Origin of the sequence: Flavobacterium sp. Root420 (assembly GCF_001427905.1) — a bacterium.
Lineage (GTDB): Bacteria > Bacteroidota > Bacteroidia > Flavobacteriales > Flavobacteriaceae > Flavobacterium.
Window position 1 is genome coordinate 1 of sequence record NZ_LMEF01000003.1, and the last position, 115,343, is coordinate 115,343.

The 115,343-nt window shown below is 36.4% G+C and carries 62 protein-coding genes (1 of these 62 running past the window's edge); 54 read left to right on the forward strand and 8 right to left on the reverse strand.

The genetic code is table 11. The features are described 5' to 3' along the window. Window positions 1-238: hypothetical protein (locus tag ASC72_RS24345; protein WP_206743203.1), on the forward strand; the 238-nt coding region annotated here is incomplete at its 5' end. A gap of 283 nt (window positions 239-521) precedes the next feature. Here ASC72_RS24345 and ASC72_RS04525 read toward each other — a convergent pair. From ASC72_RS04525 to ASC72_RS04540, 5 genes are all read right to left on the reverse strand, one after another. Next, on the reverse strand, window positions 522-1,544 hold the full coding sequence (locus ASC72_RS04525; RefSeq protein ID WP_371258430.1) for a proline-specific peptidase family protein: 1,023 nt from the start codon (window positions 1,542-1,544) through the stop codon (window positions 522-524). Window positions 1,545-1,757: 213 nt separating this feature from the next. Beyond that, a complete protein-coding gene (locus ASC72_RS24025; protein WP_157849259.1) occupies window positions 1,758-1,928 on the reverse strand; it encodes a hypothetical protein in 171 nt (56 codons plus the stop codon). 138 nt (window positions 1,929-2,066) lie between these two features. Then, complete coding sequence (locus ASC72_RS04530) at window positions 2,067-2,609, reverse strand: GNAT family N-acetyltransferase (protein WP_082564231.1); 543 nt, start codon at window positions 2,607-2,609, stop codon at window positions 2,067-2,069. Window positions 2,610-3,068: 459 nt separating this feature from the next. After that, window positions 3,069-4,079, reverse strand: coding sequence for an NAD-dependent epimerase/dehydratase family protein (locus ASC72_RS04535; RefSeq protein WP_056187476.1), 1,011 nt, complete (start codon window positions 4,077-4,079; stop codon window positions 3,069-3,071). 62 nt (window positions 4,080-4,141) lie between these two features. After that, window positions 4,142-4,717 (reverse strand): Crp/Fnr family transcriptional regulator, encoded by a 576-nt coding sequence (locus ASC72_RS04540; RefSeq protein WP_056187477.1) that lies wholly within the window; start codon window positions 4,715-4,717, stop codon window positions 4,142-4,144. Window positions 4,718-5,303: 586 nt separating this feature from the next. Here ASC72_RS04540 and ASC72_RS04545 point away from each other — a divergent pair. Continuing rightward, a complete protein-coding gene (locus tag ASC72_RS04545; protein ID WP_056187480.1) occupies window positions 5,304-8,297 on the forward strand; it encodes a SusC/RagA family TonB-linked outer membrane protein in 2,994 nt (997 codons plus the stop codon). A gap of 11 nt (window positions 8,298-8,308) precedes the next feature. Further along, the gene (locus ASC72_RS04550; RefSeq protein ID WP_056187483.1) at window positions 8,309-9,913 is read left to right on the forward strand and encodes a RagB/SusD family nutrient uptake outer membrane protein; all 1,605 of its coding nucleotides are present in this window, start codon (window positions 8,309-8,311) and stop codon (window positions 9,911-9,913) included. A gap of 175 nt (window positions 9,914-10,088) precedes the next feature. Here ASC72_RS04550 and ASC72_RS04555 read toward each other — a convergent pair whose 3' ends face one another. Then, window positions 10,089-10,931, reverse strand: coding sequence for an AraC family transcriptional regulator (locus ASC72_RS04555; protein ID WP_056187486.1), 843 nt, complete (start codon window positions 10,929-10,931; stop codon window positions 10,089-10,091). Between the two features lie 137 nt (window positions 10,932-11,068). Between ASC72_RS04555 and ASC72_RS04560 the strand changes: the two genes are divergently transcribed. The 19 genes from ASC72_RS04560 to ASC72_RS04650 all read left to right on the forward strand — a co-directional run bounded on the left by ASC72_RS04560 (window position 11,069) and on the right by ASC72_RS04650 (window position 47,532). Continuing rightward, entirely contained in the window at window positions 11,069-11,983 is a 915-nt protein-coding gene (locus ASC72_RS04560; protein WP_056187488.1) for a dihydrodipicolinate synthase family protein, read from the forward strand. Between the two features lie 20 nt (window positions 11,984-12,003). Beyond that, window positions 12,004-13,572, forward strand: coding sequence for an aldehyde dehydrogenase (NADP(+)) (locus tag ASC72_RS04565; RefSeq protein ID WP_056187491.1), 1,569 nt, complete (start codon window positions 12,004-12,006; stop codon window positions 13,570-13,572). A gap of 3 nt (window positions 13,573-13,575) precedes the next feature. Then, entirely contained in the window at window positions 13,576-14,586 is a 1,011-nt protein-coding gene (locus ASC72_RS04570) for a 4-hydroxyproline epimerase (RefSeq protein ID WP_056187496.1), read from the forward strand. A 73-nt stretch (window positions 14,587-14,659) separates the two neighbouring features. Beyond that, entirely contained in the window at window positions 14,660-15,895 is a 1,236-nt protein-coding gene (locus tag ASC72_RS04575; RefSeq protein WP_056187502.1) for an FAD-binding oxidoreductase, read from the forward strand. A 378-nt stretch (window positions 15,896-16,273) separates the two neighbouring features. Then, entirely contained in the window at window positions 16,274-17,689 is a 1,416-nt protein-coding gene (locus ASC72_RS04580) for an APC family permease (RefSeq protein WP_056187505.1), read from the forward strand. A gap of 247 nt (window positions 17,690-17,936) precedes the next feature. Continuing rightward, complete coding sequence (locus ASC72_RS04585) at window positions 17,937-20,186, forward strand: S9 family peptidase (protein ID WP_056187508.1); 2,250 nt, start codon at window positions 17,937-17,939, stop codon at window positions 20,184-20,186. Between the two features lie 60 nt (window positions 20,187-20,246). After that, entirely contained in the window at window positions 20,247-23,300 is a 3,054-nt protein-coding gene (locus ASC72_RS04590) for a beta-L-arabinofuranosidase domain-containing protein (RefSeq protein ID WP_056187511.1), read from the forward strand. A 117-nt stretch (window positions 23,301-23,417) separates the two neighbouring features. Next, entirely contained in the window at window positions 23,418-25,109 is a 1,692-nt protein-coding gene (locus ASC72_RS04595; protein ID WP_056187513.1) for a DUF885 family protein, read from the forward strand. Between the two features lie 85 nt (window positions 25,110-25,194). Next, on the forward strand, window positions 25,195-27,885 hold the full coding sequence (locus tag ASC72_RS04600; protein WP_056187515.1) for a DUF5695 domain-containing protein: 2,691 nt from the start codon (window positions 25,195-25,197) through the stop codon (window positions 27,883-27,885). 7 nt (window positions 27,886-27,892) lie between these two features. Then, window positions 27,893-29,995, forward strand: a complete 2,103-nt coding sequence (locus tag ASC72_RS04605; protein WP_056187518.1) for a beta-galactosidase — start codon at window positions 27,893-27,895, stop codon at window positions 29,993-29,995. 34 nt (window positions 29,996-30,029) lie between these two features. Then, complete coding sequence (locus ASC72_RS04610; protein WP_056187520.1) at window positions 30,030-32,174, forward strand: family 43 glycosylhydrolase; 2,145 nt, start codon at window positions 30,030-30,032, stop codon at window positions 32,172-32,174. Between the two features lie 45 nt (window positions 32,175-32,219). Next, window positions 32,220-33,431, forward strand: coding sequence for a Xaa-Pro peptidase family protein (locus tag ASC72_RS04615; RefSeq protein ID WP_056187523.1), 1,212 nt, complete (start codon window positions 32,220-32,222; stop codon window positions 33,429-33,431). Window positions 33,432-33,441: 10 nt separating this feature from the next. Further along, the gene (locus tag ASC72_RS04620; protein WP_056187526.1) at window positions 33,442-35,652 is read left to right on the forward strand and encodes an alpha-galactosidase; all 2,211 of its coding nucleotides are present in this window, start codon (window positions 33,442-33,444) and stop codon (window positions 35,650-35,652) included. Window positions 35,653-35,838: 186 nt separating this feature from the next. Continuing rightward, on the forward strand, window positions 35,839-38,070 hold the full coding sequence (locus tag ASC72_RS04625; protein WP_056187529.1) for a DUF6055 domain-containing protein: 2,232 nt from the start codon (window positions 35,839-35,841) through the stop codon (window positions 38,068-38,070). 470 nt (window positions 38,071-38,540) lie between these two features. Further along, a complete protein-coding gene (locus tag ASC72_RS04630; RefSeq protein ID WP_056187533.1) occupies window positions 38,541-39,098 on the forward strand; it encodes an RNA polymerase sigma-70 factor in 558 nt (185 codons plus the stop codon). Window positions 39,099-39,212: 114 nt separating this feature from the next. After that, complete coding sequence (locus tag ASC72_RS04635) at window positions 39,213-40,133, forward strand: FecR family protein (RefSeq protein ID WP_056187535.1); 921 nt, start codon at window positions 39,213-39,215, stop codon at window positions 40,131-40,133. Window positions 40,134-40,203: 70 nt separating this feature from the next. Next, window positions 40,204-43,593 carry a SusC/RagA family TonB-linked outer membrane protein gene (locus ASC72_RS04640; protein WP_056187537.1) on the forward strand — a complete coding sequence of 1,130 codons (3,390 nt, stop codon included), beginning with the start codon at window positions 40,204-40,206 and terminating at the stop codon, window positions 43,591-43,593. Window positions 43,594-43,613: 20 nt separating this feature from the next. Next, window positions 43,614-45,149, forward strand: coding sequence for a RagB/SusD family nutrient uptake outer membrane protein (locus tag ASC72_RS04645; protein ID WP_056187540.1), 1,536 nt, complete (start codon window positions 43,614-43,616; stop codon window positions 45,147-45,149). Window positions 45,150-45,708: 559 nt separating this feature from the next. Then, complete coding sequence (locus ASC72_RS04650; protein ID WP_056187543.1) at window positions 45,709-47,532, forward strand: alkaline phosphatase; 1,824 nt, start codon at window positions 45,709-45,711, stop codon at window positions 47,530-47,532. A 180-nt stretch (window positions 47,533-47,712) separates the two neighbouring features. Here ASC72_RS04650 and ASC72_RS04655 read toward each other — a convergent pair whose 3' ends face one another. Both ASC72_RS04655 and ASC72_RS04660 read right to left on the reverse strand, forming a co-directional pair. Continuing rightward, complete coding sequence (locus ASC72_RS04655; RefSeq protein WP_082564232.1) at window positions 47,713-49,023, reverse strand: erythromycin esterase family protein; 1,311 nt, start codon at window positions 49,021-49,023, stop codon at window positions 47,713-47,715. A gap of 5 nt (window positions 49,024-49,028) precedes the next feature. Beyond that, window positions 49,029-49,706, reverse strand: a complete 678-nt coding sequence (locus ASC72_RS04660) for a phosphoribosyltransferase (protein WP_198528479.1) — start codon at window positions 49,704-49,706, stop codon at window positions 49,029-49,031. Between the two features lie 827 nt (window positions 49,707-50,533). Between ASC72_RS04660 and ASC72_RS04665 the strand changes: the two genes are divergently transcribed. The 32 genes from ASC72_RS04665 to ASC72_RS04820 all read left to right on the forward strand — a co-directional run. Next, complete coding sequence (locus ASC72_RS04665; RefSeq protein ID WP_056187549.1) at window positions 50,534-52,534, forward strand: glycoside hydrolase family 97 protein; 2,001 nt, start codon at window positions 50,534-50,536, stop codon at window positions 52,532-52,534. 96 nt (window positions 52,535-52,630) lie between these two features. Continuing rightward, window positions 52,631-54,169 carry an alpha-N-arabinofuranosidase gene (locus ASC72_RS04670; protein WP_056187552.1) on the forward strand — a complete coding sequence of 513 codons (1,539 nt, stop codon included), beginning with the start codon at window positions 52,631-52,633 and terminating at the stop codon, window positions 54,167-54,169. Window positions 54,170-54,587: 418 nt separating this feature from the next. Next, on the forward strand, window positions 54,588-58,613 hold the full coding sequence (locus ASC72_RS04675; protein WP_056187555.1) for a two-component regulator propeller domain-containing protein: 4,026 nt from the start codon (window positions 54,588-54,590) through the stop codon (window positions 58,611-58,613). A gap of 379 nt (window positions 58,614-58,992) precedes the next feature. After that, window positions 58,993-60,579: a glycoside hydrolase 43 family protein gene (locus ASC72_RS04680; RefSeq protein ID WP_056187557.1), complete on the forward strand. Its 1,587-nt coding sequence runs from the start codon at window positions 58,993-58,995 to the stop codon at window positions 60,577-60,579. A 179-nt stretch (window positions 60,580-60,758) separates the two neighbouring features. Continuing rightward, a complete protein-coding gene (locus ASC72_RS04685; RefSeq protein ID WP_056187560.1) occupies window positions 60,759-62,132 on the forward strand; it encodes a glycoside hydrolase family 43 protein in 1,374 nt (457 codons plus the stop codon). Window positions 62,133-62,826: 694 nt separating this feature from the next. Then, window positions 62,827-66,015, forward strand: coding sequence for a TonB-dependent receptor (locus ASC72_RS04690; protein WP_056187562.1), 3,189 nt, complete (start codon window positions 62,827-62,829; stop codon window positions 66,013-66,015). A gap of 26 nt (window positions 66,016-66,041) precedes the next feature. Continuing rightward, the gene (locus ASC72_RS04695; RefSeq protein ID WP_056187565.1) at window positions 66,042-67,622 is read left to right on the forward strand and encodes a RagB/SusD family nutrient uptake outer membrane protein; all 1,581 of its coding nucleotides are present in this window, start codon (window positions 66,042-66,044) and stop codon (window positions 67,620-67,622) included. A 19-nt stretch (window positions 67,623-67,641) separates the two neighbouring features. Next, complete coding sequence (locus tag ASC72_RS04700) at window positions 67,642-69,144, forward strand: glycan-binding surface protein (protein ID WP_131725777.1); 1,503 nt, start codon at window positions 67,642-67,644, stop codon at window positions 69,142-69,144. A gap of 117 nt (window positions 69,145-69,261) precedes the next feature. Continuing rightward, a complete protein-coding gene (locus ASC72_RS04705; RefSeq protein WP_056187571.1) occupies window positions 69,262-70,728 on the forward strand; it encodes a cellulase family glycosylhydrolase in 1,467 nt (488 codons plus the stop codon). 173 nt (window positions 70,729-70,901) lie between these two features. Further along, window positions 70,902-72,374: a cellulase family glycosylhydrolase gene (locus ASC72_RS04710; protein WP_056187575.1), complete on the forward strand. Its 1,473-nt coding sequence runs from the start codon at window positions 70,902-70,904 to the stop codon at window positions 72,372-72,374. Window positions 72,375-72,525: 151 nt separating this feature from the next. Continuing rightward, window positions 72,526-74,565 carry an NPCBM/NEW2 domain-containing protein gene (locus ASC72_RS04715; RefSeq protein WP_241775624.1) on the forward strand — a complete coding sequence of 680 codons (2,040 nt, stop codon included), beginning with the start codon at window positions 72,526-72,528 and terminating at the stop codon, window positions 74,563-74,565. Between the two features lie 73 nt (window positions 74,566-74,638). Continuing rightward, a complete protein-coding gene (locus tag ASC72_RS04720; RefSeq protein WP_056187579.1) occupies window positions 74,639-76,594 on the forward strand; it encodes a glycoside hydrolase family 127 protein in 1,956 nt (651 codons plus the stop codon). A 190-nt stretch (window positions 76,595-76,784) separates the two neighbouring features. Then, a complete protein-coding gene (locus tag ASC72_RS04725) occupies window positions 76,785-78,317 on the forward strand; it encodes a glycoside hydrolase family 43 protein (RefSeq protein ID WP_056187582.1) in 1,533 nt (510 codons plus the stop codon). A 178-nt stretch (window positions 78,318-78,495) separates the two neighbouring features. Next, window positions 78,496-80,400 (forward strand): cellulase family glycosylhydrolase, encoded by a 1,905-nt coding sequence (locus ASC72_RS24465; RefSeq protein WP_241775625.1) that lies wholly within the window; start codon window positions 78,496-78,498, stop codon window positions 80,398-80,400. Between the two features lie 56 nt (window positions 80,401-80,456). Then, window positions 80,457-82,085, forward strand: coding sequence for an alpha-L-fucosidase (locus ASC72_RS04735; protein WP_117595769.1), 1,629 nt, complete (start codon window positions 80,457-80,459; stop codon window positions 82,083-82,085). 125 nt (window positions 82,086-82,210) lie between these two features. Next, on the forward strand, window positions 82,211-84,112 hold the full coding sequence (locus ASC72_RS04740; RefSeq protein WP_056187591.1) for a glycoside hydrolase family 44 protein: 1,902 nt from the start codon (window positions 82,211-82,213) through the stop codon (window positions 84,110-84,112). A 75-nt stretch (window positions 84,113-84,187) separates the two neighbouring features. After that, the gene (locus ASC72_RS04745) at window positions 84,188-85,045 is read left to right on the forward strand and encodes a sialate O-acetylesterase (RefSeq protein WP_056187594.1); all 858 of its coding nucleotides are present in this window, start codon (window positions 84,188-84,190) and stop codon (window positions 85,043-85,045) included. 127 nt (window positions 85,046-85,172) lie between these two features. Next, window positions 85,173-86,954 (forward strand): NPCBM/NEW2 domain-containing protein, encoded by a 1,782-nt coding sequence (locus ASC72_RS04750; RefSeq protein WP_056187598.1) that lies wholly within the window; start codon window positions 85,173-85,175, stop codon window positions 86,952-86,954. 46 nt (window positions 86,955-87,000) lie between these two features. Beyond that, window positions 87,001-89,442 (forward strand): glycoside hydrolase family 2 TIM barrel-domain containing protein, encoded by a 2,442-nt coding sequence (locus ASC72_RS04755; protein WP_056187600.1) that lies wholly within the window; start codon window positions 87,001-87,003, stop codon window positions 89,440-89,442. 14 nt (window positions 89,443-89,456) lie between these two features. Then, window positions 89,457-91,364 carry a glycoside hydrolase family 97 protein gene (locus tag ASC72_RS04760; protein WP_056187602.1) on the forward strand — a complete coding sequence of 636 codons (1,908 nt, stop codon included), beginning with the start codon at window positions 89,457-89,459 and terminating at the stop codon, window positions 91,362-91,364. A gap of 132 nt (window positions 91,365-91,496) precedes the next feature. Further along, complete coding sequence (locus tag ASC72_RS04765; protein ID WP_056187605.1) at window positions 91,497-93,299, forward strand: glycoside hydrolase family 2 protein; 1,803 nt, start codon at window positions 91,497-91,499, stop codon at window positions 93,297-93,299. Then, window positions 93,296-95,086 carry an alpha/beta hydrolase-fold protein gene (locus tag ASC72_RS24205; protein ID WP_198528480.1) on the forward strand — a complete coding sequence of 597 codons (1,791 nt, stop codon included), beginning with the start codon at window positions 93,296-93,298 and terminating at the stop codon, window positions 95,084-95,086. Before ASC72_RS04765 ends, ASC72_RS24205 begins: the two co-directional genes overlap by 4 nt. A gap of 98 nt (window positions 95,087-95,184) precedes the next feature. Beyond that, window positions 95,185-97,266, forward strand: a complete 2,082-nt coding sequence (locus ASC72_RS04775) for a beta-galactosidase (protein ID WP_056187608.1) — start codon at window positions 95,185-95,187, stop codon at window positions 97,264-97,266. 36 nt (window positions 97,267-97,302) lie between these two features. Beyond that, complete coding sequence (locus ASC72_RS04780) at window positions 97,303-97,965, forward strand: hypothetical protein (RefSeq protein WP_056187611.1); 663 nt, start codon at window positions 97,303-97,305, stop codon at window positions 97,963-97,965. Between the two features lie 373 nt (window positions 97,966-98,338). Then, window positions 98,339-100,639, forward strand: a complete 2,301-nt coding sequence (bglX, locus tag ASC72_RS04785; RefSeq protein WP_056187614.1) for a beta-glucosidase BglX — start codon at window positions 98,339-98,341, stop codon at window positions 100,637-100,639. 248 nt (window positions 100,640-100,887) lie between these two features. Next, entirely contained in the window at window positions 100,888-105,045 is a 4,158-nt protein-coding gene (locus tag ASC72_RS04790; RefSeq protein WP_056187617.1) for a two-component regulator propeller domain-containing protein, read from the forward strand. Window positions 105,046-105,588: 543 nt separating this feature from the next. Continuing rightward, the gene (locus tag ASC72_RS04795; RefSeq protein ID WP_056187620.1) at window positions 105,589-108,693 is read left to right on the forward strand and encodes a TonB-dependent receptor; all 3,105 of its coding nucleotides are present in this window, start codon (window positions 105,589-105,591) and stop codon (window positions 108,691-108,693) included. A 60-nt stretch (window positions 108,694-108,753) separates the two neighbouring features. Then, the gene (locus ASC72_RS04800; RefSeq protein WP_056187623.1) at window positions 108,754-110,277 is read left to right on the forward strand and encodes a RagB/SusD family nutrient uptake outer membrane protein; all 1,524 of its coding nucleotides are present in this window, start codon (window positions 108,754-108,756) and stop codon (window positions 110,275-110,277) included. 10 nt (window positions 110,278-110,287) lie between these two features. Then, the gene (locus ASC72_RS04805; protein WP_056187625.1) at window positions 110,288-111,394 is read left to right on the forward strand and encodes a hypothetical protein; all 1,107 of its coding nucleotides are present in this window, start codon (window positions 110,288-110,290) and stop codon (window positions 111,392-111,394) included. 146 nt (window positions 111,395-111,540) lie between these two features. Then, window positions 111,541-112,932, forward strand: coding sequence for an endo-1,4-beta-xylanase (locus tag ASC72_RS04810; protein WP_056187628.1), 1,392 nt, complete (start codon window positions 111,541-111,543; stop codon window positions 112,930-112,932). Window positions 112,933-112,981: 49 nt separating this feature from the next. After that, on the forward strand, window positions 112,982-113,905 hold the full coding sequence (locus tag ASC72_RS04815; protein WP_056187631.1) for a glycoside hydrolase: 924 nt from the start codon (window positions 112,982-112,984) through the stop codon (window positions 113,903-113,905). Window positions 113,906-114,430: 525 nt separating this feature from the next. Next, a protein-coding gene (locus ASC72_RS04820; protein ID WP_082564233.1) for a helix-turn-helix domain-containing protein crosses the window boundary here: on the forward strand, window positions 114,431-115,343 show its 5' end (the start). Its footprint extends 1,673 nt past the window's final position; only the first 913 of its 2,586 coding nucleotides appear in the window; it begins with the start codon at window positions 114,431-114,433; its stop codon lies beyond the right edge, outside the window.

Below are 115,343 nucleotides of genomic sequence, written 5' to 3' on the forward strand. Positions count from 1 at the left end.
CCTGCGCAGATGGTACTGCAGTTATGTGGGAGAGTATGTCGTCGCCTTTCTTTTGAAAACCCTGTTTCTATCGAAACGGGGTTTTTTGTTTTATAGCATTTTGTGTTTTTTTACGGCAAGTTGCGTGAAGATTTTTACTGTGTCTTTTGCTGTTGTCTTTATTAAGGTCGCAAAGGCTTATTGTGGTGAACTTTGCGTATCAAGAGGCTTCGGGATTGCCAACTTTGCGGTTAAATAGCAGTTACTGTAACTGATTTGTTCTGAAAACTGCACTTCTAGTTTACCGTAGACTGCGTTAGGGATGGGAGTGACATCCTTTTGCGATGCCTTGGACTTCTTCCCAAACCAAAACCCCTATCGCAAAAGATACAGCGGACAGCCCGACCCGGAGGGAAACGACCAGATTATGATTAAGGAATGATGTTTTCTGTTTTTTGATTGTTGTTGAAGGTTAGCTGCTTATATAGGATGAATTATTATAATTGATACATTGATGTTAAATTTTGATATGGTTTTAAGTACTAAATTTTTCCATTATCAACATCATTTATAAACTTAATAACACCATTCATAAAGACTTTTTGATCATCCCACATTGCTAAATGACTTCCGTTTGGACAATATAAAAAGCGTCCATTTTGAACTAATTTGCTTTGTTCTTCCATGGCTTTTGGATCCATTGTGTCATATTTTGCACCTATCATTAAGGTTGGAATTGTGATTTCTTTTAGACGATTTTTTACATCCCATTTGGCTAAACGGCCGTTAATTCCGAATTCGCTTGGTCCTTGCATCATAGTGTATACTTCTCCATTCATGTGCTTACTGGCTCTATTTAAACCGTCTGGCCATTCTTTTAATCGGCATAAATGCTCTTTGTAAAAATTAGGAATTAGTAATTCCATATAACGTGGATTAGCAAAATCTTTTTTAGCTTCTAATGCCCTAATTTCTGTAAGAATTTCGGGTTTCATTTGTTTTGCCAAAACTTCATCAGCATATTTTCCATATTCAGGTGCACTCGCGACCATGTTTGAAACTAATAGGCCTTTAAGGTTTTTTTGATATTTTAATGCATATTCCATTGCAAGAATTCCTCCCCATGAATTTCCTAAGACGTAAAAATTATTTTGGTCCGCTCCAATAGCTTTACGAACTTGCTCTACTTCTTCAACAAATCGTTCTGTTGTCCATAGACTACTATCTTTTGGTTGATCACTGTAATAAGAACCTAATTGATCATATTCGTAAAATTCAAAGCCTTCACGCTGAAAAAAAGTCTCAAAACATTCCATATACTCATGTGTCATAGCCGGACCGCCGTGTAGTAGCAATACTTTTATTTTAGGATTGTTTCCAAATCTTTTTGTCCAGACCTTGAATTCTCCAACAGGTGTTTTGATTGGAATCATTTGTACACCAGCTGATTCAACTGCGTTTTTTTGATTGTACGTAAAATAATCCGAAAGTGTTTCTGATTTATTTTCTTTTTTGCATGAAATAGTTAGAAGAATAGTTACTAAGAGAAGTATTGGTCGCAGCATATTTTCACAAATTAAAAAATTTATACTTTTGAATTTCATTGCGAACTAAAATACAAATTTAAATTAGATTATAGTTTTTATTTTTAAAAGTGCTGTCTGGAATGGGTTAAAATATTTCTTAAAAACAAAAGCCCGATATATATCGGGCTTTTGTTAACTTAAACTATGATTAGTTCGTTGTCTTAATATTCTTTTAGTTTGTTTAAAAGTGATTTAATTTTGTTCTGTAATCGTGGGTTGGTTAAGTTTTATAACCTGATTTTTTATTTGTATTATCCGATAAGAAATACGATCATTAAATAGTACTGTGCTCACAATAATTCCAAAAGGGTTTGTTCCCATAATGTCATTGGTATTTATTCCTGGAGTATATTTTTTATTCATAAACTCTTCTTTAGGATAAAGGTGTAAATATTTATAAAAACAACAAAACCCATAACTTAGTTAGGGTTTTGAGGAGAAAGAGGCTATATACCTTTTATGATTATCCTGGTAAATACGGGATTTTTTTATGATTTTGATCTAATTTTCAACATTCAAGGTCATAGAAGTATAATCATAAGAAATATTGTCAATTCTAAACATGTCTTTTGTTATACTCAATTGCTCAAAATTCATTTTTTTGTAAAGCCTGATTGCCGGAATATTATCGGTCAAAACCTGCAAATCAATCCAACTAATTTTGCTATTATTTGTACAATAATCAATAATAAATTCTAATAAAGTTTGACCAATTTTCAAATTTCTAAAACTACTGTCAACACCCATTCCAAGTAAAACTCTATGTTCTGCATTTAATTGATTTTGAGGACGAATGTCAATGTGTCCAACAATTTTGTTTTCTTCGTTTATTGCAACCCAAATTTTTCTCCATCCAATTTCCTCATTTTTTTTATTCATTCCGTCTTCAAACTTTGCCTTCCATTCGTCCGAAAGTGCAGATTGATGTTTAGAAAGTGGTTGAAAAAGTGTTATTCCCTTCTGTCCATTTTCAGAAAGATGAATTTTCAGGTATTGAAAAAAATCGTCAAGTTTCTCTTTATTTAACTCTTTAATTGAAATCATTTACAAAATTATTTTATTAAGTCGATATTGATTTGTGTCGTTATGGTCTAATCATTAACTTATATATACTATAAAATAGCATTTCTGTTTCGGAAAGATCTAAGCCGTTAGTTCTAATACAATTGCTAATTTAGAGTTTTTTATAAAGAAGAATTGTTTTTAGTTTAATTTATAGTTATAGATAATTGTGTAAATAGATTTGAATAATATTGCCAATACCATTACAAAATTAAAAATATTTAAACTTCATTTAGATACATAAATCCTTCAATAAAAGAGTCGAATTTTGTACCCAGTGGTCACCATAAATTACTTCCAAAGTCATTTGATTTTGGAAGTTCTTATATCAATATTTTGATAGATAATTAAAATTCTATTATTTCAAATTTAGTACAAAAGTTTAATTTGCTTCATAAATCCACTTGTACAAACCGATTTTAGCTAACATTATTCTCTTATCTACTTAAATGTTTTGCTTTCTTTCAAATATACCATTGCCTCTTTGACCGCTTGTATCGAATTTTTTGGATTAAAACCCAATTCTGTCCTCGCTTTTGTAATGTCAAAATCTTGTTGAAGCCCTGAAAACATAGCAATGTCTTTAATACTCAATAAAGGAGCTTTACCATTTAGCCAACTACCAATTTCCATAAACCAGGCGATCGTGAATAATATAGGTTTTGGAACTGCTAAAGGAAGTTTTATTTTCAAGTCTGGAAATAACTCTTGTGCAATTTGTGTTGTTGCTTTTATGGAAGTACACTTTTCATTTGCTAAAATATAGCGTTCTCCATTTTTTCCTTTTGTCGCTGCTAAATAACAGCCTTCAGCAACGTCTTTTACATCAATCCAATTTAAAGTGATGTTTGTTTCAACGGGTATTTGCTTTTCAAGAATTAAAGAGATAATATTATAAGAAACACTTAAAGGTTTAAAAGCACTGCTCCCAATCATTGCAGATGGCAAAACAGCAACTATTTCTATCTTGTATTTTTGGGCCAATTCAAAAGCTAACTTTTCGCCGTCATTTTTTGAATTGTAGTACATATCCCGGCGGTCTGGATTTTGTCCATAACTTTCTTTAGTAGGTAGTATGGAATAATTTAGGGCAGCAATAGAGCTTACATACACAATTCGTTTTACGCCTGCTTCTGCTGCGGCTTCAACAATATTTTTTGTACCTTCAAGATTAACATCATAAATTTCTTTTTTAGGATCTTTTGCCCAAAGTTTAAAGACTGCTCCAACTGCATAAAATGTTTCCACACCTTGCAAAGCGTCTACTAAGGATTGTTTATCCGAAATATCAGATCGAACTACTTCACAATTTAAACCAATAAAAGGTTCTTTGTTTTTGATGTTGCGAACCGAAGCTCTTACGGGAATACCCTTGCTGATAAGTAATCGTACTAAGTTGTTGCCAAGATGCCCATTTGCACCCGTAACCAAGGCTAAATTTTTCTGTGCCATTTTGTTTAATTTTATTACGGCACAAAATTGGGAGATGATTCTTCAAATATGCTTCACAAATGTTACTTAATCATTTGTTTTCTAATTCTACTCAAACTTTTTGGGTTCATTCCTAAAAAAGAAGCAATGTATTGAAGAGGCACATTGTATAGAATTTGAGGATAATTATCAATTAACTTTTTGTAACGCTGTTCTGCCGTTAAGGTTGCCAAATCTTTTGAGCGGTTTTCGTTGTATGTAATTGATTGCTGAAATACCCAAGTACTAAAATCCCTAAAGGAGGAACTATTTTGAACAAGAAAATCCAGGTCAACTTTAGCAATTCTCAAAAGCACACATTCAGTAATACATTCTACATTTTCATTAGATTTTGTAAGGTTGATAAAATGACTATAAGAGGTGATAAATCCTGGGGGACAGTTGATATGCGTTGTAATTTCGTCGCCTAAATTATTGTAGTGAAACAATCGCATAAAACCCGATACAACAAAATAAAGATATTTTGGAACTATGCCTTCTTGTTCAATAATTTTATTTTTTGAAAATGATACAGGTTCAAAATATTTTTTGCATAATTCTTTGTCATAGTTAGAAAGTACAACTTTTGTAGTTATCAGGTTCAATAATTGGTCATGCATTTCTTAAAAATTAGAATGGCGGTATGATGTTTAGGCTATTATTTTAGGATTGTCACTAAAATTGTTTATTGGAGTTATAAAATGGCACCAACATACTTTTTTTTCGATTAATGTTTGCGTTATAAGCTGCCTTTTTTCTTCAAGCGAATATAATAAATATTTTTACTACAGTTAATTGCTTTTTTCTAATTGAAAAAGAAATATGTTAATGGGAGCATAACACCGCGATTGGTGTTAGCGTACTTCAGTTAATAGCGGTGTGTCTTGACTGGTGATCCCTCAGCCTGTCAAGACACGTTTTTTTATTGAGGTTTTGCCTGAAATTTTACTACAACTTTCTGTATTTAGCCTTTTCAACGCTAGTTTATAGTTGCTAAAATAGTCCTCTATTGGGTTGAAAATTATAAATGTGTAAGTTTTAATTGTAATTTATTAGCAAATTGTATGTAAATTCATCATTAAGTAATATATAGTGTAAAAAACGGATAATATAGTATTAGCATGTGGTAATATAAACATTTTCGTTAACTCTAATTTAACATAATTTTACAAGTGTCAATAATACACTAACCAATATTGTTAAATTATGAAACCAACCACACAAGCTTTTAAAAGTACAGCAACATCCTGTTACAGAGATAAGATGTTCTATACAATTTTATTTCTGTTTGTTGTTTTTAGCGCTTTTTCTCAGCAGAAAATCAGCGGTAAAATTACAGATTCTAATAATATTCCAATTCCCGGAGTATCAGTTTTAGAGAAAAGCACAACTAATGCAGTTGCAAGTGATTTCGATGGAAACTTTGAAATAACGATTAAGGGAAATGATCCAATATTAGTTTTTTCCTATTTAGGTTTTAAAACTAAAGAAATTAAATCAGGAGGTAAAAAGGTACTGAATATAGTTTTGGAACCTGAGGTAAATGAGTTGACTGAAGTTGTTTTAATTGGATATGGTTCGCAAAAAAAAGGAGATGTTACAAGTGCGATCGCTTCTGTAAAATCCACTGATTTTGTACAGGGAAATGTACGGGATGCCGCACAGTTAATTCAGGGGAAAGTGGCTGGACTTACAGTATCAGCACCTTCCGGAGATCCAACGGAAGGTTCACAAATTCAATTAAGAGGATTCTCGTCTCTTTCAGGCACTAGTCAGCCTTTAATTTTGGTAGATGGAGTTCCGGGCAGCTTAACAACAGTTGCTCCCGAAGATATTGCTTCTATTGATGTTCTTAAAGACGGATCTGCAACTGCAATTTATGGAACACGAGGAACGAATGGCGTTGTCATAATTACGACAAAGAGTGGAAGTTTCAATGCTAAGCCAACAATTGAATACAATGGTTATACTACAGTGTCCACAATAAGTAATAAGATGAACTTCCTGGATGCGGGTCAATTAAGAGAAAAAATGGCCGAGGGATATAAATTTATTGGAGCAAATAGTCAGGATTTCGGGTCTAATACAGATTGGCTTGATGAAATTACCCGTACAGCACTAAGTCAAACGCATAATGTATTATTTAGAGGAGGAAGTGATGTGACAAATATTAGTGCTTCGATTAATTATAAAGGCGGTGACGGGATATTTTTAAAATCTGACAATAAAAAAATGACTGGAAGAGTTGATGTAAACCATTCCATGTTTGACAAAAAACTAAAAACTAATATTGGTTATATAGCAAGTGAGCAGGTTTATAATGCTTTAGGAGACGGAACTAGTTTTGATCCCTATATATACAGGCAGGCACTTATCCGAAATCCAACGGAACCCATTAGAGATGATGAAGGAAAATGGAATGAAAGAGATGTTTATTTTTATGATAATCCAGTAGGTTATATTGAAGAAACTATTGGAGAAAACAGGTTTAGAAATACACGTTTTGATTTTAGTATGAGCTATGATTTTAATGAGTTTTTTAAATTAAAGGGTGTTTATACCAGAAAAGGTAATTCAATTATGAAAGGGTTTTATCAGACAAAAAACCACGTTTCAACTGTAAAATATGCACAGGATGGTTTTGCTTCCAGAAGTGCAGAAGATTACCGAGGCAATTATGGTGAATTTACATTGGATTACAAGCAGTCTTTCGGAAAACATAACCTGACAGCACTTGCAGGGTATAACTATGAGGATAATATAACCGAAAGATTCTGGGCAACAAACAGACGTTTTCCTACAGATGCCTTTTTATACAATAATATTGGTTCCGGTCAGGGACTTCAGCTTGGTGAAGCAGGAATGGGTAGTGATAAATTTTCTAATACGCTGATTGCATTTTTTGCCAGGATGACTTACAACTTTGACAATAAGTATTTGTTTATGGCAAGTATTAGACACGAGGGATCTTCCCGATTTGGAGAAGATAACAAATGGGGTAATTTTCCCGGAGTTTCTGCAGGATGGCGTATAAATAATGAAGATTTCCTAAAGAATACCAAATGGATTAACAATCTAAAATTAAGAGCTGGTTTTGGTATTACGGGAATTAATGCAGGTGAAAATTATCAGTCATTAAGCGGATTGACTTACGGGAACTATTTCCTGAATGATGGAAAATGGATAAGAGAATTAGTACCGACAAGAAATGCAAACCCGGATTTAAAATGGGAGAAGAAAGAGGAAATTAATCTTGGTTTAGATTTTGGCTTTTTTGACGATCGTATTAGCGGAGCAATTGATTATTATAGCAGAACAACCAAAGACGCGCTTATGGATTACAGTGTTCCAACGCCTCCCTATTTTTATGGTACTATAGCCGCCAATGCAGCTGAAATTAAAAATTCAGGTTTAGAACTCCTGTTAAATGTTACTCCAATAAAAACCGATAATCTTATATGGACTGTAAACCTTACCTATTCTACTAATACCAACAAAATGGTATCATTATCCAATGATAAATTTCAGCTTACCAATAACTTTTTTGATACAGGATATACAGGAGAACCCATCCAAATATCAACACATCGTATTCAGGAAGGACAGCCAATTGGAAATTTTTTCGGTCTAAAAAGTGTGGATATTACTGATGATGGTATTTGGATTATTGAAACACCGGACGGAAGAAGAATCCCGGCAACCGAAGCAACAACCGAAGATCGACAAATATTAGGAAACGGTCTGCCAAGATCCTATTACAGTATAAACAATGCAGTTCGTTATAAAAACTGGGATATGAATGTCAATTTAAGAGGTGCAATGGATTATCAGATTTTGAATTTTTCCAGAATGTTTTATGAAAACCCAACAATTGCATACAACACTTTAGATTCGGCATACGACAAAGTATATGACAAGGCGGTATTAAATGATGTACAGCGTTATGTTAGTTATTACGTAGAAGATGGAGACTTCTTAAAAATCGATAATATTACCATCGGTTTTACACTTCCTAAATCGACTTTCAAATTTATTGATACTTTAAGAATTTATGCTTCCGGAAGTAACCTGGCCACTTTCACGAGTTATAAAGGAATTGATCCTGAGGTAAACAGAGATGGGTTATTTCCTGGTAATGATGACAGGGATAAATACCCGTCAACAAGATCATTTTCAATTGGACTTAACATCACACTTTAAAAATAAGAGATATGAAAAATTTAATAAATCAATTATCTTTCCTTAAAAAGAAGATTTTATATTTCGGCTTAATTATTACGGCAGGCTTATCATTGTCTGGCTGTACTGACTTAGATGAAAAAGTATTTTCAGAAGTAACAGAATCAAATTTTGTCCCTTCAGAATCAGATATTGTGGCTATTATGGCCTCTGCATACACGCCTATGAGATATGTTATGGATTGGCAGGGTTTGTTTGATTTGCAGGAAGAACCAGGAGATGCATTTGTTACGCCGACAAGACCAAATGGATGGGACGATGGAGGAACTTACAAAAGAATGCACTTTCATGAATGGACTAAAACAGATTGGCAGCCACGAAACACCTGGATAACTTGTTTTAACGGAATTAATGCAGCCAATAGGGTTATGCTTCAAATGGAATCTGGAAAATTTCCTATTAGTGCAGAACAAAAAACAGCTATTCTGGCAGAAATGAGAGCAGTAAGAGCGCTGTATTATTCTATCTTGGTAGATACACATGGCAATGTTCCTATTATTCCTAATTATAGTGATAAACTGCCGGAGCAAAATACCAGACTTGAAGTTTATAATTTTATTGTGAGTGAGTTAAATGAAGTAATTCCGCAATTACCAGCAAAAGTAGATAAGACTACTTATGGACGTATGACGCAATGGTCAGCATATCATGTTTTAGCCAAAGTATACTTAAATGCTGAGGTATATACAGGAACTCCACAATGGCAAAAATGTATCGAGGCATGCGATAAAATCATACAAAGTGGTTTATTCAAAAAATCAGATTCTTATAAGGCAATTTTTAGTGCAACAAACGAAACCAATCCGGAAATGGTTTTTGCAATACCTTATGATCAAATTTATGCCGGCGGTTTTGGTGCTCACATGAAAATGCTATTGCCAAGCCACAGAAAAGTATTCGGAATGGAAGCACAGCCATGGGGTGGTTCAAGCTGTAATCCACAATTTATAGACACTTATAACCCAAAAGATAATCGTTTGAAAGATACCTGGCTTATGGGAAATCAATATAACATAGATGATGGAAGTATAGTCTTTACATTGACTAAGGAAATGCCAAGTATTTATTTCTGCGAGGAAACTGAAGGTTTTAGATGTGGGAAATTCCAAATTCAGCGCGGTGCGAGATCAAGTCTTAATAATGATTTTCCTTTTTTAAGATATACTGACGTTTTAATGATGAAAGCGGAATGTTTACTAAGAACAAATCAAAGCGATGCAGCTGCTCAGTTAGTAACTGAAGTCAGAATCAGATCTTTTGATAATCCTGCTGATGCCGTTGTTACAGGAGCACAACTTCAACAAAACTCAGTATTTAAATATGGTACACTGGCAGAAAATGGAACTATCGATAAGCCTGGCGATCAAACGACAGTTCTTTATGGTAGATTCCTGGACGAGCTGGGATGGGAATTTGCAGCGGAGGCCAGAAGAAGAACAGACATGATCCGTTTTGGGGTTTATCAGAAAAAGAATTGGTATAATCATGTTCCAAAAGGAGATTATACAACTCTATTCCCAATAGGATTAGAAGAGTTAAATACGAATAAAAATTTAAAGCAAAATCCAGGATACTAAAAGAAGTTACTGTGATAAAAGGAATTGCAAGTTGGTTGCTTGTAATTATAAAGTGTTTGAAAAGCTATTCCCTAATTTAGGGAATAGCTTTTTATTTTAAAGTTATTCTGTTATGGACTATAAATTAAAAATGAAGAAATTTGTTTTGTCCGAGATGTTCTTAAATTATAATAAATTAAAGTTGGGAACGATAATGAGAAGGAGAAACTCCTTTTAATTCCTTAAACTTTCTGTTGAAATTGGCAATGTCCTGAAATCCGCAAAGCTCAGATATTGAGGCTATAGAAAGATCTTTTTTATGGTGTAGTAATTTGCAGGCATTTTCAATTCTGATTTCAATCAAAAACTGAAAAAAAGTCTTATTGGTGCGTTTTTTAAAATAACGACAAAATGCATTTTTACTCATATTGGCCTTCTCGGCCACCTCGTCCAAAGTAATATTCTGATGATAGTATTCGATTGCATATTCAAAAACGGCGCTCATTCTGCGGCCTTCATCATCCGTATATTTCTTTTTGTAAACAAAGGACGAAAGAGGTGTTTTCTCTGAAGTAATAATAATGTTTATGATCTTTAAAAATGAAGCAATGCGCTGTATTTTATTCTGTTTTTTTAGTTTGGTAAAATGATGAATTATTTTCTTTTGATTTGATAAAATCTTCATACCATATTCAGATTCCTTAAAAAAATCTTCGAGACTACTCATATCATTAAGGCTGAAAAAATCTTTTCCAAAAGAGGTTTTGGTAAAAAACAAAGTCAGCATCACAGATTCGGGACTGGCCTCAGTATTACTTCTAAAAACATGGGGAACATTCTCACCAATTACCAAAATATCTTCTTCCTTATAATCGTTTATCGAATCTCCGACAATTAAAGTTCCTGAACCTTTTGCAATATAGCTAATCTGAATTTCTTCATGCTGATGCAGTTGGTCGTAGAAAACGCGCTCAATATCTTCCTGATAAATAAGGGCTTCTCTCTCAGTTTTTGGTATTTTAAATGGCAGGATTTTCAACGGAATGTTTTTAGTTATGTAAATATTATCAAAAAAATCAGATTATACAATAGATGGGGTAATATAGTCCTGATATAGGCTAATAATGACAAAGGAGCTCTTTTGTATAAGCTTTATTTTTGATAAAAATTGAGAATATGAAAATAAATTGGGAAGGCGTAATGCCGGCTGTAACGACAAAGTTTACAGCAGAAGGTCAATTGGACCTGGTAATGTTCGAAAAAAATATTAAAGCACAAATTGATGCTGGAGTTAATGGAATCATACTTGGGGGAACCCTTGGTGAAGCCAGTACATTAACCAAAGAAGAAAAAGAGGTTTTAATAAATAACACTTTACGAATAGTGGAAGGGAAGATTCCGGTTATCGTAAATATTGCAGAACAGACCACAAGCGAAGCAATAACTCTGGCAAAACGCGCTGAAGAGTTAGGCGTAAATGGTCTTATGCTCTTGCCACCAATGCGATACAAGGCAACAGATCATGAAACAGTGGTCTATTTCAAAGAAATTGCAAAAAGCACTTCATTGCCTATTATGATTTACAACAATCCTGTAGATTATAAAATTGAGGTAACTCTTGACATGTTCGAAGAACTTTTAAAACTGGAAAATATTCAGGCAGTCAAAGAATCAACAAGGGACATCAGCAATGTAACGAGAATCAGAAACCGTTTTGGAGACCGATTAAAAGTACTGTGCGGAGTGGATACCCTGGCTCTTGAAAGTTTGGTGGCCGGAGCCGATGGATGGGTTGCCGGTTTGGTTGTGGCCTATCCTGCTGAAACTGTTGCTATTTATAAATTGGTAAAAGCCGGAAAGATTGACCAGGCTTTAGCTATTTACAGATGGTTTATGCCATTACTTGAACTGGATATTTCACCTCAGTTGGTACAGAACATCAAATTGGCAGAAGTAGCAACAGGACTTGGAACAGAAAATGTGAGAGCACCAAGATTACCGTTACAAGGAGCTGAGAGAGAACGTGTATTGGCGATCATTGATTTTGCAATGAAAAACAGACCCGTTTTGCCAGCTTACAAAAACATTTAATTAAACTTTAATAGAAAGCGATGACTACAGGAAAAAATTATATTGGAGATGTGCTTTCCGCAAAAGGTAAAACGACATTCAAAACCATCAATCCGGAAGAAAATTCGGAGAATGAAACTCTTTTTTTTGAGGCCAGTGAAGATGAAATTTCTCAGGCTGTAGCATTAGCCGAAGAAGCTTTTAAAATTTATGGAACCATTGAAGACGTAAAAAAAGCAGATTTCCTGGACGCTATCGCCGAGGAAATTGAAGCATTGGGTGAGGAGTTATTAGCAACTTATATTCAGGAGTCAGGTCTTCCGGCTGGAAGAGCCAACGGTGAGCGAAGCAGAACTACCGGACAACTCAGGGCATTTGCAACAATGCTACGCGAAGGTTCCTGGGTAGAAGCCATTATCAATAAAACAGAAGGCAAACCCGATATCCGCAGGCTGCAGATTCCAATTGGACCCGTAGTTATTTTTGGAGCGAGTAATTTTCCGCTTGCTTTTTCTACTGCAGGAGGAGATACAGCGAGTGCATTGGCGGCTGGTTGTCCTGTAGTGGTGAAATCGCATCCGCTCCATGCCGGAACAGGTGAAATGGTAGCTTCGGCAGTTATTAAGGCAGCCAAAAGAACAGGAATGCCAAATGGTGTATTTTCTAATTTGAACAGCAGCGGTATAGAAGTTGGAGTAGCTTTAGTAGAACATCCTTCTATAAAAGCAGTTGGTTTTACAGGAAGTATAAAAGGCGGAACCGCACTTTGTAAAATTGCCGCCAACAGAGCTATTCCAATTCCTGTTTATGCAGAAATGGGTTCTATTAACCCGGTGTTGGTTTTACCCTCAGTTTTAAAAACCGAGAGCGAAAAATGGGCTAAAAATTATGCCGCATCAATTGTGGCCGGAACGGGTCAGTTTTGCACAAATCCCGGTCTTATTTTAGGAATAAAAAGCAACGAACTGGATTATTTTATTACTATTTTAGCTTTGGAGATTGATAAATTAGAGCCAGCTTGCATGCTACATCCCAATATCAAAAAGCAATATGAAACCCTGAAATCAGAAGTGCTGGGGCAGTCGGGATATACGCAACAAACGACTTTAAACAGAGAAATAAAACCAAACTATGCATTGCAAAACGTAATTACGGTCGATGGCGATATTTTCTTAAAAAACAAAACATTTCATAAGGAAGTTTTTGGGCCTTTTTCTGTTGTTGTTAAATGCGATGATATAGAGCAGCTCAATGAAATTATTTTGGATTTAGAAGGACAATTAACCGGAACCATTTTAAATGCTGATTTAAAAGAATATGGAGATTTTAAAGAAGTAATTCAAAATCTTAAAAATAAAGTGGGGCGTTTAATATTTAACAATGTTCCGACAGGAGTTGAAGTTTGTTCCGGAATGACACACGGCGGGCCTTTTCCGGCAAGTTCAGACAGCAAATTTACCTCCGTAGGATTAACGGCAGTCAAAAGATGGGTTCGTCCGGTAACTTTTCAGGACTGGCCCGATGAATTGCTTCCACAAGCACTGCAGGATAAAAATCCGTTAGGAATTAACAGAGTAGTAAATGACATAGTAACCCAGAACACCATTTAATATATGCCTAGAAAAACCTTTTTTTGCGTAGATGCCCATACCTGCGGAAATCCCGTAAGAGTTGTGGCTGGCGGTGGTCCCAATTTGATTGGAAACAACATGAGCGAAAAACGTCAGCATTTCCTAAAAGAATTTGACTGGATTCGTAAAGGACTTATGTTTGAACCTCGGGGGCATGACATGATGAGCGGGAGCATATTATATCCGCCAAGTAATCCTGAAAATGATTTTGGAATCTTATTTATCGAGACTTCCGGTTGTCTGCCTATGTGCGGGCACGGAACCATTGGAACGATCACTATTGCAATTGAAGAAGGTTTGGTTATCCCTAAAATTCCCGGGAAGATAAAAATGGAAGCTCCAGCAGGTTTGGTTCAAATAGAATACCAACAAACCGGAAAAAAAGTGGATTGGGTACGTTTGACCAATGTAAAATCATATTTAGCTGCCGAAGGCTTGACTATTGATTGCCCGGAGTTAGGCGAAATTGTTTTTGATGTCGCTTATGGTGGGAATTATTACGCTATTGTAGATCCGCAGCAAAATTTTTCAGGTGTTCAGGATTTTACAGCAGGAAAAATTGTGCAGTACAGTCAGGAAGTTCGCAAACGTATTAATGAAAAATACCCAAATCTCTTCATTCATCCGGAAAATGATACCATCCGCGATGTGAGCCATATGCTCTGGACAGGCGATCCTATAGATCCCACTTCATCAGGCAGAAATGCAGTTTTTTATGGAGACAAAGCAATCGATCGTTCTCCGTGCGGAACCGGAACCTCAGCCAGAATCGCACAACTTCATGCCAAAGGGAAACTCAAAAAAGGGGAAGACTATATTCATGAGAGTTTTATTGGAAGCAAATTTATTGGCAGGGTAGAAGAAGAAACTTCAATAGGAGATATCAAAGCCATAGTACCAAGTATTCAGGGCTGGGCCAAAGTTTACGGTTATAACAATATCATTATTGATGAAGATGATGATCCGTATGCGTTTGGTTTTCAGGTGATCTAAAAAAAGTGATAATGTAAAAAAACATTGGTTTACAGAATACTTTCCTGCCAATGATTTGAAATTTATAATACTAATGAAAAAAGTCAGTATAATTGGCGGAGGGATAATAGGTCTGTGTTCAGCCTATTATCTGGCCAAAGAAGGGTATGAAGTAGTTGTTTTTGATAAATCAGATATGAATGACGGCTGTTCTTATGGAAACGCGGGAATGATTGTTCCCTCGCATATAATTCCGCTGGCACAGCCCGGCATGATTGCACAGGGAATAAAATGGATGTTTGACAGCCAAAGTCCGTTTTATGTTAAACCTCGTTTGAGTATGGATTTAATGAAATGGGGACTGCAGTTCTATAAACATGCCAATTTAAAACATGTTGAAAAAGCAATGCCGGCTCTCTGTGATTTATCGCTTTTGAGTAAGGAGCTCTATCAGGATTTTGCAAGGCAGAACAACTCTTTTTTTTATGAAGAAAAAGGACTTTTAATGCTTTACAAAACTGATAAAACCGCCGAAGAAATTCATCACGAAGGAAAATTGGCAGAAGAATTAGGTTTAGAAGTTGATTTTTTGTCAAAAGAGGATGTTTCAAAATTAGAAACAGGAACGGCTACAAACGTCATCGGCGGTGTACATTATAAAAGTGATGCGCATGTTTATCCGCAGAAATTCATGCAGTTTTTAAAAGAACAATTAAGTCAGTTGAAGGTAGAAATTCATGCTTTGACAACGGTAAATGATTTTGTTTTAAAAAATAATACGGTCACTGAAATCATAACAGATAAAGGCAGTTTTACAACAGATGAAGTCGTTCTGGCAACAGGATCATGGAGTCCACACATTGCTAAAAAATTAAATGTCAACATTTCAATATTACCTGGAAAAGGCTACAGTTTTACGCTAAAAAATCAAAACCACAAACCTTCAATTCCAAGTATTTTGTGTGAAGGAAAAGTAGCGGTTACGCCTATGAATAATGATATTCGTTTTGGAGGAACAATGGAAATAACACACACCAATGACACCAAAATCAATCAGAACAGACTTCAGGGAATCGTGAATTCGATCAATGATTTTTATCCGGACTTAAAAATCAATATGCCCAAAGAAGAAGAAACCTGGTTCGGATTCAGACCTTGCACACCATCTGGAATGCCGATAATTGCTCGAGATAAAAAACTTAAAAATTTAACTTTGGTTACCGGACACGCCATGATGGGCTTAAGCCTGGCACCTGCAACAGGAAAAATAGTAGAGGAAATCATTTCCGAGAAAACTACTTCTGTAGATACCCAAATGTTTCAACTCTAAAAAAATCAGCTTCATTTTCTAACCAAAATTGAAGCTGATTTTTTATTTAGAATAAAACATATAGGTTCCTAGCCCTGAAAGGGCGTAATATTTATAGAAAAAGAATACGTCGTTTTATTGAACCCCATCGGGGTGAAATATTTCTCCATAAAATGCATACACTGCTCCGTTTGCTATAAATATTTCGCTCCGCTGGAGCTCTTATAAAATAATCTAAAATTCAACTATTAATATCATGCTCCGCTGGAGCTTTAAAATTGAAATATTATATCATAAAATATTTAGACTGATGATCTGAAAATCTAAATCTTAACTCAATTTAGATTCAATACAACCTTTTCGCATACCTAACAAAAACAACCAAAAAACAACCAAATAATGACAGATAATAATCAGGAAGAATTTAAAAAAGAACTCGGGCTTCTCGACGGAACCATGCTTGTGGTAGGTTCCATGATTGGATCCGGAATATTTATTGTAAGTGCCGATATTGCCAGACAGGTAGGATCGACCGGATGGCTTATTTTGATATGGCTCATTTCAGGAATCATTACGATGATTGCCGCAGTAAGTTACGGAGAATTAAGTGCCATGTTTCCCAATGCCGGCGGGCAATATGTTTATCTTAAAGAGGCCTATAACAAATTAGTAGCCTTTTTGTATGGCTGGAGCTTTTTCGCTGTTATCCAAACCGGAACCATTGCAGCAGTTGGAGTGGCATTTTCAAAATTTGCCGCCTATTTAATTCCGGCTGTCAGCGATGAAAATGTTTTATATGAAATAGGCAGTTTTAAACTCAATGTAGCACAGATTGTTTCTATCGTAACCATTATTTTTCTGACCTATTTAAACACGCGCGGAGTAAAAAACAGCAAAATTCTGCAAACGATTCTGACTATTATAAAAATAGTATCCATTTCAGGATTAATTATATTCGGATTTACTCTGGCGGCTAAAGCTTCTATCTGGAATGCCAACTGGACAGATGCCTGGACACCACATTCTTTTAATACAGACACAGGTTCGTGGATGCCAATTAATACTACAGCATTAATTTCCGGAATATCGGCTGCTATGGTTGGGACCCTGTTTTCAAGTGATTCCTGGACCGGGGTAACTTTTATTGCAGGGGAAATTAAAAACCCAAAAAGAAATGTGGGTTTAAGCATGTTTTTGGGAACCCTAATTGTAACCATTATTTATGTATTGACCAATTTAATGTATGTAGCTGTTATTCCACTTAGCGAAATTGCAACAGCAAAATCGGATAGGGTAGCAGTGGTCGCTTCAGATTATATTTTTGGAGATATCGGAACGCTTATCATTGCGCTAATGATTATGATCTCTACTTTTGCCTGTAATAACGGATTAATTATGGCCGGAGCCAGAGTTTATTATACGATGGCAAATGATGGTTTGTTTTTTAAAAAAGCAGCAGTATTGAATCAGGCAAGTGTTCCCGCTTGGGCACTTTGGGCACAATGTATTTGGGCTTCAGTATTATGTCTTACAGGTAAATACGGAGATTTATTAGACTTTGTAATTATCATTGTCCTAATTTTCTACATCCTGACCATTTATGGAATTATGCGTCTTCGTAAAAAAATGCCAGATGCAGTTCGCCCATACAAAGCAATCGGATATCCATTTTTACCCTTATTGTATATTGTAATTGCATCGGCTGTTTGTGTTTCTTTATTGTTCACAAAATTTTCAACTTGTGGCTGGGGCGTTTTAATTATGTTGATGGGTATTCCAATTTATTATCTGATCAAAGAAAAAACTTCAAATTAATTTTAACTTTTAGTTTAAACCTGACAGGTTTTTAAAATCTGTCAGGTTTAATCATCGAAAGAATATTTAAAATTTACTTTTTCTTATTTTTATGCTGCTAAGAAAAACTTGATTTCAACCCGTAATTAGTATTTAATAACTGATTTTCCTCAAATTTCATTTTCAATGGATAATATAATATTACTATCTGTTAATATTAACCCATAGCCATCAATCAATATTATATATTTTTATTACTATTTAAATTATGATGACAACTAGCAAAAAAATAAATGTATTTTTAACACTTTCATGGTGTTTGATCAGTCAGGCGCAAGGTACATTGAAGGAATACAAAAGAGCAAACGCAGTAGATTCTTTATTCAAAAATAAGGTGACCAACGCTCCCAAAGAATTTCATTGGATTGGGAATGATTATGTTTGGTATAGCAATAATCTGTTGAAAGGAAAAGAATTTCTTTTGGTTGATACTAAACAGCAAAAACAAACAGTTGCTTTTGATCATGATAGATTAGGGCAGTCACTTTCAAAAAATTTAGGAAAAGATATCAAATCCAAAGATCTTCCAATTGAGAATTTAGAGTTTGATAAAAGCTTGTCAATATTAGTATTTACAACAGACTCACTTAAGTTTTCCTGTAATTTAAATACATACGAATTAACTAAAATAGGGTCCTATAAAATACCATTGAAAAAAGATGATTATTGGGGTGGAAATTTTGATGAATTAGGGAATAAACCTGTTGGTTCTCCGGATTCTCTGCAAGTAGCCTACATTAAAAATTATAATTTATACATAAAAAACAAAAAAACAAAAGTAGAAACCCAGTTAAGTTATGACGGCTCAAAGGGATTTTATTATTCGTCATACCTGCAATGGTCGCCAAATAGTCTTGAAATTATGGCGTATAAAATGAGACCTGGTGAAGAGCATAAAATTTACTTTATAGAATCAAGTCCAAAAGATCAGTTTCAGCCAAAGTTGCAAACCAGGGATTATTTAAAACCCGGAGATCAATTACCTTTTAAAAGTCCGCAATTGTTTGTTGTAGCTTCAAAAAAACAAATTCCTGTTGCTACAGATTTGTTTCAGGAACAATATGAGCTTTCAGAGATAAAATGGAAAGACGACAGCAGTGCTTTTACTTTTGAATACAATCAAAGAGGACATCAGATATATCGCGTTCTGGAAGTTAATTCCGCAACCGGAAAAGTGAAGGCTATTATTGAAGAAACCAGCCCGACCTTTGTTGAATACAGCGGAAAAAGATACCGCTACGACATCAAAAAAAGCAATGAAATTATTTGGGCTTCAGAGCGCGACGGATGGAATCATTTGTATGTATACGATGCCATTACCGGAAAAGTAAAAAATCAGATTACCAAAGGAAACTGGCCAGTAAGGGAAGTAGTAAAAGTTGATGAAGAGAAAAAGCAAATCTATTTTACCGCAAGCGGGTTAGACAAAGATCAGGATCCCTATTTGCTGCAGTTTTGCAGAATCGATTTTAACGGAAAAAATTTCACAAGATTAACCACCGAAAATGGCAATCATAAAGTGACTTTTTCGCCGGATTATAAATATTATGTCGATCAATATTCCAGAGTAGATGCCGCGCCTATTACGGTTTTAAAAAGTATAGACTCTCAAAAAACAATTGTAGAAATGCAAAAGGCCGATATTTCGGCACTACAGAAAACAGGTTGGACAGCACCAGAAGTTTTTACAGCCAAAGCAAGAGATGGTAAAACAGATATTTGGGGAGTTATTGTACGCCCCACTACTTTTGATCCCAATCGTAAATATCCAATTATTGAATATATTTATGCAGGTCCGCAGGATTCATTTGTTCCAAAGAATTTTCAGCCTTATTATTGGGCAATGTCGTCTCTGGCTGAATTAGGATTTATTGTGGTTCAGATTGACGGAATGGGAACTTCAAATCGCTCGAAAGCTTTTCATGATGTATGCTGGAAAAATTTAAAAGATGGAGGTTTCCCCGATAGAAAACTTTGGATAAAAGCAGCCGCTGCCAAATATCCTTACATGAATATTGATAAGGTGGGCATTCATGGAACATCTGCAGGTGGACAAAATGCCGGAGCTGCTTTGGTTTTTAATTCTGATTTTTATGATGTTGCCGTAGCATCTTGCGGTTGTCACGATAACCGAATGGATAAAATGTGGTGGAATGAACAATGGATGGGCTACCCGGTTGGCCCTGAATATGAGGCATGCTCCAATACGGCCAACGCGGCACAATTAAATGGAAATCTGATGTTGATTCTGGGGGAGTTGGATGATAATGTTGATCCGGCTTCAACGATGCAATTTGCAAATGCCCTGGTAAAGGCCAATAAAAATTTCGAATTAGTAATCGTTCCCGGACTGGGACATTCTGCCGGTGGGGATTTTGGAGAACGCAAACGCAGGGATTATTTTGTGCAGCATTTGTTAGGAGTTATCCCGCCAACCTGGGAGGAAATTTATAAGTAGAAAATTCCTGAAAAGGAGAAAAAATAAAGATTTTGTAAATCAGAAGAAAAAGAAATAATGATGAAAAAATATCAGTTATTTATTTGTGTAATACTAACTTTTTGGGCATCGTGTGCAATAAAAGTACAGGCTCAAAATGGTGATCAGATTTTAGACGGAATTGGTGAAACCGGATTGATTGCCCGCTACGTTTTTGATGGCGATGCAAAAGACTGGTCGCGAAATAATTTGCATGGTAAAATTCAGAATTCTCAAGCCCGGTTTGTAAATGATGAACAGTTTGGCAGAGTACTTTCTTTGCCGGCAGATAGCAAAGCGTATGTTTCAATTCCCGGTGACGGATTAATTGGAGAAGAATCACTAAGTATTTCGGGATGGATTTATTTACGTTCTGCACAAAAAGATCAGCGATTTTTTGATTTTGGGAAAAACACGAATTCACATTTATTTTTCGCGCCCACAGGAACAGAAAAAGACGAAATTCAGACCGAAGTTGCTACGGAAATTGGCGTAAAATACAACACAAAAGCACCACCTTTAGAAACCGGCAAATGGAATCATGTGGCGGTGGTAATAAATATTCCTTCAAAATTAATTAGCACTTACGTGAATGGAGTATTGGTGAGCGAAACCAAGAATGCAGCACTGGATCTGGCAAAATTATTCGATTATAATTCGGCAGAAAAAAACAGGCTTTACATAGGGAAATCGTTGGCAGAAGGCAATATTTATCTAAATGCAAAGTTGCATGATTTCAGAATTTACAGAGTTCCATTAACAGACAAACAAATTACCAGAATCTATAACAATGCTTTGAAAGAAGGTCAGGAAGAAGAATCAGGAGAAGAACAAACAGCAGATTTGCCAAAGTTTGCCACAACAACTCCACAGCTTTATAATCAGTTCCTGACGAGCGTTTCAGATGTTAATGTGCAAACCGTTGTAGGATCACTTCCACGATTACCAAGTTATTTAAAAGGGGTTTATAGTAATGGAATTGAAGGTCCTGAGGTTCGCGTAATTTGGCCTTCGCCGAAGGATAACAGCCAAGTACTTAAAAGCGGACAATATACCGTAACCGGAAGTGTTTCAGGTACAGACTTAAAACCAAAAGCGATTGTAACTGTCAAAGAAGCAAAAGAAACTGCAACACCAGAACGTAAATTGGAAGTTTTCAAATTAGATCAGGTGGTATTGAATGCTGATCATGAAGGGCACCAAACCAAATTTATAGAAAATCGCGACAAGTTCCTGAGCACGCTTGCAACGACAGATCCGGATTCTTTTTTGTATATGTTTCGCAATGCTTTTGGGCAAAAACAACCAAAAGAAGCAGAACCGCTTGGCGTTTGGGATACTCAGGAAACCAAGTTGCGCGGTCATGCTACAGGACATTACTTAACTGCAATTGCTCAGGCCTATGCGAGTACGGGTTATGATAAAACGCTTCAGGCTAATTTTGCCAATAAAATGGAGTACATGGTCAACACGCTGTATCAATTAGCACAACTTTCCGGAAATCCAAAAGAAATTGGAGGAAAGTTTGTGTCAGATCCAACTGCTGTGCCACCAGGACCTGGTAAAACGACTTATGATTCAGATTTGAGTCCGGAAGGGATTCGCACCGACTATCAAAATTGGGGAAAAGGATTTATCAGTGCTTATCCTCCGGATCAATTTATAATGTTAGAAAATGGAGCGACTTACGGAGGACAGAAAACTCAAATTTGGGCACCTTATTATACGTTACATAAAATTCTTGCCGGATTGATGGATGTTTACGAAGTCAGTGGTAATGAAAAAGCACTTGAAACGGCCAAAGGAATGGGAGATTGGGTTTATGCCCGTATGAAAAAACTGCCAACGGAAACGCTTATTAGTATGTGGAACCGCTATATCGCCGGAGAATTTGGCGGAATGAACGAGGCTATGGCAAGATTGTACAGAATTACAAAAGATCCTCATTATTTAGAAGTAGCGCAATTATTTGACAATATTAAAGTGTTTTACGGTGATGCTAACCACACACATGGACTGGCTAAAAATGTAGATACTTTTAGAGGATTGCATGCCAACCAGCACATTCCACAAATTATGGGAGCATTAGAAATGTACCGTGATTCTAATACACCGGACTACTACCGTATTGCCGATAATTTTTGGTACAAAACCGTAAATGATTATATGTACAGCATCGGAGGAGTTGCGGGAGCCCGTAATCCGGCAAATGCAGAATGTTTTATCAGTCAGCCCGCGACGATTTATGAAAATGGTTTTTCATCAGGAGGTCAAAATGAAACTTGTGCGACTTACAACATGCTTAAATTAACCGGAGATTTATTTCTTTACGATCAGCGTGCAGAGTTAATGGATTATTACGAGCGCGGTTTATACAATCATATTCTTTCGTCAGTAGCCGAGAATAGTCCGGCCAATACGTATCATGTGCCTTTGAGACCGAGCTCTGTAAAACAATTTGGAAATGCACACATGACAGGCTTTACCTGTTGTAATGGAACTGCTATTGAAAGCAATACAAAATTTCAGAATTCCATTTATTTTAAAAGTGTCGGTAATAATGCACTTTATGTAAATCTGTACGTGCCTTCAATATTAAAATGGACAGAAAAGAACATAATTGTAGAACAAACAACAGATTTTCCTAATGAAGATTTTACCAAATTAACCATCAAAGGAAATGGCAAGTTCGATCTTAAAGTGCGTGTGCCTCATTGGGCAACCAAAGGATTTTTTGTGAAGATAAACGGCAAGTCCGAAAAAGTAAAAACACAGCCCGGAAGTTATCTTACATTGAATAGAAAATGGAAAGACGGCGATGTAATTGAATTGCGTATGCCCTTTGAGTTTCATTTAGAACCTGTTATGGATCAGCAAAATATCGCCAGTTTGTTTTATGGACCAATCTTATTGGCAGCTCAGGAAACCGAACCACTTAAAGATTGGCGAAAAGTAACTTTAGATGTTAAAGATATCAGCAAATCAATTAGTGGAGATCCTAAAAAATTAGAGTTTACGATAGACGGAGTTTCTTATAAACCTTTCTATGAAAGCTACGGACGTCATTCGGTTTATCTGGATGTTACGTTAAGGTAATAGATTAAAAACAGCTAAAAAAGTTCGCCGCTAATTACACTAATTTACACTAATTAATTCGTGAAAATTCGTGCAATTAGTGGCAAAAAAAATATTTAGAACCATCAAACCAAGAGCATGAAAAAAACAATTCTAAGCCTCATTTTATTCTTATTTATGATAACGCCTTCGTTTTCCAGCGAACTTATAGATGTTGTGAATACTTTTCAGGCAGATAAAACGGCACTGCAAAATTTTTATTCCAATAAGGAGTCGGAAGAATATTATGAACGGTTTTCTAAATTTTATGTCGATTGGTCAAAAACAGTAAAAAATATCGACTTTAAAAATTTATCCAAAGAAGGAAAAGTAGATTATCTACTATTGAAAAATCTGATAGACAAAGAAAATTATTTTCTGCAAATAGAATACAAAGGCTATAAAGAGGTGGCATCAGTTTTGGATTTTTCAGCTGATATTACGCTGTTTATACAAGAAAGAAGAAGAGGAAAAAAACCAGTTTCCAATCAATTGGCCAAAGCGTTTGATGTTGCCGGAAATAGTATTGATAAAAAAACAGAGTTATTAAAAACCAAACCTTTTAAAGATTGGTTTGCAGCAGATAAAGCCGCAAGATCGGTAGCTTCTTTTGAGCAATCATTAAAAGAAGCTTATGAGTTTTATTACAGTTATGATCCTGATTTTACCTGGTGGATGGAAAAAGCGTATAAAAAACTATCAGAGAAACTCAAAACGTATGAAGATTTTTTAAAAACAAACTATTCACAAACAAGTATAAAAGATGATGGAAGCGGGATTGTTGGAAAACCAATCGGAAGAGAAGCTATCATCAAAAGTTTAGCATACGAATACATTCCCTATTCTCCCGAAGAATTAATATCAGCAGCACAAAGTCAATTTGAATGGTGCAAAAAAGAAATGATCAAAGCGGCTACAGAATTAGGTTATGGAAACGATTGGAAAAAAGCTCTGGAACACGTTAAAGATACTTATGTTCCGGCAGGCGAACAGCCACAAGCGATTACTTCTTTATACAATCAATCGGTTAAATTTATAGAAGACAGAGATTTAATCACATTGCCGGATTTGACAAAAGAAACCTGGCAGATGATTATGATGATACCGGAACGACAAAAAATAAATCCGTTTTTTACCGGAGGCTGGGAAATCAGCATTTCTTATCCAACAAAAGATATGGATCAGAAAGATAAATTGATGAGTATGCGAGGTAACAACCCCAATTTTTCTTTTGCAACGGTTCAGCACGAATTACTTCCGGGACATAATCTGCAGTTTTTTATGAACAGCCGTTATAAGTCGTATCGTCAGCCTTTTGATACACCGTTTTGGATGGAAGGCTGGGCTTTGTATTGGGAAATCATACTTTGGAACAAAGAATTTCCTCAAACTCCCGAGCAAAAATTAGGAATGTTATTCTGGAGAATTCACCGTTGTGCCCGAATTATATTTTCATTAAAATATCATCTGGGAGAAATGACTCCGCAGCAATGTATTGATTTGTTGGTCAATGAAGTAGGACATGAAAAAGCAAATGCAGAGGCCGAAGTCCGACGCTCGTTTGCCAGCGGGGACGCACCATTATATCAGGTAGCGTATATGACGGGAGGTTTGCAATTTTATGCTTTAAGAAATGAATTGCTGGCCAAAGGATGGACAGAAAAACAGTTTCACGACCGCGTTTTAAAAGAGAATATCATGCCGGTAGAAATGTTAAGGGTTTTACTGGAAGACTTACCTGTTTCAGAAGATTATAAGACGAATTGGAAATTTTCAACCGATTTCAAATAATTAAAACAGTTAAGATTTTATCATTAAAAAATATAACAAAGAAGCTAAATAGACTCTGTTTAGATCTTAAAAAATAATAAGAATTATGAAAAAAATAAAACTTTTGGCTTTGATGATTTGTTGCTTCATTGCTTCAAATAATTTGCAGGCACAAGAATATTGGGATAAAATTAAAGCGAAAAAATCAACGCTTGAGGTAGAAAAAGGATTTATTAGTTTGAATACAAAATCTTTCGAATTAAAATTATTGAAATCTTCTCAGACTGTTGCGGCTTTGTCTCCTCTTACAGATAAAACTTTTGATTTTACACCCGGAGAACGACTCTCTATTCGTGATAAAGACGGGCTATATCAATTGGGAGATATCAATCTTCGAATTAAAGCAGCAGACGGAAGCTGGAAAAGTTATTCTACAGCTGCTAAGCGAGCTTCTATTATTCCTTTGAATGTTTCAGGAAATGTTTTGGCTGCCGCTGATCTTTCGAACACATTACCAGCCGAAATTCCTTTAACCATAAAACGTTTTTACGAAGAAAAAGAGGGGAATTTAATATTGCGTTTCGAAATCACAAACAAATCAAATGGCGCTCAGGAAATAGGAGCCTTAGGAGTTCCGATGGTTTTTAATAATATTCTCGAAGGAAAAACATTAGACGAAACACATCTTCACAATGTGTTCTTTGATCCCTATATTGGTAAAGACGCCGGTTATCTTGAAGTAAAAAGATTAAGCGGTCATGGCCCGGCATTGTTAGTGCTCCCGGAGGCCAATATGCCTTTTGAAGCGTATCGTCCATTGTTGGATGATGAAACACCGAGAAGCATAGTTTTTGAAGGTTTCCATGAATGGATGCCGTTGAGTAAAGCTTATGCTGATCAGGAATGGAAAACGGCTGAACAATGGAATACGCCAACTTCATTGGTACTTCAGCCGGGAGAGGTTAAAAGTTTTTCATTGAAGTTTGTATTGGTTGATCAAATTGAAAATATTCAATCTGGTTTAATTCAAAACGAACGCCCTGTAGCGGTTGGAGTTCCGGGTTACGTTTTACCTCAGGATGTAGACGGTCAACTTTTTCTGAAATATAAAAAAGCGGTTAAATCTTTTAAAATTGAACCGGAAGGAGCTTTAGTTATAGAAGAAAAATCAAAAAACAAGAATGGATATTTTCAGTATGCTGTTCACGGAAAAAAATGGGGAAGAGCAAGATTAACGGTATTTTATGAAGATGGATTAGAGCAAACAATCAATTATAAAGTGATAAAATCAGAAACAAATGTAGTAGCTGATTTTGGACATTTTTTGACAACAGCGCAATGGTTTGATGAAAAAAATGACCCTTTTCATAGAAATCCTTCGGTAATCTCGTATGATTATGAAACTAAAAAACAAGTAAGTCAGGACAGTCGTGTCTGGATTTCGGGTTTAAGTGACGAAGGTGGTGCAGGAGGCTGGCTTGGTGCTATCATGAAACAATTAATAGACCCAAATAAAGAAGAAATAGAAAAATTAGAGCAGTTTGTTGATAAAACGTTGTGGGGCGGAATTCAGTATAACATAGCTGACACGCTTAAATACGGCGTTAAAAAAAGTGTTTTTTATTACGAACCTAAATTAATGCCAGAAGGAACGTACAGTAAGGATGTTAATTATAAAACATGGGCAGCATGGGACAAAAAAGGTGCTGATGATCCGGGAAGATCCTACAATTATCCGCACGTTGCCGCGGCATATTGGACCATGTACCGTTTGGCCAGATATCATGATGGTCTGGTTACCAATCATGCCTGGGACTGGTACTTAAAAAATGCTTATGAAACCAGTATTGCGATGACAAGATTAGCGCCGTATTATGCGCAGTTTGGACAAATGGAAGGGACGGTCTTTTTATTGATTTTAAAAGATTTAAAAACAGAAGGATATACCGAAATGGCGAATAATTTAGAAGCAAAAATGAAGGTTAGAGCCGATTATTGGCGAACGCTTAATTATCCTTTTGGAAGCGAAATGCCCTGGGATTCTACCGGTCAGGAAGAAGTATACATGTGGTCTGATTATTTTGGGTATACCGATAAAGCGAAAATAACGCTGGACGCCATTTTAGCCTATATGCCTACAATGCCGCACTGGGCTTATAATGGAAATGCCCGCAGGTATTGGGATTTTTTATACGGAGGAAAATTATCAAGAGTAGAACGCCAGATTCATCATTATGGTTCGGCTTTAAATGCAATTCCGGTTTTGGAACAGTTCAGAAAAACCCCTGATGATTTTCATTTATTAAAAGTAGGTTATGGCGGATTATTAGGCGGAATTTCAAATATTACAGAAGATGGTTTCGGAGCTGCAGCTTTCCATTCTTATCCTGAAACTTTAAGGATTGATTATTTGTCAGGAGATTATGGTTCTGGTTTCTTTGGCTACGCTGTAAACACTGCGACTTTTATTACCAATGAAAAAGAATGCGGCTGGGTAGCGTTTGGAGGTAATTTAAAAGAGAAAGGAGATGAGGTTGAGGTAGCTATTACAACAGCTGCGAAATCCAAAATATTCATCGCTCCAAAGAAAATTTGGCTGACATTAGATGCGGGAACTTTTAAAAAGGTAAGCTACAATACTAAAACTGGTAGTATTATAATTACTTTAGATGCTAAAACACCCTATACTCAAAATGCTTACTTAAGAGTAGACAAAGAGGTAAAATTATCTTATGAAAAAATTAGAGGCGCCTATAAAATCGCTTTGAAAAGTAAGACTGTTCAAATTAAATTATAAGTATGAAATGAAGCAAAAATCAAAAACACACCTTTTCAATAAAATAATATTTATTTTATTTGGAATACTTACCGGTTTAAATTCCAGCGCTCAAAATTTTGAAAAATATTTCCCTAAAAAAGACTTGACAACAGTAGGGGTATATTATTATCCGGAACATTGGGACCAGAGTCAGTGGGATCGTGATTTGAAAAAAATTGCCGAAATGGGTTTTGAATTTACCCATTTTGGAGAATTTGCCTGGGCACAATTAGAACCGCAGGAAGGTGTTTATGATTTTAAATGGCTGGACAAAGCTGTTGGTATTGCTGCAAAATATAATTTAAAAATTATCATGTGTACCTCAACAGCGACACCTCCTGTATGGCTGGTTCGCCAGCATCCGGATATATTGGCTACTTATGAAGACGGCACTAAAACAGATCACGGTTCAAGACAGCATGCATCATTTTCGAGTAATTATTATCGAAGCTATTCGTTAAAAATGATTGAACAATTGGCGAAAAGATATGGCAACAATAAAAATATTATTGGTTGGCAGGTAGATAATGAACCTTCACGTTTTCTGGATTATGGACCAGACGCACTGCAACGCTATCGCAATTGGTTAAAAGAAAAGTATGCAACTATTGACGCTTTAAATGAAGCCTGGGGGAACAATTTCTGGAGCGGGACTTACAGCAATTTTGATCAGATTAATATTCCGTTACACAAGGAATGGGGAATGAACTTACACTCCCAATTAGATCATTATCGATTTGCAGATCAGGAAACGGCAACATTTCTGGATAGTCAGGCGCTTACCATACGCAAATATATAACCAGAGACCAGTGGATTACTTCTAATTACAGATCCAATTATGACGAAAGCTTTGTTGGAATGAGCAAGGAATTGGATTTTGACTGCTACACACGGTATTTAGTTTATGGCGGAAGTCTTGGAATAGGCCCGAAAGGATATCGATTAGGAGATTATACCAGTATCGGAATGTCTAATGATTTTTTTCGACCTTTAAAAGGAATGTATGGTTGTATGGAACTACAACCGGGACAAGTAAACTGGGGAAGTATTAATCCGCAGCCATTGCCTGGAAGTATCCGTATGTGGTTATGGCATGTTTTTGCAGGAGGCAGTAAATTTGCGTGTACGTATCGTTTTCGGGCTCCTTTATACGGTTATGAGCAATTTCATTATGGCATTGTAGGTACAGACGGTGTTACGCCAACCGTTGGAGGTATCGAATTTGCCCAGTTTATAAAAGAAATTGATACGTTACGAAAAAAGTATGATGCTAAAGCCGTTTTACCGGATTACTATTTAAAACGTAAAACCGGAATTCTATTCAATGCAGATAATGTTATGGGCATTGAGTTAAACAAGCAAACAAAAGAGTGGAATACCATTGGACATTTTTTAAAATATTATAGAGCAACAAAATCGATGGGTGCGCCAGTCGATTTTGTTCGGGATACTACTAATTTCTCAAACTATCCTTTTTTAATTGTACCAGCTTATCAGATGATCGATCAAAAAATGATTGATAAACTAACGTTGTATGCCCAAAACGGAGGCAATTTAATCATGAGCTGCCGATCCGGAATTCAAAATCGTAAAGGCCATCTTTGGGAAGCAAAATTTTATGAACCCATGTGGAATTTAATAGGTTCTCAAATAGAATCTTATGATTTGTTAATGCCACAGTCTCCGGGTATAATAAAATTTGATAATCAGGAATTTGCGTGGACTAGTTGGGGAGATTTATTAAAGCCAAATAAAGAAACAGAAATTTGGGGAAAATATGACGGCGATTTCTACGCTGGAACGCCCGCTATTATTTCACGTAATTTAGGTAAAGGAACAGTAACCTACATTGGCGTAGATTCCAAAAATGGCGAACTTGAAAAACAAGTATTAAGAAAATTATACCAAAAACAAAATGTGCCTATAGAAAATTATCCTGAAGGAATTATGGTAGAGTATCGCGATGGTTTTGGTATCGCAGTCAATTATTCAGATAAAATCTATAATGTCAATTTACCTAAAAATGCTAAAATTATTATCGGAACTACAGCAATAAAAACTGCTGACGTATTGGTTTGGAAATATTAATAGAAATAAGCTATTCAAGTTAATTACAATTGCAATGCTGAAAAAGAAACTATTATACAGTCTTATCATACTTGTTTTTACAGGAACTATTTTTGCTCAAAAAAAGGTTGATGTAAATTCTCCCGGAGCAGGAAATCCTATTTTACCAGGCTGGTTTGCTGACCCTACTATTAAAAAGTTTGGAGATATTTATTATATCTACGCCACCACAGATAACGAAATGCTGGCATCTGGCGCACCGACAGTCTGGTATAGCAAGGACTTTAAAAATTGGTACAATTATATAATGGAAATCCCTTCTTTTTCAGCAAAATCCATAACTAATTTTTGGGCCCCTGATATTGTTCAGGGAGATGATGGTAAATATTATTTGTATTTTGGAAACTGTGAAATAGGCTGTAATATTTATGGTTATGTTTCCGATTCTCCTGTCGGACCGTGGAAAAAATTAAACGATCAGGATGTTCCGGTAATTTCAAACGGCTATCCCAGAGAAGGTTTTCCATCTCTGGATGCACAGTTTTTTAAAGATACTGATGGCAAAATATATGGCTATTGGGGAACCTGGGTGCATTACAATGGCGGATACGCGGTTGGAGAATTGAATAAAAAAACAATGAGTGATATGATTCATTCCACCAATATACCATTAGCCCAAACTCCGGCTCCTTTTGAAGCGGCTTATATGATGAAAAAAGGATCCAAGTACATTTTGATGTACTCCGGAGCATCTTGTCATGATGAAACCTACAATGTTCGTTACTCTTATTCTGATTCGCCTTACGGACCTTTTACGCCCGGAAAAAACAATCCGATTTTGAGTACCAATGAAGATCAGACGGTGCATGGTCCCGGACATCATTCTGTTTTACAGGAAAATGATGATTACTACATTGTATATCATAAACATGATTATCCTATGACCAGAGGCGGGCTCGCCAGACAGGTTTGTATTGATAAAATGATTTTTGAAAACGATTCGACAATTAAAACGATTGTGCCTTCAAATAAAGGAATAAATGATTTGTTAAAGTCTGAAGTTCCTCAGGATATTGCTTTTGGAACAAAAACTACTGCTTCTTCTTTTTATCATTTAAAGTCTACTCAGTACGATTACGAATATAAATCTTCTTATGCAACAGATAGTAATAATGCCACAATGTGGAAAGCAGCCGATAATACAACTCCTCAATATTTAATTGTTGATTTGGGTTCAGAAAAAAAGATAAAAAGGGTTATGACCCAATTTGAATTTGCCAGTTATTATTACCAATATAAATTGGAGTATTCTTTAAACGGGACCAAATGGCAGCAGTATGCTGATAAATCTAAAAATCATACAGCGGGAAGTCCAATGATTGATGACAACGATGTGACGGCACGATATATAAAACTAACCGTTTTAGCGACCGAAAAAACTGGACTTTATGCCGCAGTTTGGAACATCAAAGTTTACAGTTCACTATTTGATCTTCCTTTAAAATTAAAAAATGCAGCATCTAATACTGTTCCCGCAGTAAAAAGTACGAAGAAACTTTTAGTTGATTTAGACGCTGGCAAAATGACTAATAATTCAGATCTAAATACCATTTCTAATAAAGGTTCTATTGGCGGAATTTTTACAAAAAGCGGCGAAATATCTTTAGAAAAATCAGAAGGAGTTAAGGCTTTTAATTTTAAAAATGGAGCTTTTACTTTAGACAAATCAGTACCAAAAACCCTGGCATGGAACGGTTCTTACACAGCTGCAACCTGGGTTAAAAATCCTGAAATAGCAAATGAAGGAGAAATTATAGCGTCATGGTGTGACAGAACCGAATTTGGCTTGGCAAATTCATACAATGCGCTGGCTTACAATAGCGGCAATTATGGAGCAGGAGTACATTTAGACGGTCATTTTGATATGAAGTTTAATAAAATCCCCGAAGCGAATAAATGGCATTATATCGTTTTAACTTTTGATGGTGTTGTTGAGAAGGTGTATGTAGATGGTGTTTTGGATAATTCGCAAAACATGCTATTATCTTCGGCAATTGACAATGCTAAAATTATAATTGGCGGATCAGATATTGGTGAAAATTTCTCTGGTTTTATGGCCTCATTGCGACTTTATGATTATGCCCTGAATCAGGAAGATTTACTTCAAATGATGAAACAGACAAAACCTAAAATAGAATAAATTAAGATTAATTAATTTAGCCGTTTAACGAAAATTATATATAAAATGACAATAGGTATTGGCGGTTCTACTGCGACAATTGAATTAGAAAAAATAGAAGACAGGACTCAGGATGTGCAACCAATTCTTTTAGAAGAATACTTGGAACGTATTAAAAAAGCGACACAATTAATGAAAGAGCGTTCGGTTAAGGCATTATATCTTAACGCAGGAACAAACCTGTATTATTTTACCGGAACGCTTTGGAATGCTTCTGAAAGAATGGTAGGTGCACTACTTTTTGAAGATGGCTCTTTAGAATATATAGTGCCAAAATTTGAAGAAGGAACTTTTAAAAAATACATGCAGGTTGAATCTCAGATTAATTGTTGGGAAGAACATGAATCTCCCTATGTTTTATTTGGAAAGTTACTGAAGGATAAAAATTTTAACAGCGGATCAATTGCTATTGATGAGTCTTCTCCTTATTTTTTAGTTGATGGAATTGCAAAGGCAAATAATAGCTATGATTTTATAACGGCGCAAAATATTACTTCAGCCTGCCGAATGCAAAAATCAAAAAATGAAATTGCCATTATTCAAAAAGCAAAGGATATTACAATGGAAGTTCAACGAGCTGCTGCCAGGATACTAAGACCCGGGATCACAGTTAGCGAAGTGAGAGATTTTATAAATAAAGCGCATATAAAAGCAGGAATACCTTCTGGCTCTTATTTCTGTACTGTTCTGTTTGCTGATGACACGCAATATCCTCATGGAGTTTCAGTACCTCAGCCTTTAAAAGAAAATGAAGCCGTTCTTGTTGATACAGGCTGTAGGCTGCAAGGATACCTTTCGGATATTACAAGATCGTATGTTTTTGGAACTGCTTCGGAGGAATATAAAACAATTTGGAATTTAGAAAAAGAGGTACAACGTGTTGCTTTTGAAGCTGCAAAAATTGGTTCTTCATGCGGATCAGTAGATGATGCAGCCCGAAAAAAACTGAAGGAAGCCGGATTAGGCCCGGATTATGATTTACCCGGATTACCGCACAGAGTAGGGCACGGAACCGGACTTGATATTCATGAATATCCGTATTTAGTCCGCGGAAGCGAAATAAAACTGTCCGAAGGCATGGTAGTGAGTAACGAACCTATGATTTGTATTCCCGGAAAATTTGGAATCAGACACGAAGATCATTTTTATATGACTAAAGAAGGAGCAAAATGGTTCACTACGCCTATGCAAAGTGTTGACAATCCATTTGGATATTAAAAAATAAAAGATGAAGCGATTCTTACTGTTATTCCTCACGATTGTTTATTGCGCTGTTCAGGCACAGGAAAGTGTTATAATTACTGTTGAAACTGAAACTTCGGCTTTGGTTTTAAAAGTAGGTAAAAACAAAAAACTCTACCAAACCTATTTTGGAACAAGGTTGAATAACAGTTTAGAATATGAATTTATTTCGAAAGAAAACACAAAGAAGTTTGTTGTAAATGATGGTAATCCTTTAATTGATTTGCGTCATGCAGCTTATCCCACTTTTGGAACAGATAATTTATTTGAACCCGCTATCAGGCTAACACATAACGATGGAAATCCTTCATTAGAATTAGAGTATCAAAGTCATACTTCTCAAAAAATAGATGCTAATGCTACAGAAACCATTATTAAATTAAAAGATCCTCAATATCCCGTTTTTGTCAATCTTCATTACAAAATATTTTATAATGAAGATGTAATTGAGTGCTGGACAGAAATAGAACATCAGGAAAAAAAAGCAGTGATGCTTTATAATTATGCTTCATCGGCTTTACATCTGGATGCTGATCAATATTGGCTTACACAATTTTACAGTGATGTTGTCGAAGAAATGAGAATGGAAGAAAGCCAGCTCACAAGAGGAAGTAAAGTCATTGACTCAAAATTAGGAGTTCGAACCAACATGTTTGCATCGCCGAGTTTTTTTCTCTCTTTAAATTCAAAATCAACAGAAAATACAGGCGAAGTCATAGCAGGTTCAATAGCATGGTCAGGAAATTTTAAATACACATTTGAAATAGACAATAATAACGAACTAAGAATTATTTCAGGAATCAATGAATTTGCATCAGAATATAATTTAGAACCCGGAAAAGTTTTTAAAACACCTGCTTTTATTTATACATTTTCGAATCACGGAAAAGGGCAGGCAAGTAGAAATTTACATGCCTGGGCAAGAAAATATGGGCTTAAAGATGGTGAAAAGCCTCGACTGACTTTATTGAATAACTGGGAAACAACTTTTTTTGATTTTGATCAGGTTAAATTGGCCAAGATGTTTGACGATGCCAAAACACTGGGAGTCGATATGTTTTTGCTTGATGATGGCTGGTTTGGAAATAAATATCCAAGAAGCGGTTCTGTATCAGGACTGGGAGACTGGCAGGCGACAAAAACAAAATTGCCTGACGGAATTGGTTATTTGATGGGAAAAGCCAAAGAAACCAATGTGAAATTTGGTATTTGGATTGAACCGGAAATGGTCAATGAAAAAAGCGAGCTATATGAAAAACATCCGGATTGGGTTCTAAGTTTGCCTAATCGTCAAAAGAGCATTTATCGCACCCAATTGGTTCTGGATTTATGCAATCCAAAAGTCCAGGATTTTGTATTTGAGGTGGTAGATGATATTATGCAGACCCAGTCTGGTGTGGCCTTTTTTAAATGGGACTGCAACAGAATGATGACAAATGCGTACTCAGCGTATTTAAAAAAACAGCAATCCCATTTGTTTATCGAATATACCAAAGGTTTGTACAAAGTTTTAGACAAAATAAAATCCAAATATCCCAATCTTCCAATGATGCTTTGTGCCGGAGGCGGCGGCAGGGTAGATTATGGGTTGCTGAATTATTTTACAGAGTTTTGGGCAAGTGACAATACAGACCCTTTTGATCGGGTTTTTATACAATGGGGATATTCTAATTTTTATCCTGCATTGGCGACCTGCAATCACGTGACTTCGATGGGAAATCAATCCATTAAATTTAAGACCGATGTGGCTATGATGGGAAAACTGGGTTTTGATATTAACGTTGGAGGATTAAAGCCAAACGAATTAAAATTTTGCCAGGAAGCTGTTGCTAATTACAAACGATTAAGTCCGGTACTTTGGCAAGGAGAGTTGTACCGATTAATTTCGCCTTATGAAGATACCAGAGCAGTTTTAATGTATGTAAATAAGGATAAAACACAATCGGTAGTTTTTTCCTATACACTGCATCCGCTAACGGATCCTAATTACAGTTTGGTGCGGCTGGAAGGACTTGACCCTTCAAAAAAGTATAAAGTAAAAGAAATTAATATAATGCCCGAAAGCAAAAACACTTTTGAAGAATCAGGCAATGTATTTTCAGGCGATTTCCTAATGAAAATTGGAATAAAAGTTTCTTCATCCAAACAGGAAAGCAGTGTTGTCTTAGAGATCATAGATGCAGAACTGAAAAATTAACGTAACAAAGTATAGAATTTGCAATTTAACGGATTGCTTTTGTAACTATTTGTGTAACAGATTTATATATTTTAATAAATAGGTAAAATAGTATTAATTGAAGGTAATATTGTCTTATAAAGACTATAAATTTCAGGATTATATTTACAATACAATATATTTCTTAACCTATTAATTAATAATGCTATGAAAAAATTTTTACTACTAGTTGTCGTATTTCTGGCAAGTCATTTTGCAATTGCCCAGAAAACACTTTTTACTCCTACAGAATGGAGTGATCCAAATAATGAGTTTTATAATAAAGTATCGAGCTCCAGAAAGTATGAGTCTACGAACTTTGTACTCTATTGGGGTGATAAAGTGGGTACAAATCCGGCTGCTTATTCTGATCCGGCATTAAGGTTTACGCCAAAATCGGTTGCCGATACCCTTGAAACTAGCTTTAAGCGGTATATAACCGATTTGCATTTTATTAATAATGCTCCAACAACAAATTTCGGCAAGTACAAAATCATTATTATGATGATGAACACCTGGAATTCTACAGACCCACGGTTAGAGGCTTTTGCACAGGCAAGTTCATTTAGTAATACCATTGGTGCTATGTTTGTACATCCTGAAGCCACCAGAGACGGTGGGGCATTATCGCATGAGTTTGCACACACGCTGCAGATGATGATGCATATTCAGGAAAATCCAGGTAACGGAACTGCATTTTCAGGCTATGATTGGGCGGGTGCGTTTTTTGAAGGCCATGCTAATTTTATGCGGGCTCAGGCGTATTCGCAATGGTCAGAGATTGACGGCACTTTAACCCGTTGGATACAGACCAAACATTTTATGTGGTCCTCTAATCGACATCACTACACCAATTTTCATTTGATGTATTATGTTCAGGAAAAAGAGGGATTTGATTTTACAAGACGTATGTGGGCAGAATCTATCAATGAAGAACATCCGCTTCAAACAATTAAGAGGTTAAAAGGCTTTACACAGGATCAACTCGATGATTATCTTTGGGGATATGCCCAACGACAACCGGCATTTGACTATCCTATTCAATGGAATTCCCAAATAAATACGACCAGTAATTTTGGAAAGACAATCAGAAGCGTTTACAATAGCATAAAGACCAATATGCCGCGTTATACCAGCAGGCAATACACGTTGTTAACTAAAGTTACAGGTACCACAGATCAATATTATACCAATAATGACTGGGCTCCGCAGGATTACGGAATGAATGTAATTCCGCTATACCCAACATGTGCGGGAACTCAAAAGAAAGTTACGATAAAGTTTAAAGGTCATACAGAAGTTAATCCAACTCAGGCCGGCTGGAGATATGGTTTTGTTACCACAAAAACAGATGGTACAATATCTCGTTACAGTCCAATGTATAAAACGGATGGCGAGGCTTCCTTTACTCTTAATACAGGTACAGAAGCAAATATTTTTCTGGTAGTTTTCTCAGCACCAAAAGTTCATGTTAATTATAATATGGATGTGGGTTATCCTAAGCAGAGAAGATATCCTTATGAACTAAAAATTGCAAATGCCACTCCGGAAGGATATCAGCCGGCAGCTAGTTTTAGAAGTTTTCTTAAAACAAATGGACATTTACACACTAACGGTGGAGGATGGGTATCTAATAATGCGACTGTTGCATCAACAGTTTATGTTGGACCTTATGCAGTTGTCAGAGCCGGTACTGTTTCAGGAAATGCACGCATAGAGGAGTATGCAATGGTAGATGGAGGAACTATAAATGGTAATGCAATTGTAAGAGGAAATGCATGTGTTTACAATGCAACTTTATCCAATAGTGTCATTGTTGAAGGTAATGCCTGGATGGAAGGAGGTTCAGTTTCCAATACAGCTAATATTAAAGGAAATGCTATGCTGTTTGCCGGCAATTTTGGCAGCTCAGTTATAGTGGGCGGTGATGCAGAAATTGGCAGTTGCTCTACGCCGGGTGTTTATTTGCAATTTCCTTACTGGAGAAATGGCAGAACAGATTGCGATGGTAAAGGCGCTAGTGACACTTCTAATATCGATATAAATCCAACATTTACAAATTTCACACCCGCACAAATGGCTTTTAGTACAACACCAACATGTGCAGTAAGTACGCTTGTCGACAATAAATCAATTCTTGATTCAGAAGAAGATTTGAGTATTTACCCTAATCCAACATCGGCAAACATCAATATAACTTTTCTGCAAACCGAGCAGCAAAAGGTTACCATTTCATTATTTGATATGAGTGGAAGTAAGCTAAATGTTATTACAGATAAGATCTATGAAGTTGGCAGAATTGAAATTCCGTTCAATTGCAGTCACTTGATTAAAGGAGTTTATCTATTACGCATTCAAACCGGAAACACTATTGTAAATAAATCATTTATTAAGCAATAGCTATTTAGTATTTTTAACGTGCCATTTATTTGCCTGCGGGGTTTAGTATAAAAACCAAAGCAGAGAAATGGTAACTATCAGACAAGGAGCCTGCAAAATATTTATTTTGCAGGCTCTTTTTTAATTTCTATAACATCCAATTTATAGTTGTTTTCGGATTTGTATCTACTGTTATTCGAATTATTTTATTTATCAAAGGCCTGTTGTAAACCTGTTTTGATTTCATCAATTAGGTGCAAAAGTAATTTTCAATGTGAAATGTTAATACAATGTTTTATAATGAGACTGTTTTATTAATATAAAGGTAACCTTATCGACCTACCCTGATTTTAATTTTGGAGACATATTATAAAACAACACACTGTAGAATATGTCATTTTTAAAATTAAGAATACATCGAAAAAAAGCAATCAGGATTAGTGATTTAATAATCGTTTTTCATTCACTAAATAATACAAAAGTGACCTATTATGTATAAGGGGTTTACCGATGAAGAACTTGTTGAATTATTAAGACAAGGAAAAGATAAAGCGTTTGATGAATTGTATTTTCGGTATCGGGATGTATTGGTTCGCTTTGTTTATATGCGAATGAAATCTGTTCCTGTTTCTGAAGAAATTGTTCAGGAGGTTTTTACCACAATTTGGGAACGCCGAAAGATTTTGATTATTCAAAAGAAATTTTCGGCCTATATCTATACTTCGGTTCGATATACGACTTTAGATTATATAAAATCACACACTATTACCGACCAATATATCAAGGAGGTTGTCGATAGAAGTCATAATAACTACAGCAGTAGCAGCACTACTGAAGATTCTATCTATTATGAAGAACTACAAGAAGCAGTAGATAAAGCCGCTTTGTTACTTCCAAAAAAATCTAAAGAAGTTTTTATTTTAAGTCGTATCAAACATTACACTAACAAAGAAATAGCCGAAGAACTTAACGTTTCGCATGAAACCGTAAAGTATCATATTGCTTATGCGTTAAAATTTATGCGAAGCTATTTGAGCGAATTCAACTGACAACAGATTTACAAATTTTGATATACGCTTTTTTCTTAACAAAAGCGTAACCTTATCAACCTACCTGAAATTAAGATTTCTAAGACATACTATTAAAGAGATAAATAAATTATAATGCCTGAAAAATTACATCAAGATATAAAACTTTTTTTACAAGGTAAGCCTTCCTTAAAAGGAGAAGAAATATGGAATAAGTGGTACGATCACCAGAAAGATTTTTTTGACCCTGCTCTAATTATTGAATCCGACCGTTCGAAACTAAAAAAAGAAATCAGACAAATAAAGAAATCAGAAAAGGTATTTTTTCTTCAGAACAGAAATTGGGCTATAGCAGCTTCGCTGTTATTATTAATGGGTTTGTCTTTTTTTGTTTATCAATCATCCATAAACACAATAACAAAACAATACACTACGAAGTCAGGAGAACACGCTAAAATAATGTTGAGTGATGGAACTAAAATCTGGTTAAATGCCGGAAGCCGTTTAAAATATCCTGCCAAATTTAAAGGAGATACACGAGAAGTTTATTTAACCGGTGAAGCTTTTTTTGATGTTGCCAAGGACAAAAAACATCCTTTTATTATTCATACTGATAAAATGGATACCAAAGTTTTGGGAACGAGCTTTAATGTTCAGGCTTATCCGGATCATGCTACGCAGGAAGTTTCGGTTTTAACCGGACGAGTAAATGTGAAATCGACGGTTACTGAGGAAAATGTATATGTAACTCCGGGACAAAAAGTAGTTTTTAAATCAAAAAGCAATAAACTACAGGCCTTTACTGATATTCCTCTGAATTCTATCTCGCTATGGCGAAAAAATATCATTGTTTTTGAAGATGCTCCTTTACCCGAAGTCATTGCAACAATTAATCGCAAATATAATGTTACGATCGAAATTGGAAACAAGGATTTAAACAATCTAAAAATAAGCGCCTATTTCAAAGAGCTTCCTGTCGAACAGGTTGTCGCTTTGGTATGCAATATCATAAATGCTGATTATAAACTGGAATCGGGAACTTATATCATACGATAACTTTTAAAATCAAACGAATCAATCTACGTAGAAAACCAATCATAATCAAGAACAATTAAAACTCAAAAACATGACTAAAAAACAAATGCGGTATGTCGTAAACTGTCAGAGCATTAAAAAATCTGTATTAACCAAAGCACTTCTTTTTGTGGCTTTATTTTTTATCGGATTAACTGCAAAAGCGGGCAGCGTAGATATAGGCAAAAGAGTTACCTTAAAAGTAGAAAATGAAAGTATCAGGAATGTTTTTCAGAAGATAGAAAAACAAATTGATGTGCATTTTATGTACGAAACGAATCAGGTTAATACCAATCAAAAAATTAGTTTAAAACTGAATAATGTTACACTAGAGCAGGCACTAGATAAAATATGCAGCAATTTTTTCCTGAAATACGAAATTGTAAGCAATAATATTGTGATCAAAAAAAGTCAAAAAGTTTCGGATGCCGATCAAAATAAGATCAGTATTTCAGGAACGGTTTACGGAGGTAATGACGGAATGCCGTTGCCAGGTGTCGGGATTAAAGATAAAGGTTCTGATGCAGCAACAACAACAGACTTTGACGGAACTTTTAAGATTGAAATAAACGCAGCTGAGGCCATACTGGTTTTTTCGTATGTGGGTTATGTTGATCAGGAGGTTAAAGTAACGCAAGCCGATAAAAACATCACTATCAAATTAGTAGCCGATATGAAACAACTACAGGAAGTTGTAGTTATGGGTTATGGAAGTGTAAAAAAGAATGAAGTTTTAGGATCTGTAGGATCTGTTTCTATGAAGGAAACTTCAAGCAGAACATACAACAGCGCCGCTGAATTACTACAAGGGACTGTTGCCGGTGTTACGGTGCTTAGTAATGGTGGTGACCCAACGGCTGAACCAACAATTAATATTCGTGGTATTGGTTCTTTGAATGCTGAAACACCATTAATTGTTTTGGACGGAATTATTTATAGCGGTTCATTAAATACTTTAAATCCAAATGATATTGCTTCGATAAGTGTTTTGAAAGATGCAGCTTCTGCAGCCATCTACGGTGCAAGAGCTTCTGGTGGTGTAATTTTAATTACGTCTAAAAAAGGAGTTTCGGAGCATATTAATGTAAATGTAAATTATCAGGGAGGTTTTCAGAATGTAGCTAAAAAACTGGATGTTCTTAATGCTGCCGAATATGCAGATGCTATGAACACGGCAAGAGATAATGCAGGTATGCCAAGAATTCCGGCTTTTGATCCGGCATTTGAACCAACGGCGAGAACTACAAAAACAAACTGGATGGATGAAATTTTTCATACAGGAGAAATTCAGGATTTGTCCCTTTCTATAAACGGTAAAACAGAAAAATCTAATTTCTTTGTTTCAGGAAGTTATAGAAAAAATGAAGGAATCTTATTAAATACTTTTGGTGAGCGTTATACAGCAAGAGCAAACTCTTCTTTTAAATTAGCTCCAAATTTTACAATTGGAGAAAATTTATCTTATTCGTTGACTAACGGTCAGAGCGCCAATACATCAAGCGGTTATACAGGAGCGATTTTGGCAGCCATTTTTTATCCGCCAAATGCAACAATATATAGAGAAGATGGTTCTGGACAATTTGGAGGAGTTCCTGAAAAATATATTGGTTCTTATGGAGATGTTATAAATCCTGTTGCTTATTTGAAAAGACTGGATAACAGAAATCCTGTGTCGACGATTTTGATCAATCCTTATGCAGAATGGGAAATAGTCAAAGGTTTGAAAGTAAAAACAAACTGGGGTTACACCAGAATCCAGGATAATGCAAAAGATTTTGCAGTCAAAATTAAAGAGCCGGGAAAAATATTCGACTTTAACAGATTAACGCAAAAGTCAATTACAACTACAGATTTACTAGGTGAACAAACAATTTCTTACGAAAAATCTTTAGGGAAACACAATTTTAAAGCCTTAGCCGGATATACGTATCAGGAAACAAAAAGAGAATTTTATACGATCGAAGGAACAGGTTTTGATAACGAAGATCCATCACAACGTTATTTGCTAAATGCGAAATTAATTCAGCAAACGGCAGCAGGATTATCTGACGAAATTATTTCCTCTTATGTTGGAAGGTTAAATTACGATTTTAATCAAAAATATTTATTCTCTGGAATTGTTCGTCGTGACGGAACTTCAAAACTTTTATCAGCGAATCGCTGGAAAGTTTATCCTTCTGTTTCTGCAGGATGGTTAATTTCTGAAGAAGAATTTATGAAAAACATCAGCCCAATTGTAAGTAATTTAAAACTGCGCGCAAGCTGGGGACAAATAGGAAATTTAGGAAATCTTGGACCATACCAATTTAGTGTTCCATTGAATCAGACTCAGGCTTTGATTGGTTCAACTCCGGTAATTAATTATGGTTATGCCGAAGGTGAATTATCAAATCCTAACTTAAAATGGGAAAGCTCAGAGCAGACTAACATTGGTTTGGATTTTACAATGTTCAACAATACCCTTACAGGATCTGTAGATGCATACGTAAAGAAGAACAAAGACATGTTGGTTCGTGATCAGCTTCCGGGTGTTTCAGGAACTCCGCAAGGTCGAATTGTAAATTCCGGAGATGTAGAAAATAAAGGTATTGAAGCTAGTTTGACGTACCAAAAAACACGTGGGGAATTTAAGTTTGATGTAACAGCAAATGCTGCATTTTTAAGTAACAAAATTGTTTCTATTAAAGATGGTTTAACTTCTCTTGAGCCTTTAAACATTAGCCGCGTTCGTAGTTTGCCTTTAGCCAATATTTATCAGGTTGGAAGCCCGGTTGGTGCCTATTACGGATACACTACAGAGGGATTATTTCAAAGTACTCCCGAAGCAAAAGCATATGTAAACAGTTCTGGTACAGTGTATCAGCCAAATGCAGTGGCCGGAGATATTAAATTTAAAGATGTAAACGGAGATGGCGTAATTAACAACAGCGATAGAGTAGTATTGGGAAATCCGTTTCCAAAAACGACTTACAGCTTAAATGCCAATTTTAGATATAAAGGTTTTGATATGAATATCTTTTTTAACGCAGTAGCAGGAAATAAGGTTTTTAATGCCGTAAAATATACAGGTCTAAACGCTTCCTTCCCAGGATATAATTTATTGGCTGATTCTAAAGATGCCTGGTCGCCAACCAATACAGATACCAATATTCCGGTTCTTTCCTCAACAGATAATAACAATAATTTCGGGAGAATCTCTGATTTTTATATCGAAGATGCTTCATTCATAAGATTAAAAAATGTTTCGATCGGTTATACTGTTAAAGAAAATTGGCTGAACGGAAAAGCAAAACTTAGATTCTTTATTTCAGGACAAAATTTATTTACAATTACAAATTACTCCGGAATGGATCCAGAAGTTGGACTTAATAATTTTGGTCTGGACTTAGGTAAATATCCACTTTCCTGTATTTATATGACGGGTGTAAATGCTACTTTTTAAAAAAATATAAAACAAATAAAATGAAAAATTTAAGTCTTTTATTATTGAGTTTTGTGCTTTTACTAGGCACTTCGGCTTGCGAAAGTGAACTTGATGTGGTTCCGCAGGGAGCGCCGTCAAGCGGAAATTTCTGGAAAACGCCTGCTGATGCAAAAGCGGGAGTAAATGCCATTTATGCCTTATATTCTGATGATAATATGTACGGTCGTGGTTTTTTCTGGCTGAATAATGCAAGCGACGATATAGGAACCAAACCAAGACAAAATGCAGAGCGCATCAAGAATTTTATTGTTGATGGAGCTGAATCTGATACTAAAGATATCTGGAGATTGCACTACGAAGTAATGAAACGTTGTAATGATGTGATTCGCAATATCCCGAAGATTTCGCTTGACGATAAAACAAAAAATATGATGTTGGGCGAAGCGTATTTCAACCATGCTGTAATGCATTTAGAATTAGCTTACCATTATGGAGATGATCGTGCGGGAATTCCAATTCAGGACAGAGAAGATCCAACCAATGTATATGTGCCACGTGCAAAAAATGTGGCTGAAAACTACGCATACATCGCTGCCGATTTAGTTAAAGCAGCTGATTTATTGCCTTATTTTAATGAGCTTACGCCTGACAATTACGGGCGTGCTCATAAAACAGCTGCCTGGGGATATTTAGTTCGTACGTATTTGTATGCAAAAGACTGGGACAATGCTATTAAATATGCCAATATGATTGTTAATAGCGGAAAACATAAATTGCTTGACGATTTTGCTGATGTGTTTAAAATTAAAAACAACTGGTCTTCAGAGTATATCTGGTCTGTAACTTCAAGCTCAGAAAATACAGGTTTAGGTTCTATTTTTCCGGGCGTTTGTCTGGAAGATAAAGGATGGGGAGTTTACAACGGTTGGGGAAATTTTTATCCAACTAAAGAATTGTTCGACACTTATGATCCGGCAGATAAAAGACGCAGCGCTACCATTTTGCAAAAAGGAGATAAGTTTATGTATTTTGGTGAATTAGTAACTTTTAATGAAGGAAAATATGTTGTAAGTTCCAGTAACAGAACAGGATATCAGTTCAATAAATATATGGAGCCATTTGGTTATCCAAAAACAACTTCGGGCGGAATCGATATCCGTTATGTAAATGCAAACGGTGACAAACCTTCAACAGCTTTAAATTTACCTTTATTGCGTTATGCCGATGTGATTTTGATGTTGGCAGAAGCCAAATTAATGAAAGGTTTAAGCGCTGACACCGAAATAAATATGATTCGTAATCGTGCTGGTTTACCGAGTATTTCAGGAGCAACATTAACGGATTTAAAAAGAGAAAGACGCTGCGAATTGGCAGGAGAATGGACAGATCGCCATTTTGATTTAGTACGTTGGGGCGATGCTCAGGCGACTTACGCAAAACCTTTGCACCATTATAACGGAAGTGTGATTTATCCTGCCCGTAATTTTAATCCTGCAATTCACCATGTTTGGCCAATACCACCAGATGAAATTGCAGTGAGCAAAGGCGCCCTTACGCAAAATAAAGGCTGGTAGTTTGTAGTTTCAGTTTGTTTGTTTTGTTTTTTTACGCTGCAAGCTTAGTTGTGGGCTTGCAGTTGTAAAAAAAACGACAAATGATTTTATATAAAATGCACCAGTCTTTTTTACGGAAAAGGCTGGTTTGTGTTTTTTTAGCCACAGATTAGAAGATTAAAATTGATTTTTAATTCTGAGTAATAATACAGCAAGTCCCAGAGGACATTATATTTATAGAAATTTAAATTTTGGTAAAAGAACACGAACCCCATCGGGGTGGCATAGATATCGCTCCTCTGGAGCTTTAATGTGGTAAAATCGATAATTGCTATAAATATTACGCTCCTCTGGAGCTTTAATAATTACATACAAAGTAACCATAATATTGTCCATTTCGACCGAAGGGAGAAATCACACGCGTAACTCGACAAAGATTGGCGATTTTGATTGTGGAATTTCTACTGTGATTTACTTCGTCTATTCGCTATTGCCTGGTTTACTTGCATCGAAATTGACAAAAACGAAAGAATATAAAGTTATAAAGCGACTTACAGTTTTAAACAAACCCCAACTTTCAATGAAAAAATTAATCACCCTTTTTTGTTTCCATTTTTTTCTGTTTGCACAAGCGCAGGAATACAGTTCTACCAATATTCATTCTCATAATGATTATGCGGGTAAACTTCCTTTCTATGAAGCTTATTCTAATGAAACCGGCGTTATCGAAGCCGATGTATTTATCGTAAATAACGATTTGCCCGTTGCTCATACTTCAAAAGAAATTACGACTTACAACACGCTCAGGAGTATGTATTTGGATCCTTTATCCAATAAATTAAAGACTTTAGGAGGAAAAGCATATCAAAGTAGTAAGCCTTTAATTTTAATGATTGACATTAAAACAGAAGCAGAGCCCACCTTGAAATTAATCGTTCAGCAGCTTAAGTTATATCCCGATTTGATTTCGAATAAAAATCTTAAAGTAGTTATTTCAGGAAACAGACCTTCTCCTTCAAATTGGAAAGAGTATCCTGAATTTATCTATTTTGACGGACGACTAAACGAAAATTATTCTCCGGAACAATTGTCACGTGTCGAAATGATTAGTGAGGATTTAAAAGAAATTACGGTTTGGAATGGCAAAGGTGTAATGACACAACCTGATTCCGAAAAAGTGCAGGCCATCATTAAAAAAGTGCACGATCAAAATAAAAAAATCAGATTCTGGGGAACTCAGGATAATGTAAATACCTGGATGACTTTGATGACTTTAAAAGTGGACTATATTGCTACGGATAATGTTCCGGCATTGACACAATTCATCAATAATATAAAAACAACTTTTTATCAAAATACGGAGTTTCATCAGGCATATTTACCTAAAAATGGATCGTCATTTTCTAAAAAGAAACCTAAAAATATAATTCTGTTAATTGGTGACGGAATGGGATTGACTCAAATTTATGCCGGTTATACGGCTAATAAAGGGCAATTAAGTTTATTTAATATTCCGACACAGGGACTTTCTATTACGAAATCTTCAGATAGTTATATCACAGATTCAGCTGCCGGTGCAACGGCAATGGCAACGGGACATAAAACCAACAATAGATTTATTAGTGTGGATGAAAACGGAAAACCATTGGAGTTAATTACACAACAACTGGCGAAGAAAAATTATAAAACGGCCATTATTTCAGCCGGAAATATTACTGATGCTACTCCGGCTGCTTTTTATGCCCATCAACAAGACAGAAGCTATAGCGAACCTATAGCTCAGGATTTCTTGGCTAATCCGTCAGATATTCTGATAGGAGGAGGACCAAAGGAGTTTTATTCAAGAAAAGATGGTAAAGATTTGTCTAAAATTTTAATTGAAAAAGGATATACTTTTTCGGATAAATTCAGCAGTCTTGACACAATCAAAAACGATAAGTTTATTGTTTTAGACGATGCTTCGGTAGTTTCTATGAAAGCAGGAAGAGGTGATTTTTTAGCTAAATCTTTGGCAAAAGCCACCAGTACTTTCTCAAAGTCTAAAAATCCGTTTTTCATAATGGCCGAAGGTGCACAAATAGATTATGGCGGTCATCAGAATAATGTAGAATATGTGGTACGCGAAATGCTGGATTTTGACAAAGTAGTGGGACAGGCAATGGAATTTGTAGACAAAAATCCGGAGACACTTTTAATTGTTACAGCCGATCACGAAACAGGTGGACTCTCCCTAATCGACGGAAGTATAGAAAAAGGCTATGTACACGGAAGTTTTAGTACAAACGATCATACGGCTGTTTCCGTTCCGGTTTTTGCCTATGGGCCTGGAGCCCAAAATTTTATGGGTGTTTATCAAAATATAGCAATTTATACTAAAATGTTAGAAGTTCTTTTTGCAAAATAATTATTGAGTCTGTACTATTTAGATATATATTCAGTCTAAAAGCTATGCCAAAAATCAAAAGCCTTTGAACACTAGTGTTCAAAGGCTTTTTACACTTAGAAAATGTCTTGCAGTTAATAGGCCTTTAATCCTCTTTTAATTTCTAAGTAAATTCTTTTATGTTTTTATTTTTGATAATGATCATACTCCCCACGGATAAGTTTCAGGCATTTGTAAGCCATCGGGTTTAATATGCAAAGGATGAACAGCATTTGTGTGATCCAGATAAATGAAGGCTTCATAACGCATCGGAATATTGCTGGAAACATAATTGCCATATTCATAATCAGGGTCATATACTACACCAATAGCGCGGTGCCCGATTGGCGTCGTTAAATCTTTGATATCCTTAGAGAAAATCAGTTTATCATAAGCACCGGTTTTATGTAGTAAATACTCCCAACTGTCTTTTTTTGCAGCAGGCATCTGCATTTCTTCCATTGCCGCTCCCCAATTATAACCTGCCATTACCGTTCCTTCATTAGAACCAAAACCGACACGGTAAACACCTTGTTCCTCATGTTTTTCCTTGATGAGTTGTCCAATATTGACCAGCCCGGAACGTTTCATATTAGTTGCTCTTGCATCTCCTATATGTGTATTGTGTTCCCAGATGATAATTTTGGCATCAGAGCCATGAAAATGCATCAGTCTTTCTGCTGTTTCTGACATGTGCCTGTCACGAATATTCCATGTGGAATCTCCGCCACCAAGCATGGCGTGATAATACCGTTCAGCATTTACTGCCACCAGTGCATTTTGTTCAGCATTAAAGATGGCTTCATGGTCAGTATCGAACCATGGCATCCGACTCCGGATATTTGACAGAAGTTTTACGACTTCCTCTTTACAATCAACAGAAAGTCCATAACTTCGCTCGGCATAAGAAAAACCTTCCCTGATATTGTATGGTTCAAAACAATTCATTGCTTTTTGTACAGATTGAAAGGCCACCGGATCTTTTTTATGCAGATAAAGAAATATGGATTCCATGGACTCCCATAAGCTGTATACATCAAGACCATAAAAACCAATCTTTTTATTAGAAGGCAGGATATCATTATGCTTGCGCAGCCATTCCGCCAATGCAACCATTTCCCAGTTTGCCCACATCCATGTAGGCCAACGGTTAAATTCTCTCAGTACTTCTTTTGCACTTCCACCCGCATCCTGATAACCTTTAACATAACGGTTGAGGCGATAACAATCGGGCCAGTCGCCTTCTACTGCTATCATTGAAAATCCCTTTTCTTTAATAAGCCTTTTACTAATCCTGGTGCGCCAGGTATAATATTCATGTGTGCCGTGACTAGCCTCACCTAATAAAACAAAACGGGCATTCCCAATTTCATTTAGCAGCACGTCAAGATCCGCATCAGAGGCAAGTTTATGGGATGCTTTTTCTATCTGATCGATGTTTTCGGGTATGTATGTTGATTTAGTAGGACTCATTCTTTTTATTTTTTTTCGGACTCATAAAAATGATTCGCATTTCTCAATAATTCCATTACCTCCTGGTCGTTAACCTGAGTAAAATCTGCATAATGCTGCCCAACCCCAATAAAGGGTTCAGGAGTATAAAGACAAATCAAATCGTCTACCTGTAATCGTATCCTTTCCGCTGTTTCAAGAGGGGCAAGTGGAATAGCCACTACAATTTTCTCTGGATTTTTTTCCCGGAGCATTTTAATTGCAGAAAGAACGGTATTGCCGGTAGCAACACCATCGTCAATAATAATTATAGTTTTATTTTCTATGTCAACAGCTTTACGTCCTTCGGTAAAGTGCATGTATTTTTCTTTTAATGATGTACGGATCTTCTGTACTTCATCATTGATATAGGATTGAGGCACATCAGATCGATCATCGATAATGTAGTCTTCAATATTAACCGCACCGATCGCGAATTCAGAATGGGAGGGATGGCCAATCTTTTTGGTCATTAAGAGGTCAAGAGGCCATCCATAGGCTTTGGCTATAGGGTATGCAACCGGTACTCCGCCACGCGGAACGGCCAGTACAACACTGTTCTTGTTCTTATACCTGTCCAGATATGGAATAATCATTTGGGCAGCATCTTTTCTGTTTTTAAAAAGCATTTGCACTATTTTTAAGGTATCAGCAAATAATATCAAATCGATTTTTAATAGTTGCTTCTTTTTTTAGCGCGCAACACACCGATTTTTCCATATTCAATATTTTATTTCTGCTACTCAGGCGACTACTTCCGCTATCATAAAAGAAATGCTGGCATTAAAAAAATCATCATCAAAATCAAAGATTTGGTGGGTAAAATTATTTTTGGGCGCTTATTTATCCTTCTTTTTTTTATTAAAACGCTAAAATTAAGATGGTTATACTTCTGAGTATTACATGATTTTACGAAATTTTTATAATATTATAAGGGTTTTAAAGACCTGCAACAGATTTAACATTTAAGAAATAGCACATTACAAGTTTGACAGAATTTTTTCACTTATAATATTTTCCTCCGCTTTAAATTATGCAATTGAAATTGAAAACGGATTCCAGGCCAGGTTATGATCTCTTTTTCTGAAAAACAGGAAAAATAAAAAAATATGGTTTTATAAAACTATAACTTCTTCAATTGCAACAAATGAGATAGTTTTTTGATACAAATGAATACCTTGAAGTAATGAAGTTTTTATTGAGGTTTGTACATACAATTTAATTGGAATGATTAAACACAAAAACAAGGTGTTTTTTTTAAATATTTAATACCGCTTATTGGATTAAATAAGTCTACCCTTCTCTGTAAACTATTTTTTGTAAAATACTATTAAGGCTGGTTTCAAAATAAAATAAGTGTTGATTTGAAATTTCCCAATTTTATATTGAAGAAGACAACTTTTAAATTGAATGGTTAAATTTAAGTTTAGTTTGCCTTAAGCCGGGGAGTGTATGGTCTCCCTGGTTTATTTATTTTTTAACAACAAAACCAATGATACAAAAAACAATAATTACAATTTTGGCTTTTTCTGCAATTTCTGCCTTTAGCCAAAACAAAAATGCTTACCAACTGGCTTCACCAAACGGTCAGAATAAAATAAAATTCGAGTTGGTAAAAAACGCTCCAAAATATGCAGTTTCACACGGAAAAACCGAAGTGATCACACCATCAGATATGGGATTTTTATTAAAAGGAAATGAAAATTTAAGTTCCGACTTTGAAATTAAAAACGTAAAAAACACTTCGTTTGATGAGACCTGGGAACAGGTTTGGGGAGAAAAGAAAAATATTAGAAACCATTACAATCAGCTTTCGGTTGAATTACAGCAAAAAACCGGAAACAAACGCAAATTAGAAATCGAGTTCCGTGCTTTTGATGACGGAATCGCCTTTAGATATGTGTATCCAAAACAAAATGTAAAAGACAGTATTTTCATCATGGATGAAAAAACGACTTTTAACCTGAAGGAAGATGGAAAAGCATGGTGGATTCCCGCAAACAGAGAAAACCGTGACGAATATCTTTTTAAAGATGCGCCGGTAAGTACTTTGGATACGGTTTTGACTCCGCTTACCATTGAAAGCAAAAGCGGACTGGCCCTGAGTTTTCATGAAGCAAACTTAACCGATTTTGCCAGTATGACTTTAGTCAATACAACCGGAACCCAATTAAAATCGGATTTGGTACCGTGGGCCGATGGCGTAAAAGTGCGTGTAAAAGATACGTTTACCTCGTCATGGAGAACGCTTCAGATTGGAGAGAATCCGGGAGACTTGATTACTTCGTATTTGATTTTAAACCTGAATGAGCCAAACAAATTAAAAAATACAAGTTATTTTAAACCTTACAAATACTTCGGAATCTGGTGGGGAATGCACATCGGAAAATATACTTTTTGGGAAAGTGACAAACAGGGCGCCACAACAAAACATGCTGAAGAATACATAGATTTTACTGCCAAAGAAGGTTTTCATCATTTATTGATCGAAGGCTGGAACAAGGGCTGGACACCGGCTTGGTACGAAAACCATATGCACATGTTCAGTTTCACCAAAAGTGCCGACAATTTCGACCTGGAAAAAGTAGTGGAATACGGAAAGAAAAAAGATGTAGAACTTATCGGTTACCATGAAACGGGTTCAAACTTAATTAACTACCTAAAACAGGTTGATGAAGGTTTTGCCTTGTACAAAAAACTGGGGATCCATTCGGTTAAAATCGGCCACGTAGGTTCGAAACTGAATATGAAGGAAAATCATTTCGGACAATTTGGAGTGAATTATTTCAGATACATTTTAGAAAAAGCGGCACAATATGACTTGGCTGTTTTGTACCATGAATCGATAAAAGATACAGGAGAGCGCAGGACTTTTCCAAACATGGTTTCAAGAGAAGCGGCAAGAGGGCAGGAATATAATGCATGGAGTGAAGGAAATCCGCCAAACCACTTAACAATTATTCCGTTTACCAGATTGCTTTCAGGGCCAATGGATTTTACACCGGGAATTTTTGATGTTGAGGTAAAACAAGGGTATCCCGGAAAAAGAGTTCATGGAACAGCCGCACAGCAACTGGCTTTGTATGTAACAATTTACGCTCCAATCCAGATGATGGCCGATCTTCCTGAAAATTACGAGGGAAAACCAGCTTTGCAATTCTTAAAAGATGTTCCGACAGACTGGGAAGACACAAAAGTACTGGACGGAAAAATTGGGGAATACATCACCACAGCACGTAAAGACAGAAACAGTGCTGATTGGTATTTGGGAACAATCACAAACGAAAAAGCAAGAGACGTAAACGTTGCCTTGTCATTTTTAGATCCCGCTGCAACCTACGAAGCTCAGATTTATGCTGATGCAGAAGGAACAGATGAAACACATAATCCGGCGGAAATTGCCATTTCAAAGAAAACAGTTAAAGCATCAGATGTAATAAAATTACATTTAGGCGGTGCTGGCGGAACAGCAATTCGCTTCAAAAAAATATAAACTAAGATGAATAATCATCCGGTAGATTAAAAAAAATCTGCATGTTCAGACAAAACTGAAATTATAAATTCTACATACTAACAAACCAACCAAAAAATGAAAAAACTCTTTTTACTAACCTGTATTGTCGTCATTTTTCAAAATGTTAATTCGCAAAATAAGGTTACGGAGATCACAATTGAAAAAACAGAAAATAAAACCATCATTAATAAACATATTTACGGCCATTTTGCAGAACATCTGGGGAGATGTATTTATGGCGGTCTTTATGTTGGGGAAAACAGCAATATTTCAAATACAAAAGGAGTTCGTAATGATATAATTAAGGCATTAAAAGAACTAAAAGTACCCAATCTTCGCTGGCCTGGCGGATGTTTTGCCGATACCTATCACTGGAAAGATGGAATTGGACCTAAAAAAGACCGACCAAGTATTTTAAATCGTTGGTGGGGAGGAACTGCTGAAGACAATAGTTTTGGTACCCATGATTTTTTGGATATGTGTGAAACTTTGGGTGCAGAGCCTTATTTGGCAGGAAACGTGGGGAGCGGTTCTCCTCGTGAGTTAGAAGAATGGATCCAGTATGTAAATTATGAATCAGGTACTCCCATGTCTGATTTAAGAAAGAAAAATAATAGAGAAAAACCCTGGAAAGTTGCTTTATGGGGAGTAGGAAATGAAATGTGGGGATGTGGTGGAAATATGACTGCCGAATATTATTCTAATTTATATCGACAATTTGCCACCTTTATGCCAGATGGTGCTGTTAAACCATTTAGGATAGCTTCAGGGGCTAATGGAGAAGATTATCACTGGACAGAAGTTTTAATGCGAGATATTCCAAAGGGATTAATAGAAGCGGTGGCCCTACACTGGTATTCTGTTATAAATTGGGACAAGAAAGGATCATCGACCAAATTTAATGAAAGTCAGTATTTTGAAACAATGAATTCAGCTCTTAAAATGGAAGAGTTAGTTCAAAAACATTCTGCTGTCATGGACAAATATGATCCGGAAAAGAAAATTGCTTTGATCGTAGACGAGTGGGGAGGATGGTTTGATAGCGATGGAGGAGATGCTGGAGGCGTTTTGTATCAGCAAAATACGATGAGAGATGCTATGATTGCAGGTGTAACATTAAATACATTCAACAATCACGCAGATAGAGTTAGAGGAGCAAATTTAGCTCAGATCGTAAATGTTTTACAGGCAGTAATCCTGACAAATAAAGAAAAAATGATACTTACTCCTACTTATCACGTAATGAAAATGTATAACGTGCATCAGGATGCGCAACTTATTCCTTTAAAAATAGAGTCACCAAAATACATTTTTGATAAAAAAGAATTACCGGCTGTTTCTGTTTCAGCTTCAAAAGATAAAGCCAATTTGACTCACATTTCAATTGTGAATATCGATTTTAAAAATGAAAATAAAATCAAAATAGATTTAAAAGAGCTGGAAATCAAAGATATTAAAGGATATGTATTGTCTTCAGCAAAGGTTCAGGACTACAATACTTTTGAAGATCCAAACAAAATAGTCCCGGTTGTCTTTAATAAATTTTCAATAAAAGCAGGTCAATTAGAAGTAACAATTCCGCCTTTTTCTGTTGTAGTTCTGGAAGGAAAATAAACCTGCCATCAACTAAAAGGGACTAACTGTGCCTCTGGAGGAAAAGTTGCGATAGATTGAATAAAACTATTTACTATATTTGAATGTTAGCGACTAACTAAAAGACATCTAAATCAATTGAAAATCGGAATTGAAATCATAAAAAGTACAATTGCTTCCTATGAATTCTATTAAATAAATCTACTTAAAACACTCCTGATAAGAAAGTAAAAAATTTTATCAGGAGTTTTATTGGTTTAATAAATGCAAACTAATTTTCACTAATTTAATTTGTGTTAATTTGTGAAATTTGTGGCGAAAAAAATTAAGCACAAGCAGAAAAAATCATTTTAATCTGTGAAATCTGTGGCTATATTTTTTTAGCTCAATAATTTTAATTCCTCAATCAAAACTGTATTTTCTCTTTGACTATTTTAATATGAAAAAAAACATAAGACAAATCTGCATACACATACTTATATTATTTTGGATCGTTTCTTTTCAAAATATTATGGGTCAGCAGTCCTATGTTTTTCATCATCTGGAAACAACACAAGGACTTTCCAATAATAATGTAAAAGCATTTCTAAGAGATAGCTACGGATTTCTGTGGATTGGTACGGAGTCTGGATTAAACCGATATGACGGATATGGATTTAAAGTTTATAAAATGCATTCGGGTGTTTCTAATGCATTGTCTTCAAATGATATACTTGAATTACAGGAAGATGGTTCGGGTGATATCTGGATAGACGTAGGATACTCTTATATGGTTTATAAGAGAGACAAAGATTCTTTTTCAAATCCAAAATTGTTGTTGCTTAATCTGGGTATAGAGATGGATTTTAATCCTAAAGTTTTTATCGATAAAAGTCGTAATCTCTGGGTGATCAACAAAAAGAAAATATTTTTTCATGATTTCAGGAAAAAGAAAACCTCAGTATTCCAATTAAAAACTGTTTTACAAGATGAATTTTCCATTACTGATAATGGCGAATTTCTGTATGCAATTCAATTTAATTCAGGGATTTGCTGGAAGCTGAATAAAAAATCGGGAGTTTTGACGTTCGTAGAATTACCAGACTATATTCAACAAAATGCTAATGGTATTAATGCCATTAATATAATTTATACAGATAGTAATAATGGTTTGTGGATTTGTTCGGACAAAAGCGAACAGGTTTTTTACAAAAAGAATGCAACAGAACAGTGGAAAAGATTTGAATTGCCTTCGGGATTACAAACGCAGGCCAATCATATTACCAGTATTATCGAAAATCAACCAGGACAAATCTGGATAGGAACAGACCATAAAGGACTGTTTATCTATGACAAAGGAAAAGATCGGTTTGAAAATCTGGTAGCTGATCCATGGGTCGAGACAGGCCCATCATCAAATAGTGTAAAGCGTCTTTACAAAGACAATAATGAGACTATTTGGGTTGGATATAATAAAAAAGGACTATCCTATTATCATGAAAGTTTTCGAAATTTCATCAATTTCAAACATCCCCAATGTTCTGATGTCATTGCTATAATGGAAGATCATCAGGGAAATATTTGGTTAGGAACAGATGGAAACGGATTATATATAAAAGATAAAAAAACCGAAGCAGTCAGGAAACTTCCGGTTCCGAACATTGCCGTAATATCTGTACTGGAAGACAGGAAGCATCGTGTTTGGATTGGCACCTATCAAAATGGACTTTTTTGTTATGAAAATGGCAAAATGATTCAGTATACCACAAAGAACAGCAAATTAACCAATAATAGTATTTGGAATTTAAAAGAAGACCGCTATGGAAATGTATGGGTCGGACCATTGGGTGGAAAAATTCAGATAATACCAGCAGATTCAGATAATTTTAGTGCTGTACTTACGCCATTTGATGATATTGTTTATGCGCTGGACATCTTTTATGATGGTGGTGACAAAATGTATTTTGGTACTGTAATTGGACTGTTAGTAATTGATATTACCAATTACAAACAGATTTTATATCGTGGCAATAAAAAAGGAAATCAAACTTTTCCCCAGGATCAAATTTCAAATGTCTATAAAGACAAACGCGGCCTGATGTGGTTAGGCAATAATGATGGCCTGATCATCTGGAATCAAAAAAAGGATACGCTTTATTATTTTAACAAAGAGAGCGGCTTATGCGATAACTTAATTAAAGGCATAACAGAAGATAATTTTAATAATATTTGGGTAACAACAAGTAATGGGCTTTCAATACTTACAGTAAGGCCGACATCAAATGGAGAATTTGCTTTTTCAAGTAAAAATTACTCCGTCAAAGATGGTCTTATGAATAATTATTTTAATGATCGTGCTTTTTGCAAATTACAAAATAATGATATTCTCCTTGGTAATGTAGAAGGATATACTGTTTTGAATCCGAATAAAATGTATGAAAAAGACCAATCTACGTCAAAAGTTATATTTACTGAATTGGCAGTAGGTAACAATACAATTCAGGTCGACTCTTATTATGATGGTCGCAAGCTGCTCGACCATTCAATGCAATTAACTTCAGAGTTAAATTTCAGACATGATGATAAACTTATTTCCTTAGAGTTTACAACAGGAAATTTACTGAATGCAGATAAGGTAAAATATCTTTATCAGATAGAAGGCTTTAATACGCAATGGCTACCCACTCAAAAAAATAAAATAGTAATATCGTCACTTCCAACGGGTAATTACAAACTTTTAATAAAAGCACGTAATGGCGATGGTGTTTGGAGCAATATCCCCACAGAATTGTCTATTAATGTAATGCCTCCTTTCTATTTCTCAATTTGGGCGTTTATTATATATGCCATTTTAATTATTGGTGCACTTATATTTTTTGTTCGTAAGACAAAAGAAAAACATCAAATAAAATTGGAACAGCATCGTATACAAATAGATCATGAGAAAGAAATGCATATTAATGAGATCAAGCTACGATTTTTTACCAATATCAGTCATGATTTGCGTACTCCGCTTACCCTCATTATTACTCCTTTGCAGATTTTATTAAATGATGCAACGAGCGAAAGTATGAGAAAAAAATTAAGCGTTATGTACAAAAATGCACAACAGCTTATGACATTAATAAACTCACTACTTGATTTTCATAAACTGGATGTTGGCGTAGAAAGACTGAATTTAAAATCGGGCGATTTTGTTCATTTTATCAATGAAATTTACCTTTTATTTTGTGTTTATGCGGAAGAACGTAATATTAATTTACTGCTAAAGAGTGATATTGAGAGTTTAGAAATGTCCTTTGATCGCGATAAGATTCAGAAAATATTTTCAAATTTACTTTCAAATGCATTCAAATATACTTTAGACGGAGGTACTATAAAGATCCATATAAAGAAAGTTGGAGATAATGTTTCTGTTAGTGTTTCTGACACAGGTCGTGGTATTAGTAACATAGAAAAAGAACATATTTTTGAACGCTTTTATCAGGCTCAGCAAGAACAGGAAAAAACAGGAACAGGTATAGGGTTACATATTGTAGCCGAATATATTAATCTTCATGGAGGAACGGTAACCGTTACAGATAATGTTCCTAAGGGGAGTATTTTTACTTTTCAGATTCCAATCAAAGCGAATGATTTAAATGCGAACGAAGAATATTTACCAGAAAATACCCTGGAAGAATTTCCGGAGCAGGAAGAAGAAATCTATGAAGCCACAAATAAAAAAATACTATTATTTGTAGACGACAATAATGATTTTTGTGAATTTATTAAAGATAATCTCGAGGATACTTATACTGTAATAACGGCCAATAATGGAGAAGAAGCACTGGAATTACTGCAAAAGTTTAATGTGACTATTATCGTGAGCGATGTTATGATGCCTGTTATGAACGGAATAGAACTTTGTAAAAAGATCAAAACAAATATTCATTGGTCTCACATTCCGGTTATTCTGTTGACGGCGCGTACTGCTGAAGAACATGTCGTGGAAGGTCTGGAACTTGGCGCGGATGATTATATAACAAAGCCTTTTAATTTTAATTTACTAAAACTACGTATTCAAAAATTTGTAGAATGGACAGAGAAAAGTCATGCCTCATTTAGTCAAAAGTTAGATGTTTCTCCTTCAGAAATTACGATTACTTCATTGGATGAAGCGCTCATTGCAAAAGCTATTAAGGTTGTCGAAGAACATATAAGTGATATTGAATTTTCTGTTGAAGCCCTTAGTACGGCTTTAGGTCTAAGTCGTGGTCATTTATACAAAAAGTTAGTTGCCATTACCGGTAAAGGCCCAATTGAATTTATTCGAACGATACGATTGAAACGCGGACGCCAGCTTCTGGAAAAAAGCCAAATGCAAATTGCAGAAATAGCATACGAAGTAGGATTTAATTCGCCAAAAAGATTCGCTAAATACTTTAAGGAAGAATTTGGTTTTTTACCGTCAGAATATTTACGTATTTATAAACAACAGCAATAATATAGTTGTTGAGCGAAATTGTAAATGTCTAAAAATTTGAATAGCCTCCTGCTAAAGCTGGAGGCTATTCAAATTACAAATAAAACAAAAGGTGAATGAATTATATTATTTTAAATCTTTAATTCATATAATTTTATAAAGAATTGATTTATAGATGTATTGATAGTATAGGTTTTTTATTTAATACAATTGGCACACTCTTTTGATACAAAATGAAACGTTGTGCAGGATGGTTTTCCTATTACTTTGTTTGATTAAAAAGTCATTTATTAACTATCAACCATTTTAAACCAAGAGAAAAAACTACTCGCTTTCGGCTGTTTCTGTTGAAGTTATCAGTAAAACAGGTAAGTTCGATTCTCCATTATTCTTTTATCCAATGAAAAAACAAATTAAGTTCATTTTATCCTTCCTTGTTTTGCTTGTTCCGGCCATTACTCTGGCACAAGCCCAAAATCCAATAATTTTTGCCGATGTGCCTGATATGTCTATGATCAGAGTTGGTAAAAATTATTATATGAGCAGTACCACGATGCACATGAACCCGGGCGTGCCCATTATGAAATCGACTGATCTTGTCAATTGGAAAATCATCAATTATGCCTATGATACTTTGGCAGATTTGCCCGCACTAAATTTGACAGAAGGAAAAAACATCTACAGCAGAGGTTCATGGGCAAGTAGTTTGCGCTACCACAACGGCATGTATTATGTAACCACTTTTGCACATGACGTACCAGGTGAAACCTATATTTTTAAAACAAAAGACATAGAAAAAGGAAACTGGGAAAGAGTTTCTTTTAAACCATCGCTTCACGACCATTCCTTGTTTTTTGATGATGATGGCAAGGTATATTTAATTTATGATGCAGACAGACTTAAAATTGTGGAATTAAATGATGATCTGACAGGAATTAAACAAGGCGTTCCAGAGAGAGTACTCATCGAAAATGCCAGTGCACCAACAGGAAAGGAAGTAGGTCTTGGAGCTGAAGGATCTCAATTATTCAAAGTAAATGGCAAATATTATTTATTTAATATTTGCGCGCCAAGGGGTGAAATGCGAACTGTAATTATACACAGGGCAGATAATATCAACGGTCCCTGGGAAGGAAAAGTTGGCTTACAGGATAGAGGAATTGCTCAGGGCGGATTGATAGACACTCCCGATGGACGTTGGTTCTCTTATCTTTTTCGTGATTATGGTCCTGTTGGCCGCGCTCCTTATCTCGTTCCTGTTAAGTGGGAAAACGGTTGGCCTGTATTAGGAGAAAACGGAAAAGTGCCGGAGACATTAGACCTGCCAGCCAGTAAAGGTTTGATTCCCAATCTGGTTGCTTCCGATGAATTCAGCAGAAAAAAAGGACAAGCGGCACTGCCTTTAGTATGGCAATGGAATCATAATCCGGATAATGCGCTGTGGTCTGTAACGGAAAGAAAAGGTTTCCTGCGTCTCAAAACAGGAAGAATCGATACTGATTTTCTTCAGGCCAGAAACACACTTACACAACGCACTATTGGCCCAACCTGCTCAGCTTCTGTTGCTGTAGATGTTTCCAAAATGAAAGAGGGCGATTTTGCCGGATTATCAGCTCTCCAAAAAGAGTATGGATCAGTAGGGGTTAAAATTGACGGAGGTCAAAAGTCGATAGTAATGGTCACTACTGAAAATGATAAGCCTGTCGAAGTACAGCGAATTCCGTTGGATCAAAACCAAATTTATTTCAGAATCGATTGCGATTTTACCGGTATGAACGATGCAGCTGTTAGCCTTTATACTCTTAACGGGAAAGATGAAGCTACTTTATTTTACAGTCTTGATGGAAAAGTTTGGAAACCGATAGGCCGACCTTTGAAGATGAAATATACTATTCCGCATTTTATGGGCTATCGTTTTAGCTTGTTTAATTATGCAACAAAAGAAACAGGCGGTTATGCTGATTTTGACTGGTTCAGAATTAAATAGTAATATAACCAATTAGCGGAAACATAGATTTTTGTTAAGTTTTTTTGCCACAGATTTCACAGATTATAATGATTAAATCTTTTAAATCCTTTAATCTGTAGCAAAATAAAAAGACAAGTATAAAAGCATCAATAACGATCCAACCAAATAGAAGATTTTGTATTAATTAAATAACTAAAATGAAACATACCTATAAACTTATAGCGACACTTATAACGATTTTAAATTGTTCGATTGGTTCAGCACAAAATCCTATTGTACAGACCAATTATTCGGCAGATCCGGCACCAATGGTACATAACGGCACAGTATATCTGTATACCAGCCACGATGAAGACGATGCCAATGCCGATGGCAAGGGTTTTAAAATGCTCAACTGGTCACTTTACACCTCAACCGATATGGCCAATTGGACAGGCCATGGAATAGTAGCTTCTTTAAAAGATTTTAGTTGGGCAAAACAGGATAATGGTGCCTGGGCAGTGCAGTGTATTGAACGAAATGGAAAATTTTATTTATACTGTCCCATGCATGGCGGAAATATAGGAGTATTGGTTTCGGATAGTCCTTATGGTCCGTTTAAAGATCCAATAGGCAAGAAACTTATCGATCATCATCCCTGGAATGATATCGATCCAACTCCATTTATTGATAAGGATGGTCAGGCTTATTTGTTTTGGGGAAATCCCGGCTTGTACTATGTAAAATTGAATAAGGACATGATATCCACTTCGGGCGAAGTGAAACAAATGCCCAACACTCTCGAATCTTTTGGTAAACGTGAGGGAGAAAAAAATGATGAAAGACCTACTACTTATGAAGAAGGACCATGGCTGTACAAACGCAATAGTCTGTATTATTTATTTTTTGCCGCAGGACCAATTCCGGAACATATTGGATATTCAACCAGTAAAAGTATCACAGGGCCCTGGAAATATCAGGGTATTGTCATGCCTACACAAGGAGGTTCCTTTACCAACCATCCCGGCATAATTGATTTTAAAGGGAAAAGCTATTTTTTCTATCACAATGCAGCATTGCCAGGTGGTGGAGGTTTTACCCGTTCGGTTTGTGTAGAAGAAGCCAAGTTTAATAAAGATGGGTCGATCGTGCAAATGAATATGACAGCAGGTATTAAAAAAAGTTTAAGTCCATTAAATCCTTATGTTAAAACAGAAGCCGAAACCATTGCCTGGTCTGAAGGAGTGAAATCAATGCATGATAATGAGGTTAGTACCTTTGTAATGGCAAAATATAATAACGCTTTTATCAAAATAAGAGAAGTGAATTTTGGTAAAAAAGGGCCTTCTAAATTCACTACAAGAATTGGTACAGCACAAAACGAAAATGTTTCAATGGAAATACGATTGGATACTAAAGACGGCGAGTTACTCGGAACCGTAAATGTACCAATGACGGGAGTCAATGACAAATGGAGCTTGCAAACAATTGATGTCAAAAAAGTTTCAGGTATTCACGATTTGTATTTTGTTTTTAAAGGAAAATCCAAAACTGACATTCTGTATTTTGATTATTGGAAATTCTTAAAATAATTTTTCATAAAAAAAAAGCAAAGCTGTTGAGGCTTAAAAAATCTAAATCAGGATTTTTTAAGCCTCAACCGTTTTAAAGAGTACTGTATTCTAACCAAAAATGTGGGTTGAAATTGGGCATTGGTTTAGGATCTATCCAACCTCATTAAGTTAAGCTTTTTGAGCAATACTTTTTCTCAAAGAGACGAAGTTTAACTTTGCGATTTTGCGCCTTTGCGAGAGATTTATTCACTTATATATCATATCGCGAAAAATTACCACTACAACTAATCTAATAGCAAATAAGAATATCACTTGTTTGTAATAATCTACAATTCTTTTAATTGTTCTTTCTTCAAAAATCTAATGATGCTGTGTTCACGTCAGAGGAGCATCAATTGTAAACTTAATGTTAAAAACAGATCTGAGTCTGGATTTATATTAGAAATCCCTTCCTTGTAGAAATGATAATTTATTATGATATAAAATATGAAAATACAATTAATAAAGTCATTTTTTTATTACAAATATAATAATTGCAACAATTGATACCGTTTTTTGATACAAAATGAACCGTCGTGTAGGATTGTATTATTGTTAATTTGTTCCCAATAGATCGAAAATGTATCAAATGAAATTGTGATGCCATCATTTCTGTCTAATACATTTTTATTTGAAAAAAACCACTTGACTAACTAACTAAAACCACTTAATTATGAATGAAAAACATGTAATTCAACGCTTTGTAAAAGCAAAGAAACTCTTTAAAAAATATGCAGTACTGGTTCTGCTTTGTTCTTTTGGCATGGCATCAGCTCAAAATTCTAATGTAAAAATTACAGGTACTGTAGTAGATGAGGCAGAGGGCAAACCCATTTATGGTGTCAATGTAAATCTTAAAGGAGTTAAAACCGGCGTATCTACCGATTTGGACGGTTCATTTTCAATTAATACCAGAATCGGAGAAACACTTGTTATAAGTTATCTGGGCTATGTAAGCCGTGAGGTAAAAGTTACAGGCAGCCAATTGAAGATTAGCCTTAAAGAAGACCGAAAAGCTCTTGATGAGGTGGTCGTAATTGGGTATGGAAAGGCAAAAAGGAAAGATCTAACCGGAGCAATATCTTCGATATCAGGAGAAGACCTTATGAAAACACGTCCCACAACAATTGACCAGGCTTTGCAGGGTAAAGTTGCCGGGGTAGTTGTGCAGCAAACTTCCGGTCAACCGGGAGGAGGAGTTAATATACAAATACGAGGTTTGTCTTCTTTTGGTGGCAGCTCTCCCTTATATGTAATTGATGGCGTTATAATTGGTCAAAGTTATGGTGGAGCTAATGGTACAAACCCATTATCTACAATCAACCCTTCGGACATTCAATCTATAGATGTATTAAAAGATGCATCAGCAACAGCAATTTATGGTTCGCAGGCAACTAACGGTGTAATTGTTATTACTACTAAAAGAGGTCGAGAAGGAGCTCCAAAAATCACTTACGAATTTTCAACCGGATATCAGGAGCTGATTAAGCAATATCCCACTATGAATTTAAGAGAATATGCCAAGTTTATTAACGACAGGGCTGCTGTTTGGGGTTTTGATGAAAGAGCGGAATTTGCTAATCCACAGTATTTAGGTGCGGGTACGAACTGGCAGGATGAATTATTCAGAAAAGCTCCCGTAGTAAGCCACAACCTAACTTTAAGCGGTGGTAATGATAAAACGCAGTATTTATTGTCAGGATCTTTATTTAATCAGGAAGGTATAGCACTGGGATCTGAGTTTACAAGGGCTTCGGTACGATTAAATTTAGACAACAAAACTACTGACTGGTTAAAAATAGGAACTAGTATACAGTTAACTCATATTGATGAGAATGTAAATTCGACAGGTTCAAATGTTATTGCAGAAGCATTAAGTCAAACACCAGATATTCCTGTAAGAAATCCTGATGGTAGTTTTGCTGGAGAAGAAAGCAGTGAAGGATGGATTAACAAACGTGTAAATCCGTACGCTCTTGCACTTACGAATGTCAATACTCCCAAAAGAAATCAGATGTTTGGTAATTTTTATGCTGATATAGCATTTACAAAGGATTTATCATTTAGAAATGAAGTTTCAGGGAATTTTTCATTTAGAACAGAAGACAGATTCAACCCGACTTACAAATTTGGGTTAGCAGAGAGATTAGTAAATGATGCCTTTTATTCTTATAGCCAGGATTATTTTACCACTTTTAGAAGTTTCTTGACTTATGCTAAAGTGTTTAAAAGCAAATATAATGTTAACATACTTGGAGGACATGAGGCACAGTTGTTTCAGTTTGAAAATGTTTCTGCAGCAAGAAAAAATTTCATTTCAAATAGTGTTACTAACATAGGCAGCGGAGATCCGGCAACAGCAACCAACGATGGGACTCGCGGAGAGAATGCACAGGAATCTTTTTTCGGACGTGTTAATTTTATTTATGATGACAAATATTTGTTTACTGTAAATGCGCGTGCAGATGGTTCTTCAAAATTTGCACCAGAAAATCGCTGGGTAACCACTTATTCAGGAGCATTTGCCTGGAAGTTAAATAATGAGAAATTTTTAAAAGGCTCAAAAAATATCAATGAATTAAAGCTTAGAGTAGGTTATGGTTCGACTAATAATCAAAATGTTAGGGACAATGCTTATATAACTACATTGAGAACAACTTCAACTGCTTTGGCGGGTAATGCACAAATTATCAATAATTTAGGAAACCGTGAAGTTTCATGGGAAAAAACAGAATATAGTAATGCCGGAATCGATGCATCACTTTTTGGCTGGAGACTTAATCTATCAGTTGATGTTTATAATCGTCTGACAGATGGACTATTGCTACAACTTCCCTTACCATTGTATTCCGGAACAATTGGTGGGTCAGGAATAATTAATCCTCCATATGTAAATGTTGGGGTCGTTAGAAACAGAGGTATAGATCTTCATTTGAGTTCAAGAAATATAATTGGAAACGGAGATGAATTTAACTGGACTACTGATTTCACATTATCACATAATCAAAATAAGGTATTAAAATTAAATACAGACGGAGCTTCACTACTTGGAAAATATGCGGGTAATGAGGTAGTTGCTGAAACCAGAGTTGGTGGATCTATTGGTGACTTTTATGGTTATAAGATAGATGGTGTATTTGCAACTGCAAAGGATTTTGAAACACATGCTTTGCCTACAGATACAAATGGGGCAGTTTTACCAATTACGCCTAACCCGGGAGGGGTATGGTACGGAGACATGAAGTTTAAAGACTTAAATGGTGATGGTGTAATTACAGAAAAGGACAGAACCTATTTAGGCTCTCCTATTCCGGATTATCAATTTGGCCTTGGTAATACCTTTACCTATAAAGGTTTTGATCTGAATATTTTCTTTAGTGCTACTTTGGGTAATGAAGTAATAAATGGATTAAGAATTAACGGAGAAAATCCTTCGACACAATTTGGTTTCCTAAAATCATTAAATGATCACGCAGAGTTGGCTTTAATTGATCCAAATGGTTCGGCCTCAGATGTCAATAACATATATGTTACCAATCCAAACACTACGATTGTAGGGCTTAAAAATAACGATAGTAACAGAAATCATCGTTTCTCTGACAAGTACGTGGAGAACGGATCTTTCCTAAGATGTAAAAACATGACTATGGGTTATACGATGCCAAGTGACTGGATGAAAAAAATACACATTAGTTCTCTACGTGTATATGTTAATGTCAGTAATCCTTTTGTTATTACAAATTATAAAGGAATGGATCCGGAAGTGGGTTCATGGAATCCGTTAGAGGCAGGAATCGATTATGGCTTTTATCCACAAGCAAGAACATTTACTTTGGGAGTTAATATTGGATTAACTAAATAAAAATTAAACTTAATAGACAGATAGATATGAAGTCAATTTATAAAATAACAGTTTCAACCCTTTTGGGATTACTGGTTTTGACTGGTTGCCAGGATGATTTTCTGGATCGCCCTGCTCAGTCGGAGATAAGCACTGAAAATTTTTATCAGACAAAACAAGAAATCAGGTTAGCTACGGCGTCACTTTATAGCAGAGTATGGGCACAATGGAATAATCTTGCATACATTCCACTAGGAGATATATTAAGCGGAAATCTTGTAATACCGTGGCAAGGTGCAGATCTGGTACAGCTTAATACTTTTACGCTTTCAGGATCTAACCAACGTTTAACAGACGGTTGGACAGGACTATATACTATAGTGGCACACTGTAATGGTACAATTAAGGGTATCAGTGAAAATACGCCGGCAACAGTTTCTGCCGCAGATAAAAATGCCGGACTAGCTGAAGCAAGATTTATACGTGCCATGGCATACTATCATCTTGTAATGTTATGGGGAGAAATACCTATAATTGAAGATAATACGAAGTTGATAAAATCACCTTTGATAAATAAAAACAGAACAGCAGATGTATACCGATTTATTACTGAAGATTTAACATTTGCTGTCGAGAATCTTCCTGCAACTGATAGTAAAGGAAGAGTTACCAGCTGGTCAGCAAAAGGAATGTTAAGTAAGGTGTATTTAACAATGTCCGGATTAGGACAGCTGGGAGGTACGCGTAATCAGGACTATTTAAACAAGGCAAAACTATATGCAAAAGATGTAATCGAAAACAGTGGTTTAGATTTACTTCCAAGTTATCCGGATCTTTTTAAAACACAATTCAATGATAATCCGGAATCATTATTTGCACTACAATGGTCTGTTACAAGTGGCTGGATGGAAGGTAATCAATTACTGACATACTCACCGAGTAAAGATATTAATCCTCAAAAAGATGGAGCGTGGGGAGCTCCGTCACCTAGTTATGATCTGTATTTGGCTTATCCAACGCAGGATTCTATAAGACGTAAAGCGACTTTTATGCTAAATGGAGACCATTATCCCGAATTGAACGCTGCTGGTGGTGGTTACACCGCCACGACTCCAGGTATGAAGAAACATATTATTGGAAATGAGGCAGATAACAATTCTCCTGCAATGACATTTTTAGGGTCTATACAGCATAATTCATTATTAAGATTAGCAGATGTTTATTTAGTATATGCTGAGGCTATCCTTGGTAATAATGCAACTACAAGCGATGTTAATGCCTTATTGTATTTTAATAAAGTAAGAACAAGAGCAGGTGTTGAGCCGGTAACAGTGCTTAATACAGATGTTATCATGAATGAGAGAAGGCTTGAATTTGCCTGTGAAGGACAATATTGGTTTGATCTGGTAAGACTTTCTTATTACAATCCTCAAAAAGCAGTTGGTCTTCTTAGTAATCAGCAAAGAGTCCGATTTGAATACGATAGTGCTACTGAAGTAGCTAAGCCTACTGATCCTCTTGGACCTATTTCTCCTGCTAACTTCGCGACTTTTACTTTGCAGTTACCTGCAGTAGAAGTGATTGCTAATCCTAAATTGAACGAACCATCAGTACCTTATTATGAATAGTGATAAAAAAAATATAGATATGAAAAAATTATTAATTAACCGTGCTGCCCATTTATTTTTTTTAAGCATGATTCTGATTGTTACAATTTTAACCTCTTGTAATAATGATGATGATTCAAATGGTGCTCCAGTTATTACAGCAGTAAGGAATTATGCACCTGCTCCTAATGATACATTACTGACAAGTATTGTTCCTGGACAATGGATTGTAATTCATGGAAAAAATCTAAAAGAAGCCACGCAGATAAGTTTTAATGGCAGTCCTGCTGATTTCGATGCTGCATTGTTTTCAGATGAAACAGCTGTTCTGCAGATTCCTTCATCATTGCCTTTTAATAATCTTGATCCTAATGTTGTTAATACTATACAATATGTTACCAATACCGGAACAACTACTTTTAGATTTAATGTAAATGCGCCGCCGGCTACCATCACAGGTAATTCGATGAATGCTGCTACTATGGTAGGTGATTCGGTTTATGTGTATGGTACCAATTTATTTTTGATTGAAAAATTAACTATAGCAGGTAAGGAAATTTCGCCACTTGCAAAAGCAGACGATGGTAGTTCTGTAGGATTTGTGCTTCCAAAAATTGATGCACCAATGCCTTGGGCCGGAGAAATTGTTGCTGCATCTGGTATTTATAAATTTAATGTTTTAATTGTTCCCGAAATTTTTGCTGTTTCGAATGCAAATCCTACACAGGGCGATTCAATCCACATATATGGTAAAAATTTGAATGGTATTTCAAACTTTAAATTTGGTGGTGTTGCTATTACTAATTTTAAAGAAGCTGCTGATGGCACATCGGTTAAGTTTTTGGCTCCCAATATGGACTTTCCTAGTGGACCAGTGACCATTGTTAATTCTTATGGAACGGCTACTACTGCCTATAGTATAAATACTCAAAAAGAACTTTGGTTAGGTCTTTTAGCCAATTTTGAGTGGGGTGATTATTTTGGTTATGATTGGTGGGGAGATATTACATTAGCTAGTAATGTAGGCGATTTTAATGGTTTGATGGGAACAAATAGCAGTCAATATGTGTATTTTGATTCTCCTGCTTTAGATGCCGGTGCCAGTAAGTACGCCCCATTAGGAAATTCTAATACGGGTAATAAATGGATGCCTGTGGCAAATCTTTCAGATCCTGTTGAAAACTGGGCTATTCAGTTTGAAATAAGTGTGGCTCGCCCATGGAATGGTGGTACCCTTTATTTTAAAACAGCATTTGCAGATGAAAGTTATGTAGCACGTTATGAGCCATGGAAAATTCCTGGTTCTAATAAAACTGTCGCCTATAAAACAGCGGGCTGGCAAACCGTAACTATTCCTTTATCTGAATTTAGAACAAAAAACATCAATTTAGGTGATGGTGATCCGGTTCCTAGTTTAGTTAAATTACTTGGGCCAACTGGTGCGGGTAAATATAATATTACCCTTAAAAATTTCACTACTTCAAAAACAGCAACAGGTTTTTATGGTGCTATTGACAATATTAGGGTTGTGAAAATCAAATAATCAAAATCTTTTAATTTAATAATGATTAATGGTATAAAAAAAGACCTGCAGAAAAGTTTAACTTTTCTACAGGTCTTAATAAAAGTTTATTAATTCTAAAAAAATAAAAAATAAAAAATGAAACATAAACATTTTTATAAAATTGTACTGCTGCTGATCATTACCGTATTTTCGGTCTCCTGTTCAAAAAATGATGACGAAGCTCCGCAATTAACGGTTTCAGCAAAAACGGTTTCTTTTGAATCAGCTGGAGGTACATCAGAAGATATAACCATTGAAGCAAACAGTTCATGGAGTGTTAGCAATTCGGCAGCATCCTGGCTGCAATTAACCAACGCTAGTGGTGGTAGTGGAGCTACTGCAACAAAATTTACAGTTTTAAGTAATGAAACCGGATTTGCCCGCTCCGTGGTACTAACTATTGAAGCAGCTAATGGTCAGGCGCGAAGAATTACGATTATGCAAAAAGGCAGTTTATATCCAACCTATAATTTATCGCCAAAAGCTCCTGATGGAACAGGAATGACCAGTACAGCTATGCAATTATCTGCAAAAATGCATCTGGGAATAAATTTTGGTAATACCATGGAAGCACCAACCGAAGCTGAGTGGGTCAATAGTAAAATTACCTTATCGTATGTGAAATTTATAAAAGAATCAGGCTTCAATTCTGTAAGGATTCCATGTGGCTGGGTTTGGACACATTTAAGCGATCCGGCAAAAGCAAAAATTGACCCAGCGTGGCTTAATCGCGTGAAAGAAGTAGTGGGATGGTGTGTGGAAAATGATATGTATGTGGTACTCAATGCTCATGCGGATAATGGCTGGCTTGATAATAACATCACTAAGGCAAAGCAAGAGTCCATTAATGCAATGCAAAAGGCGATTTGGGAACAGATTGCCACAACCATGCGTGATTTTGATGAGCACCTTATTTTTGCCGGTGCAAATGAACCTCCGGCTGAAAATGCCGAACAAATGGCCATACTTAATGGTTACTACGAAACATTCATCAAGGCAGTTCGCGCTACCGGAGGTAAAAACAGTTACAGGGTATTGGTTGTGCAGGGTCCCAGAACTGATGCTGCTCTAACTTTTGATCTGATGAATACGATGCCAACAGACAACATTCCTAACAAATTGATGGTTGAGGTACATAACTACACGCCTTCTTTATTTACGATAGTAACGGATGCAGATGTAAGCTGGGGTAAGATGATTTATTACTGGGGAGCCGGGAATCATTCTACTATTGAGCCGGACCGTAACGCCACCTTTGGAGAAGAGGATGTGATAAATTCTGAATTCCAAAAGATGAAACAAAAGTTTGTTGATAAAGGTATCCCGGTAATACTGGGTGAGTATGCAACCTGGAGAAGAACTCCCGATCTGAACAAGCCTGTTCCTCTGGATATGGAGAAGCACAACAAGTCTGTGGATTATTGGTCCTATTATGTAACGAAACAGGCTAAAGCGAATGGTATTGTGCCATTTTGGTGGGAGATCGGTTTTATGTTAGACAGAGCTAATAATAAGGTAAAAGACCAGGCTATGTTAGATGCCATTATTGCAGGAGGTAAGTAAAAGTAAGATTATAACTAAATAAAAATCAGTTTTGCAGGATATCGTATGGTAGCATTAAACAAGGACTGAATTTAAAAAATCTGTGACTTTTAGGAGTCACAGATTTACTTATAAAGAATTCTTAATGAAACAATTGATTTAAAATTTATTGATTTCTAAAAAAACAACAAAAAATGAAACATAAACATTTTTATAAAATTGTACTGCTACTGATCATTACCGTATTTTCAGCATCTTGTTCAAAAGATGGAGATGAAGCGCCACAATTAACGGTTTCAGCAAAAACAGTTTCTTTTGAATCGGAGGGAGGTACATCAGAAGATATAACCATTGAAGCAAACAGTTCATGGAGTGTTAGCAATTCGGCAGCATCCTGGTTGCAATTAACCAAAACAAGCGGCGGCAGTGGAGCTACTGCAACAAAATTTACAGTTTTAAGTAATGAAACCGGATTTATCCGCTCTGTTGTGTTAACTATAGAAGCGGAAAATGGTCAGGCACGAAGAATTACGATTACACAAAAAGGCAGTTTATATCCAACCTATAATTTAACCCCTAAAGCTCCCGACGAAACAGGAATGAGCAGTACGGCGATGCAATTGTCTGCAAAAATGCATATGGGAATAAATTTTGGCAATACCATGGAATCTCCGGTCGAAGGGGAGTGGAATAGTAAAATTACCCTGGAGTATGTAAAATTTGTAAAAGGATTAGGTTTCAATGCTGTACGACTTCCTACTGGATGGGTCTGGAGCCATTTAAGTGATCCTGCAAAAATGAAAATTGACCCTGTATGGCTTAAACGTGTGCACGAAGTGGTTCAATGGTGTGTGGATAATGATATGTATGTGATGCTGAATGCTCACGGGGATGATGGCTGGCTGGAAAAAAATGTTAATGCGGCAAACCAAGAGGTGATTAATGCCAAGCTAAAGGCGATATGGCAGCAGATTGCGACAGAAATGCGTGATTTTGATGAGCACCTTATTTTTGCCGGCACAAATGAACCTTCGGTTGACAATGCCGGGCAGATGGCTATACTTAATAGTTATCACGAAACTTTCATCAAGACAGTTCGTTCTACGGGTGGAAAAAATAGTTATAGAGTGTTGGTTGTGCAGGGGCCTTCAACGGACATTATTAAAACTTCTCAGCTGATGACTCCAACTACGCTTCCTCATGACCCGGTACCTAATCGTTTGATGCTTGAGGTACATTTTTATGGACCTTGGCATTTTAATTTGCCAAAAGATGGAGTATATAATGCGGATACCAAAGCGAGTTACTACTGGGGAGCCGGGAACCATTCTATTCTTGAGCCATTGCGCAACGCGCCTGATGGAGAAGAGGATGAGCTCCGTGCAGAAATCGGAAAGATTAAAAAGTTTACTGATGCAGGTATCCCTGTGATGCTGGGTGAATATGGAACCTGGAGGCGTTCTGCCGCGCATGGCGACGCACAGATTCCTCTAGATACAGAGATGCACAACAAATCTGTAGATGCCTGGACAACTTTTGTGACCAAAACGGCTAGAGCCAATGGTATGGTGCCATTTTGGTGGGAGATAGGTTTTGCTTTAGACAGAGCTAAGAATGAGGTAAAGGATCAGGCTATGTTAGATGCTGTTAAAGCAGGATATAATTAAAAAGTAAGATACTATAACTAAATAAAAATCAGTCTTGCAGGGTATCTGTATGGTATCATTAAACAAGGAGTGAATTTAAAAAATCTGTGACTTTCAGGAGTCACAGATTTACTTATAAAGAATTCTCAATGAAACACCGGATCTAAAATTTATGGATTCTAAAAAGAAACAAAAAATGAAACTTAAACATTTTTATAAAATTGTTTTACTGCTGATCGTTAGCGGTACTCTTTCCGCACAAACGGTTTGGTTAGATGAACTTGATCTAAGCGTAGCTTCACAAGGCTGGGGCGTACCTAAAAAAAACAGGACGGTTGATGACAACATCATGACCATTGCAGGCAAAACCTTTGAGCGTGGCTTCGGCACACACGCAGAAAGTTCTCTTTTTATCCAACTCGATGGTAAGGCAAATTCGTTTACCGCAGAGGTTGGCATTGATGATGAAGTGAAAGGACGTCAGCCCGCCGTAGAGTTTATAGTATTCGGTGATGGGGAGAAGCTTTGGGCGAGCGGTGTAATGCATGAAGGTGATGCTGCCCGGCTATGTAGTGTTAATCTTTCGGGTGTGAAACAACTTGAGCTGCGGGTAACAGACGCAGGAGACGGTGGCAGCGATCATGCCAACTGGGCTGATGCTAAATTTGAGACGGCAGGCGTATCAACTTTTGCTACTTATTATCCTGTCCCAAGTGAACCCTACATTCTTACCCCTAAGCCATCGGCAAAACCGAAGATTAATAGCGCAAGCGTTTTCGGTGTCCGCCCAGGCTCGCCGTTTCAGTTCAGAATACCGGCCACCGGCGACAGACCGATGACCTTTCAGGTTACCGGATTGCCTCAGGGACTGGAGCTGGATCAAAAAACAGGACTTATTACGGGTAAGCTTTCAAAAGCCGGCACTTACGTTATTCAATTAAAGGCAAAGAATGCAAAAGGTATAGCCGAAAAAAGTTTACGTATTAGCTGTGGTGATAAAATTGCACTTACACCGCAAATGGGATGGAATAGCTGGAATTGTTTTGCCCATGAAGTTTCCGGTGAAAAAATTAAACGCGCTGCGGAAGCAATAGTGAAAACCGGACTTATCAATCACGGATGGAATTATGTAAATATTGACGACTACTGGCAAAATAACCGCGATTCGACAGATCCTTCCCTGCAAGGTAAGCTGCGGGACGAGGCTGGTACTATCGTTCCTAATAAAAAGTTTGGCGATATGAAAGCCCTGACAGATTATGTGCATGGTCTCGGTTTGAAGATCGGCATCTATTCCAGTCCTGGTCCATGGACCTGTGGTGGCTGTGCGGGTAGTTATGGCCATGAAAAGCAAGATGCCGAAACCTATGCCAAATGGGGTTTTGATTATCTGAAATACGATTGGTGTAGCTACGGAGGGGCGCTAAATGGACTACCTGATAACGACCCGAATAAAGTAATCTCCATATCGTACAATGGAGGTTATCAATTGTCTACCGCAGTTAAACCATACAAATTAATGGGAGAGTATATCCGTCAGCAACCGCGCGACATTGTTTTCAGCCTATGTCAATACGGAATGTCTGATGTTTGGAAATGGGGTGATTCAGTAGGAGGAAACAGCTGGCGTACAACAAATGATATCCTGGACACCTGGTCCAATGTTAAAGGTATTGCATTAGCGCAGGATCAGTCTGCAGCCTTCGCTAAACCCGGTAACTGGAACGATGCAGACATGCTGGTTGTAGGAACCGTTGGATGGGGTAACCTTCATCCGACCAGGCTTAGACCAGATGAGCAATATCTTCATGTCAGCCTTTGGAGTCTTTTCTCCACTCCGTTGCTACTGGGTTGCGATCTGGAAAAGCTGGATGAATTTACCCTCAATTTATTGACAAATGACGAAGTGATTGCTGTTAATCAGGATGCTCTTGGTAAACAAGCTACCTGTGTTCAGACTATCGGAGATTTACGTATTTATGTAAAAGAATTAGAAGATGGCAGTCGTGTAGCAGGCTTTTGCAATTTTGGTCTGGAGAAAGTGGATATCTCCTACAAGGAGTTGAAAAAGCTTGGTATTTCAGGCAAACAAAAGGTGCGTGATCTTTGGCGTCAGAAAGATATTATAACAATCCATACAGACAACGAGGCTCTTTCGCTGAAGGTTCCGATGCATGGAGTGGCACTGTACAAATTTATGCCGGTTAAATAGCAGGATAGGATTTCTTAACCGTATAAATGGCAAAAAAAAGTTACTAAATAAATTTTCAACCAAATATAAATCAATGAAAAATTTTATTTTTCTCTTGGTATCACTATTTATTGTTGCTTGTACAAAAGCACAAACAAAGTATAACGATTACCCTGTCAAAGCAGTAAACATTCAAAATGTAGTATTGACCGATAGTTTCTGGCTACCCAAAATTAAGGTCATTCAAAATACTACCATTCCTTATGCTTTTGATAAATGTTCAAAGGAAGGGCGAATGGAAAGTTTTCTTATCGCGGGCGGAATAAAAAAAGGCACGGTTCGCGGAAAAATGCCCTGGGATGATTCGGACTTATATAAGATTATAGAAGGAGCTTCGTATTCGCTTATCAATAATCCTAATCCTGGTCTTCTTGCCTACCTTGATTCCGTTATCGGCATTATTAAAATCGGACAGGAGAAAGATGGATATATTACTACATGGATGACCATAGACCCGACAACTTCTCCCGCAGATTGGTATAAACCGGCTGGGAAACGATGGGCTGGAGAAAGTGCGAGCCATGAGTTATACAATAGCGGACATCTTTTTGAGGCTGCAGCGGCACATTACATCGCCACGGGCAAAAGAAATTTTTTAGATATCGCCATTAAAAATGCTGACTTGCTGGTGGCTACCTTCGGACCTGGTAAGCTTCAAATTCCGCCGGGGCATCAGATTGTTGAAACGGGATTAATCAAACTCTATCTTATTACTAAAAATCAAAAGTATCTTGAACTGGCAAAACTTTATCTGGACTGGAGAGGAGATCCAATGACGCATCAATTGTATGGAAGCTCCAACCAGGATCACTTGCCTGTTGTTAAACAGGAAGAAGTAGTTGGACATGCAGTACGAGCCGTATACCTGTATGCCGGGATGACTGACATTGCTGCCATTTATAAAGATCCGGCTTATCTGAATGCGACAAATAAGCTATGGGAAAATATGGTCAACAAGAAAATGTATATTACAGGAGGCATCGGCTCGAGACATGAAGGAGAAGCTTTCGGAGATAATTATGAACTACCCAATCTCACAGCATATAACGAAACTTGTGCTGCTATTGGTAGTGTATATTGGAACCATAGATTATTTCTTCTGACTGGTGAATCAAAATATTACGACATTATTGAAAGAACATTGTATAACGGATTGCTTGCCGGTATTTCTTTGACTGGGGATAAATTTTTCTATCCAAATCCATTGGAGTCGGATGGCCAATATACTTTTAACCATGGTTCGTGTACACGCCAGTCGTGGTTTGAGTGTTCTTGTTGCCCAACCAATCTAATCCGGTTCTTACCTTCAATACCAGGGCTCGTGTATGCTACTCATGAAAATGATTTATATGTCAATCTTTTTATGTCTAATCAGGCAAAGTTAACGGTAGGGGATAAAAAGGTTGAAGTAAAACAGCAAACAGGATATCCATGGAACGGGCAGGTTACTATTGATGTTAATCCGGAGAAAACCGCAGCTTTTACTTTAAAGGTTCGCATTCCCGGCTGGGCAGTGAATAAACCTGTTCCCGGTACCCTTTATCAATACATAGGAGAAAATACCGGAATCATGAATCTGAAGATTAACGGTAAGAACGAAAATCTGACAATGAATAACGGTTATCTTGAAATAAAAAGACAATGGAGTAAGGGAGATAAAATTGAACTGTCAGTTCCTATGCATGTCAGACGAGTTATTACCAATGAAAAAGTACAATCAGACAAAGACCTCGTCGCTCTTGAATATGGCCCTATTGTTTATTGTACAGAACAGATTGACAATACCGGGCAATTAGCTGAAATGACCATTCATGACAATGATGAATTTTTTGTTGAGAACAAAAATATTTTATCTAACCAGGTTAACATTCTTAAAGGCAATATAGTGGGGTTGAAAGGAACGGACAAGCCGGTTTTTATACCTTACTATACGTGGTCAAACAGAGGGGTGGGGAAGATGAAGGTATGGTTATCCAGAAAAGTGGAGTGAAATCCATGCAGTGATTCTGTACAGATTTACCGGTTTAAATACCACGATAAGATCTCTTAACCGGACCTCGATTTATAAGTAAAGAAGCATACTGGGACTGACAAAGAAACCCCAGTCATACAATAAATTAATTAATTAATTGAAATTAACCCTTAACGGATATCCGTTTTTGGGTACAAATAAAAAAAGCATGTTTAGAAAAAAAGTATTGTTAAGTACAGTCATTGTTATGGCTTTTATGGGAGGCAGAGAATCTGCAGAAGCTCAGACCAGTGCAGGTAAACCGAAAAAGGAAAAAGAAAACCTGGCAGAAAAATTCGCAAATGTTTCGCCGAAACTTACCTCGGATAATGCGAATCCATTATTGGATTTTATGTTTACGGCCGACCCGACAGCGGTAGAATATAATGGAAGAATTTATGTATATGCCACAAATGATCATCAACAGTATGAGCATGTAGGAAAGGATGGGAAAAATTCATACGAGCATATCCATACACTGGTCATGATGTCTACCGATGATATGGTCAACTGGACGTATCATGGTCTCATTGATACTGCAAAGCTGGCACCATGGACTCAGAATTCCTGGGCACCTTCCATTACATCCAGACTGGAAGCAGACGGTAAGACGCACTTCTATTTGTATTACTCCAATAGCGGTGTTGGTTCAGCTGTCCTTACGTCCACCTCTCCAGTTGGCCCATGGAGTGACCCACTAGGAAAGAATATAGTCGACCGCTCTGTCCCGGGAGTAGATTGCGAAGCGCCATTTGATCCGGGAGTTGTGATTGACGACAAGGGTACAGGCTGGCTGACTTTTGGAGGCGGAACGCCCAAAACAAAATATATGCCGGATAATTCCCGAATCGTCAAATTAGGAGCAGATATGATCAGTTTGGCGAGTAATGTTGCCAAGATACCCGCTCCTTATTTTTTTGAGGCCAGCGATCTTAACTTTATCAATGGAACCTGGGCCTATACCTATAATACGAGTTGGGAACAGCGTACTGAATGGCCTTATACGAATAAAGATAAACCAACCCAATGCAGCATGTCTTATATGACGACTAAAACACCATTAGATCCGGATAGTTGGACGTATCGCGATAATTATTTTAAGAATACCGGCGACGTTAATGTGGGGCCTATGACAAACAATCACACGCACCTGTTCAAGTTTAAGGAGAAATATTATCTTGCTTACCATGCCATGTATTTACAGGATTATTTTGGTACCAAAGGCGGTTTTCGTAATGTGGGTATCGAAGAAATGCAGGTTAATGAAGAGAATGTGAATATCCAAATGGGCAAAGCAACTTTTAAAGGTCCGTCACAAATTAATCTGTTAAATCCATTCGTTCTTCAGCAGGCAGAAACTACCGGAGGTACTTCGGGACAGGTTCAGTTCGAAGCTGCTGATAATGCAGGCAATATGGTTGCCAAAGGAAAAGCAGACAAACAATGTATAATGGTTCGTGGAGCCGATTTCAGCAAACAGCTTCCTTCCAAATTCGAAGCAAGGGTGAAAGGAAAAGGCAGAATCGATGTTTATCTAAATAATCTTAAAGGTAAAGCTATTGTTTCTCTTACATCTGATGGAAAAGACTGGACGACGCTTTCAAAGAAAATAGAACAAAAAATAGATAAAGGAACAGCGAACATCTATTTTGTATTTAATGGAGAAGATTTCTTATTTGATGAATGGAAATTCATTAATTAATCCACTGTTGGTCTTGTAACCAACAGCACTATCCGTATACTTTCTTGTGGCTAATCACAATAAGGGCTAAAAGGCAATAAAGGTTTTTTGGCTTCAGATGATTCAGAATTTGAAATAAAAAGTTAAAATAATATTTAAAGTGTTTCTATACTATCTAACCATTTAAACCATTAAAATTATGAATTTCAAACATTTTTACAAAGTATTACTATTACTTATTGTTAATATGATTTTTCTTTCTTCATATTCACAACCCGTGAGCTATCCGTCTTATAATACCAATCCCTTGCCTTCAGATGCTACGGGTGTGTCCAGTAATGCCGTGCAACTGGCGGCAAAAATGCATTTGGGAATAAATTTTGGCAATACAATGGTAACCCCTGAAGAAGGTGTGTGGAATAGCAAAGTTACCGAATCGTATGTGAAATTTGTAAAACAAAAAGGGTTCAATACTGTACGGCTTTCTGTTGGCTGGGTTTGGGGTCATTTAAGCGATCCTGAAAAAATGACAATTGACCCGGTGTGGCTTAACCGGGTGAAAGAAGTAGTTGGATGGTGTGTGGCTAATGATATGTATGTGATAGTGAATGCCCACGCAGATCTTGGCTGGCTGGAAGATAATGTTAATGCGGCTATGAAAGACTCGGTTAACGCTAAACAAAAAGCGCTTTGGGAGCAGATTGCTACAACCATGCGTGAATTTGATGAGCACCTTATTTTTGCAGGTACGAATGAACCTAAGGTTGATACTCCTGAGCAGATGGCAATTCTTAATGGTTATCACGAAACTTTCATCAAGGCAGTTCGTTCTACGGGTGGAAGAAACAGTTATAGAGTGCTGGTTGTGCAGGGACCTTACACTGATCCTAATAAAACTGCTACTTTGATGACTACGCTTCCAGCAGACAACATTCCTAACAAGTTAATACTTGAGGTGCATGACTACACGCCTGCTACATTTACGATATTAACGCAGGGTGATGTAAGTTGGGGCAAGATGGTTTACTATTGGGGAGCCGGGAATCATTCTACTATTGAGCCAGAGCGCAACGCCACAGGTGAAGAAGAGACTTTGATCGATAATGAATTCAAAAAGATAAAAGAGAATTTTGTTGATAAAGGTATCCCTGTGATACTGGGTGAATATGGAGCATGGAAAAGGAATGTCATTGACAACGCGAATTATCTTCCTAAGGATCTGGATAAGCATAACCAGTCTGTGGATTACTGGACAAAATATGTGACTAAACAGGCTAAAGCAAATGGTATTATACCATACTATTTTGAAACAGGTTTTATGTTTGACAGAGCTAATAATGTAGTAAAGGATCAGCCTCTGTTAGATGCCATTATTGCAGGATATAATCAATCTGTTTCCTACGTTACTTTAGCCAATAGAAGTACCAATTTGCTGATGGATGGGATGTACAGGTTCGACAATGGTTCCAATGCAGGACAATATGGGAACAGTGGCGCCACAGCCCAACAATGGTCAATTGAAACGGTTGGAAGCTATGTGATGCTGAAAAATCGTGCTTCAAACTTATACCTTGATGGTATGTATAGAAATTCAAATGGTTCCGTAGTAGGGCAATACAGTTATAGCGGCAGTGATGCACAATATTGGACACGCGAAACCGCAGGAAGTTATGTTAAATTTAAAAATAAAGCCACAGGTCTATATCTCGACGGAATGGGTACTACCACCAATGGTGCTGATTTATTTCAATGGGCTGCAAGCAACCATAATAACCAGCAGTGGGTGATCAATACAGTGGGGAATGGACAAACTGCCAAAATGGGTTCGATGTCTAAAGATGATATTGCAGAGGAGCCAAACTTTTCGATAGATTTTTATCCAAATCCATTTAGTCATGAATTTAAGATTGAAGCTAGAAAATCGAATGAACCAATTCATGTCAGCATTTTTGATATTTCGGGAAAAAAAGTACAGGAAGCAGCATCCTCTTCTGATTCAAAACAATTGTTAATGGGGGCTTCATTGCAACCCGGATTATACATAGTGCAGGTTGAAGGAGTAAACTCAAATTTCTCAAAATCATTTAAGATTATTAAAAAATAAATTGGTTTGTTGAGATTTGAAAAAATTATAAATATAAAGTATAAAAGCATATGAAAATGAACCGGTTTATAATGGTTTGTATGCTGTTTTTGAATTTTTTGGCAGCTCAGGAAAAGTTTGTATCCCCAATTAGGGAGGGTAACGAACCTGTTGCTGCCGGAAAGTTTGCGCCAACCTGGCAATCACTACAGCAATATAAAACGCCTGACTGGTTTCGTAATGCCAAGTTTGGGATATGGGCACATTGGGGGCCACAATGCCAACCGGAGCAAGGAGACTGGTTTGGAAGGTTTATGTATAATGAAGATGGCGACCAATATAAATGGTTTGTAGAACACTACGGACATCCCTCCAAAGTGGGATTCAAGGAAGTTATTAAAGATTGGAAAGCTCAAAATTGGGATCCTGAAAAACTTGTCGCACTATACAAACGCGCAGGAGCCCAGTATTTCTTTGCCATGGCCAATCATCATGACAATTTGGATTTGTGGGACAGTAAATACCAGGAATGGAACTCGGTGCGTGTGGGGCCAAAGAAAGATATTATCACTGGTTGGTCAAAAGCAGCAAAAAAATATAATCTACCATTCGGACTTAGTGTACACGCTTCACACGCCTGGACCTGGTTTGAAACCGCCCAGCGTTCAGATAAGACGGGACCATTAGCCGGAGTTCCATACGATGGAACACTTATTAAAGAAGCTGGTAAAGGAACATGGTGGGAAGGACTTGACCCAGCTGAACTTTATGCCCAAAACCATCCTTTGAGCAAGGGAAGTGAAAAAGACCTGTATGCTTTATGGAATCAGTGGGATTGGAGCAATGGAGCAGCAGTACCTTCACAGGCGTACTGTGAAAAATTCTATAACCGAACCATAGATCTTATCAATAAGTACAATCCGGATTTGCTTTATTTTGATGATACCGCACTGCCTCTTTATCCGGTAAGCGATGCGGGACTCAAAATTGCGGCAGATTTCTATAATCATAATATGGCAACCCATAATGACAAGCTCGAAGCTGTTTTATTTGGAAAAATATTAACCGATGAACAGAAAAAATGCATGGTTTGGGATGTAGAGCGAGGTGCGCCGGATACCGTCCAAAACCTTCCATGGCAAACCTGTACCTGTATTGGTGACTGGCATTACAGTAAGTCCGTTTATGAAAATAACGGATATAAGTCTGCAGAGACAGTAATCCACATGTTGGTTGATATTGTTAGTAAAAACGGAAACCTGCTGCTTAATATTCCTGTTAAGGGAGACGGCACGATCGATGATAAGGAAGTAGCAATTCTTGAAAAAATAGCGGCTTGGATGGATGTGAATAAAGAAAGTATTTTTGATACACGTCCATGGAAATACTTTGGTGAGGGACCGGCTTCTGAATCGGTAAAAACCACTGACAACAAAAGTTTCAGTGAGGGAAAAATAAAGTTGTCAGCGAAAGACATCCGTTATAATCAAAATGGAAAAATTCTTTATGCCACTCTTTTAGGAGTGCCATCCAATAACATTTGCTTAAAATCGCTTGGTAAGAATAAAAATAAAGACAAAATCAAAAGTATTCAGATACTTGGAAGTAAAGAAAAACTTTCGTGGAAACAATATGCAGACTCATTAGTAATTATAAAACCAAAGATTATTCCGAATGATATTGCAGTAGTTCTTAAGATAAAATAAGCAGAGAGGTTGTACAAATTTTCTGGTGGTAAGAAATACTTCAGGAAGATTTTATGATTCAGATGCGCTCAGGAAAGTAATACGATTAAAAATAGTTATAGAAAATAATATTAAACCCCAAATCAATGAATGACCCATTTTTATTTTTGAAAAAACATTTTTTTGTAATAAGCTTTTGTTGTCTTACTACTGTAGCTTTTGCTCAGACGGTTCAGATTACAGTAAATGCTGCTGTAAACAAAAAAAAGATATCGCCAAACATCTATGGAAAAAATGACTTCCTTGATCATCCTGACCAATTTTATAAAGATGTAGGCCTGCGTTTTGCCCGTTTGAATGGAGGTAATAATGCATCGGCCTATAACTGGCAGGAAAAACTGACTGTTCATCCTGACTGGTATAATAATGTTTATGCTGCTGACTGGAGTGTATCGGCACAAAAAATTAATACCAGCTTTCCGGATATGCAGGGTATGTTTGCCTTTCAATTATTGGGCAGAGCTGCATCCAATAGTAATAATAACTTCAATGACTGGGGATACAATCAGGCACAGTATTGGTCTGGTGTTACTCAGAATTTAGCCGGTGGAGGAGTTGTTAATCCAGCTGGTGGTAGTAATGCTCTGGTTGATGGAAACCCTGAGTTATTCAGTAAGCCATGGCCGGCAGACTCTTCTGTGGGAATTCTAAATGATTGGTTTGGAGCCGGTGGTAAAGGGCTTAACAAAGACCAGTTTGTATACTGGAATATGGATAACGAAGTAGATATATGGAATGGCACGCACAATTGGGCTATGCCAACGCAGCTATCAGCCTCTGCTTTTATGGATCGCTACATCGAGTTGGCCAAGAAAGCAAAAGCTTTGTACCCGGGAATCAAGCTGTGCGGACCTGTTGCAACCTCCGAATGGCAATGGTACAAATGGTCAGACGAAAGTATATACGTCAATGGCAGGTATTATTCCTGGATTGAATATTTTATAAAACGACTGGGTGATGAGTATAAGGCAACCGGAGTTAAACTAGTTGATGTATTAGATATTCACAATTACCCTTCGTACAATAATAATGATGCTGCGGCATTGCAGGGACACCGAATTTATTATGATACCACTTATGATTATCCGGGTTCAAATGGTATTAAAACAACTACCGGAGGCTGGGATGCCTCACTTACAAAACAATATATTTTCACACGTATCGATGGTTGGTTAAACGAGCATTTTGGCGCAAACCACGGTATAACTCCAGGTGTAAGCGAATGGGGTACCATGTCGGGAAGCAATCCAAGTCTTGAATCTGTTATTTACGCTTCACATCTCGGTACATTTGCCAACAATGGCGTTGAATTGTTTAGTCCATGGAATTGGTCTATAGGTATGTGGGAAACCTTACATCTTTTCAGTCGTTATGCCAAAGAGTATAGTGTTTCAAGTACTTCGTCGCTAGAAAACACGGTTTCAGCATATACCTCTGTAAACCAATCCGGAGACGGGATGACTGTAATTATTGTGAACAAGGATATGAATGCATCACGTACTGTAACGGTAAATCTTAGCGGATTTGCTGCCGCGAATGGAAATTCAGAAACATTGCAGCTTGCTGCACTGCCAGCAACAGAAACATTTGTATCGCATACTAATAATGCCTTAAAAAAGAGCGATGTAAGCGTTAACTCAAATACATTCACGATTACTGTGCCTGCTTTGTCTACAACTGCGGTTCTGCTTAAGGCAACTACATTGTCAGTTGGAGATAATAACACGCTACCTACCAGCGAAACAGTAATGCTTTATCCTAACCCTGCAAATGATAAACTGCAGATAAAATTCAATTTGGCAATTACAGAACCAACACAATTAGCAGTGTATAATATGGCGGGTCAAAAACTAAAAGTTATGACTGTAAATAGCGACCCCGAAGTAATACAAATTCTTGATGTGAGTCGATTTGCTGTGGGCTCGTACTTTTTATCAGTAAAAAACAGCAGTTATAAAAAAAGTATTCCTTTTATAATTACTCGATAAATAAATTTAGGAACAACTGGAATGCCTTGAGGCAAATTTAATCTCAGTTTGTTGTTTAACAATGAACCTAATAATATGAAAAAGCTAAATGTTTTCATTTTTACGATTATAATCCTATTCTTTTTGAATACAGGAGCTTATGCACAGGACCGTAATTTTTATATTTTCCTCTGTTTTGGGCAGTCAAATATGCAGGGTGCAGCTCCAGTCGAGAGTCAGGATATGACAGTAAATAACCGTTTCAAAGTGTTTCAGGCGCAGGATTGCCCAAACCTGAACAAAAAGAAAGGTAAATGGTATCCTGCCGTTCCACCTTCCTGTCAATGTACTTCAGGATTGTCGCCGACAGATTATTTCGGAAAGACATTGGTTGATAATCTTCCTGATAACATTACTGTTGGAATTATTAATGTTTCTGTTGCCGGCTGTGATATCAGGTTGTTCGACAAAGATATTTATAAGGATTTCGATGCAACTTACAAAGAGCAATGGTTTGCCTCTCTGATAGCGGGTTATGATGGAAATCCGTATCAATATCTTATAAGTTTGGCCAAATTGGCTCAAAAAGACGGTGTTATTAAAGGAATCCTTTTGCATCAGGGCGAAACGAATGCAGGACAAGAACAATGGCCATCGTATGTAAAGAAAATTTACGGCGATATGTTGACCGACCTTGAGTTAAATGCCGACTCGGTTCCTCTTTTGGCCGGTGAGTTATTAGCTGTAGATGGCAATTGCTGTTCCCGCATGAATCCGATAATAAGGACGTTACCTGAAATAGTTCCAACAGCACATATTATTTCTTCGGAAGGCTGTACCGGATTGGACTCTGCCCATTTTGATGCCAAGGGCTGCAGAGAATTAGGCAGACGATATGGTCATGAAATGCTTAGTCTGTTGGGATACGAAGCCAAATACCCAAAGAGTGAATAAGGATATTTGGAGACAAAAGATTATTATGACAGACACTTCGAAGAGTAGGATTCGTTGCGTTCGTAATACCGAATAATTAAAAACTAAAATAGAAAAACTATAATATTTGTTTTTTAACCTAATTAAAATGAAATATAAATTTACCTTGGTTTTGGCACTTGTTTTTAGTGTTATAAATGCACAAACAGCCCCAAAAAAATATCATCAATGGGCGTCCACACCGCCTCTTGGGTGGAACAGTTGGGATTGTTTTGGAACAACGGTTACCGAACAGCAGATAAAAGAACAGGCCGACGCAATGGCAAAATACCTTTTGCCAAGCGGATACAACTATCTTACAGTAGATATTCAATGGTATGAGCCTGAGGCAAAAGGACATGCTTATGATTCTAAAGCGACGCTCACCATGGATGAATATGGCCGCTTAACTCCCGGTCTGAAAAAATTTCCTTCGGCTGCAGATGGGAAAGGTTTCAAGCACCTTGCAGACTATGTGCACTCCAAAGGACTGAAATTCGGTATTCATATTATGCGCGGAATTCCTCGTCAGGCCGTTGAAAAAAATACTCCCGTACTCGGGACAAACGTAAAAGCTCAGGATATTGCCATTAAAAGCTCTACCTGTGGATGGAATCCTGATATGTACGGCGTTAATGCCAATAGCCCTGAAGGTCAGGCTTACTATAATTCCATTGTGCAGCTGTATGCCGACTGGGGAGTGGATTTTATCAAGTGCGACGATATTTCACGTCCTTATGATGATGTGCAAAAAGCAGAAATTGAGGCGCTCCGCAAAGCAATAGATAAAACCGGCCGACACATTCTGCTAAGTTTGTCGCCAGGAGCAACACCGGTTAAAATGGGCGAGCATGTTATGAATCATGCCAATATGTGGCGTATCACCGATGATTTTTGGGATCGCTGGGGATTGTTACAAGGCATGTTTGAGCGAATGGATGTGTGGACACCTTTTCGTGGACCAGGACACTTTCCCGATGCTGATATGCTGCCAATTGGAATTGTTGAATTCAAACGCCCAACCAATTTCACTAAAAACGAACAATATACGCTTATGAGCCTTTGGGCTATTGGTCGTTCACCACTTATTTTTGGAGGAGATATGACCAGGCTTGACGATTTTACCAAGGAAATGCTCACGAATCCCGAAATGCTCAAAGTAAATCAACACAGTTTAAATAACCGTCAGGTGTCTCGCGAAAAGAATCTGATCGTGTGGACAGCCGATGTGCCTAATAGTAAAGACAAGTATGTGGCCCTTTTCAACGCGCAAAGCAAGGGAGAGAATCTTGATTTAAACAATGCCGATTATGTAAGTCCAATAATTGCCGGCAAAGGAAGTTCGCAAAGGGTAGAAGTATCGGTAAAAGAGGGTAAAAAACTTGTTCTCTTTGTGAAAGATGGCGGAAACAGTTCTGATTGGGATCATATCGTTTGGGTCGATCCAGTACTTCACGGCTCCAAAGGCGATTTGAAACTGACTGACCTCAAATGGCTGAGCGCAACCTCGGGCTGGGGAGAGGCGAATGTCAATCGTACCTGCGACAATAACCCAATTATTATAAATAATGAAACACGAGAGGGGATTGGTGCTCATGGGGAATCTGTGATTGTTTATCAATTGCCCGAAGGATATGATTCTTTTACAGCAACCGGCTACGTAACACAGGAAATAGGCTCAGTAAATTTTGGAGTTTTGGTTGATAAAGGAACTTTAGATTTTCCCGACAAGGCCAATGTAAAAGTAAACTTTGAAGCTATTAATATAAAAGGCAAAGCAAAAGTGCGCGATTTGTGGAGTCACAAAGATCTCGGAACTTTTAATGGAAACTTTGAGAGCGAATTGCCACAGCATGGGGCAGGATTATATAGGATAACTCCTTTGCGATAAGATGATCTACATCCAATAATTCAATTATAAATATAAACGCAACAAAATGAATAGCTTAAATTCATATAAAAAACAATATCTCACCAAACAACTGGTATTCCTAATTATACTGTGTATAAGCTTTCTTTCAGGACATGCACAAACTGACATGGAAAGAAAACAGTTATTTGATTACGATTGGAAATTCTTTTTAGGAGACGTTCCTGAAGCCAAAACAAACGATTTCAATGATCAGAGTTGGCGTAAACTTGATCTGCCCCACGATTGGAGTATTGAAGGAAAAATTCATCCTAAAAACACTACTGGTGGAGGTGGCGGATATTTTCCGTCAGGAATTGGCTGGTACCGCAAAACCTTTCAGGTACCAGACAACTGGAAAGCAAAAAAAGCTTCTATTTATTTTGAAGGTGTTTATATGAATTCTGAAGTTTTTATCAACGGAAAATCACTTGGTGTTTATCCTTATGGTTATTCCTCATTTAGTTATGATATTACACCTTATTTAAAAATTGGAAAAGAAAATATTATTGCAGTACGAGTCGACAATTCACAACAGATGAACAGCCGTTGGTACAGTGGATCAGGAATTTATCGTCATGTCTGGATGATGGTCACTGATCCTGTACATGTTGCAAATTGGGGTGTTGCTGTTTCAACTCCCGAAGTATCTTCAAAAAAAGCAACTGTACTGGTAAAAACCAAGATTAAAAATGAAACAGCATCGCCACAGAGAATTGTTGTTAAAACCGATCTTTTCAATAAGAGTTCTAAAAATGTTGGAAATAATCAGACACAGGTTGATGTTCCTGCTAATAGCGAGAAGGAAATAACGCAAAACATACAAGTGTCAAATCCGATGCTTTGGACACCGGAAACACCGTATTTATATCAGGCTCAGGTTCAGGTATTAAAAGATAAAAAAGTGCTGGACGATACAAAAAACAATTTTGGTATCCGTTCCCTAAAATTTACTGCTGAAAATGGGTTTCAGTTGAATGGAAAAACAGTAAAAATAAACGGCGGTTGTGTACACCATGATAATGGATGTTTAGGTGCTGCCGCTTTTGACCGTGCCGAGGAACGTAAAATTGAATTGCTTAAAGCTAGTGGATTCAATGCCGTGAGGACTTCTCACAATCCGCCTTCCGAAGCCTTTCTTGATGCCTGCGACCGATTAGGTTTACTGGTAATGGACGAATCTTTCGATTGTTGGAAAATTGGAAAAACCACCCACGATTATGCCAAATATTTCAATCAGTGGTGGCAGCGCGATTTAGAAGCAATGGCATTGCGTGACCGTAACCATCCTTCGGTTTTCATGTGGAGCATAGGCAATGAAATCCCTGAGAGGGCAGATCCTGAAGCTGTGAAAACAGCCCAAATGCTTTCAGACGCATTAAAGAAAATAGACAATACCCGTCCTGTTACCTCTGCAATTGTAAATAGTGGTAAGAATTGGGAAGTGTTCGATCCGTTGATGGCCGCACACGATGTTGCGGGCTATAATTATAACCTGCATACTGCTTCTGACGATCATAAAAGAGTGCCTTCGCGTATCATCGTTCAAACCGAATCCTATCCTAAAGATGCTTTTAATAATTGGAAATTGGTAGAAGAAAATAAATATGTAATCGGGGATTTTGTTTGGACAGCCATGGATTATTTGGGAGAATCAGGAATTGGCCGTTATTATTATTCGGGAGAAGTTCCTGGTCAGCATTGGGAAAATGATTTCTTCCCTTATCACGGTGCCTATTGCGGAGATATAGATTTGATTGGCTGGCGAAAACCTATTTCGCATTATAGAAGCATGTTGTATAATACTAACGAGAAACTCTATATAGCAGTTCGCGAACCGGCCCCGGAACCGTTAGAAATCAAAGAAACATGGTGGTCGGTATATCCAACATGGGAAAGCTGGACATGGCCGGGTTTTGAAAATAAAACGGTTCAGGTTGAAGTATATTCAAAATATCCAAAAGTAAGGTTATACCTTAATGACAAGCTGGTTGGTGAACAAAAAACGAGTAAAGAGGAGCAATTTAAGGCTACTTTTCCGATTCCATATGCTGCAGGTTTGCTTAAAGCTGTCGGAGTAGAAAATGATAAGGAAATGGAATCAACAATTCTTCAAACTGCCGGCGATGCCTCAAAAATAAAATTGACAGCCGATCGAAAAGAAATACTAGCCAACGGACAGGATTTAGCATTCATAACTATTGAAATAACTGATAAGGATGGGACATTCCAACCTAACGCCACCAACCGTTTGAATTTTAAAATTGATGGACCGGGTGTTATTGCCGGAGTAGATAATGCTGATTTGAAAGATTTCGAACAATATGTAGGCGATACACGTAAAGCATGGAAAGGCAGAGCTTTAATAGTGATAAAAAGCAATCATCAGGCTGGTGAAATTAAATTAACTGTAACATCAAATCAGTTGGAAGGAAATAGCATAATTCTTAAATCAACTCAAAATAAGTAATACATAAAAAAGCAATGAAACGCACCATCCCTTTTCTATTTTTTATTTTAAGTTCATTTATTATAAATGCACAGGAAATAATTTCGCCTAACGGAAAAATAAAAGTTATTTTGAATGTACCCGATAAAAATGCTGTACACCATCTTTCTTTTAATGTATCGTATAAAATTGAAAACAAGTTTGTAGAAGTATTACCCGATTCTAAATTGGGTATTAATCGTACCGATGAGCAGTTTACTGACAATCTTCATTTTGTTGCAGCGTCAAAATCGGTTTCAGTTCATGATACCTACAAAATGGTTTGTGGCAAACGTCAGCTTTGTGAAAATTCAGGTACAGAAAAGACTTTCAGTTTTCAAAATTCCAATCAGCAGCCAATGAATATTGTTTTTCGGGTTTATAATGATGGTGTTGCCTTTCGTTATGTTTTTCCAAATCATTTAGATTCAAAGGTTGCTATTATTAATGAAGCCACAACTTATGTTTTACCGGATAATACATCTTCCTGGATGCAGCCTTATGATATTTCGTATGAAAAATTTTTCCCATTAAACAAAATGGATTCAACTAGTAACAAAGAGCAGGAATGGGGGTTTCCGGCTTTGTACAAAGTGAATGATCAGCCAGTTTGGGCGCTGATCTCTGAAGCGAATATAACAGAGAATAATTGTGCTGCAAAATTATCAAACCTTAAAAAAACGAACCAATATCAGGTTACGTATCCTTCTGCGCGTGATAATTTTCAGCAGACTGGTGTTAAGACCACATTACCATGGAATTCCCATTGGCATACACTTATCATTGGAAAATTGTCTGATATTGTAGAATCCACTTTGATTTCAGATGTAAGTGATCCCAACCAGTTAAAAGACACCGAATGGATTAAACCTGGTGCGGTTTCGTGGATTTACTGGGCAAATAATCATGGTTCAAAAGATTATAAAAAGGTAGTTGAATATGTTGATTTAGGGGTGGAAATGAATTGGCCGTATGTACTGATCGATTGGGAATGGGATGTAATGAATAATGGAGGAAATATAACCGATGCGGTAAACTATGCAAAGAGTAAAGGAATAAAACCATTGATGTGGTATAATTCCGGTACAATATGGCTTGACCCGACACCAAATGATCGTTTACTTACAGCTGAAAAACGTGCCAAAGAATTTTCATGGCTCAATAAAATAGGGGTCTATGGAATCAAGGTTGATTTTTTTGCCGGTGACCAGCAAGATATGATGACTTATTACATTGACATTCTTAAAGATGCAGCCAAATATCATTTATTAGTAAATTTTCATGGAGCAACAGTCCCACGTGGCTGGGCGCGTACTTTTCCCAACCTCATGACAACAGAAGCGGTATATGGTGCCGAATGGTACAACAATAATGAGGTCTTAACTGACAAAGCCGCAGTTCATAATACGACACTTCCGTTTACACGAAATGTAATTGGCTCCATGGATTATACTCCGGTTACCTTTTCAGATTCACAACATCCACATATAACATCTTATGCACATGAGCTGGCTTTGTCGGTTGTATTTGAATCAGGGCTTCAGCACTTTGCCGATAGACCCTCAGCCTATGAATCTTTACCGGCAGAACCAAAAGAATTTTTAAAACAGGTTCCGGTTGCCTGGGACGATACAAAACTAATTGACGGTTATCCTGGGGGAAAAGTTATTATAGCCCGAAAGAAAGGAAATAAGTGGTATATCGCCGGGTTAAACGGAAAAAACGTACCTCAGACTTTATTGGTAAAGTTTGATTTTATTGATAAAGGAGATTATAGTTTTCAGCTTATCAAAGACGGGAAGGATGTTAAATCTTTTTCTTCAGAAATAATAAAGATTAAAAAAGGAAGTATTGTAAAAATTGAATGTCTTCCAAACGGAGGCTTTGCAGGCATGCTAAAATAATGATTTAATGTGTTTATTATTAAATCATTATAAGTGAAAGATTGCAGAAGTTAAAGAATAGTTGTAATTTTTTAATTTCTAAATACCTACATCAGATTTGTCATCAGCTGATGTTGTTAAAGCAACTAAATTATGAGTAAAATAGCGAAGAATACAGCGTTTAAAAAAGCAGGATTATGGGTTCTGTTCCTATTATTGCCGGGCAATTATATACAGGCCCAAACTGCAATGGTCAATGTTGAGTCCCGACACTTATCAAGTTTGAATGGTGAGTGGCAGGTTATTCTCGATCCTACCAGAATAGGAGAATGGAAACAGGTTTGGCTGGAGAAAAAACCGAAAAGTAAGACCGACTTTGTGGAATATTCCTTTGATGGCGGGCCAATGCTAAAAGTACCTGGCGACTTTAATTCGCAATTACCCGAACTGACTTATTTGGAAGGTATCGTTTGGTACAAAAAGGTATTCCATTACAAATCTACTACTGAAAAAAGGCTATTTCTGCATTTTGGATCTGTAAATTATTTGGCGGACATCTATCTTAACGGTGAAAAAATAGGAAGCCACGAAGGCGGGTTTACTCCTTTTCAGTTTGAAATTACCGACAAAGTAAAAGAAGGACAAAATACCCTAATTGTTAAAGCGGATAACCAGCGTTTACAGAATGGTTTGCCCGGTACAGGATACGACTGGTTCAATTTTGGAGGTATTACCCGTGAGGTTAATTTGATTGAAACCGGCAAAATATTTATAGAAGATTATTCTGTACAGTTAAAAAAAGGAAGTCTGAATAAGGTATTGGGATGGGTTCAGCTTAATGGAAGCAATGTAAAACAAAAGATTAAGCTAAAAATTCCTGAACTCAACAAAACGTATAAAACAGAATCAGATAATAAAGGGCATGCCAGTATAGCGTTTGATTCAAATCTAAAGCTTTGGTCCCCTGAAAATCCTAAGCTTTATAAAGTAATAATTGAAAGTGAAACAGATACCATTGTTGATACCATAGGCTTCAGATGCATAGAAGTGCAAGGGAGTAAAGTGCTGCTTAATAAAAAAGAAATCTTTTTTAAAGGCGTAAATATCCATGAGGAAAATCCGAATAAAGGAACAAGGGCCTATTCAAAAGAGGATGCTTTACTATTATTGAATTCCGCCAAAGAATTGGGCTGTAATCTCGTTCGACTGGCGCATTATCCGCACAATGAAAACATGATTAAAGAAGCGGAGAAATTGGGATTAATGGTGTGGAATGAACTTCCCATCTATCAACATATTCAATTTTCGGACAGCCTTGTGCCAAAAAAAATGGAAACAATGTTAAAAGAAATGATTCATCGAGACAGAAATCGCTGTGGGGTTGTCATCTGGAGTCTTTCAAACGAAACTTATCCGGGTACAGCAAATAGAACTAGTGCCCTTATTGAACTAACCAAAAAATGCAGGGTCCTTGATTCAACACGATTAATCAACCATGTTATTAATACACAATCTTATACTAATAATGCATTCAACGTTTCAGATCCCCTCTATGAATATTCTGATCTGATTTGTATTAATGAATACATCGGCTGGTATATTCCGTGGCAGGGTAAACCATCAGATGTAAAATGGAAATTCGCTTATCCGGATAAGCCGGTATTTATTTCAGAGTTTGGAGCGGAAGCCCTTTATGGAAGTAATGAAGGACCAACAGATGAAGCTTCAGGCTGGACAGAAGAATATCAGAAACAGGTTTATATCGATCAGCTGGAAATGTTTAAGACCATTCCAAACTTATGCGGCATCTCTCCCTGGCTGTTATTTGACTACAAATCATTGGGAAGGATGAATCAGGTATATCAAAAAGGATACAATAGAAAAGGATTATTATCTGAAAAAGGAGAAAAGAAAAAGGCGTGGTATATTATGAATGAATATTATAAAAAAAGATGAGGAATTCAGTTTTAAGACAAACAATCGGGCTACTAATTTTCCTGATTACGGCAAACACTGTTCTTTCTGCTCAAAATAAGATTATTCAAGTATGGAATGGGAAAGTGCCGGGTGAAATTAAAGATCCAAATTATAAGCAAATAGTTGATTCTGCATATTACATAAAACTAAGGAATATTTCAAAACCTACTATTGAAGTTTATCCTGCTTCTGCCGATAATAACTCCGGAACCGCTATGGTGGTATGTCCTGGAGGCGGTTATTACGGTGTATCATTTTTAAGTGAAGGAGTTGAAATAGCAAAATGGTTAAATCAGCTCGGGATTACGGCTGTTGTATTACATTATCGTTTGCCTAATGACGCCATTATGGAAAACAAATCTATAGCACCGCTACAGGATGGACAAGAAGCAATTCGTATCGTAAGACGAAACGCAAAAGAATGGGGTATCGATCCACATAAAATAGGGATAATAGGCTTTTCGGCAGGAGGACATCTAGCGTCTGCTGTTTCAACTCATTTTAATGAAAAAGTATACGATCAGATTGATACTACCAGTGCCCGTCCGGACTTTTCGGTATTAATTTATCCTGTAATTTCCATGGATTCCACGATTACACATGCCGGATCTCGTGAGAATTTATTAGGAAAGCATCCATCACCAGAATTGGTGAAACATTTTTCAAATGAGTTACAGGTAAGTAAGGAAACACCACCAGCTTTTTTAATTCATTCAATAGACGATGGAGCCGTTCCGGTACAAAACAGTATTGATTACGCATTGGCTATGAAAAAACATAATGTTCCCTGTGAACTTCATATTTACCAATCAGGAGGACATGGATACGGACTTGGAAAGTCGAAAAATACAGAATCGACATGGCCACAAGCCTGTCGTAAATGGCTTGAAGCAAGAGGCTATATTGGCGAAAAGGAAGTGCCCAAAGTAGGTTTTGGCGAACCGGCTAAACTAGGTCTTGACGACAAACCTGCATTTGATGATCCGCCGGTTGGCTTTAGAGAGAAACGCGACAATAGAGCACATGGTACCATTACAACTGTTCAATATGACTCAAAAACACTTGGGACACGTCGTGAAATGATGGTTTATACTCCTCCAGGCTATTCTCCTGATAAAAAGTATCCAGTGCTGTATTTACTACACGGACTTAATTCCGGTAACGGTCAATGGCCGTATTGGGTCCATGCCGATTACATAATAGATAATTTGTTAGCCGATGGAAAAATCAAGCCAATGATTATGGTTTTTCCTAATTGTAATACAAACGTGACTGTGGAAAATCCTAAAGCTGATGAACTGGAGGAACGAAAAGGAGGATATAAAGGATATGGTAAATCTTTCGAAAACGATTTGCTTCTTGATATTGTTCCATTCATAGAATCTCATTATTCCGTTTATACCGACCCAAAACATCGCGCACTCGCCGGGTTATCGATGGGGGGTGGTCAATCCCTGAATATAGGACTCTCTCATATCAATACCTTTGCCTATGTTGGTGGATTCTCTTCGGCTCCAAATACCAATGAATTCGGAGGGCTTTCTGAAAATAAGCTTGTACCTGATTTAGCAGCAGTTAAAAAGAGGCTTAAAGTATTATGGCTTGCCTGTGGCAGCAAAGATGGCCTGTTTAGTGTCAGCCAGCGCGTGCACCAATACTTCAAAGAACAAGGAGTGCCACATGTATGGAATGTAGATAGCAATGCCCATGATGATACGGAGTGGGCCAATAATCTGTACCTTTTTATTCAGCATATTTTTAAATAGAGGTAACAGAGAATAGAGAAAAAAATAAATAGTAAGGAAGAAAAGAGTTGGTATTCTTGTTTCAGAGCGATTCCATAACAGCAATAAGTAAAAAAATTATGAAAAATTATTTAATAGCATTTCTACTAATGATTTTCGGAATGACCGCGCAGGCACAAAATGCCAGTCTCTATTTTCCGGATAAAGATCTGGTAACAACCGGTATTTATTACTATCCCGAACAGTGGAACGAAAACCAGTGGGAAAGGGATATTAAAAAAATTGCCGATATGGGTTTTGAGTTTGTTCATTTAGCGGAATTTGCCTGGTATAAAATGGAGCCTGAAGAAGGTAAATTTGATTTTGCATGGCTGGATAAAGTGGTAGATCTGTGTGTAAAAAACAACCTGAAAGTACTAATGTGTACGCCTTCGGCAACTACACCTACATGGATGCGTGTGAATTATCCTGAAACTTTTATTATGGAGAACCACTACATCCGTGCTGAGAATGGCACACGAGGATTAGGTTCGATAACCAATGCTAAATACCGCGCATTTGTTGAAAGAATTGTAACCGAAATGGCGAATCGCTACGGGCATAATAAAAATGTAATTGGATGGCAGCTGGATAACGAACCTCCGGCAATTTCAGATTACAGCCCTTCTTCTCAGGAGGCTTTCAGACAATGGTTAAAAAACAAATATAAAACAGTTGATACTTTAAATGCTGTTTGGGGAACTGCATTCTGGAGCCAATGGTTCAACAGTTTTGATCAGGTTATTATTCCCAATCCCAACTTAGTAGGCTGGTGGGGTAACAACCCTCATGCATTGCTCGATTTTAAACGTTATCAGGCCGATACTCAGGCCGAGTTTCTCGATTTACAGGCCACTATTTTACGAAAGTCTATTCTGGAAGGACAATACATTACTACAAATTACACCGCTATTTGTACTGGTGCAGATCCAAGACGAACAACGAAAATGGATTTTGCGACCTACACTGCCTATCCGAATGGTGGCACTGATAATATTGGCGACCTGGGTTTTCGATTGGGCAATAGTAAGGTCGTTCTTTTTGCGGCCGAGTATTATAAATCAGTAGGGGGTGTTTCCGGAGTAATGGAAATGCAGCCCGGACCGGTTAACTGGGGATCTTACAACCCACTTTTGATGCCGGGTACGGTACGCATGTGGCTGTATCACAGTTTTGCCGCCGGTGGTAAACTTGCCTGTTCGTATCGTTTTCGCCAGGTTTTGTACAGCTCTGAGCAGTACCATGCCGGAGTTATTCAGACTGACGGTGTTACTCCATCAGCGGGAGGAGAGGATTATATACAGTTCATAAAAGAAATCAAAGAGCTTAGAAAACAATACAAACCCAATGCAAAGATGCCTGAAAAACTGGCTGAAAGATCAACAGCTATCCTTTGGAATCTTGAAAATTTCTGGTCTGTAGAGCGACAAAAACAAACTTTTCAGTGGGATACATGGAATTATCCGGTCAAATTTCTTGAAATGACAAAATCACTGGGTGCTCCGACAGCTGTGATTCCGGAAACAGCAGATTTTTCTAAATATAAATTTCTTATTGTTCCGGCTTACGAATTGGCCGATTCGGCATTAATAAAGAAATGGAACGATTATGCAGCAAACGGCGGTCATCTGATCATTACGTGTCGTACGGCCACAAAAAATCGCGCCGGGCACTTCTGGGAAGGGGAGTGGGCTGCTCCGATTTCGGATCTTATCGGGGCGCATGTTAAATCTACAGATATGCTCTCAGGGTCTGCCAAAGGAGATATTTTGATGAAATCATCACACTACAATTGGAACAACTGGGCCGATCTTCTCGAAGCAAATAAAGGCACTGAAGTACTTGCCACTTATGATAACCAGTTCTATAAAGGTAAAGCTGCAGTGGTACAACGCAAAATAGGAAAAGGAACAGTTACCTATATAGGTGTAGATACCGATGACTCAAAACTTGAAAAGGATATTTTAAGAGAGATTTACGCCAAAGCCGGAGCTACTACCGAAGATTACCCTGAAGGAATATATGTTTACTGGCGCGATGGATTTTATATGGCGGTAAATTATTCTTCAGACAATTATACAATGAATGTACCTGTAAATGCTAAAGTACTGGTTGGGGAGAAAACGCTGAAACCGGCTGGTGTGTTGGTTTGGAGTGAATGATGGATATTAAAAAATAAAATGAATTAAATATATGTTATGATTAAAATTGCTATAGACTGTGCTATTTTTTGTTATGATCAAGGTACTCTTAAAGTTCTATTATCAAAGAAAAGCAATTACGCAAATGCCAAATGGGGGATTTTAAGTGGCATGCTTGAGGATAATGAAAGTGCCGATGATGCTGCATGTCGTCTTGCGCAGGAGTATGGAGCGGAAAAAAATATAGTACTGAGACAATTAAGAACTTTTACCGATCCAAATCAGCAGGACTCACAACGAAACATAACGATTGGATATTATGGATTGATAAATATTGATAAATATAAAACAATTTTTGGCAGCAGTCCCTCTTATAAAAGATGGTGGAAAGTTACAGACGTACCAGATTTATTATTTAATCATAAGAAAATTATAGATTTAAGTCTGTATCAAATAGGGAATGCCTTACGTGAATCAGCAGTGGGTTTTGAACTTCTGCCTGAGGAATTTACATTATCTGAGCTTACAAATCTTTATAGAGAAATCCTGGGCGTTGAGGCTAATGAATCGAGTTTTTGCAAAAAAGTTGTACAGAAAAAAATCATAGTACCAGTTATTGATGAGCAAATAAATGCTGAAATTGAAACGGAAAGACGATATAAATTTAATGAAAAGGAGTACGAAAAGTTAGCAATGGAAAAAAAATCTGTCATTTTTTAAATTTCAATAATCTCTTCTTAAATACTCTTTTCGGTGGTATACTTTTATAGTAATGTTGTTAATTGATAGTCGTCTTTTCCTAATTTGTTCAAAATTTTAAACTGCTGTTTTTCAGAATTGCAAAAGGACCTTTAAAAAAAACTGATCTGACGCAATCTTCATTTTTTATAGAAGTAATCACTTTTATTTATTGATTGTAGGTTATGTAAATACATCATTTGTCGCACATAATGCTTCAAATGTTCTATCCTGATGGCATCGGGGAAAACTACATTTACAATCTTGAATTTACTGATTTCATGTAAAATGAACTTGTAAAGTTATATTATCAACTACATGATTCAGCAACGCTACAAAAAACTAAAAAACTATGATGAAAAGACAAATTAGAAAATATGCATTTTTACTGCTAATCGTTGTTGGAAATGGATATGCGCAATCAAAAAAACATCTGGACGCCAATAAACCAATTGAAGACCGGATTTCACTTTTGATGAAAGAAATGACATTAGAAGAAAAGGTAGGGCAAATGAATCAATACAATGGTTCATGGGATGTTACAGGCCCAAAACCAGAATCAGGCTCTAATGAAGAAAAATACAATAATATAAAGAAAGGATTGGTAGGTTCTATGCTGAGCGTAAGAGGCGTTAAAGAAGTAAGAGCCGTACAAAAAATGGCTGTTGAAGAGACGCGCCTCGGGATTCCGTTAATTTTTGGTTTTGATGTTATACATGGTTATAAAACTCTCAGTCCTATCCCGCTGGCAGAAGCGGCAAGTTGGGATTTAGAAGCCATTAAAAATTCGGCGCGTATTGCTGCTGTTGAAGCTTCTGCTTCTGGCTTAAACTGGACTTTTGCTCCTAATGTAGACATCTCCAATGATGCAAGATGGGGGCGAGTAATGGAAGGTGCCGGAGAAGATCCTTATCTGGGCAGCAAAATTGCTACCGCTCGTGTTAAAGGTTTTCAAGGCGAGAGTTTAAGTGCCAATACCGCTATTATTGCTTGTGCCAAACATTTTGCAGGTTATGGTTTTGTAGAAGCAGGCAGAGAATATAATAGTGTGGATATGAGTAATTCTAAGCTGTACAATAGTGTATTACCTCCTTTTAAAGCGGCAGTCGATGCCGGAATTCGCACTTTTATGAATTCATTTAATACGTTGAATGGCGTACCCGCAACTGGAAATAGCTTTTTGCAAAGAGACATTTTAAAAGGAGCCTGGAAATTTAATGGTTTTGTGGTTTCTGATTGGGCTTCTATAGCCGAAATGATTACGCACGGTTACGCAGCAGATGGAGCCGATGCAGCTCAAAAAGCCGCTATTGCTGGTTCTGACATGGATATGGAATCAAATGTATATGTTACAGAATTGGCTCAGCTGGTAAAAAAAGGATTGGTAAAAGAAAGTGTGATCGACGATGCTGTTCGCAGAATTCTTAGAGTAAAATTTGAATTAGGTTTGTTTGACAATCCATACAAATATTGTGATGAAGCCCGTGAAAAATCAAGTATCGGAAACAAGGCCAATAATGATGCTGTTCTGGACATGGCCAAAAAATCAATTGTTTTATTGAAGAATGCTAGTCTGCCGGGGAGGAATGAAAAACTGTTGCCATTAAAAAAAGAAGGAATTAAAATCGCCTTAATTGGTGCTTTGGCTAATGATAAAAACAGTCCGCTAGGAAGTTGGAGAATTGCAGCTGATGATAATACTGCTGTATCAGTTCTTGAAGGAATGCAGCACTATAAGAACAATACGCTAGTTTATGAAAAAGGAACTGATGTGGCTTTAAATAAACAGGCATTTGTTGATGAAGTAAAAATTAACACAACTGATTTTTCCGGATTTGAAGCCGCTAAAGAAGCCGCAAAACAAGCAGAGGTTGTGGTAATGGTTTTAGGGGAAATTGGTTTTCAAAGTGGCGAAGGTCGCAGTAGAACGGAATTGGGACTGCCTGGTAATCAGCAGCAATTATTAGAGGAAGTTTACAAAGTAAATCCTAATATTATTTTGGTTTTAAACAATGGGCGTCCGCTGGCCTTACCGTGGGCAGCAGAACATATTCCTGCTATCGTTGAAGCGTGGCAGTTAGGAACCCAATCCGGAAATGCAATTGCACAGGTTTTGTACGGAGATTACAATCCAAGTGGTAAGCTGACAATGTCATTCCCAAGAAACGTAGGGCAGTGTCCAATTTATTACAATTTGTACAATACCGGACGACCAACCAATAAAGATCAAAACGCTTTTTGGTCACATTATATCGATGTCGAAAAAACACCATTATATCCGTTTGGTTATGGATTAAGCTATACTTCTTTTGAGTATAAAAATCTGAAATTAGCAAAAACTTCCTTCCAGAAAGGAGAAAAAATTGAACTAACTGTTGATGTTACCAATACTGGGAATGTTGACGGAAAAGAAGTAGTTCAGTTGTATATAAATGATGTCGCTGCCAGCGTTGTTAGACCTGTTAAAGAATTAAAAGGTTTTGAACTTATTGCATTAAAAAAAGGAGAAACTAAAACCGTTCAATTTACCCTAACGGATGCGGCACTTGGATTTTATGACAACAATGGTAATTTTTTAACAGAATCCGGTTTGTTTAACGTTATGGTCGGCTGGAATTCTAATGAAGGACTTACTGGTAAATTTGAACTAAAATAAATGCTGAAGAACTTAAAAACAAGAAGATAAGCTTCAAAATTTTAGTTTATTTTTAAGCAATTCATAACCTGAGTACGATTAATCCTTATGAGGTCCTTAATCTGCTCAGGTTTTTAGCAATATGGTAAATCTGGATAAAAAAAGTAAGTGTTCTGTTTAGTTTTATTAATATTGTTTTAGATATGACTCAATAAAATCACTTGTAAATTTTATTTCAAATAAAGTTGATAAAAAATATTAAAATGTAAATGAAAAATATCAAATATATTCTTCTATGCTGCTTTGGGCTAATAAATTGTTTGTTTTCTCAGGATAAATTTGAAAACTACCAATTTAGAAGCATACAGGAAACGACTTCAAAAAGGGCTATTTCTTCTATTATTCAGGATAACAATAGTTTTATTTGGATAGGTACAAACGGCGCAGGTCTATATCGATATGACGGGGTAAATTATTTTGGATACAAACATGATAAAAAACCAGGTTCAGTAAACAGTAACTTTATTTATGCAACTTTTATTGATTCTAAAAATAACTTATGGATTGGTACAGATGAAGGTTTGTGTTTATACAATAGAGATCTGGATAATTTTACTAAAATTAATATTCAGGATGCGATTGTAAAAGGTTATGAACAGCCAATTACGGTCAAAACAATCATTGAAGATAATAACGGCGACCTCATCTTAGGGGCTTATGGTTTTGGAATATTTAAACTTAATATAAAAACATTAAAAGCTTCTTTAGTTCACTCCAGGGTCCTGGAAAAACCAAATTTTTTAATAAAATGTTCGGTAAAAAATAAACAGGGAATTATTTATTTAGGAACCAATTATGGCCTTTTGGAAATCGATCTAAACGGAAAAGTGAAGCAGGTTTATAAAGACAAGTTTAAAAGAGAACCTTTATTAGACGATATAGAAAATCTTGTGATAGATAAATTTGGATATTTATGGCTGGGAACGACTGAAAACGGGTTGATAAAAATTAAACCTGAAACAGATAACTATCAATTTGAGAATTTTTTTATCACCAAAAATAAAATCTTATCTATTATAGAAAGCAGTCACGATTATATACTTTGTGGTACAGAAAATGATGGATTATTAGTTGTAAATTATAAAGGAGAAGTACTGCAAAAATATTTGCACAGTAAATACAATAATTTCAGTTTAAAATCGAATTCCGTTTGGTCCTTGTACGAAGACAAGGAAAAAAGACTCTGGTTAGGCTATTTCAATAAAGGACTTGGTGTATTTGATAAGCCTGATAATAAATTTAATTCACTTGAATCACTTGTGAATAATGATAATTCTTTGCAGACCAGTTATGTAACTTCAGTTATAAAAGATAAAAAAGGCAATCTCTTAATAAGTAATGAAGGAGGGGGACTTGATATTTATAATCTTACTGATAAAAGTTATATCCACGTTAACAAAAATAACCAAAATTACTATTCCGGTCTTGATGCTGTTGATATTCAGACTATATTCATAGATAGTAAACAAAATATCTGGGTAGGAAGCTGGGATCGTGGCATATACTTTTTGAAAAATGGAACTACCAGATTCACAAACTACAATACAGCAAATACACCAGGATTAAAATCGAATCGGATTTTTAGTTTTTCTGAAGATTCAGGAGGCCGAATTTGGATTGGAACTTTCATAAAAGGGCTTCATTATTTTGACAATAAGAACAGCACATTTGTGCATTGTAACACTAAACCCTTTGCAGAAAACGCTTTAGATAAAGCTTTTATTCGTAAAGTTTTTGTAGACTCTGATAATATTTTGTGGGTGGGAACAATCCTGGGACTATATCAGGTAAACTTAAATACGGACTCCGGTTTTAGAGTGATAAATATGAGGGATCAAATGTTCAGGGATAAGACGAAGTATAATAGTATTCAGACCATTTTATCAATTTATGAATCTAATGATAAAAAAATATGGATAGGGACAGATGGTGAAGGACTTTTTAGTTACAATAAAAAAAATAAGATATTTTCTAATTATGATGATTTTCCGGGTTTTGAAGAGAAATCAGTACGGGCTATAATTTCTGATAACAATGGATCTTTATGGATAAGTGGTGGATCCGGATTAACAAAACTCGATTTTAAAAACAAACAAAGCACCAATTTTAATAAAGATGATGGACTTATTGACAACGATTTTAATAATAATGCGGTTTTTAAAGATGGAAATGGCGAGCTGTATTTTGGTGGTTACGAGGGAGTAAACTATTTCAATCCGAATGAAATTAAAAAAGCAGAAAAAGCACCGAGCTTATATTTCAGTGATTTCAAATTATTCAACAAATCCGTAAAACCAAATGAAGACGGCTCACCGTTAACCAAGGTAATTTCACAGACAAAAGAAATTACGCTCAATCATGCACAATCCGTTTTTACGATCGAATATGTGGGCATTAACTACAATTATTCTAAAAAAAACAAATATGCCTACTACCTTGAAGGTTTTGAAAAAGACTGGAATTACGTAGGGAATAACAGAACAGCTACCTACACCAATCTGGAGCCCGGTAATTATGTATTTAAAGTAAAATCGGCCAATGCAGATGGTTCCTGGAGCAATGTTCAGTTAGAACTAAAAATAAAAATCCTGCCGCCTTGGTGGAAAACCTTTTGGGCCTATTTAATATACGCCTCTATTTTAGTTTTCCTGATTATATATTTCAACAAGATTTATCAAAATCGTTTTAAAGCCAGACAGTCCATAATTTTAGAAAGAGAAAAAACGATTCAGCTAGAGAAATTAAATAATAAGAAATTACAGTTTTTCACTAATATTTCGCATGAATTCAGAACACCACTAACTCTGATTATTAACCCTCTGGAAGATATTTTAAGAAGTAAGAATGTATCTCGTGAAATACATAATAAATTAAAAATCGTACACAAAAGCTCAGACAGGCTTTCAAGGCTTATCAATGAGCTCATGGATTTTAATAAATTAGAGTTTAACAAAGTTTTCCTTCAGGTTAAAAAAATTGAAGTGATCGCATTTGTAAAAGAAATTATAGGCTATTTTGATGAGGAAGCTGCTGCGAGAAACATAACTATCGATTTTGAATCATCACTTGAGGAGCTTGAAGATTGGTTAGATCCTAAGATGCTGGAAAAAATAATATTTAACATCATTTCAAATGCTTTCAAATTTACCCCCGATGACGGCTTTATTGCTATTGCTGTAGATAAATTAGATCATGATAATGCATTGATAATAAATGGAAATAAAATTCCATCCTTTTCAATAACAATTACAGATACAGGTTCAGGAATCCACAAAGAAGATTTGAAAAGAATTTTTGATCGGTTTTATCAGGTTAATAACCTCAATAAAGATTACTACGGAAGCACAGGAATTGGCTTAGAAGTGGTCAAAGAATTTGTGGAGCTGCATAAAGGAAGGATTGATGTTGAAAGTAAACCGGGAGAAGGAACAAAATTCATGGTAACATTTCCTTTAGGTAAATCTTTTTATAAGGAAAATGAAATAGTAGATGAGATTTTTGAGCTAGAAAAAAACAAAAATAAATTCTTCTTTGAATCGAATAAAAAGCAAACGGATGATGAAGAGATTACTAATGAGCCAGCGATAGAGATTATAGAAGAAGATACTGCAAAAGCATATACTGTTTTGATTGTGGAGGATAATCTTGAATTAAGGAATTATCTAAAACAGGAACTAAGTAAATTATATAAAGTCATTACAGCCGAAAATGGTAAAAAAGGCTACGAACTTGCCGTTCAGAAACTACCGGATATCATAATTACCGATGTTATTATGCCAGTAATGGATGGTTTGCAATTCTGTAAAAATATAAAAGGAGATTTAAAAACAAGTCATATTCCGTTATTAATGCTCTCTGCAAAAGCAATGGTAAATGACAGGCTTGAAGGAATAGATTCTGGTGCTGATATGTATTTGAGCAAACCATTTGAATTGGATATTTTAAAATCCAGTCTCGCGCAGCTTATTACAAGCAGGCAAATCATGTTTAAGAAATTTTACACAGGTATTACAAAAGACGGGAAAGAAAAAACAACCTCTTTAGACAATGATTTCATTCAAAAAATTCTTCATTTTATTAATGAAAACCTGAGTGAATCTGACTTAAGTGTAGAGTTGCTTTCTTCTAAAGTTTTTCTGAGCAGGAGTCAATTGTATCGAAAAATAAAAACACTAACGGGTGTATCGGTAAATGAGTTTATTAGAAATGTACGATTAGAAAAAGCAAAGCAATTGCTTGAACAAGGCAATAAAAATGTTAATATCAATGAGATTAGTTATAAAGTAGGATTTACAACGCCTTCCTATTTCGCCAAATGTTATAAAATTAAATACGGGCACCTTCCTCATCAAAAGAGTAAAGAGTAAAGAGTAAAGAGTAAAGAGTAAAGAGTAAAGAGTAAAGAGTAAAGAGTAAAGAGTAAAGAGTAAAGAGTAAAGAGTAAAGAGAGAGTAAAGAGTAAAGAGTAAAGAGAGTCATTAAGGCTCAATATAATTTACAAAGCCCCGATTTTTTAATCGGGGCTTTTTTTTTGTCAGACTATTACATGAAAATTTTTGTTTTTGAATTTTATTAAAAACTTGCGTTTTTAATAAAATTACTACAATTTATTTTTTTAAAGTATATTTTATTTCCGGTTTTTTTAGCAATGCTTCACTGGTGGTTTTATGGTTTAAGCTGGTTTTTCACTAATACAGGAGGCTGAGATGTTGTTTTTGCATCAAATGGTGCATGATTTGCTTCATCTGTTCTACACTCGCACCCCTCTAGATTTTACTTTCGTTAAGAAATATTTAAGAAATAGTTTAACGTCATAACTCAAAATAATGAGCCTGATAAAAACAACCCCTTAAATGTTTTTACAAACTAAAAACAACTAATTATTTAACTTAAACTAACAACCAAATTTTATGCAGAAAAGAACATTAAAAAAACTATTGTGTTTAATAGTATGTATGTGGGGAAATTTTTTCTTTGCTCAAACTGTTAAAGGTAAAGTAACATCAGGAGGAACCAGCCTGCCAGGTGTTAGTGTAATAGTACAAGGAACAAAAAACGCAACTGTCACTGATTTTGACGGTAGTTTTGTCTTAAACAATGTCGAACCAAAAACGACATTGCTTTTTACTTACGTAGGATATAAAAATTTAATACTGCCGGCAGATACAAAAGCAGTCATGCAGGTGGTAATGGTCAATGACCTTGAAAAATTAAATGAGGTCGTGGTGATAGGATACGGAACTTCAAAAAGAAAAGATATAAATGGTGCCGTTTCCTCTATTAAAGCTTCTGAAATTCAGGACAAACCATTTACTTCTATCGATCAGGCCCTTGTAGGTAAAGCTGCAGGTGTAAACGTTACTCAAAATTCAGGTACTCCCGGAGGTGGAATCTCTGTTCAAATTAGAGGAATTACTTCTATTAACGGTAATGAACCTTTATACGTTATTGACGGAACGCCTGTTTTTGCGGATAAAAACAACGACTCTTTTTCATTCAGCGCATTAGGCGGCGGAAGCGGACAGACTAAAAATTCTGCTTTGTCTGGTTTGAATATTTCGGATATCGAAACTATTGATATTTTAAAAGATGCGTCGGCAACAGCAATATATGGTGCAAATGGAGCCAATGGTGTCGTTTTGATTACAACCAAAAAAGGGAAAAAAGGAAAATCAAAGTTTACCTATGAAACTTATTTGGGTACCCAGGAAGTAACCAATACCGTTGATGTTTTGAACTTACCGCAATATGCTGCGTATCAGGCAAAAATTTTCAAATTAAACGGCGAGCCTGTTCCTTTTCAATATCAAAAACCTGACTTATTAGGAAATGGAACAAACTGGCAGAATGAACTTTTTAGATCAGCTACAATGTATAATCACCAGCTTTCATTCTCTGGTGAAAAAGAAGGAACACGTTACTACACCTCTTTAAATTATTTCGATCAGGAAGGAATTGTTTTAAATTCAGATTTTAACAGATTATCTATGCGATTAAATGTAGATTCTAATGTTAAATCGTGGCTGAAGATTGGTAATAACATATCGGTAAGTAAGTCGTCTCAACAGGTAGTAAGAAACGATGACAGAGGTGGTTTAGTGATGAACACCTTAAGACAATCTCCTGAATTACCGGTTAGATATGCCGATGGTTCTTATGCAGGACCAACAAGTGGTTTAGGGTCTTCGGCAAATGAAGCAACTAACCCAATAGCTTTGTCAGAATACAATAATTCTACTACAGAAAGATTTAAGATTAATGGTAATTTATTTGCTGATTTTACGATTATCAAAGGATTAGTTTTTAGATCTGAATTAGGATATGATCTGAATTTTTCAAAAAGCAGTGCCTTTGCACCTAAATATACCTTAGGAAATGTGTCTGAACTTTTAAACAAATCATTCAAACAACAGGATCAAAGCTATTATTGGAACATTAAAAACTATCTGACGTATAATAAAACGATAAACGATAAACACAATTTTACTTTTTTATTAGGCCAGGAAGCGCAGGAAAGCCGTTATGAATATCTAAGCGGTTACAGAACGGGTGAGTTTTTAAGTAAAGATTTTACAAACTTAAACATTGGTGATATTGATACAGCAGTAAACGGTAATGGTTCTGGCAGATGGTCTATGGCATCTTATATTTCGAGATTAAACTATAGCTTTTCTGACAGATATTCTTTTTCTGCTTCTTTAAGAGCAGATGCTTCATCAAACTTTGGGCCTAATAACAAATGGGGATATTTCCCATCATTTTCTGGAGGATGGACAGTAAGTAACGAGAAGTTCTTTGAGCCTTTGTCAAATACTGTAAACTATTTAAAATTCAGGGCAGGTTACGGTCTGGTGGGAAATCAAAATATTCCGGCAAATAGATATCAAACTATCCTGACGTTACTTTCATCTCCATTTGGAGGTGTATCTCCAACAATCGATAATTTAGGTAATCCGGATATTAAATGGGAATCCCTTAAATCTTTCAATGCTGGTTTTGAACTAGGATTATTTAATAACAGAGTAAAAATAGATTTTGACTATTATATTAAAAATTCTTCAGATTTCCTGACCAAACAAATCAACGATGAATCGAATCAAAGTGCACTTAATTACTACCTGAATACAGGTGAAATTGTAACTAAAGGAGTCGAATTTACATTGAATACAAGAAATATTGCTACCACTAATTTTACATGGGACAGCACCATTATTCTATCTAAATACAACAATGAGCTGACCAGTTTTCAGGGTCAGGGCAAATCACTGTTAGGAAAAGTACAATTCGATTTATATAACGTTACCAGAACAACAGAAGGGCAGCCGGTAGGCCAATTTTATGGTTATGTTACCGATGGGTTATTTAAAAATGCTACCGAATTAGCTGCAGGACCAACTCAGGAAGCAGGAACCGGAATTGGAGATATTCGTTTTAAGGATCTTAACAGTGATGGAAAAATCGATAGTAAAGACCAGGCAGCCATAGGAGATGCAATTCCTGATTTTACATATTCATTTACCAATAATTTTAAATACAAAAATGTTAGTTTATCTGTTGTTTTAACCGGAAGTGAGGGGAACCAGATTTACAACTTTACGCGCCATTATACAGATGGTATTTATCCGGGATTTGGAGATCGCTTTGGAAATGTTAGTACAGAGGCTCTGCGGGCTTTTGAACCTGGAGTAAACGAAAACACGGATGTTCCGAGAATCACACTTAATGATCCAAACGGTAACGGCAGAATCTCGAATCGATTTGTTGAAGATGGTTCTTATTTAAGAATTCAGAATGTTTCATTGAGCTACGATTTACCAGAGAAGATATTCGAAAAATCTATTTTCTCTAAAATTAGATTATACGCAAATGTTCAAAATTTATACACGTTTACTAAATACTCCGGTTTTGATCCTGCTTTAGGAAATTTAGATCAAAATATAACGCTAAGCGGTATTGATTTAGGGAGATATCCTGTACCAAGAACAACTTCTGTAGGAGTGAATTTAGAGTTCTAAGATTTATAAAACACACATTTAACTTAATGATTCATAATCGTTAACATAAAAAAAATAGTTATGAAAAAACTTTTTAAACTTTTTATGATGGGAATGCTAATACCATTGCTGTCTTTATTTTCCTGTTCAGATGATTTTTTGGATGCACCATCTGAAAACCAATTAACCCCCGCCGATTTACCCGAAGGAGTTACCGCTTTTGATGGAATCGCTGAGAGTTTGTACTTTAAGCCGTGGTTTGCCTTTAATGATAAATTCCTGATTGCTGTAGGAGATATGTATGCAGGAAACGCTTTTTCATTTGACGGTGCCTACGCTCAATTTAAGGATGCCCAGGTAACCTCCCAAAACCCAATCCTTACAGAAGGATATGTTTCGTTATTTTCGGTTGTCGATCAGTCCAATAACCTAATGAGTTTAGTGGAAGAAAGAAAAAGCGAATTGCCTGAAGCCTCTTATAAAAATGCTATAGCAATATCAAGATTTATGAGAGCCAATGCTTATTTCTATCTTGTTAGAACTTTTGGAGCTGTGCCTATCATTAATAAAGCTGGTTCTGCGGCACAACCAAAAAGAAATCTTATTTCAGATGTTTATAAATTTATAAAACAAGATTTAGAATATGCGGTTCAAAATCTACCTGAAAGGGCATTAAAAAAAGGGTATGTAACTAAATATGCTGCTATGGGTATTCTTGCAAAAGTGCATTTAACCTTAAATGAATATGCTGAAAGTTCTGCTTTAACCCAGAAAATTATCGGAAACCAATATACTTTAATTCAGGATTACGGAAACCTATTTAGCAGCCCTGAAAATAATAATAGTGCAGAGAGTATGTTTGCCTTACAATGGAAAGCGATTGCTACAGAATGGGGAACGCAAAACACAAATCAGGCTTATATAGTTCCGGGAGGTACAGGAATAACAGGAGGTGGTGACGGTTGGGGAGTTTACCTGCCTTCTATCTCACTACAAGCTGGATTTGAGCCAAAGGATACAAGAAAAAAGAACACGATTATGACTGATGGTGATTTTTATCCTGAATTATTAAAAAATCAGGGTGGTTTCACATACAAAAAAATCCTTTCTTCTACAGGAGCTAATTTTAGAAAGTACATTGTGGGTTCTGCAGCCGAGAGAAACGACGTGTTTTTTATGAGAACATCACAAAACACAATTATATTAAGATATTCTGATGTTTTATTAATGCATGCCGAAGCGATTTTGGCCGGAGCAGGTTCGACTACTTCTGCAGCTGCTTTAAGCGCTTTTAATGAAGTGAGATTAAGAGCGGGATTACCAACCAAAACGGTATTGACCAGAGATGATGTGTTTAATGAAAGAAGAGTTGAATTTGCACTTGAAGGACAGTACTTCTTTGATTTAAAACGCCGAGGTCTGGCTGAAGCAACAGCAATTATTTCACAGCAGGAAGTTGGTTTTTATTCTGATGATGCCAGAACGGAATTGGTTTCCAGAAAAATAACTCCTGGAAGTAATTATTTTGAATTGCCATTACCACAATCTGCAATTGATACCAATCCATCATTATTAGAGGCTCCGGTTCCTTTTAACTTCAATTAATTTTTATACTATGATCAATAAAATAAAATATAGAATTATAATTCTTTTGGCACTGGCTTCTTTTACAGCTTGTCAAAATGATGATAATGTGGCTACTGCAAATATAGATGCAATGGTTGCTGAACCCGGAGATTTACTTAATCAGGCTTTTCCATTAAATAAAGTTAGAGCGGAAGGTCAGGGATTAACGGGACTTAAAAAAATTACGCTGGATAATAAAATTAATATCAGTTTCAATCCTAATTATAATTCAGACAGGGCGTTTATTTTTACGATTCCTTTTGATGAAAAACTAGGGAGCAGATTTGGAGTACAACCCATTACATTTGTTACTGCTGCTGGTTCATTTACAAAAAACATTGAGATATTACAACCGACTCCTACTATTGTAAAAACAATTCCGGCTGTAGCGACTCCGGGTTTCCCGTTAGAAATTGAAGGTACCTGGTTTTATAATGTTTCTTCGATCACATTAGCGGGAAAGGCGGTTAGTTATTCTGTTAATTCATCTTCTTCAATCATTATCGGTTTACCGGCAAATGCAGTCTCCGGTTCAGAGTTGGTAATTACGACACCGGGAGGTATGGCAAAAAAAACAATAGAATTTGCCACATTAATTCTTGTATCTGATTTTGATGGAAATGGCGCCAGATCTAGTTGGAGCGCGTATGGCGATATTGATAGTTTTAACGCCAATACTGCAGGCGGCCCAGCAGGTAGTTACGCAACACTTGCATGGTCTGGCTCAACAGCTAATGGCTATAACGGAAGCAGCGGTGGAGGTGGAACTAATTTTCTAAGTGCAACTAATACTGATGCAACAAAAACTTTTATAGATATTGATGTAAGTGCCAACGTAATTGGTGCTCAATTTGCCATACAATTAAATACTATTGATGGTAAAAACTATGGTTATAATTTTAAAGTAACCGATATCAATTGGACAACCAAAACAATATTATTGGCTGATTTTAAAGATAATTATGGCTTTGGTTCAAATTCAGCTGCTACGTTGGATGCTTCTAAAGTTAATGAAATCAAGGTAGGAATCGCTCAGGGAGATACCCCAAATCCTAGTGTAATTAAATTTGATAATATCAAGATTCGTTACCAATAATCGAGGGTTGTATGCTTTGATTAAAAAAAGAGGTTGTCGTTAAAAGCAGCCTCTTTATAAAAGTCAATCATACAATAAATAATAAAACAGAAACCATAAATAAGCGTATTCTCCAGCCAGGAGAATATTCTATAATAAAAAACAGTATGAAAATTAAATTTTTACTAGTACTCACCAGCCTCTTCTTTTTTATGAGTGCCTGTTCTAAAGACGATAACGAAGTTGCTGATAATTTAGAAACTCCCGTAGCCAACGCACCAAAAGATGTGAACGACGGCGGTTTTAAAGCGAAATGGAATTATGTTTCCAATTCTAAAAGCTATCTTCTGGATGTTTCTACCATCGAAAGTTTTGCAACTTTTGTGCCGAACTACAATTCAAAAGAAGTTACTGATTTAAATGAAGTTGTAGTTGGTTTAAAAGGAGGCACTCAGTATTATTACAGAGTGAGAGCCAAATCAGAGACGCAAATTTCGGATTATTCAAATGTTATTAGTGTGGTGACTACAGGTTCCAGTACTATTCCTGAAGATCCTACTTTTTTGAAAGTAAAAGCAAATAAAGTTGCAAACCCATTTTTTGTTGGTATGGCAATAAAGGCTTCGCAGTTAACTACGGGAAGTCCTTATGATTTGATTTTAAAAAATGAATTTAGCAGTATTTCAGCTGAATATGAAATGAAAATGGACCAGATTTCTACTTCCAGCGGTGTTTATAACTGGACTACAGCGGATAAAATTGTGGCTTACGGAAATGCAAACGGTATCAATGTTCATGGTCATGCTTTAGTATGGCATAATTCAGTACCAAAATGGTTAACTGATTTTGCCGGAACTGATACTGAATTTGCAGCAGAAGTAAAAAAATACATTACTGATGTGGTTACCCATTATGCCGGGAAAGTAAAATCCTGGGATGTGGTAAATGAAGCAGTAGATGATAATGGTGGTAACATGAGAAATACTCTTTTCCTGAAACGCATGGGGCCAAACTATGTAAAAGATTGTTTTCAATGGGCCAGAAATGCAGCAAATACGGCTGGTGATAAAAACTTATTATTGTTTTATAATGATTATGCAACTTCAACTAATATCGCAAAACAGGATAAAGTTTTTAGTATTGTAGATGATTTAAAAGCAAGCAATGTTATTGATGGTCTTGGTTTCCAAATGCATAATACGTATTTAAGTCCAACCAAAACGCAAATAGAAACGGACCTTAACAGAGCGGTGGCAAAAGGATTAAAAATTCACGTTTCGGAATTAGATATACAAGTAAATCAATTTAACGACATCTCTACTTTTACAAATGAAAGAAGGCTGGCTCAAAAAGAGAAATATAAGGAAATGGTAAAAATATATAATGCACTTCCTGCAGCTAATAAATACGCTTTAACGGTTTGGGGAATGAAGGATAATGAATCCTGGATTCCATATAGTACAGATCTTAACCACGTTGGAAATGACTGGCCTTTGCTGTATGATTCCAATTTTACTATTAAAAGTTCGCATACCGGATTTCTCGAAGGTTTAGATTAAATTTTAAAGCATAATACTTTACTATACTATTAATTAACCACAAAAAATTATGAAAAAATTAAATTTGTTATCATTAGCATTATCCTGTGTTTTAGGATTTGCATCCTGCTCAGATAGTACAACTCCTGTATTGGAAGAAGCACAATTAGCAAGTGTAAATAACTCTAAAAGTACAGGTAAAATAGCCGCTGCACCCTGGGTGAAACAATTTGAAGACACATTCAATGTCGGCTCTAATTTATCACAATGGACAAAAGAGCAAAGAGCGGATTATAATTCCTGGTATTGCGACTATAATAGTTCAGTGCCAACTACGCAATTGAGGGACGGAAGACAATGTTTAGAAATCAAGACTACAAAACTGAGCACATACAAATATCAATCTGGTTTCATTACGTCTCATTACCAATACAAACCAGAAAACAATACAGAGTATATGCTTTCTGCTAATATTAAATTAATAGCGATGGAGGGCGGAACCTACAAATCTTTCTCAGATACTTACGGTGCATGGCCGGCTTTTTGGTCTGTACAGCAAAATGCATGGCCAACTAAGGGAGAAATTGATATTCTGGAAGGCTACTCTTTTGCGCCTAATGCAAGCCGTTATACTTCCAATATTTTTTATGGAACTACTTCCGGAACAAACCAACTCGGAAACTCTGCTGAAAGAAACTATCCTGGTAATTTTAATCTAAACGGAAATAACGGATGGCACTTATATGAATCCTTCTGGAAAATGCAAAACAATGTCGTAACCGTAACCATAAAGGTGGACAATATAACTGTTGCAACATACACGAATAGTAGTGTAGCCAATCTAAATTTCAATAATTTTGGAACACATTCGATTATTTTCAATATGAATGTGGGATCTAAAGACTCTAATTTTATAGACCCTAATAAAATTAACTTATTTTCATCTGTAATGATGTGGGTAGATGATGTAACGGTTTACAAAAGACCTATTTAAAATTATATAGCAAAAAGAGGATAAGAGCTTAGAGAGAAGGGTTCAAAAAATTATGAATATTTATAATTTATTAAACACAGATAGTTCGAATTTAGTTCTCACTCGCTACTAAAAACAAAGCTTCAGAGAAATCTGGAGCTTTTTCGTTTTTTAGTTTGATTGTGAGAAAGAGGCTCCGCAAAACCTTATTTTAATGTCATTCTATCCAATACTATTTTATACACAATAGATTTTATATATTTACTAATAACTATCCACATAATAAAGCAGTTAAATGTAAAAAATGTTTTCAGTTCGTTAACTAACGTGATAAGAGGCGAGGCTTTTTGAATAAAAAATATCAGGTAGATGAATAATTATCAGCTAAAAATTTTAAATTTAATTTTGAGTATTAAAATGAGTATTAATGATGACTAAGTACGAAAAATACTTTTTCAGGCTTTATTGTTTCATTAAAAATTTACCTTGTAGAAAGTTACATTATTTAAAAGTTTAATTGACACAGAAGCGAAATGAATAAGTAGAATGAATGATATAGTTAAGATTGTAATAATTTGCCTGATTTTTTTAAGCTCTGCGGCCGGCCAGACCAGCGATTTGGTTTTTTCTCCAATCAATGTTTCAGATGGACTAAGTGATAATCAAATACGTTTTATTCTACAGCTTTCTGACGGAAGGATGGTTTTTAAAACCAGCGGTAATATAAATCTTTATGATGGAGAACACTTTAAGTATATCCACCATAATACACGTCATATTTATCCTCTTAAAGGTTACAATGGCTTCTATCGAATTTATCAGGGAAAAGATTCTCTTCTATGGATTAAAGATACACACAAATTAATGTGTGTTGATCTTCGTACAGAAAAATACGTACCAGACCTTGATATTTATTTTAAGAAAAAAGGATTTAAAAAATCTGCTGAAGATCTTTTTCTGGATTCAGGCAAACAGCTGTGGTTTCTGTCTTCCGGCAGATTATGGAAATATAATTCTTCTGATTTTATAGATATAAAAGTGAATCATGGCCAATTGCAGGATCTGGATACTCAAAATAACATCTTATATCTATTCTTCAGCAGTGGCGAGGTGGTTTGTTATGATTTAAAAACAGGAAAGAAACTATACAGCAGTGCCGCTTATCCTTCCTCGCAACATGATTTGTTCAATTTTACTTCTATGGTGGTAAAAGGGAAGAATGGCTTTTATCAATTACGCAACGGATCTAAAGGCGGTTTTTTCTTCTTTGATGCTCAAAAAAGAATTTGGAAAAAAATCCTTGAGACCTCCTATACTTTAAATACTCTGGCGGTTACTAAAGATGATATTGCCTATATCAGTTGTACTAATGGGATCTGGATAATTAACTGCCACAGCGAACAAAAACAATATTTTCCAACACTTAAAAAAGTAGATGGAAGTATTTTGAAGACCGAGA

Coding starts and splice junctions, on each gene's coding strand:
- ASC72_RS04525 (WP_371258430.1), bottom strand. CDS start 1,544: ATGCTGCGACCAATACTTCTCTTAGTAACTATTCTTCTAACTATTTCA.
- ASC72_RS24025 (WP_157849259.1), bottom strand. CDS start 1,928: ATGAATAAAAAATATACTCCAGGAATAAATACCAATGACATTATGGGA.
- ASC72_RS04530 (WP_082564231.1), bottom strand. CDS start 2,609: ATGATTTCAATTAAAGAGTTAAATAAAGAGAAACTTGACGATTTTTTT.
- ASC72_RS04535 (WP_056187476.1), bottom strand. CDS start 4,079: ATGGCACAGAAAAATTTAGCCTTGGTTACGGGTGCAAATGGGCATCTT.
- ASC72_RS04540 (WP_056187477.1), bottom strand. CDS start 4,717: ATGCATGACCAATTATTGAACCTGATAACTACAAAAGTTGTACTTTCT.
- ASC72_RS04545 (WP_056187480.1), top strand. CDS start 5,304: ATGAAACCAACCACACAAGCTTTTAAAAGTACAGCAACATCCTGTTAC.
- ASC72_RS04550 (WP_056187483.1), top strand. CDS start 8,309: ATGAAAAATTTAATAAATCAATTATCTTTCCTTAAAAAGAAGATTTTA.
- ASC72_RS04560 (WP_056187488.1), top strand. CDS start 11,069: ATGAAAATAAATTGGGAAGGCGTAATGCCGGCTGTAACGACAAAGTTT.
- ASC72_RS04565 (WP_056187491.1), top strand. CDS start 12,004: ATGACTACAGGAAAAAATTATATTGGAGATGTGCTTTCCGCAAAAGGT.
- ASC72_RS04570 (WP_056187496.1), top strand. CDS start 13,576: ATGCCTAGAAAAACCTTTTTTTGCGTAGATGCCCATACCTGCGGAAAT.
- ASC72_RS04575 (WP_056187502.1), top strand. CDS start 14,660: ATGAAAAAAGTCAGTATAATTGGCGGAGGGATAATAGGTCTGTGTTCA.
- ASC72_RS04580 (WP_056187505.1), top strand. CDS start 16,274: ATGACAGATAATAATCAGGAAGAATTTAAAAAAGAACTCGGGCTTCTC.
- ASC72_RS04585 (WP_056187508.1), top strand. CDS start 17,937: ATGATGACAACTAGCAAAAAAATAAATGTATTTTTAACACTTTCATGG.
- ASC72_RS04590 (WP_056187511.1), top strand. CDS start 20,247: ATGAAAAAATATCAGTTATTTATTTGTGTAATACTAACTTTTTGGGCA.
- ASC72_RS04595 (WP_056187513.1), top strand. CDS start 23,418: ATGAAAAAAACAATTCTAAGCCTCATTTTATTCTTATTTATGATAACG.
- ASC72_RS04600 (WP_056187515.1), top strand. CDS start 25,195: ATGAAAAAAATAAAACTTTTGGCTTTGATGATTTGTTGCTTCATTGCT.
- ASC72_RS04605 (WP_056187518.1), top strand. CDS start 27,893: ATGAAGCAAAAATCAAAAACACACCTTTTCAATAAAATAATATTTATT.
- ASC72_RS04610 (WP_056187520.1), top strand. CDS start 30,030: ATGCTGAAAAAGAAACTATTATACAGTCTTATCATACTTGTTTTTACA.
- ASC72_RS04615 (WP_056187523.1), top strand. CDS start 32,220: ATGACAATAGGTATTGGCGGTTCTACTGCGACAATTGAATTAGAAAAA.
- ASC72_RS04620 (WP_056187526.1), top strand. CDS start 33,442: ATGAAGCGATTCTTACTGTTATTCCTCACGATTGTTTATTGCGCTGTT.
- ASC72_RS04625 (WP_056187529.1), top strand. CDS start 35,839: ATGAAAAAATTTTTACTACTAGTTGTCGTATTTCTGGCAAGTCATTTT.
- ASC72_RS04630 (WP_056187533.1), top strand. CDS start 38,541: ATGTATAAGGGGTTTACCGATGAAGAACTTGTTGAATTATTAAGACAA.
- ASC72_RS04635 (WP_056187535.1), top strand. CDS start 39,213: ATGCCTGAAAAATTACATCAAGATATAAAACTTTTTTTACAAGGTAAG.
- ASC72_RS04640 (WP_056187537.1), top strand. CDS start 40,204: ATGACTAAAAAACAAATGCGGTATGTCGTAAACTGTCAGAGCATTAAA.
- ASC72_RS04645 (WP_056187540.1), top strand. CDS start 43,614: ATGAAAAATTTAAGTCTTTTATTATTGAGTTTTGTGCTTTTACTAGGC.
- ASC72_RS04650 (WP_056187543.1), top strand. CDS start 45,709: ATGAAAAAATTAATCACCCTTTTTTGTTTCCATTTTTTTCTGTTTGCA.
- ASC72_RS04655 (WP_082564232.1), bottom strand. CDS start 49,023: ATGAGTCCTACTAAATCAACATACATACCCGAAAACATCGATCAGATA.
- ASC72_RS04665 (WP_056187549.1), top strand. CDS start 50,534: ATGATACAAAAAACAATAATTACAATTTTGGCTTTTTCTGCAATTTCT.
- ASC72_RS04670 (WP_056187552.1), top strand. CDS start 52,631: ATGAAAAAACTCTTTTTACTAACCTGTATTGTCGTCATTTTTCAAAAT.
- ASC72_RS04675 (WP_056187555.1), top strand. CDS start 54,588: ATGAAAAAAAACATAAGACAAATCTGCATACACATACTTATATTATTT.
- ASC72_RS04680 (WP_056187557.1), top strand. CDS start 58,993: ATGAAAAAACAAATTAAGTTCATTTTATCCTTCCTTGTTTTGCTTGTT.
- ASC72_RS04685 (WP_056187560.1), top strand. CDS start 60,759: ATGAAACATACCTATAAACTTATAGCGACACTTATAACGATTTTAAAT.
- ASC72_RS04690 (WP_056187562.1), top strand. CDS start 62,827: ATGAATGAAAAACATGTAATTCAACGCTTTGTAAAAGCAAAGAAACTC.
- ASC72_RS04695 (WP_056187565.1), top strand. CDS start 66,042: ATGAAGTCAATTTATAAAATAACAGTTTCAACCCTTTTGGGATTACTG.
- ASC72_RS04700 (WP_131725777.1), top strand. CDS start 67,642: ATGAAAAAATTATTAATTAACCGTGCTGCCCATTTATTTTTTTTAAGC.
- ASC72_RS04705 (WP_056187571.1), top strand. CDS start 69,262: ATGAAACATAAACATTTTTATAAAATTGTACTGCTGCTGATCATTACC.
- ASC72_RS04710 (WP_056187575.1), top strand. CDS start 70,902: ATGAAACATAAACATTTTTATAAAATTGTACTGCTACTGATCATTACC.
- ASC72_RS04715 (WP_241775624.1), top strand. CDS start 72,526: ATGGATTCTAAAAAGAAACAAAAAATGAAACTTAAACATTTTTATAAA.
- ASC72_RS04720 (WP_056187579.1), top strand. CDS start 74,639: ATGAAAAATTTTATTTTTCTCTTGGTATCACTATTTATTGTTGCTTGT.
- ASC72_RS04725 (WP_056187582.1), top strand. CDS start 76,785: ATGTTTAGAAAAAAAGTATTGTTAAGTACAGTCATTGTTATGGCTTTT.
- ASC72_RS24465 (WP_241775625.1), top strand. CDS start 78,496: ATGAATTTCAAACATTTTTACAAAGTATTACTATTACTTATTGTTAAT.
- ASC72_RS04735 (WP_117595769.1), top strand. CDS start 80,457: ATGAACCGGTTTATAATGGTTTGTATGCTGTTTTTGAATTTTTTGGCA.
- ASC72_RS04740 (WP_056187591.1), top strand. CDS start 82,211: ATGAATGACCCATTTTTATTTTTGAAAAAACATTTTTTTGTAATAAGC.
- ASC72_RS04745 (WP_056187594.1), top strand. CDS start 84,188: ATGAAAAAGCTAAATGTTTTCATTTTTACGATTATAATCCTATTCTTT.
- ASC72_RS04750 (WP_056187598.1), top strand. CDS start 85,173: ATGAAATATAAATTTACCTTGGTTTTGGCACTTGTTTTTAGTGTTATA.
- ASC72_RS04755 (WP_056187600.1), top strand. CDS start 87,001: ATGAATAGCTTAAATTCATATAAAAAACAATATCTCACCAAACAACTG.
- ASC72_RS04760 (WP_056187602.1), top strand. CDS start 89,457: ATGAAACGCACCATCCCTTTTCTATTTTTTATTTTAAGTTCATTTATT.
- ASC72_RS04765 (WP_056187605.1), top strand. CDS start 91,497: ATGAGTAAAATAGCGAAGAATACAGCGTTTAAAAAAGCAGGATTATGG.
- ASC72_RS24205 (WP_198528480.1), top strand. CDS start 93,296: ATGAGGAATTCAGTTTTAAGACAAACAATCGGGCTACTAATTTTCCTG.
- ASC72_RS04775 (WP_056187608.1), top strand. CDS start 95,185: ATGAAAAATTATTTAATAGCATTTCTACTAATGATTTTCGGAATGACC.
- ASC72_RS04780 (WP_056187611.1), top strand. CDS start 97,303: ATGATTAAAATTGCTATAGACTGTGCTATTTTTTGTTATGATCAAGGT.
- bglX (WP_056187614.1), top strand. CDS start 98,339: ATGAAAAGACAAATTAGAAAATATGCATTTTTACTGCTAATCGTTGTT.
- ASC72_RS04790 (WP_056187617.1), top strand. CDS start 100,888: ATGAAAAATATCAAATATATTCTTCTATGCTGCTTTGGGCTAATAAAT.
- ASC72_RS04795 (WP_056187620.1), top strand. CDS start 105,589: ATGCAGAAAAGAACATTAAAAAAACTATTGTGTTTAATAGTATGTATG.
- ASC72_RS04800 (WP_056187623.1), top strand. CDS start 108,754: ATGAAAAAACTTTTTAAACTTTTTATGATGGGAATGCTAATACCATTG.
- ASC72_RS04805 (WP_056187625.1), top strand. CDS start 110,288: ATGATCAATAAAATAAAATATAGAATTATAATTCTTTTGGCACTGGCT.
- ASC72_RS04810 (WP_056187628.1), top strand. CDS start 111,541: ATGAAAATTAAATTTTTACTAGTACTCACCAGCCTCTTCTTTTTTATG.
- ASC72_RS04815 (WP_056187631.1), top strand. CDS start 112,982: ATGAAAAAATTAAATTTGTTATCATTAGCATTATCCTGTGTTTTAGGA.